The following is a 114,752-nucleotide window of genomic DNA, read 5'->3' as shown; positions in this document are numbered from 1 at the left end:
CCGGCTGTCGGCCGTCCAAAGACAGATACTCGAAACATGTCTGGAGCCGGCGAACACGCAAGGTAATCAGACACGCGACACGTTTCACGCCGCAAGAAGAGAGACGAAACTATGGAATACGAAGTATCGATGAAAAAGACGAACGGCGCTCGCATCGAGCGTTGGGTCGCAACTTGGGGAAGGAAGAACCGGCAGGAAGGGAGTACAGCGAAGAGAAGCAAGGAGAAGGAAGCAGCGTTGTCCCTTCTCCCCTTGTAGACGATGCCTTACAGCTTTCCGCCCACGATCAGGCTGCCGACGGAATCAAGCGTCTTCGTCACGTTCGTCAGGTCGACGTTGGTGTGCGTCGAAGCATCGACTTGCGTGACGGGCGCGACGTTGGTCTGCGGGCTGGCGAACGAGAAGCCGCCGTTGTAGTTGGCGTTGATGCCGTTGTTCTGGAAGATGCTCGCGCCGCCGACGATGGCGCCCATTTCAGCACGGCCGAGTTCTTTGCTAACGGCGAGGTTTTCGATCTTCAGCATGATGTTTCTCCTGGGACGGGTTGGGTTGGACGAGCACCAATCGTTGCGCTCGCATCTCCATATGCGAGAGCTGTGCCAGAAGCGTCCGGATGTTGTCCGGTTAGGCCGATCCATTGAATAGCAAGGCTCACCGGGCATCTACAGCATCATTCACGAACGAGCGGCGCATCGATTCGTCGGCTGCGCGATGACAGATCGCCGAACATGTCGGCGCACGACCGACGGTCTGCGTACGCGAATGCGACGGGCTCAGTGAAACAGTCGATATCACACGCACGCGCCGTACAACGCTGGTGACAAAGCCACTTGCAGGCGATTGCCTTAGCGGAAAAAAGCCAAAAGAGGAGCGGCCTGGTCAATCCGCGCATTGCGCGCGTGCGGCCTTCGGAACAATGACGAGAGGGAGAAGGAAACGTCGTCGGTTCCTTCTCCCTTCGAGGGATGATGCTTACAGCTTCGCGCCGAGAATTTCGCTGCCGACGGTGGTGAGCGACTTCGTGATGTTCTTCACGTCGACGTCGATATGTTGCGACGCATCGACTTGCGTGACGGGCGCGACGTTGGTCTGCGGGCTGGCGAACGAGAAGCCGCCGTTGACATTGGCGTTGACGCCGTTGTTCTGGAAGATGCTGGAGCCGCCGACGATAGCGCCCATTTCTTCACGGTCGAGTTCTTTGCTGACTGCGAGGGATTCGATCTTCAACATGATGGTTCTCCGGATGCGTGGATGATTGCGATGAGATGGGGAATCAGAGTGCGACGCCGCCAAGCAGGCTGCCGACCGAAGCGAGCGACTTGGTGATGTTCTTCACGTCGACGTCGGTGTGTTGGGAGGCATCGACTTGCGTGACGGGCGCGACGTTGGTCTGCGGGCTGGCGAACGAGAAGCCGCCGTTGACGTTGGCGTTGACGCCGTTGTTCTGGAAGATGCTGGAACCGCCGACGATGGCGCCCATTTCAGCACGGCCGAGTTCTTTGCTGACAGCGAGGTTGTCGATCTTCAACATGATGTAGCTCCTGACTTGGTTGGTTGGATGAGCACCAATCGTTGCGCTCGCAGCTACATATGCGAAGGCTGTGCCAGCGGCTACTAGAGGATCTGTTCGGTTAACTCGCCGGCCTGATAGGAAAGGGATTGCGGGGTGGAAGCGCGATTTGCGCGCCGAAACCATCCGCAATAGGCGAGGCCGAAGTGTGGGCCGCAGAGAAACAGAGGGCGGGGACTTGTCGGATTCCGACGAACAGCGTGGTCAACGATACGGGACGCGCGTGCGCGGACGAGCCGCGTCCCGTATCAGAGTCGATGACATGAAGATCAGCTTAGAGCTGCGGAGAAACACCGAGCGGCGCAATGGGTTCCATGACCGGCGCGCTTTCCGGCTTCAGATCCTTGATGAAGGTGTCGGACATCGCGATCACGGTGGCGAGCGCGCGCGTGTCGTAGAGCGCGTGATCGACATCACCGCACACGGCGGCCCGGACGCGCGTCGTTCGAGACAGCTTCTTGCCGTGCCTGCCGAAATGCGCGTTCAGTTGATCGAGACCTTCGTCGCCTGCGCCGTACACGAGCAGCGTGCGCACGCCTTTGCGTTCGAGCGCATGGACGATGCTGTGCGGATCCGTGAGCGAACCGTGATCCGCCTGAACGACCTTCTTGCGCGTCACGCCGGGCATCTGCGATTGCAGCCGCGCCGCCGCATTCGATGCGAAAGCTTTCAGGATCGGCTTGAGTCCGCGCTTGCCGCTCAGCACGAGCCACCATTTTTGCGGCTTCAGGATCGCGGGTCCGAGACGCGCCATCGTGTTGCGCCGCTGCGCTCTGAGCTCTTGCAGCGTCAGATGCTCAGGTACATGGAAGCGCTGCAGATTCACGGCGATGACAGCGCCGATAGCCGGCTCGATCAACGACGCGCGCAACGCGCTATATGCACCCGAGCAGATGCCGAACACAACGACGTTATCGTAGCCCTTGCGTTTGAGCCATGCAGCTGCGGTCGCGACATCCTCGATCGTGGTTTGCGCATGAATCGACGCAACCGTGTCGTGCGTGCCATCCGGCGAACGTGCGGGACTGTCGCCGATGCCACGCGCATCGAAGCGCAACGATGCGATGCCGCGTTGTGCCATCTCCCGCGCCATGCGGACGGACAGCCGGCTGTCGCCTTGATGCACGCTGCCCGCTGTATTCGTGATGACGATCACAGGGCCGCCCGGCAGTCCGTCGCGCGGCTCGCACAAGATGCCGAAGAGTCCTGCAGCGCCGAAGATCACCGGGCGCTCGATCGCTTCCGGCGTTTCGATGATCGCATCGTCGCTCATGCTCGGGCGCGCTGCCTTTCTCGTGCGGGCCGGCTTGAGATCGCGGGCCATGCCTTCGGCCACGCCCTCCGCGATCCATTGCGCCGCGCGCTTGAGCGTCTTCTCGGGCAGGACCGACGATGCAGTCTCCTGCATGAATTCGAAGTAGTCGTCGAAGGCTTCCGTCTGCACGTCGACGCCTCGATCGAGCAATACGTTGCATAGCGACCGGCTCGCGCCCGGCCGCAAGTCGGCCACGAACACGCGCTTGGGCAGAGCGGACTGATGACTCATCGCCTTGCCGAGATCGAGCCCGCTCAGGCGGCTGCGAAACGCTTCGCTATAAACCTGACCGAGCACGTGATATGGCGAATCGACCTGCACCGCTCTCACGACGACGGGAAGATTTTCGACCCACGTCTGTCGCAGCGCGGTGAGTTCGCGCAGATAGTGGCGTCCGTTGACCACGGGCGCGAGGAGCGCGAGCGAATCCACCAGCGGATGATGCGATGCCAGCGCAGCCAGTGTGCCGCCCAGACGCAAGCCGCACAGCGTGACTTTCGTTACGCCCGTTTCCTGTCGCAAACGTTCGATAGCCGCGCCGATATCCGCGATGAAGTGATCGACCCGATCGCTCTCATGATCGATGCCGACTGAATCGCCGGTCGCCAGATAGTCGAAGCGCAAGACCGGAATACCGCGTCGGGAAAGCTCTTCGGCCAGATAGCGCATGGCCTTGTGGCCCCACGCTTCCTCATGCCCGAATGGGTTGCATAGCACGACGCCGTGGCTTCCATGGCCGACGTGAAGCCACCCGAAGCGGCCTCCGAAGACGATCGGCGTCATGCGTCGGCCCCACTTCCAAAATTACCGACGCATAGGCGCTCGCTTCGGTAAGAAGCGATATTGGCAACGCACTGAATCCCTGGGCCGCTCGATGTTTTATTTAGGTCGCGCATTTGTTGAGGTTCTCATTGCACGTTTTGCAAGATTTAACCTCCTTTCGTTTCTGGCCTTCGGTGCGCTGGACAACAAAGTGATGTTTTGCCGCATGCATGGGGTATACCGCCATGCATGCACGAGACCGGACGTCTAGACGTCGATGCAATGTTCGCTATCGCACATTCGCGTCTCTTGGCACGAAAAAAAGCTAAGGAGATCTACATGAACGGGAAGCCGGAATGAAGCGGTTCGCGAGGATCGACATAACGCTTGGCAATGGTAGAAGGGCATCTATTGACTATTCGGAGGCATCGTCTAGATTTTCGTCGTGGCCGCGCTCAATCCATCGATTCGATTCGCCAAGGAGACGATCATGTGCACTCGCCTGAAACCCGGACGCCCTCACTCCATCTATTGCATTCTGCCGCCGCACATGCTGGAGCACATCGCGAAGCATGGCGACGCGAAGCAGCGCGAGATCGCCATCGACACGCTGTCGAAGGATCACACGATGCGGTCCTTCCGTGCCGTGGAGGCCACGCTCGCAGTCCGGCGCGCAGCGCCGATGCCCACTGCCGCCGCGCCTTCCGCGCATCGCACGATCTACACGGCCGACGAAACTGAAACGTTGCCCGGCACGGTCACTCGTACCGAAGGCGCAAAGCCCGTAAAAGACGATGCCGCCAACGAAGCCTATGACGGTCTCGGTGCGACCTTCGAGTTCTATCTGGAGGTGTTTCATCGCAATTCGATCGACGATGCGGGCATGCCGCTCATCGGCACCGTCCATTTCGGCAAGGACTATGACAACGCGTTCTGGAACTCGCAGCAGATGGTTTTCGGCGATGGCGACGGCGAGCTCTTCAACCGCTTCACCATTGCACTGGATGTCATCGGTCACGAATTGACGCATGGCGTGACCGAACATACCGCCGGCCTGAATTACATGACGCAGGCGGGCGCGCTGAACGAGTCGATATCCGATGTGTTCGGCTCGCTTATCAAGCAATACGCGCACAAGCAGACGGCGGACAAGGCGGACTGGCTTATCGGCGAGGGATTGCTCGCGAAGGGCGTCAATGGCGTCGCGCTTCGCTCGATGAAGAATCCCGGCACAGCCTACGACGATCCGAGGCTCGGAAAGGATCCGCAGCCCGCCGACATGAGCGAGTACGTTCGCACGACGCAGGACAACGGCGGCGTGCATATCAACTCAGGCATTCCAAACAAGGCGTTCTGCATGACCGCTCTTGAAATCGGCGGATATGCTTGGGAGAAGGCGGGGCGAATCTGGTATGAGACGCTGACCGACTCGCACCTCAAGCCGACCGCGACCTTTAAGACATTCGCGAAGCTGACGCTAACTACGGCGAGCAGGCTATATGGCGCGAGCAGCGCGGAGGCATCGGCGGTCAAGAAGGGATGGCACGAAGTCGGTGTATTGTGATCGTGCGCGCGCTCGCATCTTCGCCGCGCTCCTGTTGTCGGGCGCGGCGCTGGTGTGCGCGGGCTGCGCTTCACATCAATCGTCGTGGGAGCCTTCAATGCACGCGGAGCTGACGACCGATGGCGGGTTAGCTGCCTTTCCCGGACTTGCACGGCCGATCGTTCTCGACGAGAAGGATCTTTCGCCCGACGATGGCGTTGCATTCGCGCATCTCGTCGTGGCGGCGCGTGCCGAGGCGAGCGCATCGAGACCACGCGCAACGAAACCTGTTCCGGACGGCCGCACCTATCGGATCCATGTCGATGGCGACGATACGCTTCACCTTCAGGCCGCCGATCCTTCAATACCCCCTGCCTTTGCCGCCTTGATGGAGTTCATCAAGCGGCATGGACATCGCTAACTTCCGGCTGTGCGTGCGTCAACACTTCGGCTGAATTGGATAATTCCCCAGCTAACTCTGCTTTCGTAAGATGTGCTTGCAGTTTGCTGATTCCATACATTCAAACGGAGTATCTATGAAGCCCGCCAAAGTTCTGCTTCGATCATCATTGAGATGCCCTCCGTCGATCGATCGGCGGCGATCAGAAGCATCTACACGTCAATCAAAGGCAGAACGGCAATCGCTCGATAACTTCGGCGACTGCCGTTCTCGCGTTCGATCACCTCACCCGCGCGAGCTATCAAACCAGCCTTAGATCGAGGCTAGGATTCAAGAACTATGTATGTGCGTTGGCTCATACAAAACACCGGCTTTTCGTTTGCGCAATTCCGGCGTGCTGTATAAGATTGCCAAACATTACAGAATGTAATGTTAATGATGAACGTTTTCCTTGCCTCTTTGTCTGTAAATGCGCAAGGCGCCGAAACCTTGACGGAGCCAGATTGCTGAATGAGCGAGCGCAGACTCTCTCCCGCTCTTTCGATGACCGATCAAGCCGCACCATAAGGAGACTTCATGCCAACTCCCGTTTTCGAGTCCGTACGTCTAGACGATGTGTTGCTCGAACCAGATCCGATCGACCCCGCATGGATACTCGAAGGCAATCCTGTCGCCCGCAGTGGCAGATGGTCGCAAAGTCTCGACACGACGACCTCCTCGTGGGTCTGGGATTGCACCGCCGGCCGCTTCAACTGGTACTTCGAGCAAGACGAGACCATCTATGTGATCGAAGGCGAAGTCATCATTACCGCCGAAGGTCAGGAACCGCGCACGCTGCGCGCGGGACACGCCGCATTGTTTTACGCGGGCACGCGATCTCAGTGGTACGTTCCTAAGTATGTGCGCAAGCATGCCATCCTTCGTCCGCACATCACGAAGCCTGTGTTGTTCGCGCTCAAGGTGAGCCGCAGATTGCAGGGCAAGCCGAGCGGCTATCGGCCTCGCACGTCGCTCTGACAATCTCCTTCGAAGAACATCACGGAACTATCGAAGTGATGAGTCACGCGATGGATAACCTCGTCCATTGGTCAAGGCATTGCGAACGGATCAGGCAGGAGAGCGCACGGTTCCCGAGTTCCTGCGAGGCGCGTGGCACGCCGGAGTAGTCCGTAATACGCCAGCGCTTTAGTTCATTGCCGATGCCATCTGCCGCCGATTCGCAGAAAAGAATCAAACGCGCCAATGCCGGCATGCATGACCGCGCGTGATGCGAATTGGCTCTTTGCTCATGGAGAACTTTTCGCGAAACGTCGCATTCGCCTTTGGCGAATCAATCGACGCACGCTCGTCATAACATATGATTTGAACGCAACGCGAGATAGCTTTTGATTCTGCTGCATACGTAAAGATACTTCCAGCGAGAGGCGGGCGCGAATTCGCGCCCGTTTTTGTATTGCTCGGCACTGCGCGAATACGCTTCTTCACCTAACTTCGCGAAACGCTACGAAAGCAAACGATTGCGAGTGCGATCACGCCGGCGTTTGCAAATGTACCGTCCACGACTATGCCGTCTGTCCATACGAACGTGCGTATCCGTTCAACGCCGCGAGCGATTAAGAAGTTTTTTCATATGGATGTCTATTTTTATCGTTGCCTCGACGCAATTTTTTCTTACCTGTAACCTGCGTCTGTGAGAACGCCTGGTGACTCCCAAAAGTTAAACGACGCCCACAGTCGACACGCTCGTTCGGAAGGAATAACACTAACGCAACGAATTGGAGGCTCCGCGATGTCAACCTCAACTGACGTCCTCGAAGCTACGTCCGTCGCTGGCGACTGCGCGTATGCGATGCATGATTCGACGGTAATCAAGCACATCGGCATTGTTTTATACGATGGTTTCTCTTTGCTGGCCGCAGGCACCCTCGCCGAAGCGCTGCATGTGGCGAACGAGTTGCAATCCGAAGCAGCGAATCATTCTTTGAAATATCGCGTGAATCTGGTATCGGCTCGCGGGGGTACGGTCTCGTGTTCTGCTTCCATGTCCGTGTGGACGGAACAACTCGCTGGAGGAAAATTCGATAGTCTCGATAACCTTTTCGTCGCAGGAGGCAGCGGCGTGGCACGCGCGTCCTCGGACGACAATCTTATGGAGCTCCTGAGACGCGCGAGCGGGAAGAGCGTCACCATTACCGCGATGGGAAACGCGCACATGCTCTTGTCGGCCGCGGGCGTTACGCCGCGGGACTGGCCTTCGATGAAGCAGGATATTCCGCCCAGTTCGGCGACCAAAACCCTATCAGAGCATGAACGCGATCAGGCATTGATGACATCGCTTGCATTCGTCAAGAAGGACTTGGGCGCCGATCTGGCTATGCGTGTCGCGGACCGTCTCGAATCGGGCGGAGGCTTGTCGCTCGAGGCGGCGTTCGAAGAGATGTATGACACGACGCTGGCCGAGAAGGCGCGCGCGGCGGCGCGTTGGCTCGTGCTGAACTGCGCAAAGGCGATATCCGTCGTCGATGCAGCGCGCATGTCTTCGATGAGCGAGCGCAACTTCCTGCGTCTGTTCAAGCGCGAGATCGGCGTCACGCCTTCGAAATATCTGCTTCGCGCGCGGCTCGATCTCACTTGCAAGCTGCTCGAAAATAGCGATCTTCCGGTCGACAAGATCGCCCGTCGAACGGGCCTCAGCAACGGAGAGAGACTGTCGAAGCTATTCCGCAAGGAATTCTCGATGTCCCCAACCGAATTTCGCGCACGAAGCCGGAATAAGCGCTGAGAGCGAAGCGCTCAGGTTGTCGGCGCCTGATCGCCGACACCTCGTTTGGCCTTGACCGAACTACGCAGACGCGCCTCGAATTGCAGAAGGATCGATTCCTTGGCGAGATTCGATGCCGCGTATTGTCGGCCGAGCGCACCAAGACGCTCACGAAGCGAGCGGTCATTGGCGAGACGAAGTATGGCTTTAGTCAATGCAGTTGGAGACTCGGGTTCGACCGCGAGGCCGACGGAATTCACGACGTCCCATAGCTCGGTGCCTTCATTCGCCGTGGCGATAACCGGCCGATTGCTCGACAGCATGGCGCCGAGCTTCGATGGCATGACGAGATCGGCGGCATCGGCGCGTTGCGGCAGAACATGCATGTCCGCGAGCGCGAGCAGTTCGTGGAAGCGCTCTTTAGGCTGCAAATCGAGGAATTTGACATTGGGTAAGTCGCGGGCCTTATCGAGCAGGAACGATCTTGCGGGCCCGGCACCGCAGATCACGAACATGATGTCCTCGCGCCACGCGAGAAGCTTTGCCGCATCCGCGATAACTTCCAGACCTTGCTTGAGCCCCAGATTGCCGGAATAAAGTACGACCTGCACGCCGCGACCGAGAGCGAGTTGCGCGCGATACGAGTTGTCCGCGCTGTCCGATTGTGCATGCTGCATGTCGACCCAATTCGGAAATGTAAAAGCGTTCTCGCATAGGACGCCTTTTTGCACCGCCAGTCGCGTCATCGCGGCTGAAGGTGTGGAGACCACGTCGGCGCGCGACATCAGCCATTTTTCAGCGGACGATGCGAGCTTCTTCGCCGCACGGCCCTTCAGGATTCCAAGCCGGAAAGCGGCATCGACCTCGTAGTCCTGTACGTGAAGCCAGAACGATGCACTCGCGATGCGCGCTGCCAACAGCGCCATGGGCGACGCGAACAAGGGCGGCTCGACGAGCCATACGGCTTGCGGACGCCACGCGATTTGCACTGCCGCGGCGGGTATGGAGAAGAGTGCGAAGCTCATCAGATGCAATATGCGCTTCAAGCCCGAAGGGCGTTTCGGGCACCAGAAGGGCACGCGTATCACCGAAACATTGTTGAGCTGTTCCGTCACGTATGTGTGCGAGTTATAGCCGGCGCGAACGCGCCATTCCGGATAATACGGAGAAGCGGTGATTACGCGTACCGTATGTCCGCGCAATGCGAGCCATTCCGCCAGCTCGGCAGAATACTTTCCAACCCCGGTTACTTCCGGGGCGTAGTTGAGCGAGATCATCAGCACTTTCATCGAGCCACCCAATGTGGTTGAAACTGAAAAGTCGGCGCGCCGAACGCGCTGACTTTCAATCGAAGCGCTTGCGAATGAAGCGGCATGGGTTGCCGCCATAAACGCCTTCGGGCTCGAGCGAACGATGTACGACGGAAAGCGGTGTAACGACCGCCGAACGGCCGATGGTCACGCCCATTTGCACGACACAATTCGCCGTGATCCACACGCCGTCTTCAATGACGATCGGTGCAACGCTCAGATTCATCGTCGTGCTCATTGCGTGCGAGCCGGCTGTGAGGAACGTGCCTTGTGAAATGCACACATGCGATCCGACGCGGATGGGCGCCTGGTTATAGATCCACACATCGGCGCCGAACCATGAGTGATCGCCCACTTCGAGATTCCACGGTGCTTTCACGCGAAGCTGTTGCAGGAAGCGGCAACCGACGCCTATCTTCGCGCCGAAGAGACGGAGTAACGCCACTCGCACATTCGAAAACGGGTTGAGCTTGTTATTGACGACGCAGGCTTCGACAACAAACCATAGTGCTTCGATGAGCGTCGATCGCGCCTTCTCATAGTTGCCCTTTCCTGCTCGGCTCAGATCGATGACGCGATTGGCAGCGTGCTCGTCCTTGACGTCGTGGACAACGGTTTCCGCGTTCGACACCGCATTGTCGGTGAGGAGTTCTGACGCCATTTGGAAGCTCTCCCAGCAGTCGTTGCACGTTTCAGGTATTGGCGGTGCGGACAGACCGACTTAACTGTCGCCAATCGGGGACATCTTCGGAGAGGGCTGCCAGCACATACGGCGCACTCGAAACGTCTCCAGTGCATGACGAAGCACCGACAGCCTGCGGTCGTCCGTCAAGGATTCGATGCGCTGCTTGCCTCGCTGGATCAGCCGCATTCTCAGGTCGGGGTCGATGATGAGCTCACGAAGTGCATCGGCCATGCTGTCCGGGTTCACAAGATCGATGAGAAGCCCCGCGTCGTCAATCTGGTCTCGCAGGTTCTTCAGGTCGGAATACAGCACGGGCACGCGAAGCTGAAACGCCTCGTAGGGCGGCAGGTTCGTGGGCCCGAAATACGTGGGCATCACCAATGCGACCGCCTGACGATAGAGGCAGGTCACTTCGATATCGGACACGAAGCCTGCAAAGCGGATTCGGTCCGCCAGCCTGAGCTCATCGGCCACTGAGCGTACATGAGCCAGGTTGCCGAAGTCGCGCCCCGAGAATATGGCGCCGACCCTGATCCCGAAGCGATCCTCCAGGCTGCGCAATCCCCGCAATAGATAGACATGGTTCTTATGCGGCCAGAACTGGGCGGGATAGTAGACGTAGTCGCAATCCAGGCCATACTTTGCCTTGATGTCGATAAAGCGATCCGGATGATCAAGCTCATGCTCGGACAACTGCGTTCCAATCGCGGGAGAAAAGGGAATCACATGAACTCTTTCCTCATCGACGGCATATCGTCGGATCACGTTATCGCGTCCCGCTTCTGAATCGACTACGACACCGGTCGCTTTCTTCAGCGCAAGTTGATAGATCTGCTCGCGGCGCTCGAACTCGCCGCCACAGCGAACTTCAGGAAAGTCCACTTCATCGCGGTGCGCCAGATCCCAGACCGTAAAGAGATAGCTGAAATGTGCAGTCACGAGAGCCAGATAGGACGGACCCGTGAAGTAGACGAGGTCCGCGCCCATTTCCCGTAAAGACCGGTCGAGCCAATTGAAGTACACGTGCTTTCTGAATAGTTGAGGCGGATTGAGCAGGCGCCACATGACATGGAAACGCGCAAGCAGCTTTTGCCAGCGGTGAACGCGAAGATAGCGAGCATCGATTCCAACCCGATGCAGTTCTTCGATCGCGGACCTGCGCGTCGTGATGAAGGTCACGTTACAGAGTTCGGGCGGCAGGCGCTTGGCCAGAAGCGCAGCGTTCGTCGCTTGCTGAAATCCTCCGCCTACTGAATTGTCCAGTTCGATAAAGACCACCATCCGGATCGGCCGGACATGAAAGCCGATGCCGGTGACATCCGCGCCGCTCGCATGTTCACGAGTTTCAACGCGGCGATGGGCGAATCGGGGAACTGCCAGATCACTTTGATAGGTAGTGCTCGAAGCGGCTCTCTTGAACAACATATCTTGAGTTCCCCGCAGAAGAAAGGACATGTTGCGTTCACAGCGACACGATCAATATCGGATCGTCTATCGTGGGCTGGTCTAACGATAGGCTGCCGTATATCCGCGCGACCCGTTATGACGGATGACGGCAAGACGTTGGCTGACCGATGAGTGAGACCGCGCCCGCCATCGCCGCGGACTCAGCACGCGGATGCCCGGCCAAAAGCTTGATGATTTCCGCCAACGGACCTTGCCGGGCATCCGCGGCGCTACGATGCCTTTCCGGGGCGTTGCACGAGGCTGTCGAAAGGTGTCGACGAACATTGCCGCTCCCGCATGCGTCCTGGCTCACTGGAGAACGTCTTTGAAAACGCTCCACATCATTCCGTCTATCGAGGCAAGGAGTGGCGGTCCGGCGGAGGCAATCAAGAAGCTCGCTGCAGAACTGCGGCTGTTTGGACACACGGTCGATATCGTCTGTCTCGATCCTTCGGCCCATGCCGACACGTCAGATGACGCTGTGTTCGATCGAGTGGTCCGCCTTGGACACCATGCAGGGAAATACTCGTTCAACTTCCGCCTCGTTCGCTGGCTGATCGAGCACGGCAGCCAATATGACGCGATTGTCGTGGATGGCATTTGGCAGTTTCATAGCGCGGCGGCCGTGTTTTCGCTGCGTCCGCGGAAGATTCCATACTTCGTCATGCCGCACGGAATGCTGGATCCATGGTTCAACATAGGCCATCTACTGAAGTTCGCGAAGAAGCTTGTCTATTGGTTATTCGTTGAACGACACGTCCTGAGCAACGCGAAAGGCGTTCTTTTCACTACGGATAGCGAGCGAACCCTGGCGCGCAAAGCATTCCCGCTATATCGCGCCAAGGAAAACACCATGACGATCGGCACCGTGCCGCCACCTTTGATCGAAAAGGCAGAGGTTATAAAGTGGCGCGCGTCGGGGCATTCGAATGACAAGAAGTTGATGTTGTTTCTAGGGCGGCTCCATGAAAAGAAAGGCTGCGACCTGTTGATTCGCGCCTTTCACGATCTGCGAGACGCCGCGAACGATTATCAACTAGTTATCGCGGGGCCTGACAACAACGGCGTCGCGGCGAAGCTGCGTCGTGAAGCCGAACAACTCGGGCTTGCCAGGAAAATCACCTGGATCGATATGGTGACGGGCGCGGACAAGTGGTCCTTGTTGCGGGCGGCGGACGTCATGGTCTTACCTTCGCATCAGGAGAACTTCGGCGTCGTGGTGGCCGAGGCGCTCGCATGCGGCGTGCCGGTGCTACTGACCGACAAGGTCGGAATCTGGCAGGAAGTCGTGGCGGACCGAGCGGGCCTCGTCGATGTGGATACGCTGCCCGGCATCACTCGGTTGCTCATGCAATGGACGAGCTTGCCGGAGCATGAAAAGGATGCGATGAGATCAGCTGCGAGGCAGTGCTTCGACGACCGCTTTCATGTATCTCGCGCGGCCAGGAAATATATTTCGCTGATGAGTGACGGCCGCGCCTAATGATCGAGGCAAGATACGTGCGTTCGTGCGCGCGACCTTCGCATGCGCGACTTATATGACGAGAAAGGGTGGAGCCGCGACGCGAATCGGTCAACACCTTGCCAGATTCCGTCACTTGACGAGAGACGAATCACAACGGGCGCTAAGCTTCAGTTACGGACGATGCGCGTTCTGGCCTCTGCTACGCGTTTCAAAGCGCGTCCATCTCGGACATTCTCCAGTCGGGACACATCATGAGGGTATATTCGGCCGAGCAGGACATTGGGGTTGAAGAAAGCGTCGATATCATCGCTCACGACGGCGTCACACTTGCCCTTATCATCCGTGCTTCCTTCTCGAGAGAAGGCGTGAATTTTTTCACGCCGCGCGAATACTCGCAGCAACTCGCGCATATGGAGCATGCCGCCGGAACGAAGATATGCGCGCATGTGCATAACATCATGGCGCGTGAAGTAAAGCTGACGCAAGAAGTTCTGCTGATCAAAAGAGGACGCGTTCGCGTCGATCTTTATGGTGCGAACCTGCACTATGTGACGAGCCGGACACTTGGGCCCGGAGACGTCATATTGCTGTCCGCGGGCGGTCACGGCTTCGAAATGCTCGAGGACGCGGCCTTCATCGAGGTGAAACAAGGGCCTTACATGGGCGATCACGACAAGGTTCGATTCGAACCGCGGTCGTGAGTTACGGCGTTGAAGAAAGCGGCATCAAGACCCTGAGATTGTTGTTCGCATGTGACTTGGCATAAGAGGAGAAGAAACGATGCCGAATAAGGTCGCGCTTGTTACCGGAATAACCGGTCAGGATGGTTCCTATCTCGCTCAATTCCTGCTCGATAAAGGATATGAGGTGCATGGCGTCAAACGCCGTTCATCGCTCTTCAACACCGACCGTATCGACCATCTTTACGAAGATGATCACGTAGCGCAGCGAAGGTTTCATTTGCATCACGGCGATCTCACCGATTCTTCGAGCATCCTGCGTATCATCCAGCGCGTTCAACCGGACGAGATCTACAATCTCGCCGCGCAAAGTCACGTAGCGGTCTCGTTCGAGGAACCCGAATACACGGCCAACGCGGACGGTCTGGGCGCTCTGCGAATACTGGAAGCGATGCGCATATTGGGTCTCGAGAAAAGCGCTCGCTTTTATCAGGCATCGACATCCGAGTTATATGGGCTGGTCCGGGAAATACCCCAGCGGGAAACCACGCCTTTTTATCCGCGAAGCCCGTATGCCGTTGCGAAGCTGTACGCGTACTGGATCACGGTGAACTATCGCGAGGCTTATGGTATCTATGCGTGCAACGGCATTCTGTTCAACCACGAATCGCCGGTTCGTGGAGAGACGTTCGTCACGCGTAAGATCACGCGCGCGATTGCTCGCATCGCAATCGGATCGCAGGACTGCCTGTATCTCGGCAATCTGGGCGCAATGCGCGACTGGGGACACGCACGCGATTATGTTCAGATGCAGTGGCTCATGCTGCAACAGCCCGAGCCGGAGGACTTCGTGATCGCGTCCGGCGTGCAATACAGTGTGAGGGAATTCGTGCAACTTGCTGCCGCGGAGCTCGGTATCGTTCTGCGCTTCGAGGGCAGCGGTGTCGACGAGGTCGCGATCGTGGAGCGGATCACCAGCAAGGAATGCCGTGTCGCGCCAGGGACCGTGATTGTGCGTGTCGATCCTCGCTACTTCAGGCCGACGGAAGTAGAGACCCTGCTGGGCGATCCGTCGAATGCTCACGCGAAACTCGGTTGGGCGCCAACGGTGACTTTTCCAGCGCTCGTCAAGGAAATGGTGCAGTCCGATTATCAGATAGCGAAGCGCGATGCTCTGATCACCCTAGCCGGATACCGTGCGCTGGAACATCACGAATAAGCGCGCACATGCGAGTGTCGACTGGGCCCGCTGGCTTCGCGGCCAGCGGGCCTTTGATCGCAGAGTCGGTTCATTTTCCGGCTAACCTGCGGATCAGCGGTTGCAGACCCCGAGGCAGCTTAGCGAATCCCGCGCGTGTCAAGCGGAAGAAAAGATATTCGCCCAGCACGGACATCATCGTTCGATCGAGCGGCGCAGTGTTCATCGAGGTCTTTGGAAAGACGTCATACTCCGAGGGCTGTCCGAATCCGAGGAACATCGACGTTCGTTCATTCACTTCCGAAATAAATTCCGTGTTCACGATGATGGGCTCGGACTTCTGTATTTCACTGTCAACCTGGAAGAACACGCTTTTCCTGACGAAGTTCTTGTCGGTTACGGGTCTCGCTCGATGGATGCCGTAGGTGTTGTAAATGACGAGCGATCCGCGCAGCATCTTGAAGCTCTTGACGTCCGACGCGAGGTTATCCGCGATGAACTCATCCGTGTAGTCGCTATACGCCTTCTCCCCGGACCAGAGATGCGAGCCCTCGATGTACTGGAACTCGCCGTCGTCGACATCGGAGACATAGAAGATAAAGATGATTCCGGGAATATGAGCGAAGGCTTTGTCGGTCTTGTTGTCGGTATGCCACTGCATGTGGTGCCCGCCGTACGTTTCGTAGTATCTCAGCGCCTTGAGTCTGAACTTGTCGCCCAGATATCCTTCGCAGACCCTGAAAACAAATGATGAGGTCGCGAAGTCGTAGAAGGTCTTCGACACGGCGAGCAGGTTCGTCAGATAGTATTGCTTCTCCCAGAATACACCGGCGACCTTGTTGACGTTCAGGCCCAGCTTCGTTGCAGTCGAATCATGTTCTATGCGTTCGATGGCCGCTGGTGCAAGGGCGGAAGGAAACGCAAAGTATCCTTTTTGATTCAGCTCTGCGACTACCTGTTCGGGATTGACCGAAAGGAATTCGCGAGTGAAGAGCGCCTTCTCCGTCTGGCTCCACGATAAGCCAGCTCGAGCGGAAATGTCAGGCGACGAGTGCTCGATCGCCTCTTCATTGAGGCCTGATTCTGCGGCGTCGAAAGGCAAGCTTGCCATTTGATTCTCCGGTCGTAAGTCGCGTGTCAAGCCGACACGGCACGCGGTGGATCGTCAACAGGCCATACTAGTCGCGCACAGCTCATTGACCGATGCAAGGCGGATGTCGGCAAGGAATTGGCCGAGACAGGGCGAGGTGTGAGCGCTCTCCCGACACATCGACCCGATTCGGCCAACCTCATGGCATATTCCGTCAACTCCGTCATCGGCCAGGCGTGCGCTCCTATGCTTCGTGCACGTGCGAAGGTAGTTCACGGGTCAACGTGTGCCGCGAGCAGCCAATTTCCGCAGGATCGCGTCGGGCGTGAAACCACCGGGGAGAGGCATGGACGTGACGAAGATCGAATGCGTGCTTGCGATGCTCGACAGAGCCTGAGCGATGCCACCACCTTTGGCCGCCTCGCGCCGTGCCCTCTTCGCGATGTCCTCGCGTCTGTTCGAAATGTTGCCATTCGGCGTCGGCAGATCGGAAGGACGCGACAGGGATCGATATCGGCGAGCTGCGCTTACGATCGCGTGCAACGTCTGCAGTTCCGGCCTGGCGTTCATTGTCCTGATTGCATCCGTCTCGTGGACGCTGCCGTATCTGGGGCAACAACGTTTCGGCGTATGGATGACGTTCTCGAGTCTCGCTGCAACGCTCGCCATGCTCGACTTCGGCATAGGCAATGCGCTTCTCAATCTCGTTGCAGGGGCGCGAGCGAATGAAGATGCTCGGCGCATTCGTGAGCTGATCACACATGGGGTATGGCTGCTCGGCACTGTCGGCGCGATTTGCGGAATCTGTTTGTACGCTGCGCTCCACATATTCGACTTGCGCCTCGTCTTCGGCCATAGCGCTGACGCCGCTGATGAAACGCTGGTGGCCGCGACGCTCTTTCTCGTTCTAACCTGCCTGAACATTCCTCTCGGTGGAGTGAAGCGTGTATGTCATGGCCTTCAAAGAGGCTGGGAACAGCATATCGTCAGCTCGATCGGTTATCTGATATCGCTGCCGCTCTTGTATTGGTGTTGTCTGCGTCAAGCATCCATTCCGTGGCTCTTGTTCGTCACCTATGGCATTCAGATCTGCATGTCGTCGTGTCTCGTTGTGCGATTGAATCGACAAGGATTGCTCGGCTTGATTTCGGGTGGGACGCACTCGACGATGTGGACTGATTCGAAGAAGATCCTCAGCATGGGATCGTTGTTTTTCGGACTGCAGGTCGGCGTCATGTGCGCAAGCGGCTTCGACGCGCTCATCGTCGCAAAGTTATTGGGCGTGACGGAAGTCGCGAAGCTCGCCGTCGCACAGCGTCTGTTCCAGTTCCTTACTGTCGGGATCTCGATGCTGACGGTGCCGCTGTGGGGCCTCTATGCCGATGCGAAGGCGAGGGGCGACACGAATTTCCTGTCGATGACGTTAAAGCTGTCGATGCTCGGCACCGGTGCTATCGCCATCGTGACCAGCGGATCGATATTCGCCGCCTCCTCGTGGCTTCTGAGCAAGTGGGTCGGCAACCACCTTAGTATTCCCGTCGCGCTGCTCTGCGCGGTTGCGGTCATGTCGGTAGTCGATGCGTTCGGCAATGCGTTCGGCATCTTTCTAAACGGCGTCGGCGAGCTGAAATCACAACTGGTCGCGGTGTGTGTGAGTTGTGCGCTCGCCTTGTCGCTCAAATTCTGGCTCGTGTCCACATTCCATGAAGTCGCCTGGGTGGTGTGGTCGACGGTGATCGCAAGCCTGGTGTCTGACTACTGCGTGTACCTGTTCCTGTTCAGAAAGCGCATATTCGCGCATCTGAGCGTGTTCGACGACAAAGGTGCGACTTCCGCATAAGCGAACGACCGGCAGGAAAGCGCAGTAACGTCTTCAACCACGATGCCGTTCGCGCCAATGTCTTGCCACATTCGGTCAAGCAAGCCGGCGCAGCGGCGGGCTGGCTACATTCAAGGCTGTCGGAGCGGGTGGAGTATTGGATCGGCTATACGAGCATTCCTTTCTGACGATTGCCGGAGCGCTACAGATGACTAAGGACTTCGCAGACGACGTTGCCTTGCCACGTGGCGATAGCGCGGAAACGGTCACGGAATCGTATATACGGTTTCTGAAGCGCAACTATAAGGTTATCGTCGGGACGACCGTAATCGTTGGCAGCGTCGCGTGCGAGTACGCGATCCTCGCAACGCCGATCTATCAAACAAGCATATTGCTGCAGGTTCAGGAGCCTCCCGAATCGTCGGGCAGAAGCTCGCTCGAAGATGTGTCGTCACTGTTCGCGGTGAAGCCTCGCGCTGCAGCCGAAGTCCAGAAGATCACGTCGCGCAGCGTGCTGGAATCAGCTATCGCACCGATGCATTTGGACATCTCGCTCACTCCGCGTCGCGATATCTGGACTCGCGCGCAATCGAAGTTAGGCGCCGCGTGGCGCAGAATCACCGGCGAGGCCGAGGTAGGCGGCGTTCAACCGGGTTTGGCTTCGATTGCAGAAGTGCCCGAAAGCCTGCGCAAGAAGGCACTGGAAGTAGTGTCGGAAGGCAACGGACACTATCGTCTTTTAACCCCCGACGGGGAGACTTTTAAGGGCAACGTATCGACATTGGAAAACTTCGAGACGAAGCGCGGTGCGATCGCGTTGAAGATCGATGCGCTTCCTGGAGGTGCCGGTCAGGTTTTCGATCTTCGGCGGCTATCGCGATCGGCAGTGGTCGAAAAGCTTCAGGAAAGACTGAGCGTCACGGAGCGAGGGAAAGAATCGAATATCGTTAGCGCATCCCTGGAAGGCACCGATCCGGTTTTCATTCGAAACATACTTCATGCAATCGGCACGACCTATGTCGCGAGTGAAGAGGCGAGAAGAAGCGCCGACGCACAGAAATCGATGGAGGCGTTGAGCACGGAACTGCCGATACTGAAGGGTCAGATAGAGAAATCGGAGGACCGGTTCAGCCGGTTCAAGAACGAGACGGGCTCAGTCAATCTTAGCGAGCAAGCGAACGTCGTCATCAGACAGCTGGCCGACGTGCAGGCCAAGATGACGGATCTCCAAGTGCAACGGCAGGAACTTCTGCGAAGGTTCACGAAAGACGACAGCACGGTGCTTGCGGTGGATCGGCAAATCACTACACTGAGCGCGCGTGCCACGCAATTGGAAGCCGAAGCGCGAATGTTGCCGGAACTCGAGCAACAGGCGCTTCGGCTTTCACGCGATATCAGCGTCAACAATCAACTCTACGCAGGCTTGCTGGCGAACATGCAGCAGTTACGCTTCATCAAGGCCGGCCGGGTGAATGAAGTACGACTGATCGACGACGCCACGCTTCCTGAAGATCCGATAAAGCCACGGCGATTGCTCATTGTTGTGCTCGGAATTGTTGGCGGCGCTTTTCTGGGAATTCTGCTCGCGCTCGCGAGAAAAGCATGGTCGGGCAAAATCGACGGTCCCGATGATATCGAGCGGCGCACGGGTTTGCCTGTGTTTGTGAGTGGCGCGTTCGGAAACGTAGCAGGGGCCGCATCGTATCGCCAAGGTATCGACGTTGCTCGTGCAGGCGCGAATACCACATCCAGAGCGCCGTCGATCGAGAGCCTGCGTCGATTTTCTGCCATCTTCGAGCATAAGATGCTCGAGTCCGGTTCTCGCATTGCGGTTTTTAGCGGGGTCAATGCGTGGACGGGAACATCATTCGTAGCGGAGCAAGTCGCGGCTCAACTTGCTCAGAGCGGCGCGCGCGTGCTCTTGATCGATGCCGACGCGCGCGCGGGACGCTTATCCAAGAGGCGAAACGCCGGATCTGCGCCCGGGCTATCGGATGTTATCTCCGGACGCAGCACGTTCGACGAGGTCGTTCGAATCGGCTCCGAAGGTGACTTCGACTTATTGCCGAGCGGAGTGCGAACGGACGGAGTACCTTCCAGCCTTTCGAGGGATACACTACGAAAATCGCTGACATCGGTTGGCGAGCGTTACCAGTTCGTCATCCTTGACGCTGCGCCGGTGCTCAGCGCGGCCGAGACGCTCGTCATGGCGCGGCAGGCGGGTTGTGTGTTCATTGTCGCGCGAGCGAATTTATCGAGAATCGCCGATCTGACAGCTTGCGTCGACGCGTTCGAATCGATCGGCGTTCGGGTAACCGGGGCCGTGCTTAATACCCTGGGCCGCAGAAAACATAACGCGCTGACAGCCGCCCCCGTCGTCGGCGCCGAGTCGTCTTCGACGGCCGGCAACTCGCGCGCTTCGCCGAGCGCCTTCGGCGGCGCTTCACTGACCACGCAACGCGACGCGATTCGCGACGGCATCGCGCCTCGTCCATCGGGACTTCACGAGACATGAACGATCTGCAAATGTGTAGCGTCGGCCGGGCCGCCGCAGCCCGCGGGTGTCATGACGGATCCCGTCGCGCTGTAGCGGTCTTTGCGCTGGCCTCGGTGGTCTCCGTGGCGTCGACTTCGACGCGCGCCGCCGATCTTACCAGCGCCCAATGGACCGCCTTGCAGAAAAACGCACAGTCGATCGTTGATACGGAATCACCGGCATCGGCATTGCCTTTCACGATAAGCACTGCGCTCATAGGAACCGGGCGTCGACCTATTGTATTTGCTCATTACTTCACTCCATTTCCTCTCTCTATCGATAACCTTCCGGCACGTTCCGATTACTATTGCACGGAGTATCTGAATCGCTCCGGTGAAGGAAGCAAATACGCGAGCGTTGGCGGCTATCTGCGCGACCGGCCCTTACCTTTGGCCCGTTACACCACTAACGTCTATAAGCAGCGCGCCCTGGCCGTGGAGATACTGCGCGCGAGGAAGATTGACATAGACGGCTTCGGCGTAGACCTTCTGCAAATCAACAGCGGCTCGCTATGGGACGACGTGATGCGGGTCTATTCCGTTGCACAGCATGTCGCGCCCGACTTCAAGATTCTGGCCGAACCGGATATGGCGGCGCTCGATGGTGTCAGTGTGTCGGATATGGTCGCGGCCATACGTGTCATTGCAGGGCAGAAGAACGCGTATCGAATGGCCGACGGAAGCCTTGCAATTGCGCCGTTCTACGCGGAGAACGTCAGCCAGAATTTCTGGTCGGATGTGATTCGCGGAGCTGCGGCTGCAGGCGTGAACGTCACGTTGATTCCCATTCTCCTCGATCCCGCCAAATCCGCCGACTTTCGCACAATCACGAATTCCTTTTCGTTCTGGGGCGTTCGAACGGTGCCGGAATCGACCGATAAAGGCGGTTGGGAAGATCAGGCGCTTACAAATCTCGAATCGTTCGGTGCAGATATCATGACGCCCGTCGCGCCTCAGGATTCACGGCCAAAAGACTCGGTGTTCTGGGAAGCGCAGAATTCCGCACTCTTTCGGGCGCAGTGGTCTCAGGTGACGTCGCGAGATCCAGCCTACGTGCAGCTCGTCACCTGGAACGACTACTCGGAATCGACTCACGTCTCGCCCTCTGTGGGTACGCAGTATGCCTTCTATGATCTCGCGGCTTACTACATCGAATGGGCCAAGACCGGAAATCCGCCGCCGATCGTTCGGGATAGCATTCTCTACTTTCATCGCAGGCAGATCTTTACGCCGGGCCGGTCTTCGACGCCGGAGACCGCGATGGTCGAAGAAGGCGTGGGCTCAGTCGTCAACGACATCGAAATGGTCGCCTTCCTGACCGCGCCCGCTGTCTTGCGGATAACCTCCGGCGGAACGGACCACACGTCGAATGGCGTGGCGGGCTTGAACGTATTCCGTGTTCCGGCGGTCTCCGGCGTACCGAGCTTCGCCATTATCCGCAATGGAGCCACAGTCGCACAGGTAACGTCGACCACATCGATCGTCTCGGTAGGCGCGGCGCAGGACCCGTTATACATCGGCGGAGGATCGGCGCGCTCGCCCGTAAGTCTGGTATGCAGCCAGTAGCGCGCTCAACAAACGACATGGCGGCCACATGAAAAGCCCGGCGAACGTGGTTTCATATCTTGCATTGGGTATCTTCCTGTTCGCGGCCGAGTTCTATACCCTGGGGATGAGTCCCGGGCATAGCCCGCTGATGCTCGTGTCTCACGTTCTCTTGCTTGGCGTGGTCCTCTTTCACCTCGGCATGCACTTGTTCGACAGCAAGCCGTCGTTTGCGGACGCATCTGTCGTGGTGTTCGAGATAACTTTCCTGATACTCGCACCGGCTCTTCAGTTGGCGCATGACGCGCAAGTGCTCGTGAATACGATGCCCTTCGACGACACTTCGGCGCTGCATGCGAATCTCATATTTATCGTTTTCATTGTCACTTACCTTGGCGCGCGACATCTTCTTCCGCGCACGATTCAAGCGTCGACGGCCCGCGCTTCGGAACCATTGACGATCCGTTATGCGGCGCTTATTCCGGCTCTGGCGATCTGCGTCGTGGCTGCGATGAGCGCATTCAATTTTGCCAGCCAACTGCAGGCCGGCGATCTGGATGGAATCGACGTCACCCCTTTGGACATGATTCGCGCGAAGGTGCTTTTCTTTCTGATCGTGCCCGTGTTCATTCTTATCGTGTTGCATCGTCCTCGTCGAATCGGACTGGTGTGGATTGCGCTCGCGCTTTTCGCGTTCGTCTTGCTACTCATTTGCCAGAATCCGCTGACGGAAAAGCGAAACGCACTCGGTCCCATCTATCTGACGCTGCTCGCATTGGCGTTTCAGCGGCACCTCAAGAGTCCATCCCGAGTGTTCTGGGCAATCTTCGTTTTGAGCGGACTGTTTTTTCCTTTTTCCGAGTTGTTCACGAACAGCAGAATCGATAAGTGGCCGCTTTCTTGGGCCACGATAGAGAGCTTCTTCGAGGAGCACTTCGCATCCACGACCTATGACGCGTGGGCCAATACGGAAGCCATTGTGGAAATGGTGAGTCGGGAAGGAATCAATGCGGGCAGGCAGCTCGCGGGCTCCCTGTTGTTTTTCGTTCCACACACTGTCTGGCCCGACAAGCCTCTTGCGACCGCAATTCTGGTGGGCGAATATCTGCAGCGAAATTACAGCATGTGGTTTCTAAACCTTTCCGCGCCGTTGCCTGCCGAAGGCTATTTCGATTTTTCGTGGGCGGGCGTCGTAGCTTATGGTTTCTTACTGGGTTATTTCTCGCGCCGCGCCGACGCGTTGGTCGAATCGCCGATACCGCTTCGGCGAGCGCTGGGATGCTATCTGTCGTTCTACGTTGTGTTCGTCCTGCGCGGGTCATTGATGGTCGCGGTCGCTTACGTGGTGCCCGTTCTCGTCACGTTTCAACTCGTGTCCGTGCTCCTCACATCGCGAGAGAACAGACGCGCCGAGCCGCGCACGGCGAGGCCGCTCTATAGCGGTATGGCACGTCGAAAGTAACCTCTCGCCGGTTTAGAGAACGGTGAGTGCTTCAGGCGGGGACGCCGCTCATGTTCTGCTCTTGCCCAATCCAGATCTGACTGTCGGGAAACCAGAACTCTCTGGATTTTGGCGGCGCAGCCAATGTCACTGGCAAGTCAGGATTGAATATTTTTGACCAGGCCGACAGGTAGGACGGCATCTTCACAAGATGGCCGCAGTTCGAAAGCAGCAGACTCGATACCAGCGCTTCTCGTCCGATCTCCAGCCCGGGATGACCGCTGAAGTGCACTGGCTTATCGCCGTTGGATAACAGTTTCGCGGGCGCGACATTGATCGGACGCTCGAACGGCCACGCACTGAAGAATTCGATGAAAGCCGGCTCGTCGCTGGAAACAAATATGTTGGTCAATTGCGGGTTGAGCATGAGCGTCTTATCGACAAGCCGGCAGAAATCGACCCACGGAAGCGTCACCGCTTCAAATTTCTTGTCAGTGCCTCTGAAGTGCACGCCCAACGTGGAGGCGCTGATCCCGAGTCTTGCGCAGGTCGATTCGACTTCTTCGCGGATGTGCGCCGCGGGCCGGTAATACGAGCGGAACAGATCGCTCGCGCTTCGCAGACGAAGCGCTGCGTCATACCGTTGCCGGAAACCCAGTTGAACCGGATCGCGCACGGTGGATGTCCGAACCTTATGCGACGTGGCGTGCCCGTTCTCCGGCCGGACGCTTTCGAAGAGCGCCGAAAACCAGTCGATCGTTCCTTTCACATCGCCGTACAGGCCGCCTCGCGCCGAAATTCGCGGAGTCAGGCGGTTCTCTTCACAGTGCATAAGGATGAAGAGAACCATTTGCATGATCGCGAAGAAGCCGCAGTTTTCCCTGATCTCGATCGAAAACACACCGTGATTCTGCCGCTGCCGTGCAAACAACATCGCGCGGCTGGGCGCGGCAAGCGAGTACTTGAATGTTTCACTACGACGGAGTTTCCTCAATTGATCCACCACCATGCGAAACATGTTCGATTCCTGTTGATTATGTTCGCGTGAATACCAGCGTCACGCGTCGACGTACCCGGTGCGCTGTGCGTTCTTCGTGAAGTCGGCATAAGTGGCCGCGATGCCTTCTCTGAGCGAGATCGTGGGCGTCCAGCCCAAAGCGGATAGCCTGGATACATCCAGCAATTTCCTCGGCGTGCCATCCGGTTTCGAGGTATCGAATTCCAGTGAGCCCTGAAAGCCTACGACGTCGCAGACGAGGCGGGCGAGGTCCGCGATTGCTATGTCGCGTCCACATCCGATATTGAACATGCCCTCCGCATTATGGCTGTCGAGCAACGCGAATACCGCCGACGCCAGATCGTCGACGTGCAGGAATTCCCGTTTCGGCGAGCCCGATCCCCAGACCGAGATCGATTGGAGTCCGTTCAGCTTCGCTTCGTGTGCCTTTCGGATCAGCGCGGCCAGAACGTGCCCGTTCTGCAGATCATAGTTATCGTTCGGACCGTACAAGTTCGTAGGCATCACCGAGATATACCGCATCCCATGCTGGCGGTTATATGCCTCACACAGCTTGAGCCCCGCAATCTTGGCGATTGCATATGCCTCGTTGGTCTGCTCGAAGGCGCTCGTCAGCAGATATTCTTCCTTGATGGGTTGAGGGCAATACTTCGGGTAGATGCACGACGAACCGAAGAAGACCAGCTCGGGCGTGCGCTTCTTGAAGGCCGCGTGGATGACATTCGTTTCGATGACGAGATTCTCATAGAGAAACGAGGCCGGTTGAGTGGAGTTGGCGTGTATGCCGCCGACCTTCGCAGCGGCGAGCAGCACGACATCGATGCGCTCGTGCGCAAAGAAATCGGCCACAGCGCGCTGATCGAGCAAGTCGAGTTCCTGTCTGGAACGGGTAACCAAATGGTGATAGCCGCGACTGGCGAGATGCCGGAGAAGGGCCGAGCCGACCATGCCCTTATGCCCGGCAATAAATATCCGAGAGCCTTTATTCATGTTGGTGCTCAATCGTCCATTGATGTGCGTTGATCGGAACGTGAGGCCCGATGTGCGATTGCCAGATTAGCGAGGCATTCGGTCAATCATCAGCTTGTGGCGGACGTTGGCAAGGTATTGTCGCGACCGGGCTCTCTCGTCATCGATGACGCGGCCGCCATCTATGCGCCATGGACGGCTCATTACCCGCGAGACCCGCCTCAGCCAACGTCATGGCAGATTCGGCCACCCCGCCTGGCGCGGCTTTCCCCAATCCTATGCTGCGTGAACGCATGCAGGCCGTTACGGGATCGATTCGTCCTTGAACGGACCGGCTCAGACGAGCCATCAAGCATCGATCTTGACACCAGGAGAGGGACCTGATGATTCCAGTAAACGAACCCCTGCTCGAGGGAAACGAGAGGACATACCTGAACGAATGCATCGAAAGCGGCTGGATCTCGTCGGACGGCGTATTCGTCGAGCGCTTCGAACGCGCAATGGCTGCATATGTAGGCCGCAAGCATGCGATCGCCGTCGCAAACGGAAGCGCGGCGCTCGACGTCGCCGCCGCTGCACTGAGTTTCGAGCCGGACGATGAAGTCATCATCCCGACGCACACGATCATCTCCTGTGCATCGGCGATCGTTCGAACCGGCGCGCGACTGCGGCTCGTCGATTCGAATGCGGATACATGGAACATGGACGTAGCGAAAATCGAAGCGGCCATCACGAGCCGCACGCGCGCGATCATGGCCGTACATACCTTCGGCTTGCCGGTCGACATGAAGCCGGTGCTGGACCTCGCGAAGAAGTACGGCCTGGCTGTGATCGAAGACGCGGCGCAGGCTATCGGGCTCACCTATGAAGGAAAGCAATGCGGCAGCTTCGGCGATATCTCCTGCTTCAGCTTCTACGCGAACAAGCACATTACGACGGGCGAAGGCGGCATGATTCTCTGCGACGACGATGCACTGGCGGCGCGCGCAAGGAGTTTGCGAAATCTTTGCTTCAAGCCCGAGAGGCGGTTCGTGCATGAGGAGCTAGGCTGGAATTATCGTATGAGCAGTCTTCAGGCTGCGGTCGGGCTTGCGCAGTTCGAGAAGCTCGATGAACGCATCGCGAGAAAGCGCGCACTGGGGCGGCGTTACGAAGGGCTTTTGCATGATGTAAGGGGCCTGGAACTTGCTCCTGTTGCGTGTTCCTATGCCGAGAACATCTATTGGGTGTTCGGCGTGGTGCTGGATGATCGCCTGCCCATCGGCGCGGACGAAGCACGCGCAATACTCGCCGATGCCGGCGTTAGCGCGCGGCCATTCTTCTGGCCCATGCACGAGCAGCCTGTATTTCGCAAGCAAGGGTTATTCGAGGGCGAAAGTTATCCGGTCGCCGAGCGCATGAGCCGGCGCGGTTTCTATTTGCCGAGCGGACTTGCACTAACCGAAGCGCAGCAGGATCAAGCGGTGGCCGCGGTCCGGAACATGATGGCCGAGTATGTCTAGAAACTCCGCAAGCCATGCTCGCGGACATTGCCTGCTTCATATGACCGTCATCAGTCACATCGATGATGGGTCGTAACACCACGCAGTGCAGCCATGGAGAATGCAATGCGTTCGACCGACTCGATGTCGATGGCCAACGCGCTAGCGCCGCATATGCAGTCTTGCCGTCGCATTGTGCCGGTCATACTCGCGGGAGGATCGGGCACGCGCCTCTGGCCGATGTCGCGCGAGCAGTTTCCGAAGCAACTGATCGGCGTGGTCGGACGTGACTCGCTGCTTCAGGCTACCGTGTTACGAATGGACGGATTCTCCGGCGACTTCGACGTCGATATGCATCCGATCATCGTGTGTGGCGAAGAGCATCGTTTCACGACCGAGGAACAAGTGCGGTTATGCGGCGTCGATGCGCGGATCATTGTCGAGCCCGCGCGTCGTGATACTGCGCCCGCACTGACGCTCGCGGCGCTTGCGGCCGTCGAAAGAAACGAAGACGCGATTCTCGTCGCGATGCCTTCCGATCATTCGATCGCCGATCTTGGCGCGCTGCATGAAGCGATATCGATCGCCGCGGACTACGCCGATAGCGGAATGATCGTGACGTTAGGGGTTCCGCCGACGCGTCCCGATACCGGCTTCGGCTATATTCGTCTCGGCGAAGCGCTGGAGAAGGGTGCTCATCTTATCGACCGCTTCGTAGAAAAGCCTGCCGCCGAACTCGCCGCGCAATACCTCGCTGCACAAACATACTGGTGGAACAGCGGCATCTTTGTCGTTCGCGCGAGCGTGTGGCTCGATGCCCTGGCGCATCTCAATGCCGATATGCATGCGACATGCACGGCGGCACTGAAAGACGGCAAAGCCGATGGCCATTTCTTTCGTCCGTGTCCGAATCAGTTCGGCCGTGTGCCTTCCGATTCGATCGATTACGCGGTGATGGAGCATATCGGCGACGCTGGCTCGCCTTGCAACGGCGTAGTCGTGCCGCTGTCGGCGGGATGGTCAGACCTGGGATCGTGGGACGCAGTATGGGAGGCCATGGAAAAGGACGGCTTGGGCAATGTCGGAAGCGGCCGCGTGGTCTTCGAAGGCGCGACGTCGAGCTACGCGCGCTCCGATGGCGGACGGCTCGTCGCGTGCGTCGGCACGTCGAACGTCGTTGTCGTCGATACCGACGATGCCGTGCTGGTCGCCGATCGCTCGCACGCGCAGGACATCAAGCGCCTTGTCGCGCGCATCCGCGAACAGCATGCGCCCGAGGCCGAAACGCATCGCAAGGTTCGTCGTCCGTGGGGCTTTTACGATTCGATCGAACATGGCGAGCGTTTCCAGGTCAAGCGCATCGTCGTGGCGCCTGGCGCACGACTTTCGCTCCAGATGCACCATCATCGTGCGGAGCATTGGGTCGTCGTGCGCGGCACCGCGCTCGTCACGCGCGGGGACGATCAGTTTCTGTTGTCGGAAAATGAATCGACCTACATTCCGCTCGGCGTCCGGCATAGGCTGGAAAATCCGGGCAAGCTGCAGCTCGAGATCATCGAAGTTCAATCGGGTTCGTATCTCGGCGAAGACGATATCGTGCGGCTGGATGACTGCTATGGCCGTATCTGATGTTATCGACAAAGCTCACGAAGGCGGGGCATGACATGCGCGATATTCAAGGATTGCTGGCAAGGCTCTTCGATGTCGCGATGGTCGTCGGAGGGGCCACCGTTGCATCGCGGATCAGGTTCGACAACATCGCCGAACCGGGCTATTACGTGCCGTTCGTGGCCTTTGCTGCGGCGTTTTCGCTCGTATTGTTTCCGGGCTTCGGCGTGTACGAGTCGTGGCGCGGGCGCAGCAAGCTCGTGCTGACGAGCCGCGTGTCGCTCTCATGGCTGGTGGTGCAGGCGTGCGTCCTCGTGCTGATGTTCTCGCTGCATCGGCTCGATGATGTCTCGCGCCTCTGGTTCGCGTACTGGACTGCGATGTCGGGCGCGCTGATGATCGTGGGCCGTCTCGTCACGCATGCGGTGCTCGCGCGCATGCGTCACGCCGGGATGAACTTTCATGACGTGGCGGTCGTCGGTTGCGGGCGGCATTGCGAGTCGATCATGAAAAGAATCGAGCGCGCGAGCCATTCGGGTTTTCGTACGGTCGCGGTATTCAACGCATCGCCCGAATTGCCGATAACTTCAACAGTGCCGGTCTTCGAAGATTTTGACACCTTCGTGCGCCACGCTCGCGAGCAGCATGTGCATGAAGTCTGGCTTGCATTGCCGCTATCGCAGGAGAAAGCCATTCTGCGGTTCGTGAATGAGTTTCGCGACGATCTCGTCAACGTGCGATTCATTCCCGACGTGCGCAGCCTGGCCCTCTTCGAAAGCGGGGTGAGCGATTTGCTCGGGGTGGCGGCGATCAATCTCGTCGCTTCGCCGCTTTCGCAAAGAGCGCTATTGCAGAAGGATGTTTTCGACCGGCTGTTCGCGCTCGCGGCGCTCATCGCGGTCGCGCCGCTTCTGATCGTTATCGCAATCGCGGTCAAGCTTAGTTCGCCCGGGCCCGTATTCTTCAGACAGCGGCGCAAGGGCGCAGACGGACGCGAATTCACCATCTACAAGTTCAGGTCGATGCGCCTGCATATCGAACAGTCCGGCATGCTGAAACAGGCTACGCGCAATGATCCGCGCGTGACGCGTGTCGGTGCGTTTCTCCGGCGCACGAGTCTCGACGAGCTGCCGCAATTCTTCAACGTCCTGCTCGGCGACATGTCGGTCGTGGGACCGCGTCCACATGCGCTCGAACATGACGATCTCTACCAGAAAGTCGTGCAAGGTTATATCCATCGTTACCGCATCAAACCGGGCATCACCGGATGGGCGCAGGTCAATGGCTTTCGTGGGGAAACGGACCGGATCGAAAAGATGGAGGCGCGCGTGGCCCATGATTTGTACTATTTGGGAAATTGGACTTTCGCACTCGATATGCGGATCATTGCCGCGACGGTGTTCAAGGGTCTGCGCGGGGCCAACGCTTACTGAAGCGTAAGCATCGCGCCCGGCGTGCGCGATGCAGGCATCATCTCTTTCTCGCGACGAAGGTCGCCGACAGATCGGCGGCGCTAAGTTCGCCGCCCATCCATCTCACGCTGTCGAGCACTTCGAAGCCGCTGAGATCCAGCATCAACTCGACTTCAGGCTTGAACATATAACGCATGACGTGCGTCTCGAGAACGGTTTCGACGCATTGCGTCTTTCCGTCCGTCATCATGATGGTGTAGTTGACGGTGACGGTATTCTCATGAGGACGCATCAGCGGTTCGGCGATGCGGATTACCGCGGTTTCATCGCTCGTGGCGCGCTTGATGCGAACCTTGGGCGGGTCGGCCAGCACGGCGGGACCGTACCAGCAATCGAACAGAAAGAGTCCTGAGCGCGGCAGATGAGTCGCTGCGGTGTGGCACATCGCCATGAAATCGGCGTTCGTCGTCTGATAGCTTGCGACATGAAACAGCGAGACGACCGCGTCATATAGCTCTTCGGTGCGGACGCTTCGCGCATCGCCCTGCTGAAACTTCAGTCTCTTCGCCACCGTGCCCGGCAGTGAAGTCCGTCTCGCATCGGCGCGTGCGAGCATGTCGAAACTCATGTCGATGCCGGAAACCGAAAAGCCGGTGGCCGCAAGCTCCGCCGCGTGGCGTCCTGTCCCGCAACCGAGATCCATAAGATGGCCGCTGACTATTCCATATCGACCGAGCAGGTCGGTGACGAACGCGGCCTCCGCCTTGTAGTTCTTCTCGTGATAGAAAAGATCATAGTATTGCGAGTATCGCGTGCTGAAACTCATGTGAGCCACTCCGAATTAGAGTTGGTGCCCAACGCATGTCCGCGCAATGGCGCATTCGTCCAGGTGACCGAAGCGCCGCTCGATAACAAGTCTCACTTGACGTTCCGGTTCAAGACAGAGCGTAGCCTTCGCACGAATCGCGACTTCATGCGTGACGGAATTCGGCAAGATGTTGGCCGGGCCGCCTGTGCAGGCCGCGAGGCCGGTTTTGACAAGGCGATGACGGAAATAGAAGTTATGTTTCGGAGATCATCGAGTCTTCGATCCCGGAGGATGAAGGTGATCCGAATAGGTCATTCCGCAACACGGTCTTTTGTTTAGGCGCCGCGAAACGACATAGTTCGAACTCCGTATTAAGCGCCTTTCCATAACTTTCATGCACTTATTTTCAAACAGCCGAAGAGATCGAACAGTCGTGTTGTTATCGCGGCCGAACGCGCCGATCTCGGCCAAAACCATGCTTTTCGCCGCCATGGCGGAAAGAACGGATGCAATAGGAAACTACGCTCCCGAAATAGTACGGAATCGACGGCATCGGTACGGCCTGCGATCCGCAGACCTGCAACCGAAACATAGGAAGATAACGCCATGTCGAACGTTACAGCCTTCGGCGATGCAGAGTCGAGCGGTCTCTATCATGCAGCGGAAGAGAGAAGCACAAAGCTCATAGGAATCATGTTGTATGACGGATTTTCTCTTCTGGGCGCTGGAACGCTTGCCGAGGCGCTTCATATCGCCAACGAGTTGCAATCCGCTATCCTGAGCAATGGCGTGACCTATAGCGTTCGTCTCGTCTCCGCCCGCGGTGGCGCGATAGCTTGTTCATCGTCGGTCTGTGTGTGGACCGAGCGCTTAGGTGGCCAGCGCTTTCAGGGCTTCGACGCGCTATACATTGCAGGCGGCGCTGGCGTGACGCGCGCAGCTGCGGATGAAAGTCTCCTCGAGTCATTGAGGATCGCGTGTTCGCAAAGCGGCGCGGTCGGTTCGCTCGGCAATGGCGACGCGCTGCTCGCCGCCGCGGGCGTCGCCCGGCGCGACTGGGCTTCGATGGGACGCGGCGTATGGGCTGGCGGAACATTGAAAAGCACGACGTCGACCGAACGCGGCGATGCGCTCGTCAACTCGCTGGCGCTGGTGAAGCGCGATCTCGGCTATGACATCGCAACGGCTTTGGCAGACCGGCTGGCCTCGTCCAACGATCAGCATCTGCCAATCATGCTGAGTACCATCGGCACGACGACGCTCGCCGAGAAAGCGCAGGAATCCGCGCGCTGGCTGGAGCGCAATTGCGGCCGTCCCATCTCCGTCGGCGACGCGGCTCGCACCGTTGCGATGAGCGAGCGTAACTTTCTGCGGCTGTTCAAGCGTGAGATCGGTCTGACGCCTTCGCAATATCTTTTGCGTGCGCGTCTCGATTTGAGTTGCGAATTGCTTATTAAAAGCGACTTGCCGATCGACAAGATTGCGCGCAGGACCGGTTTGACCAATGGCGAAAGATTTTCGAAGGTATTCAGAAAGCAATTTCTGATGTCGCCAACGGAATACCGGTCTCGAAAGAAGAGCGGTGACGCAGTGTGATCGCACGTTTCGCGCTTCACAGGCGCAGCCGGAATAACTTCCTCCAACTCGATAGCGCAGGCATATCCACGTCGGGCGGAAAGCGCATCCTAACCATGGCAATGTCCCCCTAATCTGCCAACAGCACTTTCACGCCCTCGGCGGCTTCGTGTCGCAGGGCGTCGAGATCGAGGCCCGGGATCACGCCGTCATCGACGACCACGCGGCCGTTCACGATGTTGTAGCGAACGCGAGCCGGCTCGCCCGATGCCACGGGCGCCACGGCGAGATCGTGATAGCCATAGAAGCGCGGATCGTCGATGTCATAGAGAACGAGGTCCGCCGCCTTGCCGACTTCGAGCGTGCCTACTGCATCGAGACCGAGCACGCTTGCGCCGCCCGCGCTGCCCCAGTGAATCGTCTCCTCGATCGTCGTCGCCGATGCGCCCTGCGCCGCGCGATGCACGAGCCACGCGAAATGCGCCTCGTTGATCATGCTGCCCGATTCGTTCGACGCGACGCCATCGACCCCGAGCGACATCGGCACGCCTGCCGCGGACATTTGCGGTGCGGGGGCGATGCCGCTGCCAAGCCGCGCGTTGCTCACCGGGCAATGCGAGCAGCCGCTGCCGGTCTCCGCGAGCATCGCGATCTCGCTCGCTTCGAGATGCACGAGATGCGCGAACCACACATCGGGTCCGAGCCATTCGTGATCGGCGACGAATTCGACCGGCAACTTGTCGAAGCGCTCGCGGCAGAAATCGACATAACGTTGCGTCTCCGAAAGATGCGTGTGCATGCGCAAGCCCATGCCGCGTGCCGCGCGTGCGATCTCAGGCAGAAGATCGGGCGGCAGAGAGAAGGTCGGCGTCGTCGGCGCAACGACGACGCGGCGCATCGATGTCGCGCGGGCATCGTGATAGCGCGCCTTCAGGCGTTCGATATCGGCAAGCATCTGATCGAGCGTCTCGGGCTTTAACGCGACCTTCGAGAAGCCCGGATGATCGCCTGCCGCCTGCAACGCGCCGCCACGGCACAACACGAAGCGCAGGCCGAACGACGCCGCTTCGTCGAAGAGCAGATCGCCTGTTTCCGTGGTGCCTTCCGCGTGATAGAGATAGTGATGATCCGCGCACGTCGTCACGCCCGACAAAAGCAGTTCGGCCATGCCGAGGCGTGCAGCGACACGCGCGAGGTCCGGCGTGAAGCGAGCGAGCCGCGGATACGGCACCGCGGCGAGCCATTCCTGCAGATCGGCGTTGATGCCTGAAGGCACCGCTTTCAGCAGGTTCTGGAACAGGTGATGATGCGTGTTCACCCAGCCTGGATAGGCGACGCACGAGCGCGCATCGATGACGCGTTCGTCGTCGCGTGCGTCGAGATTCGGCGCGATGGCGCGGATGACGCCATCGCGGATGCGAATATCGACGTTGCCGAGCCGTGCGGCGTCGCCACACAATCCGCTCATCACCGCGACGGGATGTTTGATTAGTAATGCTTCGTTTGAGATGTTCATGAACGCTTGTCCTTTCAACACGTTTTACTCGCGCACCATGCTGGGCGCAGGTACGACGTCTTCCTCATGTGCGCCGTTGAGCACGGCGTTCAGCACGACCGACACGAGACACGCGAGCACGACGCCGCTGTGCACGAAGGGCTGCGTCCAGTCGGGCATCTGCTTGAACACTTGCGGCGCCATCACCGGGATGAGCGCGGTCGCGATCGTGAAGCCGACGATCAGCACGTTGTAGCGGTTGCGCTCGAAGTCCACTTTGGAGAGCGTCTGCACCCCCGCCGCGACCACGACGCCGAACATCGCGATGCCCGCGCCGCCGAGCGCAGCGGCAGGCGTCGATGCGACGACCGCGCCGATCTTGGGCACCAGCGCGACGACGCACATCAGCACGCCGCTCACCGCCACGACCCATCGGCTGCGCACGCCTGTCAGGATCACGAGTCCCACGTTCTCCATGAATGCGATGAACGGGAACGCGGCGAACATTCCGGCTATCGCGCTCGCGAGACCATTCGCGCGCATGCCGCGCACCGCGTCTTCCTCGCTGATGTTCTTGTCGACGATATCGCCGATCGCGACGAAGAGACCCATCGATTCGATCATCTGCACGACCATCACGACGATCATCGTCAGAACGGGCACCACGGAGAACACGGGCATGCCGAAGTGAAACGGCAACGGCATCGTGAACCACGGCGCGTTAGCGACGTTGGCGAAGTCGCCCATGCCGAGCGAGCAGGCAAGCACGCTGCCCGCGACAAGTCCGATCAGCACCGACAGATTGCGCAGGAACGCATTGGCAAAGCGGTTGACGGCGAGAATCACGAGCGCGACGAACAACGCGACGCAAAGGAACGGCAACGCGCCGAAGTGCCGCGCGTTCTCACCGCCGCCCGCCCATTGATACGCGACCGGAAAGAGCTGCAGTCCGATCACGGTGACGATGCAGCCGGTCACGACAGGCGGAAAGAAACGCCGCAAACGTCCGACGAGCGGCGCGGCGAACATCGTGAACACGCCCGCGCCGATCACCGCGCCGCACACGCCCGCGAAGCCGACGCCGGGGCTCAGGCCGATCGCGATGACCGGTCCCACGCTGCTGAACGCGACGCCTTGCAGAATAGGCAGACGCACGCCGAACTTCCATACGCCGACGGTTTGCAGCACCGTCGAGATGCCCGAGCAGAAAAGCGCCGTGCTGATGAGCACGGTGGTGTCAGCGGGCGACATCTTCAATGCGGATGCGACGATCAACGGCACGGCAATCGCGCCGATGTAAGCGACGAGCATATGTTGCAGGCCGAGCGTGATCATCTGCCGCTTGGGCAGGATGCGATCGACGGGATGTTGGTCGGTGTTCATCAACGTGTCTCCTGATTATCGTTATCGGCGGCTGCGTTCGTCAGGCCGCGACAGGCACCGCAAGGCAGGCATGAAAGCGCTCGGTCAGCGCGGCGCGGTCGAGTTCGCGTCCGATGAACACGATTCGGCTCGAACGCGGCTCATAGCCCCACGCCTGCGCCGCGCGCAATTCGATGATGTCGTGCACGCCTTGCAGCACGTAGCGATACGGCTGTCCTTTCACGGCGAAGATGCCCTTCATGCGAAAGAGGTTCGTCGCATCCGATGCGCGCAGTTCGGCGAGCCACGCTTGCAGCGCGTCGAGTTCGATATCGGCATCGACTTCGATGCCTACCGAGCTCACGCTTTCGTCGTGGTGATGATCGTCGTGGTGGTCATCGTGATCGTCGTCCGCTTCGACGAGTTGCTGGGCAAACTCATTCGCGCCCACGCCGAGAATCGCGCGCAGATCGATCTGCGCAAAACTCGATTCGACGATTTCAGCCGTTGCGTTGAGCCCGCGCAGCCGCTCTTTCAATGAAGCGATGTCCTGCGCCGTCACGAGGTCCACCTTGTTGACGACGATACGATCCGCGCACACGATCTGATCGACCGCCTGGTTGTCGCGGCCGTCGAGCACGAGATCGTCCAGATGCGCGGCGATATGCTTTGCATCGACCATCGTCACGACGGCATCGAGGGTCACGCGTTGCGCAATCGGATCGTCGATGAAGAAGGTCTGCGCGACAGGATACGGATCGGCGAGCCCGCTCGTCTCGACGATGATGTGATCGAGCCGCTCGGGCCGCTCCACCAGCATCCTCACGATGCGCACGAGGTCTTCGCGCACTGCGCCGACGCAGCATACGCATCCGTTCGTCATCTCGTAGATCTCTTCGGTCGATTCGAGCACGAGCCCGCCGTCTATGCCGACTTCGCCGAACTCGTTCTCGATCACCGCGATCTTGTGTCCATGCTTTTCGCGGAGGATGTAGTTGAGCAGCGTGGTTTTGCCCGCGCCGAGAAAGCCGGTCAGCACCGTGACCGGAATCTTCTGGAACGCGTTATGAGTCGTATGGATGTGAGTCATTGCTTGTCTCCTTTGAGTCAGTCAGCTTTATGTTCCTTCCAGCGTCGAACCACGTTGCAATCGAGGCCGAAGAGATCCAGCACGCGGCCGAGCGTGTGATCGATCATCTCGTCGAGCGAAGCAGGGCGCGCGTAGAACGCGGGCACCGGCGGCGCGACGATGCCGCCCATTTCGGTGACGGCGATCATGTTGCGCAGATGGGCCAGCGTGTACGGCGTTTCGCGTGCCAGCAGCACGAGCGGGCGTCGCTCCTTGAGCGTGACGTCGGCGGCGCGCGAGATGAGGCTCGATGAAAGTCCGCCGGCGATTTCGGCGAGCGTCTTCATCGAGCACGGCGCGACGATCATGCCGAGCGTGCTGAACGAACCGCTCGAAATGGCGGCGGCCATGTCATCGCATCGATAGGTGAAGCTCGCGAGCGGGTTGACATCGGCGAGCTTGTGTTCGGTCTCTTGCTGCATCGTCAGAAGCGCGCTGCGCGAGATCGTCACATGCGTTTCGATGTCGAGTTCGCGCAGCAATTCCAGAAGGCGCACGCCGTACGTGAAGCCCGATGCGCCGCTGATACCGACCGCGATGCGCCGCGTGCTCATCGTGCGGCTCCTTTCAAAATGGCGGCTGCACGTTGCATCGCATCTTCGCCGATGCGCGCACGTATGCCGTCGAATTGCGAGCCGCGCGTCGCGTCGATGCCCATGCGCGATGTGGTGCCTTCGACGGACGACGAAGGATCGAGCGGGCTGCCCGGCAATCCGCCGACGATGAACACATCGTCATGCGGTTGCGCATGTGCCGCGATCGCCCAGAGCACTTGCGAGTCGTCGGTTATGTCGATATCGCCATCGACGGCGACGACATGCTTGAGATACGGATCCCAGCCCAGCAACGCGAGCATGATCTGACGCGCTTCGCCATCGCGCGTCTGATTCAGCGCCACATAGCAATGAAAATGCGTGCCGGAGTTCGGGTAATGCAGCGCAGTGACCGCTGGAAAACGCGCCTTCAGCTTCTCGCTCATTTCCGCTTCGCGCGGCAGACGAGCGAGCGTGAGATGCTCGGCATACGGACCACCGACGACATCGACGAGCCATGCATCGCGGCGGCGCATCATCGTATCGACGCGCATAACGTTGTTGGTCGAACGGTCCGACGAATAGCCGGTGAACTCGCCGAACGGACCTTCATCGGCGCGCGCATCGGGATCGATCGTGCCTTCGAGCACGAACTCCGCGGCCGCCGGCACGCCAATGCCATAACGCGGCGTGCGTACCAGTTCGAGCGGTGCGCCGAACAGTCCGCCGGCGATGGCGCGCTCGTCTGTGCCGAACGGCACGCGCGATGCCGCCGCGAGCATGAACAACGGATGCGCGCCGATGACCATCGCAACCTTGAGCGTGTCGCCGCGCGCCTTCGCCGTCTGCAACATGCGCCACAGATGACCGCGCGAATGCAGGCTCGTTGCGAGCGCGTTCCTCGCATGAAGCATCGAACGGTGATAGCTCATGTTCGCGATGCCGGTCACCGGATCTTCGGCGACGATTACCGCGTTCGTGATGTACGCGCCGCGATCGGTGGCGAAGTGGCGAATCATCGGCACATGCGCGAGATCGACCGCGTCGGCTTCGACGACTTCATCGAGCACGGGACCGCGCGCGACATGCAGCGGCGCGATCGGTGCATTCGCGCGTTGCTGATAGGCGTCGAAGAGGCCGCGCGCATCGACATCGAACAGACGGGCGATACGCTCGCGCGATGCGAAGAAGTTGGTCGCCAAAGGCGTTGCGATACCTTCGACGTGCTCGCATACGAGCATCGGATGCTTCCCGCGCGCGGCAAGCGCAGCGACGATCGCGCTGACGTCCTGATCGGCGGACAACTGTTGCGTGAGCGTCAGCACATCGTGGGGATATTGCTCGCGATATGCGTGCGCAAAGCAATGAAAGTCCTGCGTGGCGCGAAAGAGGTTATCGGCCATCGTGAGCTCCGTCGAGAGAAAGAAGGGCGCGTGAGCGACCGCGCCCGCATGACATCAGGCCGTCTGCGCGACTTCGTCGTTCTTTACATACGTGGCCTTCAATCGTTTCTCCGCTTCGGCAAGGTCCTTCGGCGGTTTAGTCGGCTCGATGCCCACCAGTCGCGCGATGTTATTGCCCATGTAGTCTTCGAGACCGTCCTCATCGAGGTCCATGCCTTGCGGCGCGGGACCGCACAGCATCTCCAGTTCGCGCAGCCACATGCCCGGCTCGTTCGGCGGCGAATCGGTGCCGAACACGATCTTGTTGCGCGGCAACTCGCGCGCGAACTCGACGATGCGCGACTGATAGCACCAGCCCGATTCGCAATACACGTTGGGCGTATCCATCGCCATCCAGAAGGCTTCGAACGAGTAATTGCCGCCCGTCTGGATCCCGAAGTGACCGATGATGAAATTCACCATCGGGAATTCGCGGATGATCGGATAGAACTGCGTGGGAATCGTGTACGGTCCATCGCCTGTGTGAATCAGCACGACGACGCCCAACTCGGCGCATTTCTTCATCGCAGGGCGCAGCCAGTCGAGCGCGCGATCCGGCCGATAGCCATGCATGTTCGCGTGCAGCTTGAGCATCTTGAAGCCGTATTCCTTGACGTGAAATTCGAGTTCCGCCGCGCCGTTTTCCGGACCCCAGCGCGGGTTATACGTGAAGTTGCCGATGAAACGATCGGGATACTTCTGCGTCAGCTCCGCGATATACGACATGTAATCGCGAATGCCTTCGCGCCCGCGCCGGTTGCCGTCGCGATAGCCGGTGTTTCCCGGCGGCGGCTGGATGAAACCCATGTCGATGCGGCGCGGCTTGCCGTTGATGATGTACGGACCGTCCATCATCTTGAGAAGGCGTTCGCCGGTGAACGGCTCGCCCGTGTGCCGCCAGGCTTCGTCGACGAGATTGGTCGGATGCAGATGGGTATCGATGATCATCAGCGCGCTCCTGCGTAGTCAGCTTCTTTGTATTGGTCGAGATTGGCTTGCGCTTCTTCGACGCTTTTGGGCGGCGCGCTCGGTTCGATGCCGAGCATGCGCGCGAGGTTGTTGCCGAGATAATCCTCGAGCGTGTCTTCGTCGAGATTGAGGCCTTGCGGCGGTTCGTGACACAGCACTTCGAGCAGGCGCAGCCACATGCCCGGTTCGTTGGGCGGCGTGTCGGAGCCATAGAGAATCTTGTGCGTCGGCAATACCTTCGCGAATTCGACGATGCGCGATTGCAGGCACCAGCTCGATTCGCAATAGACGTTCGGCGTATCGAGCGCCATCTGATAAGGCTCGAAGCAATACACGCCGCCGGTCTGCACGCCGAAGTGCGCCATGATGAACGGCACCGACGGAAACTCGCGGATCAGCGGATACCATTCGCTCGGAATGCTGTACGGTCCGTCGCCGGTATGCAGCTTCACGATGAGCCCGAGGTCCGCGCATTTGCGCAACGCGGGACGCAGCCAGTCGAGCGCGCGGTCCGGCCGATACGCGTGCATGTTGGCCTGCAACTGCACCATCCTGAAGCCGTGTTCCTTCGCGTAGAACTCGATTGCGTCGGCGCCGTTCTCGGGGCCGCAGCGCGGGTTATAGACAAAGCAGCCGAGCAGGCGGTCGGGATACTTCTGCGTCATCTCGACGGTGTACGCCATGTAGTCGTCGATCGACTCGCGGCCGCTTCTCACGCCATCGGTCCACGTATAGATGGTGTTGCCTTGCGGCGGTTGGATGAATGCCTTGTCGATGCGACGCGGCTTGCCGTTGATGATGTACGGGCCGTCCATCACCTCGATCAGACGCTCGCCCGAAAAGGGTTCGCCGTCATGGCGCCAGGCGAGGTCGACGAGATTGGTCGGATAACAGCTTGTGTCGATGATCATGGGTCTCGATCTCCTTGAGGGGAACTGGCGTGTCCAGTTGCCGGATCGCGGGCAGGCGCGTCGATGGAACAAGAGCTCTTGCGAGCTTGCCCATGCGGCCTTTTGCAAGACGCGTTGATGCGCCTTCCCCTCGCCGGCATCGAGTGTCACACTGACGTGCACTGCTGCTTGCGATGCAGTCTCACAAGTTATGCGCGCTCTGTACAATATTTTTTGACCACGATCTTGATACGTTAGCGATATGGACATGCGGCTTTTGCGGTACTTCGCGGTGCTCGCCGATGAACTCCATTTCGGCCGCGCAGCCGCGCGCCTGCACATTTCGCAGCCGCCCCTGAGTCAGCAGATCCGCATCCTTGAAGAGGAAATGGGCACTGCGCTTTTCTTGCGCTCGCAACATCGCGTCGAACTCACCGAGGCAGGGAAAACACTGAAAGAACAGGCGCCGCTGATCTTCGCGCAGTTCGAGCGCGCGATCGATCTCACGCGTTGCGCGGGACGTGGCGAAGTGGGAAGTCTCGAGATCGGCGTCATCAGCTCGGCGATGGTCGAGCCGATTCCACGCGCGCTCGGCGAGTTCGCGCGCAAGCATCCGCAAGTCAGATGGACGCTTCACGAGATGACGCCCGCCGCGCAGATTCAGGCGCTGAAAGAGCGGCGGCTCGACGTGTGCTTCTTTCGCGTGTCGCACGAAGATCCGGAGATCGTCAGCGAAGTCGTGTTGCGCGAGTCTGCCGTGGTCGCATTGCCGCTCGCGCATCCGCTCGCTTCACGCGCGGATATCGCGCTGCGTGATCTCGAAGCCGAGCGCTTTCTGTCGTTTGGTCTGCTGCAATCGCAACTCGCGCGGTTTCTGCGCGACTGTTGCGTCGAAGCGGGATTCACGCCGCGCATCGAGCAGGAAGTCGTCGAACTGCATACGCTGCTATGTCTGTTGCGCGAAGGGCTCGGCATTGCGCTGCTGCCGGCATCGGCGCAACAGCTGTCGGGCGGCGGCGTGGCATTCGTGCCGCTCGCAGCGCCCGCGCCCGAAGTCTCGCTTCATGCGCGTTATCGCGCGGACACGCCGTCGCCGGTGCTGGCGCGGTTTCTCGATACCGTGCGCGAAGTCGTCAGTCCGGATCGCGTGCGTTGACCGTTTGCGCGACGAGCTCGCGTATCGCATCGACGAGCGGCGCAACGCGTGCCGACTTCTCGCGCGGCCACACGGCGTAGAGGTTGTAGTGCGTCGGAATCTCGACGCGTGTGAGTTCGACGAGCTTGCCGTCGCGTTGCGCGTCGGCGGCGAGCAGGCCGCGCGCAAGTCCCACGCCGACGCCCGCGCTCGCGGCGGCGATCAGCCCCGCAGCGTTGTCAAAGACGGCGACTGCGTGCGGCTCCGCTTCCGGCAGGCCCGCCGCGGCGAGCCACGGAATCCACGAGCGCTTCGTGTAGCCGAGCAAGGGCAGCGCGAGCACTTGTTCCGGCGCGAGCGGCACGCTGAGTCCGCGCGCGCTCAACAATGCGGGCGAGCCCATGACCGTCAGACGGTCGCCGCAGATGAGCGCGTTCTCGAAGCCGTCCCATTCGCCATAGCCGTAACGCAGCGCGAGATCGACGCGTTCGAACGCGCTGCGGTCATGACGTGGCGCGGAAAGCATCGTCAGCGACGTGTCCGTCAATGCGCCGAGCAACGCGGGCAGGCGCGCGACGAGCCAGCTTTGCGCAAGCTCCGGATCGACGTCGAGCGTAATCGACTGCTTCACCGCGCGCTCCTTCACCGACGACAACGCGCGATCGATCTGCTCGAAGCCATCGCCTAGCTGATTCGCGAAGAGCGCGCCGGCATCGGTGAGCACGACGCGCGCGCCTTCGCGCACGAACAGCGGCTGGCCGACGAACTCTTCGAGCGTGCGGATCTGCTGGCTGATCGCGCTATGCGTGAGCGACAACTGACGCGCCGCGCTCGAAAAGCTGCCGGCGCGCGCCGCCTGCAAGAAGGCCTGCATCGACTGGATCGAAGGGTAGCGCTTCAACATGGGTGTTAGCCAGGCTTACGGGTGATCAAAGAAATCGTCGCTGGCGTTCTTGCATGACGGCTTCCGATAATGGCCGCAAGCTCGAACGACATTCAGGAGACAGCGCATGATCGAAATCGTCGTCAATGACGCGCGGCACTCGCTCGACAATGTACCGGAAGACATGCCGCTGTTGTGGGTGCTGCGCGATCGCATCGGTTTGACGGGCACGAAATTCGGCTGCGGCGGGGGCTTTTGCGGCGCATGCACGGTGCATCTCGATGGCGAGGCCGTGCGTTCGTGCCTGCTGCCGATAGCGGCCGTGGCGGGCAGGCGCATCACGACCATCGAAGGTCTTTCCAGGGACGGCACGCATCCGTTGCAGCGCGCGTGGGTTGCGGAAGACGTGCCGCAATGCGGCTATTGTCAGTCGGGACAGTTGATGCAGGCAGCGGCGTTTCTGAAGGGCAAACCGTCCGTGAGCGATGACGCCATCGCCGCTGCGATGTCCGGCAACATCTGCCGCTGCGGAACGTATGCGCGCATCCGGAAGGCCATCAAGCGCGCGGCGGCGGAGGTCTGAATGCGTATCGAACATCACGCAGCGCGCCGTCGTTTCATCAAGCAGAGTTCGGCGCTGCTGGCAGCGGGCCTATCCGTTGGATTTCGATTGCCCGATGCGTTGGCGAAGAACGGCGATGCTCATCCGCGTGACGGCGAATTCGAGCCGAACGCATGGGTGCGCGTGCTGCCCGACGACACGATCAAGCTCGTCGTCCACAAGCACGATTCGGGCACGGGCACGCGCACCGCGCTCGCCGCGCTCGTCGCCGAAGAGCTGGATGTCGATCCGTTTCGCATCGACGTCATCACGCCCGAGAATCCTTTCTATGCCGATTACATTCATCCCTTGTGGAAGGTGTTTTCCACGGGCGGAAGCACGAGCGTCTCGCTGGAATACGATCGCTTGCGGCGCGCGGGCGCGACTGCGCGTGCCATGCTGATCGAAGCCGCCGCGAAACAATGGAAGGTATCGCCGTCAACGTGCTCGACCGATAACGGCTTCGTGATCGACAACGCGAGCGGCGCGCGTGCGAGCTATGGATCGCTTGCCGTCATCGCCGCGAGCGTGCCCGCGCCAAAAGACGTGCCGTTGAAAGACGCATCGCAATTCAGGTACATCGGCAAGCTGAGCAAGAAGCGCGACGCGGCGCAGAAGGTATGCGGCGCGTTCGCGTATGGCATCGACGTGCGTTTGCCCGGCATGCTCGTCGCGGTCGTGACGCGTGCGCCCGTCATCGACGCGCGCGTGCGCAGCGTCGATGCGAAAGAGGCGCTCGCCGTGCCCGGCGTGCGGCAAGTGCTGCCGATACCCGGACGTCCCGATGTGCTCGGCGGCAATCAGGCGGGCGTCGCCATTCTCGCCGACGACTACTGGTCCGCGCACAAGGGACAAGCCGCATTGCGCGTCGAATGGGAAGACAGTCCGTTCGAAAACTTCGATAGCCGCGATATGCCCGCGCGCCAGGCTGCATGGCTCGACGATCCCGCTGCGCGCGTCGTGCCGACCATCACGAACGGCGACGCCGATGCCATTCTCAAGCATGGCGCGCGCGTGATTCAGGCGTCTTATTCGATGCCGTACAAGGCCGCGAATCCGCTCGAACCCATCAACGTGACGGCGTGGTCGAAGGAGGGCGGCATTGCGTATTGGGGCGGCTTGCAAGTGCCGTCGACGGCGCAGGAGGCGGCGCAAGTCATCGGCGGCATTCCGGCCGATCGTGTCGTGCTGCATGAACTGGTTTCGGGCGGCAGCTTCGGTGCGCGCGAATCGAAGTACTGGCTCTTCGAAGTCACATGGCTCGCGTTGCAAACCGGCAAGCCCGTCAAGCTGATGAACAGCCGCGAGGACGAAATGCGCGCGCTCTTCTATCACTCGGCGAGTCATCATCGCGCAAAGGCCACGCTCGATGCACGCGGCAATCTTTCGGCGCTGCAACTGCGCGCGGTGATGCCGGCATCGCCGGAACAATGGGAGCCGGGCTATTTCGGTCGTCCCGATCGCATGGACTACAGCACCACGGAAGCAATCAGCAAGTTCGAGTTCGCGTATGGCGCGCCGAATGTAGATATCGGCTGGGTGCGTCATGAAACGGGCGTGCCAACGGGCTGGTATCGCGCGGTGAGTTATATCCCGAACGTGTTCGCGGTCGAATCGTTCATGGATGAAGCCGCGCATAAGGGACATCGCGATGCGGTGGACTTTCGCATCGCGCATATGAAGGACGCGCGCCATGTCGCGGTATTGCGCGAGGCCGCGATGCGGGCCGGTTGGGGCAAGCCGTTGCCGCGCGGCACCGCGCTCGGCGTTGCGACGAATCGCGCGTACGGCAGTTATGTCGCGGTGATCGCGCGCGTCTCGCGCAAGGATGACGGTATCGTGATCGAGAAGCTCACGTGCGTGGCCGACTGCGGGCTCGCGGTGTCGCCCGGCGGTGTGGAAGAGCAGCTATACGGCGGCTTGATGTGGGGACTCGGACACGCACTCGCCGACCGCATCGACATTCGGCACGGCCAGGTTCAGCAGACCAATTTCGATGCGTATCGCGTGATGCGTATGAGCGACATGCCCGACATCGACATACGCATCATGCAGGGCGATCCGGCGAAGCCTGGCGGCGTAGGCGAGTTGTCGAGCCCGTCGGTTGCGCCGGCCGTTGCCAATGCCGTGTTCACGCTGACCGGCAAGCGCCTGCGCGAGACGCCGTTCGATTTGCGACGGCTCGCGTGAAGAAGTAACCGCTCAGGCGGCCAGCACTTCGTTGGCCGCCTCGACATTCGCGACAGCCGCCGCATGCTCGCGGATCAGGCGATAAACCGTCTCGCCCGGCACGGTTTCCGATTCGAGCAATTCATCGGCGATCGCGCGCAACACCGGCTCGTTGGCTTGCAGCAGGGCGAAGCATTCGTCGCTCAGATCGTGCAGCAACGCGTTCGCATGACCGATCGAATTCTTGAGCTGCAAGCCCGCATACTGCTGCGGCAACGCCGCGAGGCTGAACAGATTGCCTTCCTCGTTGAAGCCGAACTTCGACACCATATCGAGGCTGATGCGCGACGCCTCCTGAAGATCCGATGCCGCGCCGCTCGATGCTTCCTTGAACATGAGCAGTTCCGCGTTGCGCCCGCCGAGCAGCACCTGAATCTCGTTGCGCAATTCGGTTTCGCGATACAGATGCTTGTCCTGCATCTTCGTGATGAGCGCGACGCCCAGAGCGCCGCCGCGCGGCAGGATCGTCACTTCTTCGAGCACGCCGGTGCCGAGCAGCGCCGCAACGAGGCCGTGACCCGCTTCATGCACCGCGATGCGCGTGCGTTCGTCATCCGATAGCGCGCGTTCCGCGCCGTTCACATCGCCGATGCGCGCGATCTTGATCGCTTCGAGGAAATGCGCCGCCGATACTTCACGTTCGCCCGCCTTGCGCGCGACGAGTCCTGCCTGATTGACGATCATCGACAGCGTGGCGGGCGAGAGGCCCGTCGTCAGACGTGCGAGCTGATCGAAGTCGATGTCGTCGCGCTTCGTCTTCAAGCTGTCCGCGTAGAAACGCAGGATGTCCGCGCGATCTTCGACGCCCGGCAAACGCACTTGCACCGTGCGATCGAAACGGCCGGGACGACGCAGCGCTTCATCGAGATTGTCGGGATGATTCGTCGCCGCGACGATGATGACGCCTTCGTTCGATGCGAAGCCGTCCATCTCCGCGAGCAGTTGATTGATGATGCGATTGCTTTCCGCTTCGACCGGGCCGCCGCCGGTGTCGGTGCGCTTGCCGAGGCCATCGGCTTCGTCGATGAAGATGACGGTCGGCGCATTCTTGCGCGCGAGCTCGAACAGATGCTTCACCTTCTGAATGCCGACGCCGTAGTACTTCGCGCTGAAATAACTGCCCGTGATCGCGATGAAGTTCGCGCCGCATTCGCCCGCGAGCGCCTGCGCGAGCCGCGTCTTGCCGACGCCCGGTCCGCCCGTCATCAGGATGCCGCACGGCGCGCGCACGCCCATGCCGGTGAATTGCGCGGGCTCGGTGAGCCACGCGCGCACGTCGTTGAGCGCGGCTTTCGCTTCGCCCGCGCCGATGACGTCATCGAAACGCAGCGTCGGCGATTCGCCGAGCAATTGCGCGCCGCCGCGCATTTCGCGGCGCATGAACCAGAGAAGGCCGCCGATCATCAGGAGCGGCAGCAAGAGACTCAGCGCGTCGCGCGAACGGTCGAACATCTCGCTCCAGCGCGCAATGCCCGTGCGCACGTTGGCGTCGGGCAGCCATACGAGTTGATACGGCGAGGCCGCGTCGGGCTTCATATCGCCGAGCAGCAATGCGTTGGAGAACGCGCCGTTATGATCGGCCACGTAATACTTCTCGCCCTTCGTCGTGGAGACGAGAATCGCGTCGGGACTCACACCGATCGTCGCGACATTCTTCGCGCGAATATCGGTCAGCATTTCCGATGCGTCTTTCTCGCGATGCGTCCACGGCGATGCGTCATGGCGCATCTGATTGGCGACGCCCGTCAGCGCCGCCGTCTGCGATTGCGCGGTCCGCACTTCATGGCGCCAATGCAGAAAGCCCGCGCCCGTCACGAGCGCGGCCGCGATCACACCATAAGCGATATATCGGCCAACGCGTGACCGCAGCGAATTCCTTGCCGGTTTCATCAATTCTGTCCAATGGGCCCGCACGCGCGGCGCCCTAAAGCAATCGTCGGAGGAATGGCATCCGAACGTGTGTCTCTTATCGTGCTTCGGTGGTGGGATGCCCGCGCGCATGTCTTGATGCTCAAGATGGCGAAGCGATCGACCTTGAACCGCAGATCGTCAACCATGCGAGCATGGCCCTGTTTGCAGGGATTGCTTCGCTGGAATGGTGCCCGTAATGCATGACCATTCGATAACGCGAAGCAGCGCGCGAACGAGCGTTCGACACGCCGTTTCAAATACACGTCCCTTTTTTTTGATTAACGGCAGGTAACGGGTCTTCTTGACGGCAGTGTAAAAAACGCGTGATCCGCGCTCGCAGCGTGATGCGGGTTTGATGGCGTATGCAGGACGAGGCCAAGGATAGCACGGCAGAAAACGATGCTCCATCCGGTAAGGAATACTGCTTGCTTACGCTAGAGAACTCCGCGCACATGGGGCGCGCGGCGTACTCGGACGAGAGGGAGATAACATCATGTTGTATTACGCGTTGGTCTTTTTCATCATCGCGATCATCGCTGCCGCGCTCGGATTCGGCGGTATCGCGGCGGGCGCGGCGGGCATCGCGAAGATCCTGTTCTTCATATTCCTCGTGATTTTCCTCGTGACGCTGGTAATGGGCCTCATGCGACGTTGACGGCTCTCACGCAAAAGGCGTCGTGCCGAGGCTGGTCGGCACGACGCATTTTTTTTGTTCCTCGTTTAACGTAGCCGCCTGGACGAAAGATCGGTATCGTCGCAAATGACAACTTCTGGGTCATTTGCGCCATGCACATCGCGATACTCGCTCTCGATGGTCTCTTCGATACCGGCCTCGCCGTGACGCTCGACACGCTCAGAGCCGCGAACGGGTTGGCCGCGCGCACGATGGGCGGATCCCCGCGCTTCGATGTATCCACTGTTGGCGTGCGCAAGCGCGTGCGTTCGGGTCACGGCTTCGCGATTCCGGTGGAACCCGTCACGCCCGATTTGAAGCCGGACTGGGTCATCGTTCCGGCGCTCGCCGCGACGACGCCGGAACTGCTGCTGCCCGCACTGGAACGCGCCGACGTCAAGGACGCCGTGCGGCAATTGCAGAAGTGGCGCGCGCAAGGCGTATCGATCGGGGCGTCCTGCATCGGGACGTTTCTGCTCGCGGAAGCAGGATTGCTCGATCATCGGCAGGCGACATCGACGTGGTCGCTCGCGCCGCTTTTCAGGCAACGCTATCCGCATGTTCTGCTCGACGAATCGCGGATGCTCGTGCCGACCGATATCGGCGTGACGGCCGGCGCCGCGATGGGGCATCTCGATCTCGCGCTGTGGCTCGTGCGCAAGTCGAGCCCCGAGCTGGCCGCGCTCGTGTCGCGCTTTCTGCTCGCCGATATCCGCACGTCGCAGGCGCCGTACATCATCCCGAACCATCTCGCGCAGGCAGATCCGCTGATCCAGCGTTTCGAGCGCTGGGCGCGCGACCATCTGAAGGAAGGGTTTTCGCTGCAGCACGCGGCGAACGCGCTGGCGACGAGCACGCGCTCGCTTCAGCGCCGATGCCAGGAAGTGCTCGGCAAATCGCCGCTGGCGTACTTTCAGGACTTGCGCGTCGAACGCGCGCAATCGCTTCTGCACGGCAGCGGACTCGATCTCGAAGCGATCGCCGCCGAAGTCGGCTACGAAGACGGCGCGACTTTGCGAACGCTTTTACGTCAGCGCTTGGGACGCGGCGTGCGCGATCTGCGCGCCGGCCTGCGCTGACGATGCCTACAACGAACGCTCGATAGCCTTGCCGAGCAGATCGAGCCCGAGGTCGATCTCTTCCTCGCTCACGGTCAGCGGCGGCGCGATGCGGAACACGCCCCCCATGCCCGGCAATTGCACGATGTTCATGCTCAGGCCGAGATTCATGCATTCGCGCGTGATCTTCTCGCCGAGACCATCGGCGGGTTCCTTCGTGCGGCGATCCTTGACGATCTCCACGCCGAGCAGCAAGCCGCGGCCGCGCACGTCGCCGATGCAGTCGAAGCGCTCCATCAGATCGAGCAGGCCGCGTTGCAGGCGCGCGCTCATCACGTTCGCGCGCGCGACGAGGCCATCGCGTTCGACCACATCCAGCACGCGCAGGCCGACGGCGGCGGGCAGCGGATCGGATACGTGCGTCGTGTAGAACAGATAGCCGAGCGCATGCGCCTTCTCTTCGATTTCCGCCGATGTGACGACGGCCGCGAGCGGCAAGCCCGCGCCGAGCGTCTTCGATAGCGTGAGGATGTCGGGCGTGACGCCGTCGCGCTGGCACGCGAACATGGTGCCCGTCCGGCCGATGCCGGTTTGCGCTTCGTCGAGAATCAGCAGCATGCCGCGCTCTTCGCACTTGCGCTTTAGCGCCGCCATGTAGCCTTCCGGCAATTCGATGATGCCGCCAGAGCTCAGAATCGGTTCCGCGATGAACGCGGCGAGATTGCCGCTCGACTGCCGGTCGATGAGATCGAATGCGTAGTCGAGTTCCGCGAGCCAGTCGTATCGGCCGTTGTGCTCGAAGCGCGCGCGATATGGGAACGGCGCGGGAATCGCGAATGACCCGACCGCCGCGGGACCGACGCCCTTGCGCCCCGCGCTGTACGTTGCGGACGCCGCGTGACCCGTCATGCCGTGCCACGACTGCGCAAAGCCGACGACTTCGTATTTTCCGGTGACGAGCTTCGCCATGCGGATCGCGGCCTCGTTCGATTCGGCGCCGGTGCTCAGCAAGAGCGCGCGATCGAGACCGGCGGGCGTGATATCGGCGAGACGCGTCGCGAGATCGACGACGGGACGCGACAGCATCCCGCTGAAGAGATGATCCAGCTTGCCCGCATATTCGCCGATCACCGACACGATCTCGGGATGGCTGTGGCCAAGCACGGCGCTCATTTGTCCGGAGGTGAAATCGAGGATCGCGCGGCCATCGGCATCGTAGACGAAGCTGCCTTGCGCGCGCTCGATGATCATCGGCTCGAACGTGCCGCCGTAGCGGATGAGGTGCTGTCTGGCGTTGCGCCAGAAAGTTGCGTCGTTGTTCAGGGACACCGTGCTTCTCCTGGCGGGATAGGAAACAATCTGCAGTGTAGACAACGCTCAGGTTTTATAGAATCGAATAGTTCTAATGCGAGATAGAAGAGGCGCTAATACCTTGAGCCTGTCACTGGAAATCGAGTTGTTGCGCTCGTTTGCCGTCATCGCGGAAGTGCGCGCGCTGAGTCGCGCGGCCGAGCGCATCGGACGGACGCAATCGGCGCTGAGCCAGCAGATGAAGCGGCTCGAGGATATCGTCGATCAGCCGCTTTTTCAGCGCACCGGACGCGGCGTCGTGCTGACGAATCCCGGCGAGCGCCTGCTGGTTCACGCACAGCGCATCCTGCGTCTGCACGACGAGGCGATGGCCGATCTGTGCGGAAAAGGCTTGTCGGGCAGCATCCGCTTCGGCTGTCCGGACGATTACGCCGCCGTGTTCCTGCCGAGCCTGCTGCGGCAATTTTCGAGTCAGCATCCGCACGCGCTGGTGGAAGTCGTGTGCGGGCCGACGCCCCGGCTCGCCGAGCAACTGAAAAAGCGCGCACTCGATCTCGCGATGCTCTCGCTTCCCGAAGACAAACCCGGCGGCGAGGTCATCCGGCGCCAGCAACTGGTCTGGATCGGCTGTCCGGGGATGGATTCCGCGCATTACGATCCGTTGCCGCTCGCGCTCTCCGATCCGGACACGCTCGATCACATCGCCGCATGCGAAGCCTTGCAGCGCGCGGGCAGGGCGTATCGCATCGCGTACGCGAGCAGCAGTCTCGCGGGGCTCACGGCGCTGGTGCGCTCGGGGCAGGCGTTCGCGGTCATCACGCAGACCGCCGTGCCCGCCGATCTGTGCGTGCTGAATGCGGATGCCGGGCTGCCGGCCTTGCCGGGCGTCGGCATATCGCTGAAGTTCGCGCGCGAGCGTCCTTCGATGTTGACATCGGCGTTCGCGGAACACATCCGTCTCACGCTGCCGTTGTTGTGATGCAAGACCGATTGCGCGAATTAGGCCGCAAAACGGCCGCTTTCCGGGACATCGCGCATCGGGGACGCGGGCTAAGATACTTTCCATCTCCTCTAGCTCTTTCTTCTCAGGGAATGAGCGACTTTTGCGTCGTGCGGATAGCCTCTGCACGACGTTTTTCTTTGTGCGCGCCGGGCTACACTAGCCGCTCGTTTTCCGCACCCCGAACGCCATGCCGACTCGCAAACCCGCCACCGCCGATGCGTTGCAAGATCCGGCATTGTTGCGGCGTCTGTTGCGCGCCAAAGATCGCATGGACGCGTGTTCGCACGAGGACTGGCCGGTCAGCCGTCTGGCCGAAGTCAGCGGGGTCTCCGAAGCGCATTTCGCGCGATCGTTCAAGCGCGCGTTCGGCGTTCCGCCGCATCGCTATCTGCTGACGCGGCGCATCGAGCAGGCCGTCACGCTGTTGCGCGACACCGAGCTCGCCATCACGGATATTGCCTTCGTCACCGGCTGGGAAAGTCTCGGAACGTTCGGCCGCATCTTTCGCGATATCACCGGCCACAGTCCGAGCGCGATGCGCGTGCAAGCGCGCGCCGGCGTCGACGCGCTCGATCGCGTGCCCGCGTGCGTGCTGAAGGCCGCGCAACGACCCGATCTCACGATCGCAGTTTTGGAGAAGCGGCGGCGCGGTGCGAAAGGTACAGTGCGGCCATCTTCAACGAAGGAGGTCACATGAATCAGGGCATCGGCGTGGTGGGCATCTATGTCGACGATCAGGACGAAGCGCTTGCGTTTTACGTCGACAAGCTCGGTTTTCGCGTTCATACCGACGTGCGCAACGGCACGTATCGATGGCTCACGGTGCAGCATCCGGATCAGCCGTCGTTTCAGCTCGGCCTGTTCGCGCCGGGCGCGCCGATCCACGACGATGCGACCGCGCAAACGCTGCGCGCGATGGTCGCAAAGGGCGCGATGCCGCCGCTCGTGCTGTCCGTCGCGGACTGCCGCGCGACTTACGAGCGGCTGAAGGCGAGCGGCGTGGAGTTCACGCAGGAACCGGTCGATCGCTACGGCAGCGTCGATGCCGGTTTTCGCGATCCCGCGGGCAATGGCTGGAAGATGATTCAAGCGCCATCGGGACGGTAAATGTCCTGATTAGCCGGGAGGATGAAGTCTGTTCGTAGAGTGCTTAGAACATGACCGAAACCTCATATCAACCGCCCCGAGACATGTCGACGCTCGTGCTGGCGTGGATCCGGCGCGCGCGCGAATCGCAGATTCGTCATTACACGATGGCCGACCGGCTGACGCGCTGCGGCAGACGGCTCGGGCTTGCGGTCATCGGCATCACGGCGGCGACGGGCACGTCGGCGTTTTTATCGCTCGTAGCGACGGCGGTGTCGCCGGATGTGCACGTCCTGATCGGGATGACGAGTCTGAGCGCCGCCGTGCTCGCCTCGTTGCAGACCTTTTTGCGCTATAGCGAGCGTGCGGAATTGCATCGCCGTGCGGGTGCGCAGTACGGCGCCGTGCGGCGGCGTCTCGAAGCGATTCATGCGGCAGATGTTTCTCTGCGTGATGCGTGTGTCGTCGATGCAGTGCGCGATGAACTCGACCAGATCGCACAGACGGCGCCGCATTTGCCGCGCGCATGATTAATCATTAGTAAAGTTCCGAGTGCTGATTAGTCATTTATTAGACGTAGCGAAGGAAACCCGCTATTCGACTGACAAATGACCCTGTTCAAAAGGGGTTGTTTGTGCTTCCGAAACAATGCCCGGTGTGCTACGGTAATTCGTATGTATTACCTGCGACCGGACGATCGCTGATTGTCGATCGGCCTTCCGAAATGATTCGGATGGAGTGTGACAATGGAACAGCGAGGCGATGGCTCGCTTTATTTCGTCATCTGCCCCCGATGTGAAACCCTTTCATCAGTAGAAGAAAGCGTGTGCCCGTTTTGCGGCGCCGACCGCCACGGGGCCGTGCTGACGAGGGGCGCGGAGACAGCTCTGCGGGCAGTCGAGGCGGCGCGAGGCGTGACGCGCCAGTTCGCGCCACAGGGCGAAGTGGCCCGCGTGCGATGGCCGGCGCGTTCGAGAACATACGAAGCGCGTTTACCCGCGCCTGCGCGTGCCTCCATCGCCAATGGCGCTGCCGTGCTTGCGACGGGGCGTCCATCGCATTCGATACTCGCAACGGTCGTCATGGCCGCCGTCGTGCTCGGTGCGTGTTTTCTCGCGCGTGCTTACTTCGAGCAGCACGGATCGACACCGCGCGCGGGAACGCTGCCTGTGGCCGTCGCAGGCACGGTCCGTCCGATCGAGACGAAGGCCGCGCCGATCGCCGCCATTAATATCGATTCGGCGGACAGAATCGTGGACGGCCCGCTGCGCTCCGCTGCGCGTCCGTCAGCGGAAGCTGCGTCGCCACTGATTCCTGTCACGGCATCGAGCAAGGACAGCACGCGGCAGAGCGTGATTCCCGAACGCTCGATCGCAAAAAAACCGTCGACGCACGGCGCGAAGCAATCGGTCAAGACATCGAAAGCGAAACCCGTATCGAAGTCGGCTTCTGCATGTTCGCGCAAGTCCGAGCGCGCGTGCGCTGAAGCAGCGAAAGGCCGCGTATCCAGGACCGAGCCGAAGCAGCGTCAGACGCGCGCGGCGCCGCCTGCTGGGCCCGTCGCACGAGCGAAAACCGACACGAAGGAATTTCAGAAGGTCGCGGCCATCGCTCCGGCGGTGAAGCCCGCGATGACCGCCGACGATAGCTGGCGTCCGAGCAAGAAGAAGAACTGAAAACCCGCGCGGATCGGAAAGGAAAGGGAAGCGCTTCGCGCGGGACGCGAAGCGCGCTGACGATCTTATTCGACGGCTTCCCAGTGTTCGTCGACGGTCTTGTCGGTTACGCGTACCTTCGCGACCATGGGCGCATAGCCGCGCAGCTTGATTTCATCGACGGCGAGCCGCTCTGAACGATAACTCTGCTGCGTCATTCTCGTACCGTCAGGGAATTCGAGCGCGTAACCGTCGATCGGTCCCCACTGGCCCTTCGGCATCGGTTCGACATAGACATTCTGCATCGCGTTTCTCCAGCTTGATTGGAAAGCACCGGGCGGTTCGCATTGGCGAACGTGCGCCTCTTGTATAAGAGGTTAGCGAAGAAAGGGACGCGGCCGGCGACGATGCGCGACGTCGCGAAGCAAATAATTATCGAAGTAAATCAATGCTCTAGTTGCGGGTTCCCATGATGAGAAAGCCCATTCTCCGATATGCAACTCGCGGCATGCTGCCATGCAGCGCGCGTTTTCGTGAAACGGACCTTCATTGCATATCGTGGAAGTCAGTGATGCACGGCGCTGCGGCGATCGGCATCGAGATAGTTGTTGATCGTCGGCGCGACGTCCGCCGCGACGGATGCGAAGCGAAAGCCGTTGCGTCCCTTGCGCTTCGCTTCGTACATCGCGCGATCCGCGTCGCCGAGCATCGCTTCGGCGGACGTGTCGAAGCCGCCCGCGCACATCGCGATGCCGACGCTCGTGCCGAGATGCGCTTCGACGCGGCCGAGTTCGAACGGCCGTCCGATCGCGCGGCAAATGTCCTGCGCGATGCGGCTGCATGCACTCGATGACGAAATCCCGCGCGCCAGCAGCACGAATTCATCGCCGGCGAGGCGGCAGACGAGATCGCCCGCGCGCGTCGTCTTTTTCAGGCGCGCGGCCACCTGTATCAACAGCGCGTCGCCGACGTCGTGACCGTGCTGATCGTTGATGCTCTTGAAGCCGTCGAGGTCCATGAAGAAGAGCGCGAAAGGCACGGCGTCATCGCGGGCGGCATCGACGGAAAGCGCGAGTTGCTCGGCGAGCGCGCGCCGGTTCGGCAGGCCCGTGAGCGCGTCGAGCATGACTTCGGAGCGCATCTGATTTTCGCGCCGCTTGGTCTCGGTGATGTCCTGCGACATGATGTAGAAACCGGCAATTTCCTCGCGCTGAAACTCGGGAATATACGTCGCGTTCCAGACGCGGCTCGGCGCGCCTTCATAGACGATGTCCTCGTGCGTCACGCGTTCGCCGGCGAGCACGCGGCGAAAGTAAGGCAGACAGCGCTCGAAGGTCGACGCGCCGATCGTGTCGCGCACAGTCTTGCCACGCAACGCCGAAGGCTCGACGCCGAACACCTCGCGATACACCTGATTGTTGAAGCGATAGCGCAGGTCAGCATCGACGTGTGCGATGAGAACGGGCAGATTGTCCGTGATCGTCTGCAGCGCGGCGCGATTGCTGGTGAGCTCGCGCGTGCGTTCGAGCACGCGGCGCTCCAGTTCCTGCCGATAATCGCGCAACACCTGTTCGCTGTATTTGCGGCTCGAGATGTCGTGCGCGACGCTCACGAAATGCAGCGGCTCGCCGCGTTCGTCGCGAATCAACGCGACGGAAAGCTCGACCCAAACCGGCTCGCCGTTACGGCGGCGATATCGTTTTTCCAGCGTATACGTCTTGCTCGTGCCGTCGAGCAGTTCCGCGACGAGTTGCAGATCGGCCGACAGATCCGCTTCGTCGGTGATCTGCTGAAAGGTCATCGTGACGAGTTCATCGGCGCTATAACCGGTGATTTCGCACAGCTTCGGATTCACTTCGACGAAGCGGCCCTCCAGATCGACGATAGCCTTGCCCGTCGGCGTCTGTTCGAAGATCGTATGAAAGCGCGTCTCGGACAGGCGCAGCTTGCGGCGGTCGGCTTCCTGAATCTCACGCGTTTCGCGCGCGGCTTCGCGCTGCACGATCTCGCGCTCGACGGTCGCCGCGAGATCGCACAGCGCGGCCTGCGTGCTTGCCGTGAGTTTGCGCGGCTTCGTGTCGATCGCGCAAAGCGTGCCGAGCACGAGACCTCTGGACGAGCGCAACGGCACGCCCGCATAGAAGCGGATGTGTGGCGCGCCCCTGACGAGCGGATTGCCGGCGAAGCGCGCATCCGCGTGAGCGTCCTCGACGAGCAGCAGACGTTCGGAGTGAAGCGCGTGCGCGCAGAACGACACGTCGCGCGCGGTTTCGCATACATCGAGTCCGACACGCGACTTGAACCATTGCCGATGTTCATCGACGAGCGATACCAGCGCGATCGGCACCTGCAACAGCTCGGCGACGACGCGCGTTACGCGGTCGAACACTTCTTCCTGTGGCGTGTCGAGCAGGTCGAGACTGTGCAGCAACTGGAGCCGCTTCGCTTCGTCGGCGGGCAGAGGCGCCGTGTGCCATTCGTGTACGGGTTGCAAGGTTCTTCTCGATTCGGTATTCGCCATCGGGCCCAATGCCACGATGAGCAATTTATCGAACCTTCCGCAATCCCGATTCGCCGATCAAAGGCCGGCTTTTCCCTCAGTTCGCGAGATGTGCCTTACGGACGAAATGACGCAGAGCGGTCAGAGCCCCAGGCAAACCGCCCCGACCGCGACCACCACGCAGGCGAGCCAGCGCCTCGCGCTGACGGCTTCCTGAAGGAACACGCGCCCGATGAGCGCCGCGAACACGACGCTCGTTTCGCGCAACGCGGAGACCGTGCCCATCGCGCCGGATTGCATCGCCCAGATCACGATGCCGTAAGCCGCGATCGACACGAGGCCGCCCGCGAGCGACGAACCCACGGCCATCGGCGCTCGCTTCACGGGCGTCCATAGCGCCGCGGGCCCGCGTTTCGCGACGAAAATCATCGGCATGAACCAATAGAACATGAACATCCACGCGGTGTAGGTGAGCGCTTCGCCATCGGACAGACGCACGCCGATGCCGTCGATCACCGTGTAGATCGCGATGGTCACGCCCGTCGTCAACGCGGCGAGCACCCCCGCGCGCGATACGCGGCCGCCCTGCAATGCAAGCGCGATGATGCCGCCCGAGATCAGCACGATCCCGAGCGCATGCAGCAGGCCGATCGCCTCGTGCGCGAAGATGGCCGCGCCGAGCGTGACGAGCATCGGCGACGATCCGCGCGCGATCGGATAAGCCTGCGCGAGATCGCCGCGCCGATACGAGCGCACGAGGCTCACGTTGTAGACGATATGCACGAGCCCCGACGCGACGATGTAGGGCCACGCGGCTTTCGCGGGCATCGGCAGATAGAAGACGACGATCGCGGACACGGCGCCGATCGCGATGCTCATCCACGTCATCGAGAGGAACCGGTCGCGGTTGCCATGGAGCATCGCGTTCCAGCTTGCGTGGAGCACGGCTGCCAAGAGAACGACACCGCCGGTGTAGGTGAACATGCTTTCTTATGTCGGTTATATGACGGATAGTTACTAGAATAACTATCTTGTGAGCCGCTCACAAACCATATAAATTGGATCGTCGCGTTAGAAAAGCTCTTGCGAATGAGACCGGCATTGCCTTCACTCAATGCGTTGCGCGCTTTCGAAGCCGCTGGGCGACTCGGTAGCTTCAAGGAAGCTGCAGCCGAGCTGCATGTCACGCACGGGGCGATCAGCCAGCAAGTGCGTTTGCTCGAAGCGTGGCTCGGCGCGCCCCTGTTCGAGCGTCATAACCGGCGTGTGGTGTTGACCCCGGCGGCGCGCGTCTATCTCGCGCAAATCGGTCCGCTCTTCGATCGGCTCTCGCAGGCCACGGCGCGCTATGGCGTGTCCGAGGCCCTGTCGCGCACGCTCACCGTGAATGCGCCCGCTACCTTCACGTTGCGCTGGCTCGTGCCGAGGCTCGAACAATTTCGCGCGCGTCATCCCGATGTGGAAGTCAGGATAGAGACATCGAACGAACCGGTAGAAAGCCTGAAGGACACATACGACATCGTGATTCGCGGCGGCCCCGACACGTTTTACGGTTACGTGATGCGGCGCTTTCTCGAAGAGGAACGTCTGCCGGTGTGCAGCCCCACGCTGTCCAAACGTCTTCCTTTGCAGACGCCTGAAGACTTGCGGCGGCACACGCTGCTGCACACGTCGAGCTTGCCGCGCGTCTGGCCGGATTGGCTCGCGCAGGCGGGCATCGCGGCGCTCACGCCAGCGGCGGTGCTCACCTTCGATCACTTCTATCTGACCTTGCAGGCCGCTGTCGATGGCATGGGCATCGCGATGGGCCCGACCGCGCTCGTCGCCGACGATCTCGCGTCAGGCCGTCTCGTTGCGCCATTCGACGGGCCGCGTTTGCCGTCGCGAAGCTATTGCACGTATGTCGCCGATGAAAAAGCGGGGCACGATCTGATCGTGCTGTTTCGCGCATGGCTCGAACAAGAAGGACAAGCGTTCGCGACCGAGCACGACGTGTGAGCCTGCGCCGCGCTGCATTCGTGCGAACTATGCAGAAATTTAACTATCTGGTTAGAATGCACGGGTTTACGCTAATACCCCGGCCGGTCTGACTGATCGCGCGGGACATGCGATCCAGCCGCGCACATCGGCGCACGCGTGCATGCGTCGCCGCTTCTCGCGTGTCGCGGTATCGACTTCACGGAACGCTTTCATCGCGCGGTGCGATACGGCCGCGGCATTCCTGTTCGTCGCCGAAGCCGGATCGCATGGCAGATTCCTGGAGAAGATTTCGATGTCTACGAGTAAAGCCCGTCTTTCAGCCGCGCTGAGAGCAGGGTGTGTTGTGCTGGGCCTCGCGCTGTTGGCCACTGGTCTGATTTTCGTCGTCGGCGGCGCAAAGCTCGCGCTTCTGCACGGCAGCGCGTATTTCGTGATCGCGGGAGCGGTTATCGTCGTATCCGCGGTGCAGTTCATGCGGGCGAAGTCGTCGGCTGTGCTCGCCTTCGGCGCGGTATTTATCGGCACGCTCGTGTGGGCGCCGATCGACGGCGGTTTCGATTTCTGGCCGCTCGTGTCGCGGCTGATACTGCCGGCCGGCTTCATGATGCTCGCGCTGCTTACATGGCCATCGTTGCGCACGCATGAGACGGGCAAGCCCGCGTCGAAGCGCGCGTATGCGTTCGCTGGCGTCATCGCGCTTTGCATGCTCGTTACCTTCGTGCAGATGTTCGAGCCGCATCCGACCGTCGCATCCGATGGCAATGAAACGCCGCTCGTGCCCGTCGCGAAGGAGCACGCGCAGAAGGACTGGAGCAACTACGGCAACACGGCCGGCGGCAGCCGCTTCGTGGCGCTCGATCAGATCACGCGCGATAACGTGAAGGATCTGCGTGTCGCGTGGACCTTCCATACGGGCGATGTCCCCGAAAGCCCGACCGGCAACGGCGCGGAAGATCAGGAGACGCCACTGCAGATCGGCGACCGCATCTACCTGTGCACGCCGCACAACAACGTGATCGCCGTCGATGCCGACAGCGGCAAGCAGATCTGGAAGCGCGAGATCAACGCGCGGGCGCAGGTCTGGAACCGCTGTCGCGGCCTCGCGTATTTCGATGCGACGAAACCTGTGGCGCAACCGACGATAAACGGTTCGACGCCTGTGACCCCCGTTTCCATCGCGGCGGGCGCAAGCTGCCAGCGCCGCTTGCTGATGAACACGATCGATGCGCGTCTCGTCGCCATCGATGCCGACACCGGCGCGCTGTGCGAAGGCTTCGGCGAACACGGCTTCGTGAACCTGAAAGCGGGTCTCGGCGCGGCCGACGATCCGAAGTATCAGCTCACGTCGGCGCCGACGCTCGCGGGCACGACCGTCGTCGTGGGCGGACGCGTGGCCGACAACGTGCAGACCGACATGCCGGGCGGCGTATTGCGCGGCTTCGACGTCATTACCGGCGAGATGCGCTGGGCGTTCGATCCGGGCCGCGACGACCCCAACGCGCGCCTGCAACCGGGTCAGACTTACGCGCGCAGCACGCCGAATTCGTGGGCGCCGATGTCCTACGACGCCGCGATGAACACTGTCTTCATCCCGATGGGCAGCTCGTCGGTGGACTTGTGGGGCGGCAATCGCACGCCGCTGGATCACAAGTACGCGACGTCGATCCTCGCGCTCGATGCGACCACCGGCAAGGAAAAGTGGGTGTACCAGACGGTCCACAACGATCTGTGGGACTTCGACGTTCCGATGCAGCCGAGCCTCGTCGACTTTCCCGAGAAGGATGGATCGACGAAGCCCGCGGTCGTGTTCGGCACGAAATCCGGTCAGATCTTCGTGCTCGACCGCATGACGGGCAAGCCGCTTACGCGCGTCGAAGAACGCAAGGTGAAGACGGGCACGATTGCGCAGGAACAGTACTCGTCGACGCAGCCGTTCTCGGCCGGCATGCCGACGATCGGCGCGGACACGCTGAAGGAATCGGACATGTGGGGCGCGACGCCGTTCGATCAGTTGATGTGCCGCATCAGCTTCAAGTCGATGCGCTATGACGGCCTCTTCACCGCCCCCGACACCGATGTCTCGCTGAGCTTCCCGGGATCGCTCGGCGGCATGAACTGGGGCAGCCTGTCGACGGATCCGAATCATCACGTCGTCTTCGTGAACGACATGCGCCTCGGTCTCTGGGTGCAGATGATTCCGCAAAAGACCGACAGCGCGCCCGCGAGCAACGGCGGCGAAGCCGTCAACACGGGCATGGGCGCGGTGCCGCTGAAGGGCACGCCGTATGCCGTGAACAAGAACCGCTTCATGTCGCCGCTCGGCATTCCGTGCCAGAAGCCGCCGTTCGGCACGCTCTCCGCGGTCGATCTGAAGACGCAAAAGATCGTGTGGCAAGTGCCCGTCGGCACCGTGCAGGATACGGGTCCGTTCGGCATCAAGATGCGCGTGAAGATGCCCATCGGCATGCCGACGCTCGGCGGCACGCTCGCGACGCAAGGCGGCCTCGTGTTCATCGCGGGCACGCAGGACTATTATCTGCGTGCGTTCGACAGCGCCACCGGCAAGGAAGTGTGGAAGGCGCGCTTGCCGGTCGGAAGCCAGGGCGGTCCGATGAGCTATGTGTCGCCGAAGACGGGCAAGCAATACGTGCTGATTTCGGCGGGCGGCGCGCGGCAATCGCCGGATCGTGGCGATTACGTCATCGCGTATGCATTGAACCACTGATCGTACGAACCGAAGATTTCATGCGTCTGACCAACACTTTCATTTGCCTGCTGGCTGTATCGATGCTGTGCGGCATCGGTGCAACGTCCGCGCATGCGCAGAGCGCCGTGACCTTGTACGGCAGCATCGATACGAGCATCGAAGTGACGAACCCGGGCTCGTCGTGGACGCCGCGCATGGATTCGGGCGCGTATCGCGGCTCGCGCTTCGGCTTGCGCGGCTACGAGCAATTGAGCGGCGATACGCGTCTGCTCTTCGATCTGGAAAGCGGCTTCAGTTCCGCCGACGGCACCTTCGCGACGGCCAACACGATCTTCAATCGACAGGCGTGGATCGGGCTCGGCGCGCCGTGGGGCGAGTTGCGCTTCGGCCGGCAGTATTCGCCGATCTACATTCCGTTCAAGGGCGGACTCGATGCATTCGGTGCGGGCACGATCGCGTCGGGGCTCAACAATCTGTCGAAGATCACGCCTTACACGAATAACGGCATCACGTATCTGTCGCCCGATTTTCACGGCTTCACGACGACGCTCATGGTCGCATTGCGCGATAGCGGCAACGGCAACGGGCTATCGGGGAACTACGAGACGTTCGCGTATCACAGCGGGCCGTTTCGCATTTCGTACGCGCATCAGGACACGCAAGGCGACACCGGCTTGCGTGCGAATCTCGGCGGCGTGTCGTATCGCTTCGGCAAGACGACGGCCTTCCTCTCGTACTTCAACGGCGATGGCGGGTCGCCGCGCTATCACAACGACGGTCTTTCGGTCTCGATGCGCTACGCGGTGACGCCGCGCCTGCGCGCATCGCTCGGCTATGCGTATGCACGCGATCGCTCGGGCAGCGATAACGACGCTGACCAGTTCAGCGTTGCGTGCGAATACGATCTCTCGCCGAAGGTGCTGCTTTACGCGAGCGGCGCGATGCTGCGCAATCATGGCGACGCGACCTTCACGCTGCGCGGCGTGAACGTAGTCGGGATTCCGGCGGCTTATCCCGGCGCGCCGGTGCGCGGCGTGCAGGTTGGCATGATCGACCGGTTCTGATTCTCAGCGTCTCTTCTTCGCCTCATCGAGGCACGCCGCGAGCTTCTCGAAGTAATCCAGTGCTTTTCGCGTCGGCACGACGGTCTTGATGCGCAGATCGTCGCTGCTTTCATCGACGGATACGAGGCCTTGCTTTCTGAGGTTCGTCAGCTTGCGATGCACCGTCGCCGGCGCGCCCGCGATAGACAGCGCCATCGTCTCCGTGACCGTCAGCGCATGGCCCGCGTGCCACGACGCCGTGAGCGCTTCGAGCAAGCGTTCTTCGGCAGCATCGAGCTTCGGCACCGAAGGCAATGCCTGCACTGCCTGAGCCAGATTCAGGAAGCGGAAATAGGCATCGAACACGCTCTTTTTGGCCATGAAGAAATCGCTTTTAGGGAACGAACCGATCATAGCATTCGCGATATACGGCAAACCACAATCGACGATCTATTTATCAAGTTGATAAGTAAGTGCTAAGATAGTGCGTCGAGCAAGGGGCGCAATACAAGGGAGCAATACAAGGTCGCAATACAAAGGAGCAATACGAATAGCGGACGAGTGAGCGTTTCGCTATTGCCCGAGCGATTTCCCGGGAGGGCAGGGGCGTGGTTCAGGAACGCGATAACAACTACATCACGGCGCATTTCATCGAGCAGGAGATCGAACATCTCGCGAGGATGATCCGCTCGCGCCACTGGCATCGCAGCGCGGCGTGGCCCGTTTCGTACTGGCGCGAGCGCATCGAGGAATTGCAGCATGCGCCCGCCATCGCGCCGCTTCAGCGCATGGAGCTCGAATCGCTTCTGAACGAACTGGAGCGCATCGCGGCCAAACTCGAATCGTCGGCGAATTACGGCGGAAGAGCGCAAGGCCAGACGCGCACGATGCGCGACGCATGAATTCGCGCGGTGCTGCGATAAGATGTGCGTCCTTACCGCCGCTCACTGGCACGCCGCCAATGTCTTCCCTTCAACTTCGCTTATGTTCCGTCGTCGGAACGGCGCTCGTCTTTATCACCTCGCTCTGGGCCAATCAGGAAATCTTTACTCATTCCGAGTGCGTGCGAGGCGTGAACTGGATTTATCTTCCGGCCGGCATTCGGCTGCTCAGCACGCTGTTGTTGGGCGCGGACGGCGCACTCGGGCTGCTTTTCGCAAGCTGGCTCGTCGATTTCTTTTATTTTTTTCCAAATGATCCGGTGAGATCTTTCGTCGGCGGCATCATTGCGACCGTCGCGCCTTATGCCGTGTATCGACTCGCGCGCGAGATCTATGGACTCGATGCGTCGCTATCGAATCTGACGGCGGGCAGATTGATGATGCTCACCGTCGCTTATGCGCTTGCCGGTCCGCTGCTGCATAACATCTGGTTTTATCTTCAGGGCGATACGGAGCATATCGTCGCGCGATTCTTCGCGATGTTCATCGGCGATCTTGCCGGGACCATGATCGTCATCTATACGCTCAAAGCCTTGCTGCATTTCCTGCCCGTTCCGCGCGCGCCGAACCGCTTAATCGTGCGACGCGCGCGCCGCATGCACGTCAGCCGAACCACTTCATCATCAGCGTGGCGAACACGACCATGCCCGCGCCGCCGATGCGCGTCGAAATCTGCGCGAAGGGCATGAGCCCCATGCGATTCGACGACGACAGAATCGCGACATCGCCCGTGCCGCCGAGACCGCTATGGCAAGCGGTGATGATCGCCGCTTCGACTGGATACATCTTCAGCCACGCGCCGACGAAGAATCCCGATACGACCATCGCCGCGACCGTCGACGCGCAGATCACGAAGTACGCGGGCGAGAATGCGCCGACGAGCTTGTCCCACGACACGAAGAGCGTGCCCAGTCCGACGAGGATCGCGAAGGTGAGATTCGTCGACATGAACTTGTAGATCTGATACGCGCCGATCTCCATGCGTTCGGGAATCGCGCGCACGACCTTCAGCACGGCGGCTGCGACGATCATCAGCACGGGTCCGGGAATGCCGGTGACGGGCGCGAGCAGCATGCCGAGAATGAACAGCGTGCAGCCGAGCAGCAGCCCGAAACCCATCAGGCGCAGATCGAGCGCGGCCTCGGCTTTCTGTTCCTTCAGCAGCGCCTGATCGTCGCCGCTCTTCACGAGCATGCCGTCGCCGCTATATGCGCGATGTTTCTCACCGAAGCGCTTGAGCAAGCCGCTCGCGAGAATCGCGACGACGTTGCCGATGAGCGCGGCGGGCACCATCATCGCGATCAGATGACCTTGCGCCGCGCCGGTGACTTCCGCATAACCGATCGACAAGGGCAGAATGCCTTCGCCGATGCCCCCGCCCAGAATCGGCATGACGATATAGAAGAACGTGTGCTTCGGGTCATAGCCGAACATCAGTCCGACTAGCACGCCCGCCGCGATCGCCGTCACCGTGCCGACCAGCAATGGCACGAACATCTTCAGAAAGCCTTGAATCAGGATCTTGCGATTCATGCCGAGAATGCTGCCCGCGACGAGACACGCGATATAGAGGTATTGCAGGTTCGCGGTCTTCATTGTCGTGGTGATGGCCTTGAGCGCGGCATCGTCCATCAGCTTGTAGCCGAGCAGCGCCGAAGGCACGAAGAGACAGAGAATCGCGGGCCCGCCGATATGCCTGAACACCGGAATGCGTTTGCCGATTTCGCCGAGCAACAGGCCCGATAACATCAGCACGGCGAAGCCGCCGATCATGTCGTTCGGCAATTTGCCGGTGATGGCGGCGAGTATCGTCACCAGTGCGAGCGCGACGAACATCGCGACCGGCATGCCGCCGATAGTCATCAACGAGAAGCGCGCGCGCAGTCCGAGCGGCGTCGCGCCCGTGCGCAACGAAGGGCTTTCCATATCGTGTCTCCTGATTGAGAAGTGATGCGGCGATGGACGCTCGTGCGTCTCTTTTTCGCCTTACGCTGCTTGCTTGTTGCGTAGCGCGGGCAAATCGATCTTCATCCACGGACGCAGCGCCTCGTGCTTCGCTTCGAATGCGCGGATCGCGTCGCTGTCGGCGAGCGTCATGCCGATCATGTCCAGTCCTTCGATGAACATGCGCTTCTGACGCTGCGGAAGATCGAACGCGTAGTGCGTGCCGTCGCTCGTGCTCACGCGTTGATTCGCGACGTCGATGGTCAACTGATTCGTCTTTGCATCGCTCGCGAGCGCGCTCAATGCAGCGACGACGGCTTCATCGAGCGCGATCAGCAGCAAGCGATTGTTCTGCGCGTTGAAGTAGAAGATTTCGCCGAAGCTCGGCGCGATAACGGCATCGATTCCCGCTTGCTGCAAGCCCCATACGGCGTGCTCGCGGCTCGATCCGCAGCCGAAGTTCGCGCCCGCGATGAGAATGCGCGCGCCCGCATAGTCGGGCCTGTTCAGCACGAAGTCTTTGCGTGCGTTGCCCGATGCATCGAAGCGCAAGTCATACAGAACGCCGCGCGCGAGACCGGACTTGTCGATGCCGAACAGAAACTGCTTCGGCATGATCTGGTCGGTGTCGAGATTGTTCAGCGGCAACGGCGCGGCGATGCCGGTCAATGTCGCGTGTTCAGACATGCTCCAGCTCCTTGCGTACGTCGACGATACGGCCCGCGAGCGCGGCGGCGGCAGCCATCGCGGGACTCATCAGATGGGTGCGGGCGCCGCGTCCCTGGCGGCCCTCGAAATTGCGGTTGGTCGTGGACGCGCAGCGCTGGCCGGGTTGCAGGATGTCGTCGTTCATCGCGAGGCACATCGAGCAGCCAGGCTGACGCCATTCGAAGCCCGCCTCGATCAGCGCGCTGGCGATGCCTTCGCGTTCCGCCTGCTCGCGGACCATGCCGGAACCGGGCACGACCATCGCACGCACGGAAGGCGCGACCTTGCGGCCGCGCACGATATCGGCGACGGCGCGCAAGTCTTCGATGCGCGCGTTCGTGCATGAACCGATGAATACGTGATCGATCGCGAGGCCGTCGATCGCCTGATTGGCATCGAGTCCCATGTAGTCCAGCGCCTTCGATGCATTGCGTTGCGCGACCGGTTCATCGGCGAGGCGGGGAATGCGCGCATCGATCGCGATGGCCTGATCCGGGCTCGTGCCCCATGTGACGAACGGCGCGACATCGCGCGCATCGAAGCGATGCGTGATGTCGAACGATGCGTCGGCGTCGGACGCGAACTGCTTCCATTGCGCGACGAATGCATCGGTTCCGATGCGCTCGGCGACATAGCGAATCGTCGTCTCGTCGGGGGCGATCAACGCACCGCGCGCACCTGCTTCGACGGTCATGTTGCACAAGGTCATGCGCGCCTCGGCGGAGAGCGCATCGATCGCGCTGCCCGCATACTCGACGACGTAACCGCGCGCGCCCTGCGCACCGATCTTCGCGATGATGTAGAGCACGAGATCCTTCGATGTCGTGCCGCGAGGCAGCGCGCCATCCACGACGATGCGCATGTCCTTCGCGACGCGATAGACGAGCGTCTGCGTCGCGAGCACATGTTCCACTTCCGATGTGCCGATGCCGAAGCCCAGCGCACCGAGTGCGCCATACGTCGTGGTGTGACTGTCGCCGCACAGCACGACCATGCCGGGGCGAATCAGGCCGATCTCCGGCGCGACCACATGCTCGATGCCTTGCGCACGGTCGCGCACATCGAACAGATGGATGCCGTGCTCCGCGCAGTTGCGCGTGAAGTTCGCGGCCTGCTGCGCGGCGGCGCCGATCATGATCGTGCGCTTGTCGACCGCGACGGGATGCGTCGGAATCACATGATCGACGACACCCATCTGCTTTTCCGGGCAACGCACCGGCAGGTTTTTTTGCGCGAGTCCCGCGAATGCTTGCGGGCTCGTGTACTCGTTCATGATGTGCAGGTCGGCGTAAAGCGCGACGTGTTCATCGTCGACGTGAAAAACCGTGTGGCTGTCCACGATCTTCCGATAAAGCGTCTGTCCCATGCTGTCTCCGTTCTTGCTTCTCCGATAAGTCGAAGCCAGTGTAATTCGATAACGGAGACCGTAAAATGCAGCTTGTCTTAACCCATTGTTAAGCTAAATTTAAAAATGGACTCGATCGCCGACCTGGAGTTTTTCGCGCGGCTCGTCACGCAAGGCAGCTTGTCGGCGCTCGCGCGCGAGCTCGGCGTGACGCCGCCCGCCGTGAGCGCGCGCCTCAGCCAGCTCGAACGGCGTCTCGGCGTGAAGCTGCTGAACCGCACGACGCGGCGGCTCGCGATGACGCAGGAAGGCGAGCTCTATTTCGGCACCGGCTCGCGCCTGCTCGAACAGGTGCAGGAACTGGAGCGCATGGTGTCGAGCAGCCGCGATCTGCCGCGCGGCCTGTTGAAAGTGAACGCGACCTTCGGCTTCGGGCGGCGTCATATCGCGCCGGCGCTGTCGGAGTTTCGTCGGCAATATCCGGATGTCGAAGTGCAGCTCGATCTCACCGATCGTCCGATGAATCTCGCCGAATTCGCGTTCGATGTCGGCATTCGCTTCGGTGAATTGCCGGACATGCGCGTGGTCGGCAGAAAGATCGCGGCGAACCGGCGCTTCGTATGCGCAGCGCCGGCGTATCTGCAAGCGCATGGCACGCCGAAGGAGCCGGACGATCTGCGCGGTCATCGCTGCATCGTGCTGCGCGAGAACGACACGGCGTACGGCACCTGGCATTTCACGAAGGGCAAGCGGCACGAAACGGTGAAAGTCCACGGCACGATGAGCAGCAACGATGGCGAAGCGACGCTGCGCTGGGCGCTCGACGGTCACGGCGTGCTGACGCGTTCCGAATGGGACGCGCAGTCGTTTATCGATTCCGGCGCGCTCGAACGCGTGCTCACCGACTGGTCGATGCCGCCCGCCGATATCTATGCGATCTATCCCGAGCGGCTGAATTTGTCGGCGAAAGTGCGCGTATTCATCGAGTTCCTTGAGCGGTATCTGAAGCGGGTGTGATGCTTGCTGAATCGCGGGCATGACATCGCCGACGACGGAGGCAACTCATGACCGCGCAGCACCACGATGACGACGCCGCGACTTACGGCACCTTCAAGGATCTCGTCAACATGACGCCCGCTCAACTCGAAAAGTGGCTCGCGACCGACGAGTCGCGCGAAGTCGGCCAGAAGAACGGCGGCGGCGAATCGGTGGGGCACAAGTCGGGTCGGCATATCATCGACATTCTCGGCAAGAAGAAGGCCGATCTCGGCGAAGACGACTACGCGCACATGCGCAAGGTCGTCGGTTACATCAAGCGGCACCTCGCGCAGCGCCCGCACGAAGTCGAGCATTCGCACTGGCGATACTCGCTGATGAACTGGGGCCACGATCCGCTGAAGTAGGCTGCCGTCATTCGTGCCGCGCATTCGGCAGCATCAGCCGCTATGCTTGTCGAAAACGGAGCGAGACATGAATCAGACGAACTGGTACGCCGAAAGCGATTGCTCACTCGATGAATTCGCGAGCCTGCTCGAGCGCGACGCGCGACCGAAGCTGACATTCGCGTCGGACATTCAGCGCGGCATTCCGTTATATGACTGCGGCGCGCTCACCCCCGCGCTGGACGATTCATCGACATGCATGGCGTTGCAGGCGGAATGGGCCACGGTCCTGCGCGATGGCGCAGGCGTGTTCGTGCTCAAGCATGCGTATGCGGATGTCGATCCTATCGACGAGGCCGCCGCGATCTTCGAATCGATCATCCGGCAAGAGCGGGAACGCGGTGCGAGTGCCGCCGATCACTTCGCGAAGGCGGGCGCGAACGATCGTATCTGGAATGCGCAGGAAAAGCTCTGTCTGCACGCGCCGCGCGTGTTCGCGCGTTACTTTGCGAACCGGTTCATCGAATGCGCGGCGCTTGCATGGCTCGGCCCCGGTTTTCAGATGACATCGCAAGTCAATGTCGTGCGTCCGGGCGGCGACGCGCAGCAGGCGCATCGCGACTATCACCTCGGTTTCCAGACTGCCGATGAAGTGCGGCGCTATCCGGCGCATGTTCACGCGATCTCGCCGTATCTCACGCTGCAAGGCGCGGTCGCACATAGCGACATGCCTGTGGAAAGCGGTCCGACGAAGCTGCTGCCGTTTTCGCAGCGCTATGCGCAAGGGTATCTCGCGTGGCGGCGCGCGGACTTCCGCGAATATTTCGAAGCGCATCACGTTCAATTGCCGCTCGAAAAGGGCGATGCACTTTTCTTCAGCCCCGCGCTCTTTCATGCCGCGGGCGCGAACCGCACGCGCGACGTGCAGCGCATGGCGAATCTGCTGCAGGTGTCATCGGCATATGGACGCGCGATGGAAACGCTCGATCGCGCGCGCATGTGCGAATCCGTCTATCCGGTACTGCTCGATTTCAAGTCGACGGAAAGCATGAGCGATGCGGAGATCGATGCGGTCATCGCTGCGTGCGCGGAAGGCTACGCGTTCCCGACGAACCTCGATCGCGATCCGCCCATCGGCGGTCTTGCGCCGAAGAGTCAGCAGGCGCTATTGCGTCAGGCGCTCGATGAAACATGGTCTGTCGATGCGCTCGCGAACGCGCTGAAGGACAACGCGTGGCGGCGCAATACTTGAAGCCTTACTCCTGATAAACCGCCGTCAACACGCTTTGGGCATCGGCGAGCGCATTGTCGAGTTGCACGAGACTCGCATGACGCGCGCCGAGCGGATCGCGATTCGCGATCGCGGTGAGTATTGCCTTGTGGCGCGGCAAGGACAGCGCGTGCGTATCCGGATGACGGCTCGTCAGCTTGATCGACTCCGACAGCGCGAGCGATAACATGTGCCCGATATACATCAGCATGTCGTTGTGCGTCGCCGTCATGATCGCGCGATGAAACTCCAGATCGGGCGTAAGCAGTGCCTCGGGCGTCGGCGCATGCGACATGCGCTCGTACGCATCGCGGATGCGCGTGACATCTTCCTCTGTCGCATTCGATGCGGCGAGCGCGGCCGCCGCCGGTTCGACGATCCTGCGCACCACGAGCAGCGACTGAAAGAACGCGCCTTCATGCACGCTGGTGATCGTCCAGAAGAGGACATCGGGATCGAGCGTGTGCCATTCATCGCGCGGACGCACGACGCTGCCAAGACGCGGCTTCGACAGCACGAGCCCTTTCGCGACCAGCACGCGCGTCGCTTCGCGCAGCACGGGCCGGCTCACGCCATAGGCTTCGCACAGCTTCGCTTCGGCGGGCAGGCGATCGCCGGGACTGAGCTTGCCGCTCACGATGTCGATGCCGAGCTCCTGCACGATGCGCGCGTGCATGCTCTTGCGAGGTTGTGGATGACGATAGTCCATGGCGTCGTCAGCGCTTTGCCGGGGAGCGATCGCCGAACGCGCGCTGCGACAGACAGAACACGAGCAGCAATGCGCCGACCGCGATCTTCGTCCACCATGAACTGAGCGAGCCGTCGAACGAGATCAGCGTCTGAATGATGCCGAGAAGAAGCACGCCGAACAGCGTGCCGATCACATAGCCGACGCCGCCCGTCAAGAGCGTTCCGCCGATGACGACCGAGGCGATCGCATCGAGTTCGAGACCCATCGCGTGCAGGCCGTATCCCGAGAGCATGTAGAACGTGAACAGCACGCCGCCGAGCGCGGAACAGAAGCCCGATAGCGCGTACGCGCCGATGGTCGCGGCGTTCACCGGCAAGCCCATCAGAAGCGCCGAATGCGGATTGCCGCCGACCGCATAAATGGTGCGGCCGAACGGCGTGTAATGCGCGATGAACACGGCGGCCGCGAGCACGACTAGCGCGATCACCGCACCGAGCGAGAGCGACGCGCCGCTCATGACCGGTATGCGAATCTGCGATACGGCCGCATACCACGGATCGGTGATGCTGATCGAATCGATGCTGATGAGATAGCACAGCCCGCGCGCGAGGAACATGCCCGCCAGCGTGACGATGAACGGCTGCAGGCGAAAGCGCGCGATGAGCCAGCCCATGAGCGTGCCGAATGCGGTGCCCATCGCGAGCACGAGCGGGATCACGACGAGCGGATGCCAGCCCGCTTTTTCGACGAGCGCGGCGGACACCATCGTCGTCAGCGCAATCACCGATCCCACCGAAAGGTCGATGCCGCCCGACAGGATCACAAAGGTCTCGCCTACCGCGACGACGATCAGAAACGCATTGTCGATCAGCAGATTGAGAAAGACCTGCGGCGAGAAGAAGCCGGTGTACATCACCGAGCCGAGTACCGAGATCGCGATGAACAGCGTGATTGTCGCGGCGAGCGGCAGATAGCGGCTCGTCGAGAAGCTGCGCTTCGGTGCAGCGGCGTCGCGAGGATGCGCAAGCGTGACGCCCGGCGGCTTGGGCAAGGGCGAACTCATCGGCGCACCTCGCTGCGGCCAATAGCAGGGCGGCGCGCGAACTTCACGACCGTCGCGCGGAACTCGCCCGATTGCAGCATCATCACCGCGAACACGACGATGGCTTTCACCACGAGATTCACCTCCGGAGGCACGCCGAGCGAATAGATCAGATACGTGAGCGTCTGGATGATGAGCGCGCCGATCACGCTGCCCGCGAGCGTAAAGCGACCGCCCGTGAGCGCGGTGCCGCCGAGCGTGACGGCGAGGATCGCATCGAGTTCGAGCAAGAGGCCCGCGTTGTTGCCGTCGGCGCTCTTGACGTTCGAGCTGATGAGAATGCCCGCCACGCCCGCGCACAAACCGCTGAATGCATACGCGCCGAGCGTGAGCCGTTTCGCCTGCACGCCCGCGACGCGCGCGGCGGTCGGATTGATGCCGATCGCCTGCAGGAAGAGGCCGAGCGCCGTGCGCGTGATCGCAAGATACAGCAGCACGAACACGAGCGCGACGATCCAGATCGATGTCGGCAATCCGAGCAGATAGCCGCCGCCGAAGAAGAAGTAGGGCGTGTAGTAGATCGTGATGATCTGACCGTTGGTGATGAGCTGCGCGATGCCGCGTCCCGCTACCATCAGGATGAGCGTCGCGATGATCGGCTGCATGCCCGCGCGCGCGACGAGCAGGCCGTTCCACAAGCCGCACAGCAACGCGACGCCGAGCGCCGCCACGATCACGACAGGCAACGGGAAGCGCGTGACGTTGCCCGCGACCGATCCGCCGATCGCCCACGCGGCGACCGCTCCCGCGATGGCGACGACCGCGCCGACGGAGATATCGATGCCGCGCGTGGCGATCACGATGGTCATGCCGAGCGCGACGACCGCGAGCGGCGCGGCGCGATTGAGGATATCGACGAGACTGCCGTAGACGTGACCGTTGCGCCACTCGACATGCAGAAAGCCCGGATTGAACGCAGCGTTCAGCGCGAGCAGCAGCACGAGCGTGACGATCGGCCAGCCGAGCCGATGTTCCATCATCGAACGAAGCGTCATGCGGCGCGCGGTGTCATCCATGTTCGGCTCCGATCATTTCGCATACCGTATCTTCGCTGGTTCCGGCGGGCAACTCGCCGACCTTGCGCCGGTCGCGCAACACGACGATGCGATTCGCGATACGCACCACCTCCGATATCTCCGAAGAAATGAACAGCACGGCCATGCCCGTCGATGCGAGCCGGAGTATTTCGTCCATGATTTCCTGCTTCGCGGCGACGTCGATGCCGCGCGTCGGCTCGTCGAGAATCAGAAGGCGCGGCTCGGTCGCGAGCCACCGCGCGATGAGCGCCTTCTGCTGATTGCCGCCGGACAAGAGACCGATAGGCATGTCGAGCGTCGCGGCCTTGATGCCGAGCGCGCGCACGAAGCGTTCCGCGAGCGCGTTCTGTTCGGCGCGCGTGAGGCAGCGCCGCGCGCCCATGCGTGCCTGCAACGCCAGCGCGATGTTCTCGCGCAGCGACAGCTCCGCGACGATGCCGTCCGCTTTGCGCTCTTCCGGACAGAACGCGATGCCGTGACGGATCGCCTGCGCGGGCGTCGTGAAGGAGACCGGCATGCCATCGATGCGCAGTTCGCCTTCGTCGGGCTTTTCGAGGCCGAAGAGCAGCTTCGCGAGTTCGGTGCGCCCCGAACCGAGCAGGCCCGCGACGCCCACCACTTCGCCCGCGCGCACGCGCAGATCGAGCGGTTGAAGCTGGCCTTTCTGGCCGAGTCGCGTGGCATCGAGCAACGCCGTTTCCTGCGTGGCCGTTTCGATGTCGTCGGGCGGCGACTGACGCGCCTGCGCGGCGGCAAGCTCACGGCCGAGCATCGCCGCGATGAGCGCCTGCGCGCCCAGTTCGCTCGTCGGCCATTCACCGACGCGCCGGCTGTTGCGCAATACCGTGATGCGATCCGAGATCGCATAGACCTGATTCAGAAAGTGCGTGACGAAGAGAATCGCGAGCCCTTGTTCGCGCAAGCGGCGCAGTACATCGAAGAGGCGGCGCACTTCGTCGTCGTCGAGGCTGGAGGTCGGCTCGTCGAGAATCAGCACTTTGGACGATAGCTTGAGCGCGCGCGCGATCGCGACCATCTGCTGCACGGCGACCGAATAGCTCGTCAGCACACGCGTCACGTCGATATCGAGACCGATGCGCGCAAGCAGCTCACGCGCTTGCCCGTGCGTCTTATCCCAGTCGATGCGATAGCCATGCAGCGCGCCGCGCCGCGGAAAATAGCCTGCGAAGATGTTCTCCGCCACCGACAGGTTCGGGCACAGATTCACTTCCTGATAGACCGTGCTGATGCCGAGCTTCTGCGCGTCGAGCGGCGAATCGGGATGGATCGCGCGGCCCTCGAGCAGAATCTCGCCGGCGTCGAGACTCACGACGCCGGTCAGCACTTTTATGAGCGTCGACTTGCCCGCGCCGTTCTGCCCCATGAGCGCGTGAACCTCGCCCGGATAGAGCGCAAGGTTCACGTCCTGCAGCGCATGAACGCCGGCGAAGCGCTTGTCGATGCCGCGCAACTCCAGTACTGGCGATGTCATCGGCGGTCAGTATTTGCGGTTGGGGAATTCCTTCGCCGCGACCTCCATCGGGAAGATGCTTTCCTGCGTAACGATCCGCTTGGGCACCGACTTGCCCGCCTTGATGTCCTTCACCACGGACATCAGCTGCGGCCCGAGCAGCGGGCTGCATTCCACGGATACGTTGAGCTTGCCCGCCATCATCGCTTCGAACGCGCCCTTCACGCCATCGACGGAAATGATGATGATGTCCTTGCCCGGCTTCATGCCCGCTTCCTCGATCGCCTGAATCGCGCCGATCGCCATGTCGTCGTTGTGTGCGTAAAGCACGTTGATCTTCTTGCCTTCGGCCTTGAGAAATGCCTCCATCACTTCCTTGCCCTTCGCGCGCGTGAAGTCGCCGGTCTGCGAGCGAATGATCTTGAACTTCGGATCGGATTTGATGATTTCCTCGAAGCCCTTCTTGCGATCGATCGCGGGCGCGGAGCCCACCGTTCCCTGCAATTCGACGATATTGATCGGCCCCGGATTGCCTTTCTCCTTCTCGACGAGCCAGCGGCCCGCCTTGCGGCCTTCCTCGGTGAAGTCCGAGCCGATGAACGTGACATAGAGCGAGTCGTCCTTGCTGCTGATCGCGCGGTCCGTCAGCACGACGGGAATCTTCGCGTTCTTCGCTTCGACGAGCACGGTCTCCCAGCCAGTCTCCACGACGGGCGAGAACGCGATCACATCGACCTTTTGCGCGATGTACGAGCGGATTGCCTTGATCTGATTCTCCTGCTTCTGCTGCGCGTCGGAGAACTTCAGGTCGATGCCGGCTTCCTTCGCGCTCGACTTGATCGACTCGGTGTTGGCGGTGCGCCATTCGCTTTCGGCGCCCACCTGCGCGAACCCGAGGACGATGGGCTTCTGCGCGAACGCGGAAAGCGGGAGCGTTGCGCCGAGTGGCGCGGCGGCCATCGCAACTAACACGGTGCGGCGTTTCATGTCAGTGGTTCCTCCATCCGTTGGCTATGTATCCGTGCTTGTTCGAATGATTATGGAATAACCTGTTAATTCGTTGTTCTATTCATCCCGATGCCATTCCGGTATTTGGGTTTTGAGACGAGCGAGGCAACGGCGCCGAGATAGATTGACTATATGAAGGTATTCGGCCAGTTTTAATTCACGTTAACCCGCTTTTACTACCGAAACAGTCATACCATCTCGCACCGCGCGCTGCGCCGCAACATGCAGATTCGCACGCGAGGAAAGAACTGGTAACGCCTGCGTAATCGCTGCTAATGGCTCGTAAGCACTCGGGGAAACGACGTTTTGCTTGTGTGATCGTGGCTTCGCGCGCTCGACGAAGATTGCTCCTGTTGCAATCCGCAACGTCCCTTATCCGAAAAGGAGCAGCATGAACGTCACCAGCCCTGCCACTCAACATACGACGCAAGCGACGTCGCACACGCTGCCGATCAAGCGCGGCACCGAAACGCCGACCGTCGAAACCGGCACGCCCGCGGCGAAGACGCCCGCGAGCAATCCGGCGCATCTCGGCAATCACGTCGATACGACTGCGTAAATCATGCGGAGGTCTTTTCGTCTTGCCCTTGCGTGCGCGGCGCTTGCGGCGTGCCCGTTCGTGCTCGACGGCTGCGCGCTCGCCGCGTTGCCGTGCCGCGCGACATCGGCGTTGCTGAAGGTCGTGCCGGTCGTGGGTCATGCCGCGTCCACGCCTTTCGACGCCTGCGCTACTGCCATCGACTGATATGAAGCGAACGATTCTTCGTTGCGCGTTTTTCGTTTGCATGGCGATGCCGGCATTCGCCGCGGCGCAGAAGCCTTTCGACTTCCGCGGCCTGCAGCTCGGCATCGCGCTCGACGCATTCCGGCGCGACGAGCCCGCGCGCGCGACGCCGCCCGGCAGCGTCGCCGTATGCGACACGGATATCGACGCGGCATCGCTCGGCATGGTGCTGCGCGATACGCACAGCCTGTCGATCGCCTGCAAGTGGGCGCATCGCACGCAAGGCGGCTGGAGGGAATCGGCGGCCGTTGTCGATGGCACGCTCGCCCGCGATCACGTATTGCGCTTCCTGGCGATGCCGGGCGATCCGTCGCCGCGGCTGTATCGCATGTCGTTCGTGATCGATGCGCGCGTCGCCGACGACTTCGCCGAAGGGTTGTCGTCGAAGTTCGGCCGAAGCCGCGTCGAGCGCGCGAACGGTTATCAGACGCGCACCTGGGAGAACGCGACCAGCTCGATCACGCTGGAAGCGAACGGCGCGGCGGCCTCGGCGCGCGTGATTTATCGGCTGAAGGCGTACGAAGCGTGGCTGCGCGATACGACCGACCGGTGGCGTCTTGCCGCGGTGCACGACGCGCCCTGAATCAAAGGAGAGGATTGTTCATGAAATTCGCGACATTGCCCTGCTCGGCGTTCGCACTCGCACTGGCGGCGTGCTCGTCGTCGGGCTCGCACTCGATCGTCGAGATGCCCACTTATGCGCCGGCCGTCGCGCAACCGGTCAACGTCAACACGCTGGGCGCGATCTATCAGGCGGGATCGTCGGTGTCGCTGTACGAGACTTCGCGCGCGCAGAAGGTCGGCGACGTGCTGACGATCCGTCTTGCGGAGTCGTATCAGGGCAGCAATTCCGCCGATGCCAAGGCGAGCCGCGCGAGCAGCATCAGCGCCGAGGCCGCCGACAAGTCCAGCAGCGCGGCGGCGCGGCTTGCGCGTCTTTTCAACGTCGGTTCGGCGGATACGTCGTTCAAGGGCAATGGCAGCACGAGCAATCTGTCGGCGATGAGCGGCACGCTCGCGGTGTCGGTCATCGGCACGTTGCCGGGCGGCAATCTCGTGGTCGCGGGCGACAAGATCATCGCGATGAGCGGCAATCAGGACCGGCTGCGTTTCTCGGGCATCGTCAATCCGAAGGACATCGAGGCAGGCAATTACGTCGCGTCGAACAAGGTGGCGAATGCGCGCATCGAGCAGGCGGGCGTCGGCATGCTCGCGGATTCAACGACGATGGGCTGGCTGCAACGTCTCTTCATGAGCGTGCTGACTTTCTGACGATGAAGCCGCGCGCGCTACAGGGTCGCGCGCGCCGCGATGCGCCCGGCCGCGGTCGGATCGCCGTGCGGCACGAAGATATAGCCCTGGCCCCACACCGTCTGCACGTAACGCGGTTCGGACGGATCGATTTCGAGCAGACGGCGCAGACGCCAGATCGCAACATCGAGACTGCGATCGCGATGCGCGCCGTTGCCGCGCATTTTTTCGTTGAGCTGCGCGCGCGTGAGCACGACCATCGCGTTCTTCACGAGTGTCTTGAGCAGCGCGAATTCGCCGGAGCGCAGCGCGATGCGTTCGCCGTCGCGGCGCAACTCGCGCGCGCCGAAGTCCATTTCGAACGGGCCGAAACGATAGGCCGGGCGAATTTCGGGCGCGCTCGCCGTGTCGGACGACACGGGCTCGCGGCGTCGCAGGATCGAGCGGATGCGCGCCAGAAGCTCGCGCGGATCGAAGGGCTTGCCGAGATAATCGTCTGCGCCGAGCTCCAGCCCGATGACGCGATCGAGCACGTCGGAGCGGGCCGTCAGCAGAATCACGGGGATATCGTCGCGCGCATTGCGCAGTTCGCGCAGCGCGCTGATGCCGTCCTTGCCGGGCATCATCACGTCGAGCACGACCATCGAAGGGCGCTCGGCCTGCACGCGACGGCGCAACTCCGTCCCGTCGTCGAGAACAGAGACGTCGAAGCCGTGCTGCTCCAGATAATCGCGGACGTGATCGCGCACGACGGGGTCGTCGTCGACCATCAGTACATGTGGTGTCATGCCCAAATTCTAAGCGCGACGCCGAGGCCCCCGCGACGCTTGCGAACTTTCCATTTCTTTCCGTTACGGCCTGTTTCGGCGCGCGTTTCGAGGGCGCTTTACCGACGCGCGGGGCTTGTCGCGGGAATGGAACGCGCGTGCTGCGAGGCTTCATCGCGCGAAAGACGCGTCCGGTAAGAATCCGTAACGTTGCGCGACGCGCGAGACGCGCTGTAAGGCATTTGTGTACGAATAGAATTTTGGGATGGCTACATCGGTTCTTATCGTCGACGACGATCCCGCGGTGCGCGACCTGCTGCGCCGCTTCTTTCAAGAGCAAGGCATCGACGTTTCCGTGCTGCACGATGGCGCCGGTTTGCGTCGGCGTCTGGAGCTCGAACGTCCGTCCATCGTCGTGCTCGACATCATGATGCCGGTTACGGACGGCTTGCGCGCGCTGCGCGATCTGCGCGCGGCGGGCGAAGACATTCCGGTGATCTTCGTGACCGGTTGCGACAGCGTTCCGCAAAAAATCGCCGGCCTGCAATCGGGTGCGGACGACTATCTCGCCAAGCCGTTCGATCCGCATGAATTGCTCGCGCGGATCGAAGCGGTGCTGCGGCGGCGCACGGCCGCGCCGAGCCGGCCCGAACCCGCGCCGCGCGAACGCTTCGGGCGCTTCGAAGTCGATTTCGTGTCGCGTTCGCTGTTGCGCGGCGACGAGCGCATCGCGTTGCGCGACAGCGAGTTCGCGCTGCTGAAGGTCTTCATCAAGAATCCGTACAAGGTGCTGTCGCGCGTGCTGATCCACGATCTCGTGCATCGCGATGATCTGCCTTTCCGCGATCGCGGCCTCGATGTGCCGATCTGGCGTCTGCGCCGTCTGATCGAAGACGATCCGTCGCATCCGCGTCATGTGCAGACCGTGCGCGGGCAAGGCTATGTCTTCGTTCCCGATGCGGACGATTCGGCATCCGGCTGGATCGAGGCGTAGCCGCGATGCGTTCGGGTTTCTGGCAGTCCGCGCGGACGCTGCGCGGTTTCATCGATTCGCTGTTCGGCCGCATGGCGATCGTGTCGATCGGCGTGCTGGTCACGCTGCAGGTCGGATGGTTCGCGATTCTCCACGTACAAGGGCCGCACAAGGAAGCGGATGGTTACGCGCGCGCGCTGCTGATCGTGCTGGAAGCGGCGCACAACGATGTCGCGCTCGGCGGACGGCTGATGCGCGAGACGCGCGTGCATATCGTGCCGGTGTGGAACATGCCGGAGCCGCTGACGCTGCGCGATCCCGCGAAGACGCGTCACGGGCATCTCGCGCGGCAGCTCGCCAGTCGTTTGCCGCCCGGAACGCAGATCGCGATCGATATCGACGGCCATAACAAATCGCGGCTCTGGGTGCGCTATCCGTCGAGCAATGTGTGGATCGTCGCGCCGATCGATCTGCCGCCGCCCGCGCCCTTCATGACCGAAGGCGTCGTGCTGCTCGCCGGCGCGCTCGTGCTTTCGCTGATTGCGACATGGCAGTTGCAGCGGCCGCTCGCGCGCGTCGCGCAGGCCGCGCGACGCTTCGGCGGCGGCGAGCGGCCGGTGCCCGTCGAGGAAAACGGGCCGCGCGAATTGCGCGAGCTCATCGGCGCGTTCAATCAGATGATGAAAAAGCTCACCGACGCCGATGACGATCGCGCCGTGATGCTGGCCGGCATCGCGCACGATCTGAAGGCGCCGCTCACGCGCCTGTCGCTGCGGGCGAGCGTGCTCGCGAAGGACGAACGCGAGCGCGCGAATTTTCTGCGCGACATCGATTCGATGACGCGCATCGTGCAGCAGTTTCTCGAATTCGCGGGACGGTCGTCGTCGGACGGCGCGACGACCGGCGTCGATGCGTTCATCGCCGAGCAGTTCGCGTCGCCCGAGGATGGCGACGATCCGTTGTTCGCGCTGTCGCTCGAAGCGGGCGATGCGTTTCACTTGCCGCGCACTTTCATCGACCGGCTGATGACCAATCTCGTCGACAACGCGCTCGAACATGGTGAGCCGCCCGTCGAGATTCGCACCGCGCTGCGGGATGGCGACTGGCTGATCGAAGTGCGCGATCACGGACCCGGCATTCCCGACGAGCGCCTGGACGAAGCGCTGCGTCCCTTCGTGCGGCTCGATCCCGCGCGCAGCGGCAACGGGCATTGCGGCCTCGGGCTCACCATCGTCGAACGTCTGGCGCGCGAGCAGCGCGGCCGCTGCGAGATCGCCAATGCCGAGGGCGGCGGGCTGATCGTGCGTATCGTCATTCCCTTTGATCAAACATGATGCTTGCTTCGTCCACGCGTGAGGCGCCTTTGTCGCGCCGCGCTTTCATTCGCGGCGGCGCGCGCGTCGCATTGCTTTCGACCACTTTCGGCGCGGGCGCATTGCTATCGGCGTGCGGCGGCGCGAGCGAAGAGCGCAGCGTGATGGAAACGCCGAGGCTCTCCACGGTCGAGAATTTCCGCGATGTGGCCGGCGTGGGCGACGGCTATCCGACCGTCGATGGCGGCCGCTTGCGTCGTGGCGTGTTCTATCGGTCCGGCGCACTGACACCCGGCGATGCGGACGAGGCGTTGCTTGCGCGCTTGTCGTTGCGCGCGGTGCACGATCTTCGCGTGGTGGCGGAGGCGTCGCTTGCGCCGGACCGCGTGCCGACGGACGCGGTGCGCGAGACCCACGAGATCGCGCCGATCGACGCAGCCGGCGCGACGCCCGTCGATGCGGCCGCCGCGACCGCGTGGATGAACGCGCGACAGCGTCAGCTCGTGACCGATCCGGCCGCGCGCTTGCAATTCGGCGCGCTGCTGACTCGGCTTGCGCGTGTTTCAGGCGCGCAGGTGGTCCACGGCACGGCGGGCAAGGATCGGACGGGCTGGGCGGCGGCGCTGCTGCTCGCCATCGCCGATGTGCCGCTCGATGTGATCATCCAGGACTATCTGCTGACGAACACGGCGGCAGAGACGCAGATCGATGCGCGCGTGAAAGCGCATGCGGCGCGTGCCGGGATGAATGCGCAGGCGGTCGCGCCGCTTTATCGGGCGCAAAGCTCGACGATCGAAGCCGCGTTCGAGGAGATGCACAGCGGGTTCGGGACGTTGAGTAACTATCTCGCGCAGGGGTTGGCGGTGAGTGCCGCCGATGTGGCGATATTGCGGGCGAAGTTGGTGGGGTAGGGTGGTGGAGGATTCGAGCGCGGCCTTCCGATTCGCCGCGCGCTCCGATGTCTTACCGATTCCGCAATTGAAGCAGTTGCTCAGATAAGCTCGCTCGGTTTCTCGCCGCGCCGGCGTCGCTCCAGTCCTTCGAACGAGGCTCTCTGCCTCGCTTTCCCGCACGGGCCGTCATCGTGGCGATATGCACGCTCCCGTATCGCCTGTCAAAATCAAATCTCCTTCGCGGCGGTGCTAGCATTCCCGCCACGAATCAAGCACGCCCGCCATTCTGAAAAAATAGAACCCTGCGATACATAAAAAAATAGACGAGGCCTCGAATGGAGACACACCAGATCCGCTCACCCCGCTCGATGACCTCGCGGCTCACCTGGTGGATTGCCTCCGTCGTCGCCGCGCTGAGCGTAATGGCGGGCGTCGCCTCGTTTGCCGCCGCGTCTCACGAAGCGAACAAGCTTCAGGACGGTCATCTGCGCGAGATCGGCGCGCTCATCGATGCGAAAAAGCTCGTTCTGGATACGACCGCCGTCGCGTGGCAAGGCAGTCAGGATTCGGACGTGCGGCTCGTCATCTCGCGCCTGGAGCCTGAATGGGAAGCCGCGAACGCATCGGCACCGATCATCGTTCCGGCGACGCTTAAGGACGGCCTGCATGACCTCGAAACGCATGGCAGGCGCTGGCGTGTCGATGTCCGCACGCTGCATTCCGGAGACCGGATCGCGGTCGCGGAGCTGTCCACGATCCGCGATGAAATCGCCAGCGACGGCGCAATGCGTACCCTCTTTCCGATGCTCGCCCTGACGCCCGTGATTGTCGCGCTGGTCTTCTTTCTCGTGCGGCGGATGCTCCTGCCGGTGCGCCGTCTCGCGAGTGTCGTGGACTCGCAGGACGATGCAACGCTCGACACGCTGTCCGAGGAAGACATCCCGGCAGAACTGCTGCCGTTCGTCACGTCGATCAACCGGCTCATCGGCCGCCTGAAGGATGCGATGGCCCAGCAGCGCCGTTTCATCGCCGATGCCGCGCACGAGTTGCGTTCGCCGCTTGCCGCGCTGTCGTTGCAGGCGGAGCATCTCGGCGCCGCGGACTCGGCCATCGTCGCGCGCGAGCGTCTCGTCACGTTTCACGCCGCGATACGGCGCACTGCGCGGCTCGTCGAACAGTTGCTCGCGCTCGCGCGTTCGCAGCATGGATCGTCGATGAAGCCATCGGTCGTATCGCTGCGAGAACTCGCAACCGATATCGTGATCCAGTCGGTGAACATGGCCGAGGACAAGCATGTCGATCTCGGGCTCGAACGCGTCGACGATGTCGACGTGATCGCCGACGCGCCCGCGCTGGCCGTCGTGTTGCGCAATCTCGTCGACAATGCCGTGCGCTACACGCCGGAAGGCGGCAGAGTGGATGTATCCGTCACCGTGAGCGGACAGGACTTGCTGCTGGAGGTGCAAGACTCGGGACCAGGCATCCCCGACGACGAACTGACTCGCGTGCTCGAGCCGTTCTATCGCATCCCCGGCACGCGCACGATGGGCAGCGGCCTCGGCCTTTCGATCGTGTCCGAAACCGCGCGGCGCAGTGGCGCTCGCTTCGTGCTCCAGAACACAGAGACGGGGCTGCGCGTGTGCTATTGGCATCCGCTGCGCGAGCGGACCGCCGGGAGCATGTGATAAAAAAAAGGCGACTCGCCAGAAGAACGATGGCGAGCCGCAAGAGGGATCGGTCAACAACTACTGCGCAGGCAGATTAGCACCGGTTTCACGCGTGAAATCGCATCGGAAAGATGCCGTAAGGAAAGCGACCTTCACTGTGTGCGCGAGACCACCATACGGTCGACCAGCGCATCGAGCTTCTGCCGCGCGCTCGCGAAACGGTCTACGTTCAGACCATTGGTGTCGTAGCGCGCCGTCACGAGAATCTGCCCTTGACGCACGATCGTGAGATCGATCGCCGACAGATACGGCACCGGCTCGCTGCCGAACGCGCGCTTGTTCCAGCTCGTCGTCGCGGCGTAGACGAACATCGCCTCGCAACCGGGCGGCGACGTGCCGGGGTTATAGACCGTCGAAATCACGCCGCGCCGCTGCAACGCGACCTGCAGCGAGGGCACGAAGTCGCCTGTCGCGACGTTCTGGTTCAGTTCGATGCATACGGATTGCAACGAGGCAGGCGAGCCCGTCACCGATGTCGGCGACGAATAGTTCGACGCGACCGTCATGCCCGCCTGCACGAGCGAGCCGGCGGCATCGGCGGCCGTAATCAGCGTCCACGTACAGCCGGAAAGCGCGCTTGCCCCGAAGGCAAGGAGCGCGCGAGCGATGAGCGTGCCGAACATGCTCGGGCCGCCGAATTGAACTTGCATGGCTTGGCGTCGTATCGATGGAAAGAAGGGCGGTGTGTCTGTCGACATCACGCATCGATATCTTCCCGCGACGCGCCGTCATCCGATATGCGGAGCAAGGCGCCAATCCGGCGAGTTATTTCCAGGTATTAATCCGCGAGCGATCAGACGAACAGGGACACGATTCCGCCGATGGTCGCCGCCGCTGCAACCCATTTGCCCGCGGTGTAGAAGCCATTCGTATCGGTCGCCTGCACTTCGGGACGTTCCAGCCCGAGCGCGCCATAAGCGAACGATTTCACCGATGACGGCGGGTTGGTTTGCTGAGGGACGGCGGCATCGTCGGCCGATGTGTCCTGCTCGACGTCGGTCGTGTCATCGGCAGGCGCGGCGCGGCGGGGAAGAGGCGTATCGGCGCTCGTATAGGCGGCCGTGGTCGCACTGTTGATCTGCATCGCTGGCCTCGTCTTTATGCGCTACTGCAAAGCCGCAATAACGGCCTGTCGCGACGATGCTTGAACACGCCCGCCTTTCGGTTCCTTACCGCTGGCCCGATCACATCGGATGGTTCTGCACGAAGGTCTTGTATGCCCAGTAGGCGGCCTTCTGCGTGAGTCCGTCGCTCTGGATAAGACCGTAATCGCCTTCGCTGTCGTCGTAGAGTTCGAAGGCCTGAATCGACTGGATGTTGTACTTCGACGCGACGCTCGCGAACTGCGCCATCATCAGACTGCCTGTCATGTATGTCGCGATCTGGCTGTACGAGCCGAAGTCTGGGCGCACGCCGAACTCGTTGATCCATACCGGCTTGCCCATATCGTGCAGAAACTGGAGCACGTCATGACATCCCGTGCCGCCACATGCGTGCGTCATGTCGCCCTGACTCGAATACCAGTGCCACGACGTGACATCCCAACTCACCGCCGGATGACCCCAGGTGCCGTCCGGTTGCGAACCGTCGGCGAGCATCTGGAAGAAAGCGGTGTGCAGCCAGGTGCCGCCCAGGACGATCTTCGCGGAGCTGTCCACGGACTTCACGCCTGCGATCATCCCGCGGATCACGCCGCGCGCGAGCATGAACGACCAGTTGTTGTACTGATACCAGACGGTGCCGTCGACATTGCCGATAAGCGCCTTCGCTTCGAGCTCGTTGCCGACCTCGTAGTACTTGTAGGGGTAGCTGTTGGCCGTCTGCTGGCCGAGCGTGTAGCCCGCCTTGTAGGCGTCGTTCTCGCTGTTGTAGTTCAGGTTCATGAGCATCACCGGATACACGGTGACGCCGCCTTCTTCCATCGTCTTCGCGATGTTCGCAACCATGTTGGCCGATGTCTGGCTGTACACGTCATTGCGATAGATCGTTGCGCCGAGATCCTGCAATTGCGACAACTGCGTCTTCGCGCCCACGACGTCGTATGCGCCGCCGTTGCTGTTGTGGCCGTTCGCGCCGTAAAAGATCGAGCCACTGCCGCTTGCGGCCTTCGCGGTCGACTTCAGCGATGCCGCGCTCGTGCTGGCCGCGGCGGTGTCGGCGGGGTTGTCGCTGCCACCGCAGGCGGCAAGCACCATGCTTGCGGCGAGGGTTGCCGCAATGGATCGGGGCAGGAAGGAGGCAATTCTGTTCTTCATGGCGTTTAGTATGACTAACGGAGATGCGCGCTTTCGCAACGATCAGGGCACACGTTGAGCGCCGGGTCGAGCGATCAACGAGGCGATGCGCAGAATCGGTCGCGCATCCGAAATAGTTGAAAGAGCTTGTTAGTAATCCGAATGACCGGCTCAGGATGAACGCCATTGACGACGCGTATCGGTGCGCCGAAAAAGCCAAGCCAGTGCAGATTCGCTGAAGCAAAGCCGAGCACAAAAGCGATGTGCATGCGGAATGGCTAGCGTTCGATGACGATGATCCGCGAAGGTGAATTCGCGTCGGTCATCGGTAACATGTGCAGCGATACGACTTCGATGACGTCAAAATTGCTGACGGCGGCGCGATACAGTTCGCGCCCTGAGCGTGCGTTGCCGGTATTAAGTCAGCGGGGAAAGGTTACTTTGTTCCGACGTAGAAGTAAACCCGATAGCAGAAAAAACATCTTGTGTACGGCAACATTTCGACTGGTCTTTTCTGCCGTTTATCGTTTTCTGCGTAGCCGTTTCTACTGCAGCAAGGGTGCTGATAATCGTTTCGCTTGCCTTGCTTGGATTGCCATGCTTCGGCGAGAACGGCACAGGAACTTCTCGTGGCAGCAGAACTGACTCTGTGCCCGCGTGAGTCAAGGGGGATGTGCGCGCCGCTGCATCACCGGTAATGATGGAACGACAGCGGCGCGCTCGATGCAACTTACGGTGCAGCCACGCCCTGCGTCTTCGGGCTATACGACGTATAGAAGCTCGCGCCCGCCCATGTCGGCGCAGCGTCGTTATACAGCGGCGCACCTTGGCTCCAGTTCGCACCGTCGTGCCAGTCGCCGCTGCCGCTGAACTTCGCCACGGCCGGATACGGATACACCGGACGCGATGCCGTCACCTTGCTCGTCGTCGCATCGGTCTGATAGGTCATCACCGCATTCGGCGATGTGCCTTGTTCGACCCAGCCCGTGATCTGCGATACGAGATCGATGTTCGGAAAGCCTTCGCCGCCGCCGCAGTGACCCACGCCCGGCACGACATACAAACGCGAGAACTCGTTCGCGCTCGCTTCGCCCATCGTGTCCTTCACGGCCTGGTAATAGCGGATCGTGAAAAGCGGGGAGATGTGCTGATCCGCCCAGCCGTGCCACAGGATCAGCTTGCCGCCCGCGTTCTTGAACGCCGACAGATCGGGGCTCGTTGCATCGTTGAGCGGATGGTTCGCCTGCAGATAGCTCGAATAGAAGCTCGCATCGTGATAGCCGAAGGTGTCGACATTCGGCATCGACGGCGACCCCGTGAAGATCAGGTTATATGCCCCGGTCACGATCATGTAGCTGAAGAGACTGGTGACGGGCACGGCTGCGTCCGTCGAGTTCGTCGTCGGCACTTCGACACCGATCCAGTTCGCTTCCGAGCCGAACTGCGGCGAGCCGCCCAGCATGAGCATGCCGGTATTCGTATCGGTCGGGCCGCTGTAGATCTTCGAGGCCGTTGCGACTTCGGCGGCCGTCAGACAGTTGCTCGTGCTCGATGCATTGGCCGCGCATTGAATCGATGCGGGATCGAAGTGACAGGTACGCGGATCGGCGAGGAGACCATCGGGCACGTTGGCTTGACCGCCGCATGCGGCCACGACTGCCTTGTGCAGCAGTTGAGCCTTGTCGGCATAGAGCACGGCCTTGCCTGCGCTCGTACCCGTCGTGCTGTTCGATTCGACGTTCCAGCCGTGATAGAGCGAGTTTTGAATCTGGAAATGCGCAGCCGGCGCGCCCGCGACGATGCCGTTGTAATCCGACGGATAACGTTGCGCGGCCATCAGCGCTTCACGGCCGCCATCCGAACAGCCGACGAAGTAAGCGTATTTCTGCTCCTGTCCGTAGTAAGCCTTGATCAACTTCTTCGCGGCGAGCGTCGTGATGTGCTGGCCGCGATACGCAAAGTCGGCCTGCTTTTGCGGATCGGTCGACCATGTCGAATCCTGACCCGAATGACCCATGTCGGTCGCTGCCGTGACAAAGCCGCCTTGTTGAACGAGCGGGCACGTATAGCTGAAACTGAAGGAGCTTTGCTGAGTCGGATCGCTCAGATTGCCGCACAAGCCGCCGCAGCCGAGTTCGGCGAAGCGCTGTGTCCACGAGTCGACGGGCAGTGCGACCTCGAACGTATTCGAAGGCGCGAGCGTGCCTTTGACCGTGCAGAAGTTGACGGTGGCGCCGTTGACGGTCGCGGCCGTGACCGTCGCCGATGTGATCGTGCTGCCGGTGCCGCCGATATCGCTCAAATCGACCGATGCCAGCTTCGAGCAATCGACCGTAGGTTTCACCACGGCCAAGGGTGTTTGCGCGGCGTTGCCGCTACCGCTATTGTTGCCACTGCCTCCGCATGCCGTGACGACGACGGTCACGAGGCAGGCGGTTATCAGCGCCATTAATCGCTTGGGATCCAGAGCTCTCATAGTTATCTCCTAGACTTCGTTTTGATGGCGTACGGACGAACGTCGCCAGCACGCCGAAGCGTGCGGACGATATGAAACGATCGTGGTGCTACGCGCGTTCGATCAGAAGCGATGGATGATGCCGACGCCCGCCGCGAACATGCTGCGCGATGCCGACGGCGCGCTCTGGAAGCCGTCGCCGATCGTTGCGTTGGCGGCCGTCTGACGGTTCGTAGCGGTGCCCGAGGGCGCCGCCAGCGTGTTGCCGTTCGCACGCTGGAACGCTTCCAGTGCGTACAGTCCCGTGCGCTTCGACAGCGAGTAGTACTGCGAGAGATTGAACTGGTGGTACGACGCGGCGTCGTTGATGCCGTTCGCCTTGCTGGCCCATGTATAGCTGTAGCCCGCTGCGAAGTCCCATGCCGACGTCGCCTTCCAGTGCAACACCGAGCCGACCGTGTTGAACACGGCTTCGTCAGTGAATTGCGAATTCACGCCCGGGATGTATTGAACGTTCGTGTACGTGACCGAGATATCCCACGCGCTGTTGAACTGATAACCGCCTGCAACCGCGAAGCGCTGTTGCGCTTGTGCGCGTTGATAGCCGGCCGTCACCGCCGACACGCCCGGCTGGCCCGAACCATCGGTCGCTGCCGTGCTGTTGATCGTCGTCGAACTGCTGCTGTAGATGCCGCCGCCATTGGCCGCGTTGTTGATGCGCGAGAACGCGACCGTGCCGCCGATCGGGCCTTGCTGGTATTGCAGCGCAGCCGACCACGTCGAGCCCTGATACACGCTGTCAGGCACGCCTGCAAGCGAGTACGAGCCGCTTACGGTGAAGCCATACATCTTCGGCGACGTATAGACGATCGAATTGTTCGCGCGATAGATCGTGTCGAGGCCGTCCAGATCGCCCGGATGCGCGCCGAAGTAACCGGTCAGCCAGTTCGTCGGGCTATACGGCGAGAGCAGCGTGTAGTACGAGGTGTATTGACGACCCAACGTCAACGTACCGTACGCCGGATTCGTGAGACCGACCCATGCCTGACGGCCGAACATCGCATTGGTGAACTGTGCTTGTCCGCTATTGATGTCGAAGCCCGATTCCAACTGGAAGATGGCCTTGTTGCCGCCGCCGAGATCTTCGGCGCCCTTCAAACCGAAGCGGCTACCGGCCCAGATGCCCGATCCGGTCTTGACGTTCGAGCGGCCCGGGTTCGTCTTTGCGAGATTGGTCTGGCTGCTCTGATAGACGATCGAATCATCGACGATACCGTACAGCGTGACGCTGCTTTGCGCTAACGCCGGCGTTGCGATCGCCGCCGCATAGAACAACACGCCCGCGCTCAATGGCTTCAGTTGATGTCTCACTCTCATACACCCTCATCGTTGTCGTTGGATTGGTGAGCGATAGCATCGCGCGTAGTGCGACGATTGCCCGCCGGTGCGAACGTACGCCGATGACAGGGCATGAAAAGAAAGGGTTAACCATTGATCCGATACCAAAAGTGAAATGCAAGGTCGCGTCCGGAAATGAGGCAAGCCTTGCAGGCACAGTGTCGGAATGCCGCTTTCAAGCGACAATCGAACGCCTCACACCGAAAACCGCGATAAACAAAACTGATGGCGGCGTTAAGTCTTTGAATTGACCTTTCGACGCTTCTTTTTCGGCGCCGGGTGCTTTCGATTTGCGTCGGCATATTCGCGGATCATGTCCGTCAATGCGCGCAAGCCCGCCGGCACATGCCGACGGCCGGGATAGTAGAGGCATAGTCCGTCGAGCGGCGGCGTCCAGTCTTCGAGCACGCGCACGAGGGCGCCTGCTTCGAGATCCGCGGCGACATTCCATTCGGTCAGGTAAGCGAGACCGATCCCCGCGCGCGCGGCGGTCAGCATCATGCCCGGTTCGTCGAGCGTCAGCGCGCCGTCGCCATCGATGCGTATGGATTCGCCATGCCGCTCGAATTCCCATTGATAGATCGACCCGCTCGGCATGCGGCTGCGAATGCAGCGATGCGTCGCGAGGTCGGCAGGCGTGCGTGGCGGCTTGTGCTGTTCGAAGTACGCGGGACTGCCGACGACGGCGAAGCGCTGGCGATCGCCGAACGGCACCGCGATCATGTCTTGCGGTACGGTTTCCAGCAGACGAATGCCCGCATCGAAACCTTCGACGACGATATCGATGAGCCGGCCTTCGGTGACGATATCGAGCTTCATGTCCGGATAGCGCTTCAGGAACGCGATGAAAAGCGGCATCGCCTGATGCGCCGCGCCCACCGATGTATTGATACGCAACGTACCCGATGGCGTGTCGCGAAAGCTGCCGGCCTGTTCGAGCGCGTCGCGAATCGTCGAAAGCGCGGGCGCGATGTTCTGCACGAATTGCGCGCCGGCCTCGGAAAGCGACACGCTTCGGGTCGTGCGATTGAAGAGCCGCACGCCGATGCGAGCCTCCAGCGCGGCGATCGCATGACTCAGCGCGGACGTCGATACGCTCAGTTCATTCGCCGCCGCGCGAAAGCTGCGATGCCGCGCGACGGAAAGAACCGCTTCGAGTTCGGTGAGCCCCGATGTTTTCATTATGCTAAATCGTTCAATAGGTCATGCCCAATTGTACGTCCAGTCGAATCAATGCAAACGCCTTATCTTTTGCTCAATACATCGACCGAGCGAATTCATCATGCATGACATCGACCAGATTTATATCGGCGGCGCGTTTGTCACGCCGCACGGCAACGAGCTTTTCGAACTCTTCAATCCCGCGACAGAAAAAGTTATCGGCCGCGTGCGCCTCGCAGACAAGGACGATGCGCGCAATGCAATTGCGGCGGCGAAGCGTGCATTTCCCGCATTCTCGCGGACGGACAAGCGCGATCGTATCGACATGCTGAAGCGCATGCACGCCGCCGTCATCGCGAAAGAGGATGAGCTTTTCGAGGCCATCGTCGAAGAATACGGCGCACCGGTTTCGCGCGGGCGCTGGATGGCGCGACATGCGAGCAACGTGCTGCTGGAAGCGGCGAAGGTGCTCGAAGACTATGCGTTCGTGCGTGACGCGGGTACGGCAAAAGTAATGATGCAACCGCTCGGCGTTGCCGGGCTGATCACGCCGTGGAATAGCGACGCCGGCTTTATCTGCGGCAAGCTGGCGGCGGCGCTCGCGGCGGGTTGCACGGCGGTCATCAAACCGAGCGAAATGAGCGCGATGCAAACGCGCGTCGTCACCGAAGCGCTGCATGAGGCGGGACTTCCGGCAGGCGTGTTCAACATCGTCACGGGCCGAGGCGATATTGTGGGCGCGGAGATCAGCGCGCATCCCGATGTCGCGAAGCTGTCGTTCACGGGATCGACGGTCGTCGGCAAGACGATCCTGCGTACAGCCGCCGATACGCTCAAGCGCGTGACGCTCGAACTCGGCGGCAAGTCGCCGACGATCGTGCTCGACGATGCGAACTTCGACGAAGCCGTGCCGCTCGCGCTCGATGCGGGCTTCATGAACAGCGGTCAGGCATGCATCGCGGGCACGCGCATTCTGGTGCCGCGTGCACGGCTCGCGGAGTTCGAAGAGAAAATCGTGAGCGCCATCGAGAAGATTCGCTCGGGCGATCCGCGCGATCCGCATACGAGCATCGGCCCCATGGTGAGCCGGAAGCAATGGGAGCGCGTGCAGCGTTATATCCGTATTGGCATCGATGAGGGCGCGCGACTGATCGCGGGTGGCGAGGGGCGTCCGGATCACGTCGGCGCCGGCTGGTTCGTGCGTCCGACGCTCTTCAGCGACGTGACCAACGACATGACCATTGCGCGAGAGGAAATCTTCGGGCCGGTGCTGTCGATCATCGCGTACGGCGATATCGAAGATGCCATCGCGATCGCCAACGATACGCCTTATGGTTTGCAGGCGTACATCGCTTCATCGGACGCCGCGCGCGCGAACGCGGTGGCGTCGCGCATCGACGCGGGGCGCGTGCTCGTCAACACGCTCGCGCATGAACCTGCTGCCCCGTTCGGCGGATTCAAGCAATCGGGCATCGGACGCGAATACGGCACGTTCGGCATCGAAGCGTTCCTCGAACCGAAGGCACTGCTGGGCGTCCGTCAAGCCCGCGACTCGAGGCCGCCCGATTCCGCGTGCTGATTGCGCCGCACCGCTGTGGCAGGCCCGAAATAACGCGCGATGCAGAGCGCGTAGGTGATCAGCGCCGAGATCGTGTACATCGCGGATCGCTCCATGAAGAACAGCAAGAGCACGGCAATCGCGAGAAGCAGCATCTCGATGCGAGGCGAAATCGCGGACAGTTGCAGATCGCGGCGCTCGATTGCCGTGCCGAGCAGAATCACGAGCGGAATCAGCGCGACGACCATGTGGATCGGCTCGAGGATCGGCGCGGCAAGCAGCATCGTCATGCATGCGAGCGCGTAGTCCATGCGTTTGTCGCGGCTGCGGAAGAAGACGAGGTAACACGCGAACACGCAGATGATCGCGGCGAAGATCGTCGATGTCGCGTGAAGCGTCGCTTCGGATGCGGGCGTGCCGAGCTTTTCGGATATGGTCTGCAATGCGCCGCGCACCGAACTGTTGCCGGGCAAGCCACCCGCACCGAGGATGTACGTCTGCGCTCGCCCGATCTCGACGGTCAGATATTCCCAGATCACGCGAAAGCCGAGCTTGCTCGCGGTGAAGAGCGTGATCGCGATGGCGCAGACGCCCGTCGAGATTACCGTGCGCCATTCGCGTCGCAAGAGAAGCAAGCCGACGATGGCGAGCGGTGTCACCTTGAAGACGACGGCGAACGCGAGAAAGACTCCCGCGAGCCAGCGATTGCCGCGCTCGATCAAGAAGAACGACGTCACGAGAAGAAAGAAAAGAAGCTGGTTCGATTGCGCGAGATAGGCGTCATGCAGAACCGGAAAGCTCAGCATGGTCACGCCGATGAGCAGCGCGGTCACGCGCCTGTCTTCGCCGCGATAGGCCATCTTCGCGAGAAGCACTGCGCCGATGATGGACAGCACGACCGACATCGCGACCCAGGCGAGCTTCGCGGTGAACGACGGCAATAGCGCGAACGGCGCAAAGATCAGCGCGAATTGCGGCGGATAACAATAGATCAGGATATCGTCGAGGTTGGCGCCGAGCGTCGTCAGATAGGCGACGAGCCGCTCGTTGTTATAGATGAGCGACGGATCGTGCGGCGAATTCAGCACGCTGCTGAAGGCGTAATAGTAGAAATTGAAATCGCTGAAGGCCTTCGGATGATCGGCCGAATAACTCAGCGTGTAGTGATAGATGATGACCATGCGAATCGCGAGAGAACCCGCCGCGACCAGCATGAGCAAAGCCGCGATGATCCGGACGTTATCCGCAGATCTGGCGCCAACCCGAGCGTTCAACATGGACGTTCTCCCGTGTGCCGGCTATCACGTTGTAAGGACGCTGTAATGAATCCTTTGCGTTTGATCCGCTATTCGTCGCATGAAATCGGGCGAGAGAACCGTTAGCGGATCGTATGGCCTACGAATCGTGACAGCATCACAGGGGCCGCGTCAATCTGGTATTTGCGCAGTGCAATGAAGAAACTGCTTTTTGAAAAATGGATGACGCTCGTGCGTTTTTATGCATGCCGCGTGTTGAACGAAAATATCAGGCTTATCGTCACGCGGCTCGCAGTCGTCACTTCTCCGCGGCGATCTTGTCCTGCGTGCGCGTATCGAAATCGGATGCGTCATGGCGCTCATGCAACTGGCTCGACGGCTCGCCGAAAGTACGGTTCACCATGCGGCCGCGTTTAACGGCGAGACGTGCGCCGATCAATTCGGCCCAGCGGCGCACATGCTTGTATTCATGCACGGAGAGGAATTCGGCGGCGTTGTATAGCCAGCCGTTCACGAGGCCGCCGTACCACGGAAAGATCGCGATATCCGCAATGGTGTATTCGTCGCCGGCGATATAAGTGCTCTGCGCGAGACGCTTGTCGAGCACGTCGAGTTGACGCTTCACTTCCATGGCGAAGCGATCGATTGGATATTCCATCTTGCTCGGCGCATAAGCATAGAAGTGCCCGAATCCACCGCCCAGATAGGGCGCGCTTCCCATCTGCCAAAAAAGCCACGACAAGCACTCGGCGCGCTTTGCCGGTTCCGTCGGCACGAATGCGCCGAATTTCTCGGCGAGATAAAGCAGGATCGCGCCGGATTCGAAAACGCGCACGGGCGTTGCGCCGCTGCAATCCACGAGCGCCGGAATCTTCGAATTCGGATTGATATCGACGAAGCCGCTGCCGAACTGATCGCCGTCGCCGATGCGAATGAGCCACGCATCGTATTCCGCATCGCGATGACCAAGCGCCAGCAACTCTTCGAGCATCACGGTGACTTTCACGCCGTTGGGCGTGGCGAGCGAATAGAGCTGTAACGGATGACGGCCAACGGGCAACGCCTTTTCATGTGTCGGACCGGAGACCGGCCGATTGATATTGGCGAATTGTCCGCCGCTTTCCTTGGTCCAGGTCCATACGGCCGGCGGCACATATTCGTTCGATGCGCTCATGCTTCAAGCTCCTTTGCAATATGAATTCGGACGAGGTTATCAGGTCGTCCGAAAACATGCTTGACCGGGCTTTGTACAATCGGCTCCGCAATCCACGAGAGGAAACGAATGAGCCAGCGTCCATCGCACAAACCGTATCGCCCGCGAAAAGCGCCCGCGCAATCGCGCTCCGAAGCCACGGTGGCATCCATCGTCGAAGCAGCGGCGCAAGTGCTCGAAAGCGAGGGCTTCGAAGGATTCAACACGAACGCGGTCGCGCGTCGCGCGGGCGTCAGCATCGGTTCGCTCTATCAATACTTTCCGGGCAAGGATGCGCTCATCGTCGCGCTGATTCGTCGTGAAAGCGCGCGCTTTTATGAGGATGCATCGGTCGCGCTCACCAAACGTAGCGGCAAGGCGGCGCTCGAATATCTGATCGGCGCGTCCGTGCGTCAGCAACTACAGCGTCCGATGCTCGCGCGTCTGCTCGATATCGCGGAAGGACGGCCGGCATTGCGCGGCGAAGTGGCGAAAGGGGAAATGGACGCGTTGGTCGAGACGATCGTCGGTCGTGCCGCACCACGTTATCCGAATCCGGAAGTGGCGGCGGCCGATCTGCTCGCCATCGTCAAAGGCATGGTCGATGCCGCGGGCGAACGCGGCGAGCGCGATCTCGACGACCTCGAACGCCGCGTTCGGGCCGCTGTTTTCGGATATCTGTCGAGAAGCGGCGGCGCGTAAATGCGAGCAATGGAAGCGACGCGACGGTGCAAGCCGCATCGCTGCGGGCTTTCGGCGGCTGTTCGCAATGCGAGTAGTCGAATGTGAGCTTTTGCTTATATTCTGAAGTCTCTATCAACCCAGTAGAGACCGAGCCAAAACATGAAGCTCAATCACCTCAGTTTCCCTTCCGCCGACACACCCGCGACCGCTCGATTCTTCGAGCAGTATCTCGGCTTCACGATATCCGGAACGTGGGACCAGTCGTACATACTCAAGCGTCCCGGTTTCGATGTCGTGATCGATCACGCGCGCGACGATGCACCGGAATGGCCGCGCGCGTTTCATGTCGGCTTCGAATTGCCGAGCCTCGATGATGTGCGCGATCTATACGAACGCTTCAAGTCGGAAGGCGTGGAGATGGAGACGGACATCTTCAACAACGGGCGCGGCTCGCGCTTCTTCTGCCGCGCCCCGGGCGGCGTGATGTTCGAAATGAATACGCGCTCCGATGCCGCGCCCGAGTATCAGGGCACATTCGACAACTGAAGCGATCGCGACGAAACGCTATTCGCCCGCCGCGATGGACACGGACGCTTCGCTCGTCAGCATCAGGAACGTGAGCGTTTCGCGCAGATAGAGCTGCACGGTCGTGTCGGTATGACTCGTATAGCCGATCGACAAGTCCTGGCCGAGATGCAGCTCGTAATCGCCGCCACGCGTCGAGAGCACACAGCCGCCCTGAAGCGCGGGCGCCCACACGAGATCGCCGCTCACGATGCGCTTGATGTGCTGAATGACCGGATAGCCCTGATCGCTCGCTTCGGCGAGCGCGGTATAAGCATCCGCGCCGAGCAGCACGGAATAGGGTCCGTCGACGCCGGCAAGGCGCAGCTTCTCGAGCGCCTGACTGATCGCGGCGGGATAATCGGCGACGTCCGCGGGGAGATACGTCGGCGCATTGGAGCTGCCCTCGCGGATGCCGGTGATGCCGGCGGCCGCGAAGCCGTCGAAGATCGCGCTGTCTTCCGCGAGCGCCAGTTCGTTCGCGGCGGTCTTCGCGGGTTGCCAGTCGCCATCGTTGGAGCCGCGTTCGACGCTGTCGATCGCTTCGCGCTGCAACGTGAACGGCACGGTGAGTTGCACGAGTTGCTTCACGTCGTATAACTTCGCCGCGACGCCTTGCTTCGGTGAAGCGATGTTCGTCTGATGCCCCGTACCGATGCCCGATAGCGCCGTGCCGCCGGGACTCTTCACGTCGACGACGCGGCGGCCCGCGAGCGCGCGCTTGAACGTGCGCGCGACTTCGGCTTCGATCTGCGACCATGCGGCGCCGGAGATCGGCGCGAGCTCTCGATGCAAGTTATTCATCTTGTGAAGTTCCTTTGAGTGAGCCGATGTTCAATGTTCCTGCGCGGCTATCTTCAGGCGCGTTATCGCTGGCGGAAGAAGTCGCGGCATCCGGGTTGCGGTCGGGAAGTTCGTCGAGCAGATCGTTGGACGGCACGAAGAACAGGCCGCCCGTCACCGCGCGGCTGTAATCGAGCAGGCGGTCGTAATTGCCCGGCGGCCTGCCGACGAACATGTTCTCGAGCATCTGTTCGATCGGCGCGGGCGTGCGCGCATAGCCGATGAAATACGTGCCGAACTCCTTCGCTCCCGGACGTCCGAACGCCATGTTATGCCGAAGGATCTTCACTTCCTTGCCGTTCTCTTCGATCGTCGTGAGCGAGCTATGCGAGCACGACGGCTTGATCGAATCGTCCAGTTCGACATCGGATAACTTTTCACGTCCGATGATCAGTTCCTGTTGCTCGACGGTGAGGCCATTCCACGCATCCAGGTTATGCAGATACTTCTGCACGATCACATAACTGCCGCCGGCGAAATCGGGATCTTCTTCATCGATGATCGTGTAATGCGCGGCGCTCTTTCCTGTCGGGTTCTCGGTGCCATCGACGAAGCCCACCATGTCGCGCAGATCGAAGTAGCGAAAGCCATGCACTTCATCGACGACCGTCACTGCATCGCCGAGCTTGTTGAGCATCTGCGCGGCGAGCTCGAAACAAAGGTCCATGTGATCCGCGCGGATATGCATGAGGATGTCGCCGGGCGTCGCGATCGCGCGGCGCTCGCCCGAGCCGAACTCGCGAAACGGATGCAGCGACGCGGGGCGCGGCGCGCCGAAGAGCATGTCCCACGCATCGGCGCTGAAGCCGCATACGCAGGACAAATTCGCGGTCGGCGCGCGCGTGCCGACCGCGCGGACCAGCGCCGCGATGTCGCCGCACCATGAGCGCACGACATCGGCCTTGCCTTCGCCGCGCGCCACGGTGGCGACGATGAAGATCGCGCTTCGGGAAATAGGATCACAGACGGCTTGTGGTTCGGGTGTGTTGTTTGGCATCTGAAAAGATAACCTGAAGTTTCATAGGATCATAAGCTGGCGTATCACTGCTGCGAACCGACGATACACCAAGTTCATGTGATCAATACCCGAAATCGCACGGTTATGTAACATCACGGAGCGCCAAACTTCGTGATCCAATCATCTTCATCGACCGACAGGAGCGACTGTGAAACTGACTGACTTCGATACGCTGACCTTCGACTGCTACGGCACGCTGATCGACTGGGAAACCGGTATCTTCGAAGCGCTGCGTCCGCTGCTGGATCGCGTTCAGCCCGCGCTGACTCGCGATCAGGTGCTCGAGGCCCATGCGCGTCACGAGTCGTCGCAACAGAAGTACACGCCGGGCAAGCGCTATCAGGAGTTACTGGCTATCGTGTACAAGCGGCTCGCGGAAGAGTGGGGCGTTTCTTTCACTCAGGAAGATTGCATGGTCTATGGCCGCTCGATTCGCGACTGGCCCGCATTCCCCGATTCCGCCGATGCCCTTCGATATCTGAAGCAGCATTACAAGCTCGTGATTCTGTCGAATGTCGACAATGAGAGCTTTGCCCATAGCAATGCAAGGCTACAGGTGGAGTTCGACGCAATCATTACGGCGGAAGATATCGGATCTTATAAGCCTTCGCCGCGCAATTTCGAATACATGCTGGAAAAGCTGGGCGAGCGCGGAATCCGCAAGGAAAAGATCCTGCATACGGCCGAAAGCCTTTTCCACGATCACAAGCCTGCGAATGGTTTTGGCCTTGCATCGTGCTGGATTTATCGCCGTCATTCGCAGCCCGGCTTCGGCGCGACGATGGACCCGGGCGTTCAGCCGAAGATCGACTTCCGCTTCAACAGCATGGCCGATCTGGTCGAAGCCCATCAGAATTCGCTTTAGTCGAAGTCGACTTCGCCGCCGCGTCGCAGCGCGTCCAGACGCCGGATCTGCGCGGGCATGATGCGGCCCAGCGACAGCGGCGGAAGGTCGTCGAGACTGAAGAACTCGACGGCATCGGTTTCCACGCCGATCACATTGCCGGTTCCCACGATCTCGCCGAGAAAGACGAGCTTCCAGATGTGAAAGACCGACGGCGGATGCGGGTGCTTCGCCGTATCCCACGCGGCCAGCAGCCGCACGATGTCGACCGTATAGCCGCTTTCCTCACGCACTTCCTTCGCGGCATTCTCCGCAGGCGACAGGCCGACATCCGCCCAGCCGCCGGGAAGCGACCACAATCCATCGGCTGCTTCGCGCACGAGCAGGATGTGCCCGGACTCCTTGAACACGGCGCATCTGACGTCGAGCTTCGGGTTCGCATAACCCGACTCGAATGCGAAAAGCTCCGCCACTTCGCCCGCTTTCACCGATGCGATCTCGGCAAGCTGTTCATGCGCGATCGTCGCTATTTCTTCGTAGCGTTCCTTGTCGAATGCGCCGTTCGTATAGTGCAGTCCCGTTTGTGCGAGGGCCAACAGGCGTCGCGCTTGTTCGAGTCGTCGATTCGAGGACATGTTCATTCCTGCGTTTCCATGTATGACTGTGCGGTCGTGAGCACCCAGTGCTCGAATGTTCGCAAGAGCGATGAGTTCTGCTTGCGCCTCGTCGCAAAATCGATGCATGCGACGCTTTACCGCAAGCATCTTGCGCCGGACCGTTTTCTGCATTACGGCGCAGGGAGGCGGCCGCCTGCCGCGGCGAGAGTCAAGCTGGACTGACGGTTTCCTATGGTTTCTCATCGATTCGACGATATCGCTAGCGTTTCATTTTTTCGTCGTCAAGGCGGCAAGATTACTTATACTCGGATCTATGCTCTGGCCCATTACGGTCGGCATAATGTCATCTATCAAAATGACAATCGTAATTCGATCCGTAGCCGCAAAGATATGAGCGAACAACGAACAAAACGAGACCCCGAGGGGACGCGGCGGCGCATTCTGGAGGCCGCCACGGAGCAATTCACGAAGTTCGGCCTCGCGGGCGCGAGAGTCGACGCCATCGCCACGGCCGCGGGCACGAACGAGCGCATGCTCTACTACTACTTCGCGAGCAAGGAAGGGCTCTACGTCGCCGTGCTCGAAGCGATGTACATGCAGTTTTCGCAACGCGAGCAAGGCCTCAATCTGTCCGGCCTGCAACCAGCGGAAGCGGTCCGCGAACTGGCTCATTCGATCTGGACGCATCTGCGGGAAAACCCTCAGTGGCTGAGTCTCATCAACAACGAGAATCTGCACGAAGGCCGTTATCTGGAGCGTTCGAGCCATTTGCGCGAGACCATTTCGCCAGTGGTCGATCTGCTGCGCGCGACGCTCGAACGTGGCGCCGCCGCCGGACACTTTCGTCAGGGCGTCGATCCGCTCGATTTTTACGTGACGCTCGTCGGCATGGGCTATTACATCGTGTCGAACCGCTTCACCATCGACATGTTCACCGGCCGCAATTACGCCGAGCCCGAACGTCAGCACGCGATCGCGGAGATGCATCTCGACATGTTGCTCACCTACCTGCGTCCAACCAACTGACCAACGCGGGTCTGGACGTCATGCAAAAGTTGCATAGCCGTATGCGACAGTAGCATTCACGTTTTTTCTGCCTTCCCTAAGATTCCAACCTGACACAAGAAAGCGGCGCATCGACTTCGATGCGCCTGCCATTCCCGAGCGCGCGCGCCGGTTATGACCGATCGTTCGTGCGTCATCCCAAGTCAGGACGGAAATTCATGCTCGCGCCCATCGAACCTATCGAACACGATCTGCTCGGCGATCTCGCCGTGCCCGCCAACGCGTACTACGGCGTGCACACGCTGCGCGCGCTGCAGAACTTTCCGATCACCGGCATCGCCATTTCCGCTTACCCTAATCTCGTCGATGCACTGGCGAGCGTGAAGGAGGCGGCCGCGCTCGCCAACCACGAACTCGGCGTGCTGAGCGAAGTGAAAATGCAGGCCATCGTGCACGCATGCAGGCAAGTGCGCTCGGGCACGGCGCGCGAGCATTTCGTCGTCGATGTGATTCAGGGCGGCGCGGGCACGTCGACGAACATGAACGCGAACGAAGTCATCGCCAATCTCGCGCTCGAACATCTCGGGCATCGACGCGGCGAATACGGCGTGTTGCACCCGAACGAGGACGTGAACCTCGGCCAGAGCACCAACGACGTCTATCCGACCGCACTGAAGATCGCCACGTACGCGGGCATCATGCAACTGATCGAAGCGATGGGCGTGCTGCGCGCATCGTTCGAACGCAAGGCGCTCGAGTTCCGCGACGATCTGAAAATGGGCCGCACGCAGCTTCAGGACGCGGTGCCGATGACGCTCGGCCAGGAGTTCAGCACCTTCGCCGTGATGCTCGGCGAGGACGAAGCGCGCTTGAAGGAAGCGGCGAAACTGATCTGCGAAATCAATCTCGGCGCCACCGCGATCGGCACGGGCATCAACACGCATCCGCGCTACGCGCAGCTCGCGTGCAGGCATTTGAGCGACGTGACCGGCATCGCGCTGACGACATCGCCGAATCTCGTCGAAGCGACGCAGGACGTCGGCGCATTCGTGCAGCTTTCCGGTGTGCTGAAGCGCGTCGCGGTCAAGCTCTCGAAGACCTGCAACGATCTTCGTCTGCTGTCGAGCGGACCGCGCGCGGGACTCGGCGAAATCAACCTGCCGCCGGTGCAGGCCGGATCGAGCATCATGCCGGGCAAGGTGAATCCGGTGATTCCGGAAGTTGTCAATCAGATCGCGTTCGAAGTCATCGGCAACGATGTGACCGTGAGCTTCGCCGCCGAGGCGGGCCAGCTTCAGCTCAATGCGTTCGAGCCGATCATCGCGCACAGTCTCTTCAAGAGCATCGCGCATTTGCGCGCGGGATGCCTCACGCTCGCGTCGAAATGCGTCGACGGCATCAGCGCGAATCGCGACCGCTTGCGCGCGATCCTCGAAAGCTCGATCGGCATCGTGACGGCGCTCAATCCGTATATCGGCTACACGCATTCGACGGAAGTCGCGAAGGAAGCGCTCGTGTCCGGCAAGAGCGTGGCGCAGATCGTCATCGAAAAAGGGCTGTTGAGCCCGTTGCAACTCGACGAAATCCTTCAGCCCGCGATGCTGACGCAGCCGCGCGGCATCGCGTCGGCGGCTTGAGAAGCCGTTTCGCGCCAGCCGGAGTAGACTGTTTTTGCGGTGTGCCTGCCGCGAAAGGAGGTTGCGATGAGATTCGCCGATATGTTCAAGCGCCCGAAACGCGGCGCGACGGCTGCTCCCGGGGACGCGGAGCCTCACCACGAGGAACACGCGAAATCGGTGCAGAAAGAGGCGCGCAAGCTGTGGGACGTCATTGGCCGAAATCGCCATAAGAGCGCGAAGTGGCACTAGCGAAGTGGCGTAGGAAGCGGGCCCGGGAACGAAAGTCCCGGGCCCGCAACGTTTTCAGGTCGTGATCCAGTTGGTGTGCGCCGGGAAGAGCGTGCCGAGCACGGCGGGCGAGTACGTGTTGGGAACCGGCACCGGCTTGCCCGCCACCATCACGAGGCCCAAACGCTGCGCGACCGACACATGCGCGCCAATGTCCTGCGGAAACGCGAACGGGCCGCGCGGCCCGAATGGACGCAGCGAGAAGGGCGGCTCCGTCCACGGCGAATGCGACTTGCCGAGAAAATCCGGCTGCAGGGACCAGGGCGGCGTCTTCAGACGCATGCCGATGGCCGGATCGGCGAGGCGCTTCAGCATCCATTCGCAGGCGATATCCGAAAGCCCCGATTCGGCATTCGGATAACCGCCGCCGACATCCGCGTGAGCGCCCGCGAACAGCACCTGCGTGATGCCCTCGCGTGAATCCCACAGCGTCGGCGTGAAATCGCCGCGCTGCTCGTCGAGACTGATCGCGTGAATGCCGAACTTGACCTTCGGGCTGAGCGCGGTATCGGCGAAGCGGAACAGATCGACCGTCGAATCCTTGCTGTCGAGATAAATCGGAATGCCGAGCGCGCCGACCGTATCCCAGACGCCGATGGCGCGAATTTCATCGACGGGCAGCGTGTCATCCGGCTGCAGTCTCGCTAACGCGAGCTTCGGATCGAAATTGACGATCTTTTCGAGCAGCCCCCGCAGTCCGCCCGCGTTGCGCGCCGGCGGTCTCGCCTCGCGATACTTGCGCCACGCGAGTATGCCCATGCGATACGCGAGCGCCTTGTCGTTCACGTCGTAACGGCTCGTGTCGAGCACGCCGACGCTCGCGATCATTCCGCCGAGCGCGCGCGCCGTGTACGCGCCGCGGCTGAAGCCCATCAGGATGATGCGGTCGCCCGGCCGGTAGTGACGCGATATGAACGTATAGCCGCGCACGATGCGCGCGATGATGCCATCGCCGAATGCGCCGCCCACGAGTTTCGCGATGACGTTGCGCGAATCGCCGACGCCATGCAGATATTTCGCGACCTGTCCGTCCGGCCCCGGTTCGGCGATTTCCTGTTCGGAGGCGAGCAGCGTGGACGCGGGGTCCGGTTCGCCGGACAGCAGCATGAACGCCTTGAATACGTTCGTGGGATCCGGCGTGCCGTCGTTGTCGTGATCGGTGTCGGGACCGTTCCAGGTTCCATCCGCGCAGAAAATGATGTTCTTGCTCATGATGCACCTTCCTTTCCATCGTGACGCCGCAAGCACTCGCTCAGTATGTCTTAGTGTCTCGGCGATCGATCGGCAAGCCGCACGTCTTCTGCGAACGACGCTTTGGCCGAAAGAGCCTAACCGAGATCGAATGGCGGCTTTACTTTTGCAAAAGGACGGGTTTATAAAGGAGCCATCCTTGAAAAAAACTCAATTATGAAAGTCACGCTCGACGAGCTTCAGACCTTCGCGACGGTCGTCGATACAGGCTCCATCACGGCGGCTGCGGAGCAACTGGATCAGACGGTTTCGGGCGCGAGCCGCACGCTCGGCCGCCTCGAAGAGAAACTGCAGACGACGCTCCTGCGCAGGACCACGCGCCGCCTCGAACTGACGGAAGAGGGCAGGAGCTTCCTGCAGCATGCGCGCGAGATCATCGACGCGGTGGAGAGCGCCGAAGAGCAGGTCGCCGCGCGCCGCGAACGGCCGTCGGGCCTCTTGCGCGTCGATGCCGCGACGCCCTTCATGCTGCATGTGATCGTGCCGCTCGTCGCGGGTTATCGCGAGCGCTATCCGCATGTGGAGCTGGAGCTGAACAGCAACGAAGGCGTGATCGATCTGCTGGAACGCCGCACCGATGTCGCGATCCGCATCGGCAAGCTGAAGGATTCGACGCTGCATAGCCGTCCGATCGGCAGCAGCCGCATTCGCGTGCTGGCGACGCCGCATTATCTGGAAACGCACGGGCATCCGAAGCGCGTCGACGAGCTCGCCAATCACGCGCTGCTCGGCTTCACGCAGCCGGAATCGCTAAACGTCTGGCCGCTCGCGGGGCGCGATGACGAGCCGTATCGCATCAAGCCGAGCATCGCTTCGTCGAGCGGCGAGACGCTGCGGCATCTCGCGCTGGAGAGTGCGGGCATCGTGTGCCTGTCGGACTTCATGACGCTGCGCGACCGGCGCGAAGGGCGGCTCGTGCAGATTCTCGCGCGTCATACGGAGGAAGTGCGGCAGCCGATCAGCGCCGTCTACTATCGCAACACGGCGATCTCCGCGCGCATCGCTTCGTTCGTCGACTATCTCGCGCAAGCCGTGAAGACCACGGAGTTCGCGCTGACCGGCAATCGCTGACACTCAGCCCGCCGACTCGACCGCGAGCAGATTGAGCACGAGCAGAATCGCGGCCTGATTGTCGGCGCTGATCGCGATGCCGAGCGTGCCGCCGATCCATCTGCCGATCTTCGTCGCGGCGAAATCCGCGCTTTGCGCCGACTTCTTGAGCGTCACGCCGAGCCTCACGGCCCGATAGTGGTACGAAGGGATGTGATGCCGCGTCGCGAGCGCGAACAGGCCGCCTTTGTCCTCCGAGCACCATCCGAGCGTGCCCGCGAGAACCAGTTGCTCGTACCGGTCCAGGCCGTCGATGAACGCGCGCGCGAGACGCCGCACGCGCGCTTCGTCGAGGCCGTACTGCATCAGCACCGAGGCGACAGGATCGTCGGGCGCGTGCGCGTGCTCGTCTATCTGCGCGGCGACGCCGTCGAGTTCCATCGACACATCGCGCTGATTGCTCGCGCTGCGCAGACAATCGATCAGAAAGCGCCTGAAATACGTGCATACGGCGTAGCCGCTCGACGGCGCGCTGTGCTCGCTCGCGTGCGATTCGCCGTGGCCCGGTTCGAGCCGCAGCACTTTCGCGTAGATGAACTGCGCGACGAGTTCTTCCTTGTCCTCCTTGAGCGATTGCAGCTCGGGCGGATGATAGCCGCGCAACGCGCCTTTCACGAGGTTGTAGATCGAAACCATTTCGTCCTGCGACAGATGCGTGCGCCGGCGCCAAAGGTCGGTGAGCATCGAGGGCGCACCCGTCTCCTGGACGGGATTCATTGTCAAGGTCTCCACGTTGTCAATCCCCTCAAATCGGTGGCAACGTGATGAGTATGGTTTTCTCCTATTAAACGACCAATATGAAGTTAGTCATATCCGTCGACTAGAACTTTCGGGTAAACCGGGCGGATCAACGCAGCAAGGGGATGACAGATGCAAGGCGATCGTGAGCACGGCGAGACCGACGAGGACGTCGCCAGTGCGCTCTACGCGGCGGACCCCGCATCCTTCGTCGCGCATTGCTGCGCGATCGCGCTCTTCTATCCGGCATTGCTGTCACGCCCGCACGCCGGATGGCTCGTCTTCGGCTGCGTGCTCTTCCATGCGGGCGCGAATGGTCTCGCGATCGGTCTTTGGGCCTGGCGGCGTCACGATCCGCTTCGTTTCGGCGCGCGTCGATGGATCGGCCTGCATGCGCTGCGAAACGTGCTGCTTCACGCGGCGCCGGGCATCGCGATCTGTTTCGCGTTCCAGAACGAATCCGCCGGATCGGTCGCCGCGCAGGCCGTTCTGCTCGTCACGCTGGCCGCGCTTGCCTACGGTTCGAACGGATTGAGCGTGCGCAACCTGTCGGGCGCGGTGCTGACGCTGCTTCTGCCCGTCACGATTGCGAGCCTGATGCAGCCCGCCGATGGCCGTTTCGGATTGGGCGTCGTGCTTGCCGTGTTCGTCGTCGCGATCCATCTTTTCGGCTCGCAGTATCGGCGTCTTTTTCGCGGCATCGTGAAGGCGCGCGTCGAGCAGGAGCGGCTCGCGCAAACCATCGCGCTGCAGAAAAGCGTGATCGAGGAAGCGAGCCTTGCGAAGACGCGTTTTTTCGCGGCCGCCAGTCACGATCTGCGCCAGCCGCTTCACGCGATCGGCCTGCTCGCGCAGGCACTCACCGACGGCCGCGCGAGCGCGCAGGAGCGCGATGACTCCGCGCAGCACATCATCGCCAACGTCGACGCGCTGAATCAGCTCTTCAATCAGGTGCTCGACCTCGCGCGCATCGAAAGCGGCGTCACGCAGGTGATTCCGCAGCATTTCCTGATGTCGGAGCTGCTCGCGCGCATCGAGCGGCAGTTCCGGCCCGCCGCCGCCGCGAAGGGGCTGGCGTTGCGCATCGCGCCGACGTCGAGCGTCGCCTTCACCGATCCGGTGCTGCTCGAACGCGTGATCGGCAATCTCGTGTCGAACGCCGTGCGCTACACCGAGCGCGGCTCGATATGGATCGGCGTGCGTCACGGCGGCGATCCGGAGCAAGGTCATATCGAAGTGCGCGATTCGGGCATCGGCATCGCGCCCGACGAACACGCGCTCGTCTTCGAGGACTTCTATCAGGCGCCGCTCGCGCATCACGGCGCGCGCGAGGGACACGGCCTCGGTCTCGCGACGGTGCGCCGTCTGACGCGGCTGCTCGGCGGCGAGCCGACGCTGCGCTCGGAGCCGGGACGCGGCACGACGATCCGCGTGCCCGTGCGCTTCGGCGATGCGAATCTCGTTACGTCGAGTCTGTGCGCGCCGCTGCCGGTCATCGGATGCATCGAAGGACGCCATGTGCTGTGCGTCGACGACGATCCCGCGAATCTCGATGCGCTCAGCGCCTTGCTCACGCGCTGGGGATGCAGCGTGCGCGGCTGTCGCGACGAGCTGGCGGCGGTGCGCGCCATTTCCGAGGGCTTCGTGCCGGACGTGCTGCTGTGCGATTACCAGATCGACCGCCACGAGACCGGCGCGGAAGTGCTTCAGGCCGTGCGCGAGGCGTTGCGGCGGCGCGGCCACGGCGAGCCGGCGAGCGTGGTGATTACGGGCGACATGGCGTCGCCCGGCCTCGCGGCGCTCGTCGCCGCCGGTTTGCCGGTCCTGCACAAGCCCGTTACGCCGACGCGCCTGCGCCGCACGCTCGACATGCTGCTTCAGCCGCGCGGACAGGACGAAGCGGCCTGAGCGCGGCGCGCCGCTCAGAGCGTGCGCCCGCCTTGCAGCCAGCCGTTGATGAGCGCGATCGCCGAAGAACGGTTGTGCACGCCGAGCGCACGAAAAATCACGGAGAGATGAACCTTGACCGTGCCTTCGGCGACCTGCAATTCGCGCGCGATCATCTTGTTCGTGCAGCCGCGATGCACGAGCCGCATGATTTCGCGCTGACGCGGCGACAGGTTTTCCATCAGATGCAGATGATGCGGCGCGAGCGCGGGCGCCGCCGTGTTCGTCATCGGGCGCGGACGTTCGGCGGCGCTCTGGCGCGCGAGCCGCGACGGCGACGGATCGATCAGGCTCAGCGCCTCGATCGGCACATACGCGCCGCCGGACAGCACGAGCTCGATCGCCTTGACCATCACGTTGGCGGGCTCGCGCTTGGGCACGAAGCCGAGCGCGCCCGCGGCGAGCACCGCGCGCATCTCGTCGACGGATTCTTCCGCCGACAGCACCACGAGCGGCAGCGCCGGATTCGCCTTCAGCAGCGCCGAGAGCGACGCCGCGCTTTCCATGCCCGACATGTGCAGATCGACGATCGCGAGATCGTGATTCGCTTCCGGACGCGCGGCGGCGGCGAGCGTCTCCCAGTTGTCGGCTTCGTCGAACTGCGCGTCCGGATCGATGCCGCGCAAAAGCGCCTTGACGGCCTGGCGGATCAGTTCGTGGTCATCGGCGACGAGAAACCTCATGCGCTTCCCCGATAGGTTCCGTCATTGCGTATCGTCGACGCACAGGTCGGGATCGCTGACGACGCAATCCGCGCTCGGCATCGCGAGCCCGCCGCGCACGCGCACGCCGGTCTCCTTCGCGGAGATGCGCAAGCCCTTCGGCAAGAGCACCCACATTTGCGTCGGCTGCTTCATGCGGCTCGCCTGCTGCTGGGCCTGCGGTCCGGTGCCGAAGAAATAATCGGCGCGCACGGCCCCGCGAATCGCGCCGCCCGCGTCCTGCGCCATGAGCAGGCGCGTGATGGATGCGCCCGCCGGCCCGCCTTCGCTCGCGTTGACGAAGACGGGCGCGCCGAGCGGCGTCGTGCGCGGATCGATCGCGGCCGAGCGCCCGGCGGAAAGCGGCACGCCCAATGCGCCGATGGGTCCGGCGGGCGAATCGGGGATCGTGCGGAAAAAGACGTAGCTCGGGTCCGATGCCGCGAAGGCATAGCCGATCGGCGCGCTCTTCGCGAGCGATGGCGTCGCGGTCTTGTCCGTGGCGCGGTCCGATGGCGCGTCCGGCGCGCTCACCCGCGCCGGACGCGCGGCGGGAACGGCGGCGCTCTTCGCGAGCGTGAAGCCGCGCAGAAGCGGCGATTGCGGCGGACCGTCGGCGTCGCCATGCACGGCGGGCGATGCCCCGTCCGCGTCCGCATCCTGAGCGCCGCGCAGGAGCGAGGACTGAGGCACATCGTCGGAAGCCGCGCCGCCGACATCGTTTTTTGCGTTCTGCGTGCTCACGCTGCCTTCTTCCAGATCGATCTCCACGCCGCGCACCAGAATCTTGCGACCCTTGCTTCCCGCGCTCGCGACGGGCGGATTGAACGCGAAGCCGTTCTGTTCCGCATAGGCGAGACGGATGACGCTCTTGCCGTCGGGCAGCACGATCTTTCCCGCGCCCTGTAATTGCATAGAGTAGAGCATCGCGGGGTCTTCCACATAGGCGAGCACGGGCGCGCGGCTCATGCCGCGCTCGATATCGGCGCGCGCGTAGTAGGGCACGATATCCGCGCCTTCGCGGCGCAGCCGCAGCTTCTTGTCGCGGATGTCCGGCACGCTGTCGCCGACGCGCAGCGTGTACGTCTTGCCGCTCATCGATACGGTCGACAGCGGAACGACGTTGCGTCCTTCGATGCGTGCCGGAACCGGCGTGCCGCGCGCGCCGGGCGGCAGGCGGCGGGCGTCGAGGAACAGCATGTCGGTCGGCACGCCGTAGACCGGATAGACATACGGCGCGCGGCGCTCGCGGCTGCCCTTCAGGATCGGCTCGTAATAGCCGGTCAGGACGCCGCGCGCGCTTCTGTCGACATTGAGGATCTGATAGACCGTGAAGTTGTCCTCGAAGAAGCGGCGCACCGCGGCGGCGTTGCGCGCATCCACGCCGCGAGAGGCCGCGCAGGGCGCCGCCCACGCCGGCTTGCCGCTCAGCACGCCGCAACTGCGCCGGAACGCGTCCCAGGATTCGGCGACGTTGTCGGTCGCCCAGCCGGGCACGCTCGCGAAGGCGACGGGCGTATAGAGTGCGTTCTTCGTCGCGAAAGGCGTGGCGTTCATGCCGACCGACGCCGACGGACTCGCCGGCGACGGATTCGCGATGCCCGGCTCCGCGCCTGTCGCGCTGACCATGCGCGCGTCGTCGCCTGGCGCGGAGGGCGGCGCGGCCTCATCGACGCGCACGGCGGGCGAGGGCGGCGCGCCCGCGCATCCGGCGAGCGTGGCCGCGGTCAACGCAAGGGCGGCGAAGGCGGCGAGCGGATGCGCCGTTCCGGATGAAGCGCCCGGCGCGATGCCCGGCTGCGCGGCGACGCCGCTCGTTCGTGATGCCATGGTGCCCTCGTCTCGCGGCCGAAGCGCTTCGCTTTCGATTCGAATTTCTCTATTTAGACGAACGGACGACATCGATTTTGAAGGTCGCCGCGCCATACGCGACGGGACACGACGGCGCGTTGCCGCCGCACGCCGGCACGCCCGCGAACGGCGATGCGCTGAGCGTCCGCTGCGCAGCCGCCGCGTTCTGCGCCTCGGGCGAGAGACTGGCGAAGACGGCGTCGTGCGCGAGACCGAGCGCCGGGAACTCGCGCGGCGCGGCGGAAACGATCGCGACGAAATGATTCGCGCCGACGGGCTCGCCGGCCTGCATCGGCCAGCTCGGACGCGGCAGCACGAGACGCTTCTTCCTGCCGATGCGATTGTCGCTATCGAGCGCGTTCGGAAACAGTTGCAGATATTGATTCGCCGGATCGACGACGAACACATACACATAGCCGTCGCGATTGCTCGTGATCGCGAAGCGCAACAAGTCGCGGTCGACGACGGCGCGCGCGACGGGCACGTCCACCTTGACATCGAACGACGGATCGGCGAGCGAAACGATGCGCGCGAATTCGCCATCGGGCGTGAAAGGCGGCAGCGCGGCGGGCGGCGGAGGCGGCGGCGCTTCGGGCACGACCTCCGGCGCAGGCGCCGAAGCCGCGACGACCGCCGAAGCAGCGACGCGCTCGGCCGAAGGCGCATGATGCGACGTGAAGCGCGGCACGAACCATCCGAGCGTCGCCGCCGCGCCGAGCAGACACGCGGCGCCGGCCGCCCAGCCGATACGCCTGCGCGCCGCGCTTTTCGCCGTGCGCGGCGCGGGCGCGTCGTCGAGCGAAATGCCGAGCTCGGCGGCGAACTGCCGGTCGGTCTGCGGCCGATGCGCGGGCGCAACCGCGAGCGCATGATCGATCGCCTTCAGGAATCGGTCGGAGTAACGGCCCGCCGCCAGTTTCGCGAGCGGCTGATAACTGTCCTTGACCACGCGCCCGACCGAAGGCGGCGGCGTTCGCCCGGTGATCGCGAAATAGACGAGCGCGGCGAGCGCGTAGTGATCGGTCCACGGTCCTTGCCGCATCGACGGCACTTCGGCGTACTGTTCGATCGGCGCGTAGCCCGGCTTGAGAATCACCGTGAGCGCCTGCGTCATGTCGCCGATCACGCGCCGCGCCGCGCCGAAATCGAGCAGGACCGGCCGATGGCTTTCCTCCAGCAGGATGATGTTGTCCGGCGCGATATCGCGATGAAAACAGTCGGACGCGTGCAGCACGGCGAGCGCGTCGATGAGCGGCGTGAGCAGCGCGCGCAGCCAGGCTTCGTCGGGCGGCTTTTTCATCGCCCGGAGCGTTTCCTTGAGCGTCACGCCCTTGTAGTAGGGCATCGCCATGTAGGCGGTGCCGTTGGCCTCCCAGAAGCGGTACACCTTCACGAGCGACTGATGATCGAAGCGCGCGAGCAGCCGCGCCTCGTCGTTGATGAAGCTCTTGAGACCGGCGCGGAACATCGGCTCGTAGCGGCCGGACTTGACCTGAACCTGCGTCACGCCGACGCGCGAGGCGAGCGCCGCCGGCATGTATTCCTTCACCGCGACGTAGCGGTCGAGCGAAGTATCGAAGGCCAGATAGACGATGCCGAAGCCGCCCTCGCCGATGAGCCGCACGATCTCGAACTCGCCGAGCCGCGTGCCGGGCGGCAGGATGCTGTGCGCGGGCGGCGCGTCGGACGTCGATGAAGGCGCGCCCGCGGCCGCCACGTCGGACCGACGCACGCGCGCGCCGCTGACGATCACCGTCTTGTCGTCGCCCGCGTCGCCCGGATTGGTTTCGGTCTTGCCGGCGTTGCCGGTCGTGCCGCCGCCTTCTTCCGGTAGCCTGCCCGTCGCATTCATGATCCGCAGTCCCGCAGCAGGGTGATGAAAAGCGCCGTGTCGGGCAGGCCGTACGCCGGCCAGATCGTGATCGGGCGCGGCGCGCGATCGTCGCGATCGTCGGGCTGGTCGGGCTCGTCGGAAGCGGGCGCCGTCTGCGCGGCGGTCCACAGGCTCATCCGTTGGATCTCGGCTTGCCAGAGCGGCGCGAGCGTGCGCGCGAGTGAATCGGGCAGCGTCGCGGCCGATTGCGCGATCCACGGTTCGTCGAGCATGGCGGCGCGCGTGCCGGCGTTCGCCGGCTGCGGCACCGGCAGCGCGGCGAGCTGTTCGTCGAGCCGCTCGATGCTGTGATCGAAATCGAGCGCGGCGAGCGCGACATTCTCGATCGCCGAAAGCCATTGCCAGAGCGCGGCGACTTCGCCGCCCGTCGATGGCGCCGCCTGCAGCGACGCCGCGATCGTCAACGGAAAATGCCGCCCGACGCGGTCCACCGACGCCATCACCACGCCCGTCCAGCATGCGCCCAGCGTCGGCGCGATGGCGCCGGGCATCGCGAAAAAGCGCCACACCGGGCACGTCAGATAGATCGAGAGCCACGCGTCGCCGAGCGCGAGCTGCGTTTCGCCGACGCGCTCGGCGAGCCATGCGTCCCACGGCGCGACAAACGCGTCCGACAGCCGCCGCGCCGCGAAATCGCCGAGCGACGGCAGCTTGCCGTACCAGCCTGCGATCGCCGCGCCGTCGTCCGCGAGCGTGCCGCCGGGCGCGTCGTTCATAGCCGCTCCGGACAGGAGAACTTGCGCAGATCGGCGAGCCGGAACGGATTCTCCACGCTGTTCGCCGTCACTTCGAAGCGCGTCTTGCGCCCTTCGACATCGAACGTGACGATGAAGCGCTCCGGCTGATCGGTCGGCTGCACGTCGAGCCGGTCGAACATGCGAAACAGCGCCCACGGCCCCTCGAACACCAGATTGCTCGCGCCGCTCGTCGGCGGCGGCGTGAGTTGCAGGCTCACGCGTCCCGAGCCGCGCGTGCCGGGCCACTGAATCGCGGTCGCGATCTGCGGGCCGTGCGCGTAGGTGAGCACTTGCCCGTCGACGTCGAGCGTGAAGGAGAGGATCGACGGGTCCATGTCGAGCGGCTTGAACTGCAGCGCGAGCGCGGGCGACTTGCCGCCGCCGCGGAAGAACACGCCGCGGATCGTCGCGGCGCGCTCGAACTGCGCCAGACCGGCCGGACTGATCTGCGACGCCGACGAATCCGACTTCTTGAACGCCCACGGCTTCGCGGAAACATCGACGTCGGGCGCGAGGTTCTTCTGGAAGAAATCGTCGAACTTGCCGCCCGGCGCGAACAGCGTGCCGAAGTCTTCAGGCAGCACGTCGCGCGCGGAATTCGGGTTGAACGGATAGCGCCCGCCGACCGCGCGAACGCAGAAGGCCGAGATCGACTCCTTCAGGTCCGCCGACAGATTCACGCGCCGCGCCTCCTGCGACTGCGCCGCGCCCTGGTTGCCGAGATCGAGCAGCGCGGTGCGGATCGGCTCGGGCATGCGCGCGGCCTGCGTGCGCAGCTTCGCCGGCGCGTCCGATGGCGGCGGCGCGGTCTTCTGCTGCAGGGCTTCGTCGGTGGCGCTGAGATACGTGTAGACATCGTTGATGACGGCGAGCGTCTGCGCGATCGGCGCGGGCTGCCCCGCGCCCGGGCTCGTCACGAGCGCGCGCAGGCCGGTGAACCGGTCATCGACGATGCTTTCCAGTTGAGCGCCCGGCGCGACCGGCGCGATCTGCGTCGGATCGGCCCCGCGAATCACCTTCAGCAGCTTTTCGCGCGCCGCGCCGAGCTTGTCGCCCGCGCGATCGACGACGGTCGTTTCGCTTTCGGGCTTCGCGCCGAGCGTCGTTTCGCGCGACGCCGCCTTCGCGAGCGCGGCGAGCGGCGAATCGGGCGCGGAGAGAATGCGCGCGATCTGCGTCGATTGCGACAGCGTGTCGGCGCGCACGATGCGGACATCGTTCAGGAACTCGGTCCAGATCCGCGCGTAATCCTGAAGATAGAGCAGCCGCACGTCCTCGGTGATGCGCTGCATCGCCGCCGGATCGCCGCGCGGCAGGCCGCCCTGATCGCGGATGCCGAGCACCCACGGCTCTTCGGCGGCGAGCTGGGCGGCGGTTTCATCGACGGCTTTCAGGAACGCCTTGTGATAGCCGTCGAACGAATAAAGCCCCGCCACACCGCGCGTGAGCGGCGCGCCGCTCGAACGCGTGAACACGAGCGACGCGTTCGGCCCGCCCGCGTGCGCGATCGTGAACTCCGGATAATCCGCGCCGACGCCTTGCTGCTTCACGCGCCCGTACACGCGCTGCGCGAGCGTGTTGGCGGCCAGCATGGCGCGCAGATGCGCGACGAGACGCTCGTCGAACGGCAGATTCGGATGCACGACGCCGCGCGCCAGCAACGCATCGAGATGCCCGGCGAGCGCCGCGCGCTCCTCGTTGCCGACCTCGCGCGGCAGCGAGCGGTCCCAGTCGGTGAGAATCCACGCCTTGAGCGCATCGGCATCCTGATGATCGGGCTGATTCAGCATCAGATACGCCTTGAGCGCTTCGTACGCGTAGCCGGGATTCGCGGGCGTCGCGCCGCGCGCCTGTTCCTCGATGCGCGCCGCGAGCTTCGGCAGGAACAGATCGGTCAGAAGGCGCTCGTACGCGAGCGTCGCGGCGGCGTCGAGTTTCGCGCCTTGCCAGAGGCCCCATTGCATCGCGATCGGCGGATGCGCGGCATCGACCTGAGGCGTCGATGCGAGGCCGCGCACCGCCGACAGCAACGGCAGCAGCGCGACGAGATTCGTGCCCGCCGCCGATGTCCCCGCCACGGCTTCCTTCGCCGCGCGCGCGGTGTGATCGACGTTCGCGACATAGCTGCGATTGCGCACATAGCTCGTGCCCCAGAGCGCGAGCACGCCAGCCGTTACGGCCGCGATGACCGCATACGCGCCGAGCCGCCACAGATGCCGCTTGCGCGCCCATTGCAGATTCGATCCGGCGAGTCCCTGTTCGGCGAACACGACCTGCGTCAGAAGCCGCTCCAGAAAGAAGCTGCGCCCGCTCGACGGACGCGGCGGCTGCACGCCCCGCTCGATGCCGAACGCGCGCGCGAGCGAGCCGAGCACGCGATCGATCGGCGTGCCTTCCTGCGTGCCGCTCGTGAAATAGACGCCGCGCAAAAGCGGTGCATCGTCGTGTTTCGACTGGACGAAGGTCGCGCGCAGCGCATCGGCGACGAGCGGCTTCAACGCGGCGAACTGCTGCGGAAAACTCATGATCGCGGCGCGTTGCGCGAGTCCGCTTTCCGCGTTCAGGCGCTCCGGCAGACGCGCGACCAGCCGGGCTTCGAGCGCGTCCAGCTCGGCATCGATCCGTTCGCCGAATGCGGCCTGCGTGAGCGTGCGTTTCGGCTCGTAGGCAAACGTGAAGCCGAACACCTGCGCGCGCTCTTCCTTCGACATATCCGCGAAAAACTCCGTGAAGCCCGCGAGCAGATCCGTCTTGGTGACGAGCACGTAGACCGGAAAGCGCGTGCCGAACGCCTGCATCAGTTCGCGCATGCGCGCGCGCAAGGTCGATGCGGTTTCGTCGGTGCTCGCGGGCGTCGCGGCGAGCAGATCGGGGACGGCGAGCGTCAGCAGCACGCCGTTGATCGGCTGGCGCGGGCGCGTCTTTTTCAGGAGCGCGAGGAAGCCTTGCCATGCGGTCTGGTCGGCGTCGCGGTCGCTTTCGTGGGTCGTGTAGCGCCCGGCCGTGTCGATGAGCACGGCGTCGTCGGTGAACCACCAGTCGCAATTGCGCGTGCCGCCGACGCCGCGAATCTTGTCGGTGCCGAAGCGCTCGGCGAGCGGAAAGCGCAGCCCCGAATGCACCAGCGCCGTGGTTTTGCCCGCGCCCGG

Annotated in this window: 101 protein-coding genes (1 of these 101 running past the window's edge); 48 read left to right on the top strand and 53 right to left on the bottom strand. The window is 61.8% G+C overall.

Features of this window, described 5'->3' with window-relative positions; all coding sequences use genetic code 11:
• Positions 1–266: 266 nt before the first annotated feature.
• The 4 genes from QCE49_RS18255 to QCE49_RS18240 form a co-directional block, all read right to left on the bottom strand.
• On the bottom strand, positions 267–524 hold the full coding sequence (locus QCE49_RS18255; RefSeq protein WP_008346266.1) for a hypothetical protein: 258 nt from the start codon (positions 522–524) through the stop codon (positions 267–269).
• 448 nt (positions 525–972) lie between these two features.
• On the bottom strand, positions 973–1,230 hold the full coding sequence (locus tag QCE49_RS18250) for a hypothetical protein (RefSeq protein WP_008346268.1): 258 nt from the start codon (positions 1,228–1,230) through the stop codon (positions 973–975).
• Between the two features lie 43 nt (positions 1,231–1,273).
• Complete coding sequence (locus QCE49_RS18245) at positions 1,274–1,531, bottom strand: hypothetical protein (protein WP_250458684.1); 258 nt, start codon at positions 1,529–1,531, stop codon at positions 1,274–1,276.
• 313 nt (positions 1,532–1,844) lie between these two features.
• A complete protein-coding gene (locus tag QCE49_RS18240) occupies positions 1,845–3,668 on the bottom strand; it encodes a serine aminopeptidase domain-containing protein (RefSeq protein WP_250458686.1) in 1,824 nt (607 codons plus the stop codon).
• Between the two features lie 469 nt (positions 3,669–4,137).
• On the opposite strand from QCE49_RS18240, the gene QCE49_RS18235 reads away from it, so the two are divergent.
• From QCE49_RS18235 to QCE49_RS18220, 4 genes are all read left to right on the top strand, one after another.
• Positions 4,138–5,211: a M4 family metallopeptidase gene (locus QCE49_RS18235; protein WP_250458688.1), complete on the top strand. Its 1,074-nt coding sequence runs from the start codon at positions 4,138–4,140 to the stop codon at positions 5,209–5,211.
• Positions 5,212–5,245: 34 nt separating this feature from the next.
• Positions 5,246–5,611: a protealysin inhibitor emfourin gene (locus tag QCE49_RS18230; protein ID WP_250458699.1), complete on the top strand. Its 366-nt coding sequence runs from the start codon at positions 5,246–5,248 to the stop codon at positions 5,609–5,611.
• A gap of 555 nt (positions 5,612–6,166) precedes the next feature.
• Positions 6,167–6,607, top strand: coding sequence for a cupin domain-containing protein (locus QCE49_RS18225; protein ID WP_250458712.1), 441 nt, complete (start codon positions 6,167–6,169; stop codon positions 6,605–6,607).
• Between the two features lie 673 nt (positions 6,608–7,280).
• Positions 7,281–8,372 (top strand): GlxA family transcriptional regulator, encoded by a 1,092-nt coding sequence (locus QCE49_RS18220; protein WP_250458714.1) that lies wholly within the window; start codon positions 7,281–7,283, stop codon positions 8,370–8,372.
• A gap of 11 nt (positions 8,373–8,383) precedes the next feature.
• Here QCE49_RS18220 and QCE49_RS18215 read toward each other — a convergent pair whose 3' ends face one another.
• From QCE49_RS18215 to QCE49_RS18205, 3 genes are read right to left on the bottom strand one after another with little or no spacing between them, the layout of a single operon-like run.
• On the bottom strand, positions 8,384–9,640 hold the full coding sequence (locus QCE49_RS18215; protein WP_175980261.1) for a glycosyltransferase WbuB: 1,257 nt from the start codon (positions 9,638–9,640) through the stop codon (positions 8,384–8,386).
• A 55-nt stretch (positions 9,641–9,695) separates the two neighbouring features.
• A complete protein-coding gene (locus QCE49_RS18210) occupies positions 9,696–10,322 on the bottom strand; it encodes a DapH/DapD/GlmU-related protein (protein ID WP_250458716.1) in 627 nt (208 codons plus the stop codon).
• A gap of 60 nt (positions 10,323–10,382) precedes the next feature.
• Positions 10,383–11,801: a glycosyltransferase family 1 protein gene (locus QCE49_RS18205; protein ID WP_250458718.1), complete on the bottom strand. Its 1,419-nt coding sequence runs from the start codon at positions 11,799–11,801 to the stop codon at positions 10,383–10,385.
• A 316-nt stretch (positions 11,802–12,117) separates the two neighbouring features.
• Between QCE49_RS18205 and QCE49_RS18200 the strand changes: the two genes are divergently transcribed.
• From QCE49_RS18200 to gmd, 3 genes are all read left to right on the top strand, one after another.
• The gene (locus QCE49_RS18200) at positions 12,118–13,275 is read left to right on the top strand and encodes a glycosyltransferase (RefSeq protein WP_309806252.1); all 1,158 of its coding nucleotides are present in this window, start codon (positions 12,118–12,120) and stop codon (positions 13,273–13,275) included.
• A 233-nt stretch (positions 13,276–13,508) separates the two neighbouring features.
• Positions 13,509–13,958: a hypothetical protein gene (locus QCE49_RS18195; protein WP_250458723.1), complete on the top strand. Its 450-nt coding sequence runs from the start codon at positions 13,509–13,511 to the stop codon at positions 13,956–13,958.
• Positions 13,959–14,037: 79 nt separating this feature from the next.
• Positions 14,038–15,156, top strand: a complete 1,119-nt coding sequence (gene gmd / locus QCE49_RS18190) for a GDP-mannose 4,6-dehydratase (protein ID WP_175980257.1) — start codon at positions 14,038–14,040, stop codon at positions 15,154–15,156.
• A 70-nt stretch (positions 15,157–15,226) separates the two neighbouring features.
• Here the strand turns inward: gmd and QCE49_RS18185 are convergent, their stop codons facing one another.
• Complete coding sequence (locus QCE49_RS18185; protein ID WP_250458733.1) at positions 15,227–16,246, bottom strand: phytanoyl-CoA dioxygenase family protein; 1,020 nt, start codon at positions 16,244–16,246, stop codon at positions 15,227–15,229.
• A 391-nt stretch (positions 16,247–16,637) separates the two neighbouring features.
• Here QCE49_RS18185 and QCE49_RS18180 point away from each other — a divergent pair, with 391 nt between their 5' ends.
• The 4 genes from QCE49_RS18180 to QCE49_RS18165 all read left to right on the top strand — a co-directional run bounded on the left by QCE49_RS18180 (position 16,638) and on the right by QCE49_RS18165 (position 23,586).
• Complete coding sequence (locus QCE49_RS18180; protein WP_309806250.1) at positions 16,638–18,065, top strand: polysaccharide biosynthesis protein; 1,428 nt, start codon at positions 16,638–16,640, stop codon at positions 18,063–18,065.
• Between the two features lie 187 nt (positions 18,066–18,252).
• Positions 18,253–20,559 carry a GNVR domain-containing protein gene (locus tag QCE49_RS18175; RefSeq protein ID WP_250458737.1) on the top strand — a complete coding sequence of 769 codons (2,307 nt, stop codon included), beginning with the start codon at positions 18,253–18,255 and terminating at the stop codon, positions 20,557–20,559.
• On the top strand, positions 20,556–22,145 hold the full coding sequence (locus tag QCE49_RS18170; protein ID WP_051996383.1) for an endo-1,3-alpha-glucanase family glycosylhydrolase: 1,590 nt from the start codon (positions 20,556–20,558) through the stop codon (positions 22,143–22,145). Before QCE49_RS18175 ends, QCE49_RS18170 begins: the two co-directional genes overlap by 4 nt.
• A gap of 28 nt (positions 22,146–22,173) precedes the next feature.
• On the top strand, positions 22,174–23,586 hold the full coding sequence (locus tag QCE49_RS18165) for a hypothetical protein (RefSeq protein ID WP_250458740.1): 1,413 nt from the start codon (positions 22,174–22,176) through the stop codon (positions 23,584–23,586).
• A 31-nt stretch (positions 23,587–23,617) separates the two neighbouring features.
• Here QCE49_RS18165 and QCE49_RS18160 read toward each other — a convergent pair whose 3' ends face one another.
• The gene (locus QCE49_RS18160) at positions 23,618–24,583 is read right to left on the bottom strand and encodes a hypothetical protein (protein ID WP_250441348.1); all 966 of its coding nucleotides are present in this window, start codon (positions 24,581–24,583) and stop codon (positions 23,618–23,620) included.
• Between the two features lie 39 nt (positions 24,584–24,622).
• On the bottom strand, positions 24,623–25,573 hold the full coding sequence (locus QCE49_RS18155; protein WP_250458847.1) for a GDP-L-fucose synthase: 951 nt from the start codon (positions 25,571–25,573) through the stop codon (positions 24,623–24,625).
• A gap of 362 nt (positions 25,574–25,935) precedes the next feature.
• On the opposite strand from QCE49_RS18155, the gene QCE49_RS18150 reads away from it, so the two are divergent.
• The 3 genes from QCE49_RS18150 to QCE49_RS18140 all read left to right on the top strand — a co-directional run bounded on the left by QCE49_RS18150 (position 25,936) and on the right by QCE49_RS18140 (position 30,074).
• Positions 25,936–27,054: a DegT/DnrJ/EryC1/StrS aminotransferase family protein gene (locus QCE49_RS18150; RefSeq protein WP_250458742.1), complete on the top strand. Its 1,119-nt coding sequence runs from the start codon at positions 25,936–25,938 to the stop codon at positions 27,052–27,054.
• A 105-nt stretch (positions 27,055–27,159) separates the two neighbouring features.
• Entirely contained in the window at positions 27,160–28,662 is a 1,503-nt protein-coding gene (locus QCE49_RS18145) for a mannose-1-phosphate guanylyltransferase/mannose-6-phosphate isomerase (protein ID WP_409017285.1), read from the top strand.
• A 35-nt stretch (positions 28,663–28,697) separates the two neighbouring features.
• Positions 28,698–30,074, top strand: coding sequence for an undecaprenyl-phosphate glucose phosphotransferase (locus QCE49_RS18140; RefSeq protein WP_175980252.1), 1,377 nt, complete (start codon positions 28,698–28,700; stop codon positions 30,072–30,074).
• 37 nt (positions 30,075–30,111) lie between these two features.
• Here the strand turns inward: QCE49_RS18140 and QCE49_RS18135 are convergent, their stop codons facing one another.
• A complete protein-coding gene (locus QCE49_RS18135) occupies positions 30,112–30,879 on the bottom strand; it encodes a class I SAM-dependent methyltransferase (protein WP_175980251.1) in 768 nt (255 codons plus the stop codon).
• A 588-nt stretch (positions 30,880–31,467) separates the two neighbouring features.
• On the opposite strand from QCE49_RS18135, the gene QCE49_RS18130 reads away from it, so the two are divergent.
• A complete protein-coding gene (locus QCE49_RS18130; protein WP_008346313.1) occupies positions 31,468–32,457 on the top strand; it encodes a GlxA family transcriptional regulator in 990 nt (329 codons plus the stop codon).
• A gap of 109 nt (positions 32,458–32,566) precedes the next feature.
• On the opposite strand, the gene QCE49_RS18125 is transcribed toward QCE49_RS18130, so the two are convergent.
• From QCE49_RS18125 to QCE49_RS18095, 7 genes are read right to left on the bottom strand one after another with little or no spacing between them, the layout of a single operon-like run.
• Complete coding sequence (locus QCE49_RS18125) at positions 32,567–33,952, bottom strand: amidohydrolase family protein (RefSeq protein ID WP_008346314.1); 1,386 nt, start codon at positions 33,950–33,952, stop codon at positions 32,567–32,569.
• Between the two features lie 24 nt (positions 33,953–33,976).
• A complete protein-coding gene (locus QCE49_RS18120) occupies positions 33,977–35,314 on the bottom strand; it encodes a nucleobase:cation symporter-2 family protein (protein ID WP_175980248.1) in 1,338 nt (445 codons plus the stop codon).
• Between the two features lie 40 nt (positions 35,315–35,354).
• Complete coding sequence (locus QCE49_RS18115; protein WP_175980247.1) at positions 35,355–36,383, bottom strand: GTP-binding protein; 1,029 nt, start codon at positions 36,381–36,383, stop codon at positions 35,355–35,357.
• A gap of 17 nt (positions 36,384–36,400) precedes the next feature.
• A complete protein-coding gene (locus tag QCE49_RS18110) occupies positions 36,401–36,976 on the bottom strand; it encodes a UbiX family flavin prenyltransferase (protein WP_008346317.1) in 576 nt (191 codons plus the stop codon).
• Positions 36,973–38,358: a UbiD family decarboxylase gene (locus tag QCE49_RS18105; protein ID WP_250458744.1), complete on the bottom strand. Its 1,386-nt coding sequence runs from the start codon at positions 38,356–38,358 to the stop codon at positions 36,973–36,975. Before QCE49_RS18105 ends, QCE49_RS18110 begins: the two co-directional genes overlap by 4 nt.
• 54 nt (positions 38,359–38,412) lie before the next feature.
• Entirely contained in the window at positions 38,413–39,345 is a 933-nt protein-coding gene (locus tag QCE49_RS18100) for an amidohydrolase family protein (RefSeq protein ID WP_175980244.1), read from the bottom strand.
• Positions 39,345–40,277, bottom strand: a complete 933-nt coding sequence (locus tag QCE49_RS18095) for an amidohydrolase family protein (protein ID WP_175980243.1) — start codon at positions 40,275–40,277, stop codon at positions 39,345–39,347. Before QCE49_RS18095 ends, QCE49_RS18100 begins: the two co-directional genes overlap by 1 nt.
• 241 nt (positions 40,278–40,518) lie before the next feature.
• On the opposite strand from QCE49_RS18095, the gene QCE49_RS18090 reads away from it, so the two are divergent.
• Complete coding sequence (locus QCE49_RS18090) at positions 40,519–41,412, top strand: LysR substrate-binding domain-containing protein (RefSeq protein WP_250441357.1); 894 nt, start codon at positions 40,519–40,521, stop codon at positions 41,410–41,412.
• Here QCE49_RS18090 and QCE49_RS18085 read toward each other — a convergent pair.
• Positions 41,390–42,295 carry a LysR substrate-binding domain-containing protein gene (locus QCE49_RS18085; RefSeq protein ID WP_250458746.1) on the bottom strand — a complete coding sequence of 302 codons (906 nt, stop codon included), beginning with the start codon at positions 42,293–42,295 and terminating at the stop codon, positions 41,390–41,392. The two genes, QCE49_RS18090 and QCE49_RS18085, sit on opposite strands and share 23 nt — an antisense overlap.
• Positions 42,296–42,401: 106 nt before the next feature.
• Here QCE49_RS18085 and QCE49_RS18080 point away from each other — a divergent pair, with 106 nt between their 5' ends.
• Positions 42,402–42,857 carry a (2Fe-2S)-binding protein gene (locus tag QCE49_RS18080; RefSeq protein WP_175980241.1) on the top strand — a complete coding sequence of 152 codons (456 nt, stop codon included), beginning with the start codon at positions 42,402–42,404 and terminating at the stop codon, positions 42,855–42,857.
• The gene (locus tag QCE49_RS18075; protein WP_250458756.1) at positions 42,858–45,065 is read left to right on the top strand and encodes a xanthine dehydrogenase family protein molybdopterin-binding subunit; all 2,208 of its coding nucleotides are present in this window, start codon (positions 42,858–42,860) and stop codon (positions 45,063–45,065) included.
• Between the two features lie 12 nt (positions 45,066–45,077).
• Here QCE49_RS18075 and QCE49_RS18070 read toward each other — a convergent pair whose 3' ends face one another.
• Positions 45,078–46,994, bottom strand: a complete 1,917-nt coding sequence (locus QCE49_RS18070; protein WP_250458768.1) for an AAA family ATPase — start codon at positions 46,992–46,994, stop codon at positions 45,078–45,080.
• 514 nt (positions 46,995–47,508) lie between these two features.
• On the opposite strand from QCE49_RS18070, the gene QCE49_RS18065 reads away from it, so the two are divergent.
• Entirely contained in the window at positions 47,509–47,670 is a 162-nt protein-coding gene (locus tag QCE49_RS18065) for a DUF1328 family protein (protein ID WP_008346326.1), read from the top strand.
• Between the two features lie 131 nt (positions 47,671–47,801).
• On the top strand, positions 47,802–48,767 hold the full coding sequence (locus QCE49_RS18060) for a GlxA family transcriptional regulator (protein ID WP_175980239.1): 966 nt from the start codon (positions 47,802–47,804) through the stop codon (positions 48,765–48,767).
• Positions 48,768–48,773: 6 nt separating this feature from the next.
• Here the strand turns inward: QCE49_RS18060 and QCE49_RS18055 are convergent, their stop codons facing one another.
• A complete protein-coding gene (locus tag QCE49_RS18055; RefSeq protein ID WP_250458770.1) occupies positions 48,774–50,075 on the bottom strand; it encodes an aspartate aminotransferase family protein in 1,302 nt (433 codons plus the stop codon).
• A 76-nt stretch (positions 50,076–50,151) separates the two neighbouring features.
• On the opposite strand from QCE49_RS18055, the gene QCE49_RS18050 reads away from it, so the two are divergent.
• The 5 genes from QCE49_RS18050 (at position 50,152) to QCE49_RS18030 (ending at position 53,822) form a co-directional block, all read left to right on the top strand.
• Positions 50,152–51,036, top strand: a complete 885-nt coding sequence (locus tag QCE49_RS18050) for a LysR family transcriptional regulator (RefSeq protein WP_250437588.1) — start codon at positions 50,152–50,154, stop codon at positions 51,034–51,036.
• Between the two features lie 211 nt (positions 51,037–51,247).
• Positions 51,248–51,757, top strand: a complete 510-nt coding sequence (locus QCE49_RS18045) for a helix-turn-helix domain-containing protein (protein ID WP_008346330.1) — start codon at positions 51,248–51,250, stop codon at positions 51,755–51,757.
• The gene (locus tag QCE49_RS18040; protein ID WP_008346331.1) at positions 51,754–52,167 is read left to right on the top strand and encodes a VOC family protein; all 414 of its coding nucleotides are present in this window, start codon (positions 51,754–51,756) and stop codon (positions 52,165–52,167) included. Before QCE49_RS18045 ends, QCE49_RS18040 begins: the two co-directional genes overlap by 4 nt.
• A gap of 50 nt (positions 52,168–52,217) precedes the next feature.
• Entirely contained in the window at positions 52,218–52,676 is a 459-nt protein-coding gene (locus QCE49_RS18035) for an SLATT domain-containing protein (protein WP_250441362.1), read from the top strand.
• Positions 52,677–53,060: 384 nt separating this feature from the next.
• Positions 53,061–53,822: a hypothetical protein gene (locus tag QCE49_RS18030; RefSeq protein WP_250458772.1), complete on the top strand. Its 762-nt coding sequence runs from the start codon at positions 53,061–53,063 to the stop codon at positions 53,820–53,822.
• A 65-nt stretch (positions 53,823–53,887) separates the two neighbouring features.
• Here the strand turns inward: QCE49_RS18030 and QCE49_RS18025 are convergent, their stop codons facing one another.
• From QCE49_RS18025 to QCE49_RS18015, 3 genes are all read right to left on the bottom strand, one after another.
• Complete coding sequence (locus QCE49_RS18025; RefSeq protein WP_008346335.1) at positions 53,888–54,106, bottom strand: hypothetical protein; 219 nt, start codon at positions 54,104–54,106, stop codon at positions 53,888–53,890.
• Between the two features lie 260 nt (positions 54,107–54,366).
• A complete protein-coding gene (locus tag QCE49_RS18020) occupies positions 54,367–56,295 on the bottom strand; it encodes a diguanylate cyclase domain-containing protein (RefSeq protein ID WP_250458783.1) in 1,929 nt (642 codons plus the stop codon).
• 147 nt (positions 56,296–56,442) lie between these two features.
• Positions 56,443–57,285: an EamA family transporter gene (locus tag QCE49_RS18015; protein WP_250458785.1), complete on the bottom strand. Its 843-nt coding sequence runs from the start codon at positions 57,283–57,285 to the stop codon at positions 56,443–56,445.
• Positions 57,286–57,390: 105 nt separating this feature from the next.
• Between QCE49_RS18015 and gcvA the strand changes: the two genes are divergently transcribed.
• The 3 genes from gcvA to QCE49_RS18000 all read left to right on the top strand — a co-directional run bounded on the left by gcvA (position 57,391) and on the right by QCE49_RS18000 (position 62,052).
• On the top strand, positions 57,391–58,299 hold the full coding sequence (gcvA, locus tag QCE49_RS18010; RefSeq protein WP_175980234.1) for a transcriptional regulator GcvA: 909 nt from the start codon (positions 57,391–57,393) through the stop codon (positions 58,297–58,299).
• A gap of 274 nt (positions 58,300–58,573) precedes the next feature.
• A complete protein-coding gene (locus QCE49_RS18005) occupies positions 58,574–61,006 on the top strand; it encodes a glucose/quinate/shikimate family membrane-bound PQQ-dependent dehydrogenase (protein WP_250458787.1) in 2,433 nt (810 codons plus the stop codon).
• A 62-nt stretch (positions 61,007–61,068) separates the two neighbouring features.
• Entirely contained in the window at positions 61,069–62,052 is a 984-nt protein-coding gene (locus tag QCE49_RS18000) for a porin (RefSeq protein WP_409017315.1), read from the top strand.
• Positions 62,053–62,055: 3 nt separating this feature from the next.
• Here QCE49_RS18000 and QCE49_RS17995 read toward each other — a convergent pair whose 3' ends face one another.
• Complete coding sequence (locus tag QCE49_RS17995; protein WP_033536044.1) at positions 62,056–62,412, bottom strand: MarR family transcriptional regulator; 357 nt, start codon at positions 62,410–62,412, stop codon at positions 62,056–62,058.
• Between the two features lie 227 nt (positions 62,413–62,639).
• On the opposite strand from QCE49_RS17995, the gene QCE49_RS17990 reads away from it, so the two are divergent.
• On the top strand, positions 62,640–62,933 hold the full coding sequence (locus QCE49_RS17990; protein ID WP_008346348.1) for a hypothetical protein: 294 nt from the start codon (positions 62,640–62,642) through the stop codon (positions 62,931–62,933).
• 389 nt (positions 62,934–63,322) lie between these two features.
• On the opposite strand, the gene QCE49_RS17985 is transcribed toward QCE49_RS17990, so the two are convergent.
• The 4 genes from QCE49_RS17985 to leuC all read right to left on the bottom strand — a co-directional run bounded on the left by QCE49_RS17985 (position 63,323) and on the right by leuC (position 66,990).
• Entirely contained in the window at positions 63,323–63,514 is a 192-nt protein-coding gene (locus QCE49_RS17985) for a hypothetical protein (protein ID WP_250458789.1), read from the bottom strand.
• Between the two features lie 61 nt (positions 63,515–63,575).
• Positions 63,576–64,898: a 2-hydroxycarboxylate transporter family protein gene (locus tag QCE49_RS17980; RefSeq protein ID WP_250458791.1), complete on the bottom strand. Its 1,323-nt coding sequence runs from the start codon at positions 64,896–64,898 to the stop codon at positions 63,576–63,578.
• 60 nt (positions 64,899–64,958) lie between these two features.
• Entirely contained in the window at positions 64,959–65,603 is a 645-nt protein-coding gene (leuD, locus tag QCE49_RS17975) for a 3-isopropylmalate dehydratase small subunit (RefSeq protein ID WP_250458793.1), read from the bottom strand.
• Positions 65,596–66,990 carry a 3-isopropylmalate dehydratase large subunit gene (gene leuC, locus QCE49_RS17970; protein ID WP_250458796.1) on the bottom strand — a complete coding sequence of 465 codons (1,395 nt, stop codon included), beginning with the start codon at positions 66,988–66,990 and terminating at the stop codon, positions 65,596–65,598. Before leuC ends, leuD begins: the two co-directional genes overlap by 8 nt.
• A gap of 105 nt (positions 66,991–67,095) precedes the next feature.
• Here leuC and QCE49_RS17965 point away from each other — a divergent pair, with 105 nt between their 5' ends.
• The 3 genes from QCE49_RS17965 to QCE49_RS17955 all read left to right on the top strand — a co-directional run bounded on the left by QCE49_RS17965 (position 67,096) and on the right by QCE49_RS17955 (position 69,603).
• Positions 67,096–67,986 carry a LysR substrate-binding domain-containing protein gene (locus QCE49_RS17965; protein WP_250458798.1) on the top strand — a complete coding sequence of 297 codons (891 nt, stop codon included), beginning with the start codon at positions 67,096–67,098 and terminating at the stop codon, positions 67,984–67,986.
• A 47-nt stretch (positions 67,987–68,033) separates the two neighbouring features.
• Positions 68,034–68,372, top strand: a complete 339-nt coding sequence (locus QCE49_RS17960; protein WP_008346360.1) for a DUF3140 domain-containing protein — start codon at positions 68,034–68,036, stop codon at positions 68,370–68,372.
• A 67-nt stretch (positions 68,373–68,439) separates the two neighbouring features.
• The gene (locus QCE49_RS17955; protein ID WP_250458808.1) at positions 68,440–69,603 is read left to right on the top strand and encodes a phytanoyl-CoA dioxygenase family protein; all 1,164 of its coding nucleotides are present in this window, start codon (positions 68,440–68,442) and stop codon (positions 69,601–69,603) included.
• 4 nt (positions 69,604–69,607) lie between these two features.
• Here the strand turns inward: QCE49_RS17955 and QCE49_RS17950 are convergent, their stop codons facing one another.
• Genes QCE49_RS17950 through QCE49_RS17930 form a run of 5 tightly spaced genes read right to left on the bottom strand, consistent with a single transcriptional unit; the run spans position 69,608 to position 74,909 of the window.
• A complete protein-coding gene (locus QCE49_RS17950; RefSeq protein WP_033536016.1) occupies positions 69,608–70,330 on the bottom strand; it encodes a FadR/GntR family transcriptional regulator in 723 nt (240 codons plus the stop codon).
• Positions 70,331–70,337: 7 nt separating this feature from the next.
• On the bottom strand, positions 70,338–71,375 hold the full coding sequence (gene yjfF, locus QCE49_RS17945; protein ID WP_250458810.1) for a galactofuranose ABC transporter, permease protein YjfF: 1,038 nt from the start codon (positions 71,373–71,375) through the stop codon (positions 70,338–70,340).
• On the bottom strand, positions 71,372–72,430 hold the full coding sequence (locus QCE49_RS17940) for an ABC transporter permease (RefSeq protein WP_175980224.1): 1,059 nt from the start codon (positions 72,428–72,430) through the stop codon (positions 71,372–71,374). The genes yjfF and QCE49_RS17940 overlap by 4 nt, the downstream gene beginning before the upstream one ends.
• Positions 72,423–73,943, bottom strand: a complete 1,521-nt coding sequence (locus QCE49_RS17935; protein WP_034470137.1) for a sugar ABC transporter ATP-binding protein — start codon at positions 73,941–73,943, stop codon at positions 72,423–72,425. The genes QCE49_RS17940 and QCE49_RS17935 overlap by 8 nt, the downstream gene beginning before the upstream one ends.
• A gap of 6 nt (positions 73,944–73,949) precedes the next feature.
• On the bottom strand, positions 73,950–74,909 hold the full coding sequence (locus QCE49_RS17930; protein WP_175980223.1) for an ABC transporter substrate-binding protein: 960 nt from the start codon (positions 74,907–74,909) through the stop codon (positions 73,950–73,952).
• A 412-nt stretch (positions 74,910–75,321) separates the two neighbouring features.
• Between QCE49_RS17930 and QCE49_RS17925 the strand changes: the two genes are divergently transcribed.
• From QCE49_RS17925 to QCE49_RS17910, 4 genes are read left to right on the top strand one after another with little or no spacing between them, the layout of a single operon-like run.
• Positions 75,322–75,489 carry a hypothetical protein gene (locus QCE49_RS17925; RefSeq protein WP_160172871.1) on the top strand — a complete coding sequence of 56 codons (168 nt, stop codon included), beginning with the start codon at positions 75,322–75,324 and terminating at the stop codon, positions 75,487–75,489.
• Between the two features lie 3 nt (positions 75,490–75,492).
• The gene (locus tag QCE49_RS17920; protein ID WP_033536015.1) at positions 75,493–75,675 is read left to right on the top strand and encodes a DUF6726 family protein; all 183 of its coding nucleotides are present in this window, start codon (positions 75,493–75,495) and stop codon (positions 75,673–75,675) included.
• A 46-nt stretch (positions 75,676–75,721) separates the two neighbouring features.
• The gene (locus tag QCE49_RS17915; RefSeq protein WP_235366186.1) at positions 75,722–76,297 is read left to right on the top strand and encodes a hypothetical protein; all 576 of its coding nucleotides are present in this window, start codon (positions 75,722–75,724) and stop codon (positions 76,295–76,297) included.
• Between the two features lie 20 nt (positions 76,298–76,317).
• Complete coding sequence (locus QCE49_RS17910) at positions 76,318–76,986, top strand: flagellar basal body L-ring protein FlgH (RefSeq protein ID WP_008346373.1); 669 nt, start codon at positions 76,318–76,320, stop codon at positions 76,984–76,986.
• A gap of 17 nt (positions 76,987–77,003) precedes the next feature.
• On the opposite strand, the gene QCE49_RS17905 is transcribed toward QCE49_RS17910, so the two are convergent.
• Entirely contained in the window at positions 77,004–77,753 is a 750-nt protein-coding gene (locus tag QCE49_RS17905) for a response regulator (protein ID WP_033536014.1), read from the bottom strand.
• Positions 77,754–77,997: 244 nt separating this feature from the next.
• Between QCE49_RS17905 and QCE49_RS17900 the strand changes: the two genes are divergently transcribed.
• From QCE49_RS17900 to QCE49_RS17885, 4 genes are all read left to right on the top strand, one after another.
• On the top strand, positions 77,998–78,726 hold the full coding sequence (locus QCE49_RS17900; RefSeq protein ID WP_008346377.1) for a response regulator: 729 nt from the start codon (positions 77,998–78,000) through the stop codon (positions 78,724–78,726).
• Between the two features lie 5 nt (positions 78,727–78,731).
• Positions 78,732–80,039, top strand: a complete 1,308-nt coding sequence (locus tag QCE49_RS17895) for an ATP-binding protein (RefSeq protein ID WP_250437599.1) — start codon at positions 78,732–78,734, stop codon at positions 80,037–80,039.
• Positions 80,036–80,929, top strand: coding sequence for a tyrosine-protein phosphatase (locus tag QCE49_RS17890; protein WP_250458820.1), 894 nt, complete (start codon positions 80,036–80,038; stop codon positions 80,927–80,929). The genes QCE49_RS17895 and QCE49_RS17890 overlap by 4 nt, the downstream gene beginning before the upstream one ends.
• A gap of 317 nt (positions 80,930–81,246) precedes the next feature.
• A complete protein-coding gene (locus QCE49_RS17885) occupies positions 81,247–82,596 on the top strand; it encodes an ATP-binding protein (RefSeq protein ID WP_033536013.1) in 1,350 nt (449 codons plus the stop codon).
• Between the two features lie 134 nt (positions 82,597–82,730).
• Here the strand turns inward: QCE49_RS17885 and QCE49_RS17880 are convergent, their stop codons facing one another.
• The 6 genes from QCE49_RS17880 to QCE49_RS17855 all read right to left on the bottom strand — a co-directional run bounded on the left by QCE49_RS17880 (position 82,731) and on the right by QCE49_RS17855 (position 89,907).
• Positions 82,731–83,288 carry a hypothetical protein gene (locus tag QCE49_RS17880; RefSeq protein ID WP_008346383.1) on the bottom strand — a complete coding sequence of 186 codons (558 nt, stop codon included), beginning with the start codon at positions 83,286–83,288 and terminating at the stop codon, positions 82,731–82,733.
• Between the two features lie 143 nt (positions 83,289–83,431).
• The gene (locus QCE49_RS17875) at positions 83,432–83,722 is read right to left on the bottom strand and encodes a hypothetical protein (RefSeq protein ID WP_175980219.1); all 291 of its coding nucleotides are present in this window, start codon (positions 83,720–83,722) and stop codon (positions 83,432–83,434) included.
• A 100-nt stretch (positions 83,723–83,822) separates the two neighbouring features.
• The gene (locus QCE49_RS17870) at positions 83,823–84,893 is read right to left on the bottom strand and encodes a hypothetical protein (RefSeq protein WP_033536012.1); all 1,071 of its coding nucleotides are present in this window, start codon (positions 84,891–84,893) and stop codon (positions 83,823–83,825) included.
• 709 nt (positions 84,894–85,602) lie between these two features.
• Positions 85,603–87,348: a tannase/feruloyl esterase family alpha/beta hydrolase gene (locus tag QCE49_RS17865; RefSeq protein ID WP_239295315.1), complete on the bottom strand. Its 1,746-nt coding sequence runs from the start codon at positions 87,346–87,348 to the stop codon at positions 85,603–85,605.
• Positions 87,349–87,450: 102 nt separating this feature from the next.
• Entirely contained in the window at positions 87,451–88,704 is a 1,254-nt protein-coding gene (locus QCE49_RS17860) for a porin (protein ID WP_175980217.1), read from the bottom strand.
• 255 nt (positions 88,705–88,959) lie between these two features.
• Complete coding sequence (locus QCE49_RS17855; RefSeq protein ID WP_061119784.1) at positions 88,960–89,907, bottom strand: LysR family transcriptional regulator; 948 nt, start codon at positions 89,905–89,907, stop codon at positions 88,960–88,962.
• A gap of 100 nt (positions 89,908–90,007) precedes the next feature.
• Here QCE49_RS17855 and QCE49_RS17850 point away from each other — a divergent pair, with 100 nt between their 5' ends.
• Complete coding sequence (locus tag QCE49_RS17850; RefSeq protein ID WP_250458824.1) at positions 90,008–91,465, top strand: aldehyde dehydrogenase family protein; 1,458 nt, start codon at positions 90,008–90,010, stop codon at positions 91,463–91,465.
• On the opposite strand, the gene QCE49_RS17845 is transcribed toward QCE49_RS17850, so the two are convergent.
• Positions 91,426–92,721, bottom strand: coding sequence for a glycosyltransferase family 87 protein (locus tag QCE49_RS17845; RefSeq protein ID WP_250458826.1), 1,296 nt, complete (start codon positions 92,719–92,721; stop codon positions 91,426–91,428). The genes QCE49_RS17850 and QCE49_RS17845 overlap by 40 nt on opposite strands.
• A 277-nt stretch (positions 92,722–92,998) precedes the next feature.
• Complete coding sequence (yghU, locus tag QCE49_RS17840) at positions 92,999–93,874, bottom strand: glutathione-dependent disulfide-bond oxidoreductase (protein WP_250458828.1); 876 nt, start codon at positions 93,872–93,874, stop codon at positions 92,999–93,001.
• A gap of 108 nt (positions 93,875–93,982) precedes the next feature.
• Here yghU and QCE49_RS17835 point away from each other — a divergent pair, with 108 nt between their 5' ends.
• Positions 93,983–94,594, top strand: a complete 612-nt coding sequence (locus tag QCE49_RS17835) for a TetR/AcrR family transcriptional regulator (RefSeq protein WP_250458830.1) — start codon at positions 93,983–93,985, stop codon at positions 94,592–94,594.
• 141 nt (positions 94,595–94,735) lie between these two features.
• Entirely contained in the window at positions 94,736–95,122 is a 387-nt protein-coding gene (locus tag QCE49_RS17830) for a VOC family protein (protein ID WP_008346408.1), read from the top strand.
• 18 nt (positions 95,123–95,140) lie between these two features.
• On the opposite strand, the gene QCE49_RS17825 is transcribed toward QCE49_RS17830, so the two are convergent.
• Together QCE49_RS17825 and QCE49_RS17820 are read right to left on the bottom strand one after the other, a co-directional pair.
• The gene (locus QCE49_RS17825) at positions 95,141–95,944 is read right to left on the bottom strand and encodes a family 1 encapsulin nanocompartment shell protein (RefSeq protein WP_008346410.1); all 804 of its coding nucleotides are present in this window, start codon (positions 95,942–95,944) and stop codon (positions 95,141–95,143) included.
• Positions 95,937–96,980, bottom strand: a complete 1,044-nt coding sequence (locus QCE49_RS17820) for a Dyp-type peroxidase (protein ID WP_033536009.1) — start codon at positions 96,978–96,980, stop codon at positions 95,937–95,939. The genes QCE49_RS17825 and QCE49_RS17820 overlap by 8 nt, the downstream gene beginning before the upstream one ends.
• Positions 96,981–97,149: 169 nt before the next feature.
• Between QCE49_RS17820 and QCE49_RS17815 the strand changes: the two genes are divergently transcribed.
• Entirely contained in the window at positions 97,150–97,866 is a 717-nt protein-coding gene (locus tag QCE49_RS17815) for a haloacid dehalogenase type II (protein WP_008346414.1), read from the top strand.
• On the opposite strand, the gene QCE49_RS17810 is transcribed toward QCE49_RS17815, so the two are convergent.
• A complete protein-coding gene (locus tag QCE49_RS17810) occupies positions 97,863–98,480 on the bottom strand; it encodes an NUDIX hydrolase (RefSeq protein WP_250458833.1) in 618 nt (205 codons plus the stop codon). The genes QCE49_RS17815 and QCE49_RS17810 overlap by 4 nt on opposite strands.
• 372 nt (positions 98,481–98,852) lie before the next feature.
• Here QCE49_RS17810 and QCE49_RS17805 point away from each other — a divergent pair, with 372 nt between their 5' ends.
• Both QCE49_RS17805 and QCE49_RS17800 read left to right on the top strand, forming a co-directional pair.
• A complete protein-coding gene (locus QCE49_RS17805) occupies positions 98,853–99,488 on the top strand; it encodes a TetR/AcrR family transcriptional regulator (RefSeq protein WP_008346417.1) in 636 nt (211 codons plus the stop codon).
• 197 nt (positions 99,489–99,685) lie between these two features.
• On the top strand, positions 99,686–101,104 hold the full coding sequence (locus QCE49_RS17800) for an aspartate ammonia-lyase (RefSeq protein WP_250458835.1): 1,419 nt from the start codon (positions 99,686–99,688) through the stop codon (positions 101,102–101,104).
• A gap of 285 nt (positions 101,105–101,389) precedes the next feature.
• Here QCE49_RS17800 and QCE49_RS17795 read toward each other — a convergent pair whose 3' ends face one another.
• Positions 101,390–102,586, bottom strand: coding sequence for a DUF2235 domain-containing protein (locus QCE49_RS17795; protein WP_008346423.1), 1,197 nt, complete (start codon positions 102,584–102,586; stop codon positions 101,390–101,392).
• A 195-nt stretch (positions 102,587–102,781) separates the two neighbouring features.
• On the opposite strand from QCE49_RS17795, the gene QCE49_RS17790 reads away from it, so the two are divergent.
• Complete coding sequence (locus QCE49_RS17790; RefSeq protein WP_250458837.1) at positions 102,782–103,696, top strand: LysR family transcriptional regulator; 915 nt, start codon at positions 102,782–102,784, stop codon at positions 103,694–103,696.
• Positions 103,697–103,699: 3 nt separating this feature from the next.
• Here QCE49_RS17790 and QCE49_RS17785 read toward each other — a convergent pair whose 3' ends face one another.
• Positions 103,700–104,452, bottom strand: a complete 753-nt coding sequence (locus QCE49_RS17785) for a hypothetical protein (protein WP_008346426.1) — start codon at positions 104,450–104,452, stop codon at positions 103,700–103,702.
• 153 nt (positions 104,453–104,605) lie between these two features.
• Here QCE49_RS17785 and QCE49_RS17780 point away from each other — a divergent pair, with 153 nt between their 5' ends.
• Complete coding sequence (locus QCE49_RS17780) at positions 104,606–106,381, top strand: hybrid sensor histidine kinase/response regulator (RefSeq protein ID WP_175980209.1); 1,776 nt, start codon at positions 104,606–104,608, stop codon at positions 106,379–106,381.
• A gap of 14 nt (positions 106,382–106,395) precedes the next feature.
• Here QCE49_RS17780 and QCE49_RS17775 read toward each other — a convergent pair whose 3' ends face one another.
• The 5 genes in view from QCE49_RS17775 to tssM are tightly spaced (at most 49 nt apart) and all read right to left on the bottom strand, a layout consistent with a single transcriptional unit that may run on beyond the window.
• Positions 106,396–107,103, bottom strand: a complete 708-nt coding sequence (locus tag QCE49_RS17775) for a response regulator transcription factor (protein WP_008346429.1) — start codon at positions 107,101–107,103, stop codon at positions 106,396–106,398.
• Between the two features lie 21 nt (positions 107,104–107,124).
• Complete coding sequence (locus QCE49_RS17770) at positions 107,125–108,951, bottom strand: murein transglycosylase A (protein ID WP_309806240.1); 1,827 nt, start codon at positions 108,949–108,951, stop codon at positions 107,125–107,127.
• A gap of 49 nt (positions 108,952–109,000) precedes the next feature.
• A complete protein-coding gene (locus QCE49_RS17765) occupies positions 109,001–110,824 on the bottom strand; it encodes a serine/threonine-protein kinase (protein WP_250457050.1) in 1,824 nt (607 codons plus the stop codon).
• Complete coding sequence (gene tagF / locus QCE49_RS17760) at positions 110,821–111,582, bottom strand: type VI secretion system-associated protein TagF (RefSeq protein ID WP_250457049.1); 762 nt, start codon at positions 111,580–111,582, stop codon at positions 110,821–110,823. The genes QCE49_RS17765 and tagF overlap by 4 nt, the downstream gene beginning before the upstream one ends.
• Positions 111,579–114,752 carry the 3' portion of a type VI secretion system membrane subunit TssM gene (gene tssM, locus QCE49_RS17755; protein WP_250457048.1) on the bottom strand. It continues 456 nt past the right edge of the window, so only the last 3,174 of its 3,630 coding nucleotides appear in the window; the start codon falls outside the window, past its right edge; it ends in the stop codon at positions 111,579–111,581. The genes tagF and tssM overlap by 4 nt, the downstream gene beginning before the upstream one ends.

The organism is Caballeronia sp. LZ008, from assembly GCF_031451435.1.
Taxonomy (GTDB): Bacteria; Pseudomonadota; Gammaproteobacteria; order Burkholderiales; family Burkholderiaceae; genus Caballeronia; species Caballeronia zhejiangensis.
Note: the sequence above shows the minus strand (reverse complement) of the source record. Positions and strands in the feature narration are given on the sequence as shown.

What these genes read in the sequence shown, in the direction of transcription:
- QCE49_RS18255 (WP_008346266.1), bottom strand. Translation starts at nt 524, where the DNA reads ATGCTGAAGATCGAAAACCTCGCCGTTAGCAAAGAACTCGGCCGTGCT.
- QCE49_RS18250 (WP_008346268.1), bottom strand. Translation starts at nt 1,230, where the DNA reads ATGTTGAAGATCGAATCCCTCGCAGTCAGCAAAGAACTCGACCGTGAA.
- QCE49_RS18245 (WP_250458684.1), bottom strand. Translation starts at nt 1,531, where the DNA reads ATGTTGAAGATCGACAACCTCGCTGTCAGCAAAGAACTCGGCCGTGCT.
- QCE49_RS18240 (WP_250458686.1), bottom strand. Translation starts at nt 3,668, where the DNA reads ATGACGCCGATCGTCTTCGGAGGCCGCTTCGGGTGGCTTCACGTCGGC.
- QCE49_RS18235 (WP_250458688.1), top strand. Translation starts at nt 4,138, where the DNA reads ATGTGCACTCGCCTGAAACCCGGACGCCCTCACTCCATCTATTGCATT.
- QCE49_RS18225 (WP_250458712.1), top strand. Translation starts at nt 6,167, where the DNA reads ATGCCAACTCCCGTTTTCGAGTCCGTACGTCTAGACGATGTGTTGCTC.
- QCE49_RS18215 (WP_175980261.1), bottom strand. Translation starts at nt 9,640, where the DNA reads ATGAAAGTGCTGATGATCTCGCTCAACTACGCCCCGGAAGTAACCGGG.
- QCE49_RS18210 (WP_250458716.1), bottom strand. Translation starts at nt 10,322, where the DNA reads ATGGCGTCAGAACTCCTCACCGACAATGCGGTGTCGAACGCGGAAACC.
- QCE49_RS18205 (WP_250458718.1), bottom strand. Translation starts at nt 11,801, where the DNA reads ATGTCCTTTCTTCTGCGGGGAACTCAAGATATGTTGTTCAAGAGAGCC.
- QCE49_RS18195 (WP_250458723.1), top strand. Translation starts at nt 13,509, where the DNA reads ATGAGGGTATATTCGGCCGAGCAGGACATTGGGGTTGAAGAAAGCGTC.
- gmd (WP_175980257.1), top strand. Translation starts at nt 14,038, where the DNA reads ATGCCGAATAAGGTCGCGCTTGTTACCGGAATAACCGGTCAGGATGGT.
- QCE49_RS18185 (WP_250458733.1), bottom strand. Translation starts at nt 16,246, where the DNA reads ATGGCAAGCTTGCCTTTCGACGCCGCAGAATCAGGCCTCAATGAAGAG.
- QCE49_RS18175 (WP_250458737.1), top strand. Translation starts at nt 18,253, where the DNA reads ATGACTAAGGACTTCGCAGACGACGTTGCCTTGCCACGTGGCGATAGC.
- QCE49_RS18170 (WP_051996383.1), top strand. Translation starts at nt 20,556, where the DNA reads ATGAACGATCTGCAAATGTGTAGCGTCGGCCGGGCCGCCGCAGCCCGC.
- QCE49_RS18165 (WP_250458740.1), top strand. Translation starts at nt 22,174, where the DNA reads ATGAAAAGCCCGGCGAACGTGGTTTCATATCTTGCATTGGGTATCTTC.
- QCE49_RS18160 (WP_250441348.1), bottom strand. Translation starts at nt 24,583, where the DNA reads ATGTTTCGCATGGTGGTGGATCAATTGAGGAAACTCCGTCGTAGTGAA.
- QCE49_RS18155 (WP_250458847.1), bottom strand. Translation starts at nt 25,573, where the DNA reads ATGAATAAAGGCTCTCGGATATTTATTGCCGGGCATAAGGGCATGGTC.
- QCE49_RS18150 (WP_250458742.1), top strand. Translation starts at nt 25,936, where the DNA reads ATGATTCCAGTAAACGAACCCCTGCTCGAGGGAAACGAGAGGACATAC.
- QCE49_RS18145 (WP_409017285.1), top strand. Translation starts at nt 27,160, where the DNA reads ATGCGTTCGACCGACTCGATGTCGATGGCCAACGCGCTAGCGCCGCAT.
- QCE49_RS18140 (WP_175980252.1), top strand. Translation starts at nt 28,698, where the DNA reads ATGCGCGATATTCAAGGATTGCTGGCAAGGCTCTTCGATGTCGCGATG.
- QCE49_RS18135 (WP_175980251.1), bottom strand. Translation starts at nt 30,879, where the DNA reads ATGAGTTTCAGCACGCGATACTCGCAATACTATGATCTTTTCTATCAC.
- QCE49_RS18130 (WP_008346313.1), top strand. Translation starts at nt 31,468, where the DNA reads ATGTCGAACGTTACAGCCTTCGGCGATGCAGAGTCGAGCGGTCTCTAT.
- QCE49_RS18125 (WP_008346314.1), bottom strand. Translation starts at nt 33,952, where the DNA reads ATGAACATCTCAAACGAAGCATTACTAATCAAACATCCCGTCGCGGTG.
- QCE49_RS18120 (WP_175980248.1), bottom strand. Translation starts at nt 35,314, where the DNA reads ATGAACACCGACCAACATCCCGTCGATCGCATCCTGCCCAAGCGGCAG.
- QCE49_RS18115 (WP_175980247.1), bottom strand. Translation starts at nt 36,383, where the DNA reads ATGACTCACATCCATACGACTCATAACGCGTTCCAGAAGATTCCGGTC.
- QCE49_RS18110 (WP_008346317.1), bottom strand. Translation starts at nt 36,976, where the DNA reads ATGAGCACGCGGCGCATCGCGGTCGGTATCAGCGGCGCATCGGGCTTC.
- QCE49_RS18105 (WP_250458744.1), bottom strand. Translation starts at nt 38,358, where the DNA reads ATGGCCGATAACCTCTTTCGCGCCACGCAGGACTTTCATTGCTTTGCG.
- QCE49_RS18100 (WP_175980244.1), bottom strand. Translation starts at nt 39,345, where the DNA reads ATGATCATCGATACCCATCTGCATCCGACCAATCTCGTCGACGAAGCC.
- QCE49_RS18095 (WP_175980243.1), bottom strand. Translation starts at nt 40,277, where the DNA reads ATGATCATCGACACAAGCTGTTATCCGACCAATCTCGTCGACCTCGCC.
- QCE49_RS18090 (WP_250441357.1), top strand. Translation starts at nt 40,519, where the DNA reads ATGGACATGCGGCTTTTGCGGTACTTCGCGGTGCTCGCCGATGAACTC.
- QCE49_RS18085 (WP_250458746.1), bottom strand. Translation starts at nt 42,295, where the DNA reads ATGTTGAAGCGCTACCCTTCGATCCAGTCGATGCAGGCCTTCTTGCAG.
- QCE49_RS18080 (WP_175980241.1), top strand. Translation starts at nt 42,402, where the DNA reads ATGATCGAAATCGTCGTCAATGACGCGCGGCACTCGCTCGACAATGTA.
- QCE49_RS18075 (WP_250458756.1), top strand. Translation starts at nt 42,858, where the DNA reads ATGCGTATCGAACATCACGCAGCGCGCCGTCGTTTCATCAAGCAGAGT.
- QCE49_RS18070 (WP_250458768.1), bottom strand. Translation starts at nt 46,994, where the DNA reads ATGAAACCGGCAAGGAATTCGCTGCGGTCACGCGTTGGCCGATATATC.
- QCE49_RS18065 (WP_008346326.1), top strand. Translation starts at nt 47,509, where the DNA reads ATGTTGTATTACGCGTTGGTCTTTTTCATCATCGCGATCATCGCTGCC.
- QCE49_RS18060 (WP_175980239.1), top strand. Translation starts at nt 47,802, where the DNA reads ATGCACATCGCGATACTCGCTCTCGATGGTCTCTTCGATACCGGCCTC.
- QCE49_RS18050 (WP_250437588.1), top strand. Translation starts at nt 50,152, where the DNA reads ATGCGAGATAGAAGAGGCGCTAATACCTTGAGCCTGTCACTGGAAATC.
- QCE49_RS18045 (WP_008346330.1), top strand. Translation starts at nt 51,248, where the DNA reads ATGCCGACTCGCAAACCCGCCACCGCCGATGCGTTGCAAGATCCGGCA.
- QCE49_RS18040 (WP_008346331.1), top strand. Translation starts at nt 51,754, where the DNA reads ATGAATCAGGGCATCGGCGTGGTGGGCATCTATGTCGACGATCAGGAC.
- QCE49_RS18035 (WP_250441362.1), top strand. Translation starts at nt 52,218, where the DNA reads ATGACCGAAACCTCATATCAACCGCCCCGAGACATGTCGACGCTCGTG.
- QCE49_RS18025 (WP_008346335.1), bottom strand. Translation starts at nt 54,106, where the DNA reads ATGCAGAATGTCTATGTCGAACCGATGCCGAAGGGCCAGTGGGGACCG.
- QCE49_RS18015 (WP_250458785.1), bottom strand. Translation starts at nt 57,285, where the DNA reads ATGTTCACCTACACCGGCGGTGTCGTTCTCTTGGCAGCCGTGCTCCAC.
- gcvA (WP_175980234.1), top strand. Translation starts at nt 57,391, where the DNA reads ATGAGACCGGCATTGCCTTCACTCAATGCGTTGCGCGCTTTCGAAGCC.
- QCE49_RS18005 (WP_250458787.1), top strand. Translation starts at nt 58,574, where the DNA reads ATGTCTACGAGTAAAGCCCGTCTTTCAGCCGCGCTGAGAGCAGGGTGT.
- QCE49_RS18000 (WP_409017315.1), top strand. Translation starts at nt 61,069, where the DNA reads ATGCTGTGCGGCATCGGTGCAACGTCCGCGCATGCGCAGAGCGCCGTG.
- QCE49_RS17995 (WP_033536044.1), bottom strand. Translation starts at nt 62,412, where the DNA reads ATGGCCAAAAAGAGCGTGTTCGATGCCTATTTCCGCTTCCTGAATCTG.
- QCE49_RS17985 (WP_250458789.1), bottom strand. Translation starts at nt 63,514, where the DNA reads ATGCAGCAAGGCTTTGAGCGTATAGATGACGATCATGGTCCCGGCAAG.
- QCE49_RS17980 (WP_250458791.1), bottom strand. Translation starts at nt 64,898, where the DNA reads ATGGAAAGCCCTTCGTTGCGCACGGGCGCGACGCCGCTCGGACTGCGC.
- leuD (WP_250458793.1), bottom strand. Translation starts at nt 65,603, where the DNA reads ATGTCTGAACACGCGACATTGACCGGCATCGCCGCGCCGTTGCCGCTG.
- leuC (WP_250458796.1), bottom strand. Translation starts at nt 66,990, where the DNA reads ATGGGACAGACGCTTTATCGGAAGATCGTGGACAGCCACACGGTTTTT.
- QCE49_RS17965 (WP_250458798.1), top strand. Translation starts at nt 67,096, where the DNA reads ATGGACTCGATCGCCGACCTGGAGTTTTTCGCGCGGCTCGTCACGCAA.
- QCE49_RS17960 (WP_008346360.1), top strand. Translation starts at nt 68,034, where the DNA reads ATGACCGCGCAGCACCACGATGACGACGCCGCGACTTACGGCACCTTC.
- QCE49_RS17955 (WP_250458808.1), top strand. Translation starts at nt 68,440, where the DNA reads ATGAATCAGACGAACTGGTACGCCGAAAGCGATTGCTCACTCGATGAA.
- QCE49_RS17950 (WP_033536016.1), bottom strand. Translation starts at nt 70,330, where the DNA reads ATGGACTATCGTCATCCACAACCTCGCAAGAGCATGCACGCGCGCATC.
- yjfF (WP_250458810.1), bottom strand. Translation starts at nt 71,375, where the DNA reads ATGAGTTCGCCCTTGCCCAAGCCGCCGGGCGTCACGCTTGCGCATCCT.
- QCE49_RS17940 (WP_175980224.1), bottom strand. Translation starts at nt 72,430, where the DNA reads ATGGATGACACCGCGCGCCGCATGACGCTTCGTTCGATGATGGAACAT.
- QCE49_RS17935 (WP_034470137.1), bottom strand. Translation starts at nt 73,943, where the DNA reads ATGACATCGCCAGTACTGGAGTTGCGCGGCATCGACAAGCGCTTCGCC.
- QCE49_RS17930 (WP_175980223.1), bottom strand. Translation starts at nt 74,909, where the DNA reads ATGAAACGCCGCACCGTGTTAGTTGCGATGGCCGCCGCGCCACTCGGC.
- QCE49_RS17925 (WP_160172871.1), top strand. Translation starts at nt 75,322, where the DNA reads ATGAACGTCACCAGCCCTGCCACTCAACATACGACGCAAGCGACGTCG.
- QCE49_RS17920 (WP_033536015.1), top strand. Translation starts at nt 75,493, where the DNA reads ATGCGGAGGTCTTTTCGTCTTGCCCTTGCGTGCGCGGCGCTTGCGGCG.
- QCE49_RS17915 (WP_235366186.1), top strand. Translation starts at nt 75,722, where the DNA reads ATGCCGGCATTCGCCGCGGCGCAGAAGCCTTTCGACTTCCGCGGCCTG.
- QCE49_RS17910 (WP_008346373.1), top strand. Translation starts at nt 76,318, where the DNA reads ATGAAATTCGCGACATTGCCCTGCTCGGCGTTCGCACTCGCACTGGCG.
- QCE49_RS17905 (WP_033536014.1), bottom strand. Translation starts at nt 77,753, where the DNA reads ATGACACCACATGTACTGATGGTCGACGACGACCCCGTCGTGCGCGAT.
- QCE49_RS17900 (WP_008346377.1), top strand. Translation starts at nt 77,998, where the DNA reads ATGGCTACATCGGTTCTTATCGTCGACGACGATCCCGCGGTGCGCGAC.
- QCE49_RS17895 (WP_250437599.1), top strand. Translation starts at nt 78,732, where the DNA reads ATGCGTTCGGGTTTCTGGCAGTCCGCGCGGACGCTGCGCGGTTTCATC.
- QCE49_RS17890 (WP_250458820.1), top strand. Translation starts at nt 80,036, where the DNA reads ATGATGCTTGCTTCGTCCACGCGTGAGGCGCCTTTGTCGCGCCGCGCT.
- QCE49_RS17885 (WP_033536013.1), top strand. Translation starts at nt 81,247, where the DNA reads ATGGAGACACACCAGATCCGCTCACCCCGCTCGATGACCTCGCGGCTC.
- QCE49_RS17880 (WP_008346383.1), bottom strand. Translation starts at nt 83,288, where the DNA reads ATGCAAGTTCAATTCGGCGGCCCGAGCATGTTCGGCACGCTCATCGCT.
- QCE49_RS17875 (WP_175980219.1), bottom strand. Translation starts at nt 83,722, where the DNA reads ATGCAGATCAACAGTGCGACCACGGCCGCCTATACGAGCGCCGATACG.
- QCE49_RS17870 (WP_033536012.1), bottom strand. Translation starts at nt 84,893, where the DNA reads ATGAAGAACAGAATTGCCTCCTTCCTGCCCCGATCCATTGCGGCAACC.
- QCE49_RS17865 (WP_239295315.1), bottom strand. Translation starts at nt 87,348, where the DNA reads ATGAGAGCTCTGGATCCCAAGCGATTAATGGCGCTGATAACCGCCTGC.
- QCE49_RS17860 (WP_175980217.1), bottom strand. Translation starts at nt 88,704, where the DNA reads ATGAGAGTGAGACATCAACTGAAGCCATTGAGCGCGGGCGTGTTGTTC.
- QCE49_RS17855 (WP_061119784.1), bottom strand. Translation starts at nt 89,907, where the DNA reads ATGAAAACATCGGGGCTCACCGAACTCGAAGCGGTTCTTTCCGTCGCG.
- QCE49_RS17850 (WP_250458824.1), top strand. Translation starts at nt 90,008, where the DNA reads ATGCATGACATCGACCAGATTTATATCGGCGGCGCGTTTGTCACGCCG.
- QCE49_RS17845 (WP_250458826.1), bottom strand. Translation starts at nt 92,721, where the DNA reads ATGTTGAACGCTCGGGTTGGCGCCAGATCTGCGGATAACGTCCGGATC.
- yghU (WP_250458828.1), bottom strand. Translation starts at nt 93,874, where the DNA reads ATGAGCGCATCGAACGAATATGTGCCGCCGGCCGTATGGACCTGGACC.
- QCE49_RS17835 (WP_250458830.1), top strand. Translation starts at nt 93,983, where the DNA reads ATGAGCCAGCGTCCATCGCACAAACCGTATCGCCCGCGAAAAGCGCCC.
- QCE49_RS17830 (WP_008346408.1), top strand. Translation starts at nt 94,736, where the DNA reads ATGAAGCTCAATCACCTCAGTTTCCCTTCCGCCGACACACCCGCGACC.
- QCE49_RS17825 (WP_008346410.1), bottom strand. Translation starts at nt 95,944, where the DNA reads ATGAATAACTTGCATCGAGAGCTCGCGCCGATCTCCGGCGCCGCATGG.
- QCE49_RS17820 (WP_033536009.1), bottom strand. Translation starts at nt 96,980, where the DNA reads ATGCCAAACAACACACCCGAACCACAAGCCGTCTGTGATCCTATTTCC.
- QCE49_RS17810 (WP_250458833.1), bottom strand. Translation starts at nt 98,480, where the DNA reads ATGTCCTCGAATCGACGACTCGAACAAGCGCGACGCCTGTTGGCCCTC.
- QCE49_RS17805 (WP_008346417.1), top strand. Translation starts at nt 98,853, where the DNA reads ATGAGCGAACAACGAACAAAACGAGACCCCGAGGGGACGCGGCGGCGC.
- QCE49_RS17800 (WP_250458835.1), top strand. Translation starts at nt 99,686, where the DNA reads ATGCTCGCGCCCATCGAACCTATCGAACACGATCTGCTCGGCGATCTC.
- QCE49_RS17795 (WP_008346423.1), bottom strand. Translation starts at nt 102,586, where the DNA reads ATGAGCAAGAACATCATTTTCTGCGCGGATGGAACCTGGAACGGTCCC.
- QCE49_RS17790 (WP_250458837.1), top strand. Translation starts at nt 102,782, where the DNA reads ATGAAAGTCACGCTCGACGAGCTTCAGACCTTCGCGACGGTCGTCGAT.
- QCE49_RS17785 (WP_008346426.1), bottom strand. Translation starts at nt 104,452, where the DNA reads ATGAATCCCGTCCAGGAGACGGGTGCGCCCTCGATGCTCACCGACCTT.
- QCE49_RS17780 (WP_175980209.1), top strand. Translation starts at nt 104,606, where the DNA reads ATGCAAGGCGATCGTGAGCACGGCGAGACCGACGAGGACGTCGCCAGT.
- QCE49_RS17775 (WP_008346429.1), bottom strand. Translation starts at nt 107,103, where the DNA reads ATGAGGTTTCTCGTCGCCGATGACCACGAACTGATCCGCCAGGCCGTC.
- QCE49_RS17770 (WP_309806240.1), bottom strand. Translation starts at nt 108,951, where the DNA reads ATGGCATCACGAACGAGCGGCGTCGCCGCGCAGCCGGGCATCGCGCCG.
- QCE49_RS17765 (WP_250457050.1), bottom strand. Translation starts at nt 110,824, where the DNA reads ATGAATGCGACGGGCAGGCTACCGGAAGAAGGCGGCGGCACGACCGGC.
- tagF (WP_250457049.1), bottom strand. Translation starts at nt 111,582, where the DNA reads ATGAACGACGCGCCCGGCGGCACGCTCGCGGACGACGGCGCGGCGATC.